This is a genomic window from Microbispora oryzae, assembly GCF_017896165.1.
Lineage (GTDB): Bacteria > Actinomycetota > Actinomycetes > Streptosporangiales > Streptosporangiaceae > Microbispora > Microbispora oryzae.
Map to the genome: position 1 here is coordinate 1 of NZ_JAFCNB010000009.1, position 115343 is coordinate 115343.

Sequence of the window (115343 nt, forward strand, 5' to 3'; positions counted from 1 at the left end):
CGCGCCGTGAGCGCCGAACCACCCATTGATCAATGGAGTAAGACATCGTGTCCCAGGGACCGATCCTGGAACTGCGCGGCATCAACAAGAGCTTCGGCCCCGTGCAGGTCCTTCACGACGTCGCCTTCTCGGTCTATCCGGGCGAGGTGACCGCACTTGTGGGCGACAACGGCGCCGGCAAGTCCACGCTGGTGAAGTGTGTCGGCGGCATTCATCCGATCGACTCGGGGGAGTACCTGTTCGAGGGCGAGCGGGTCCACGTGAACGGGCCGAGGGACGCGTCGGCGCTGGGCGTCGAGATCGTCTATCAGGACCTCGCGCTCTGCGACAACCTCGACATCGTGCAGAACATGTTCCTGGGCCGCGAGCGTAAGAGCGGGCTGGTCCTGGACGAGGCCACCATGGAGGAGATGGCGGCCAAGACGCTCGCCGGGCTGTCGGTGCGCACCGTCACGTCCCTGCGGCAGCACGTCTCCAGCCTGTCCGGCGGACAGCGCCAGACGGTGGCCATCGCCAAGGCCGTCCTGTGGAACAGCAAGGTCGTCATCCTCGACGAGCCCACCGCCGCGCTCGGCGTCGCGCAGACCGCGCAGGTCCTGGAACTGGTCCGGCGGCTGGCGGACAACGGCCTCGCCGTCGTGCTCATCTCCCACAACATGAACGACGTGTTCGCGGTCTCCGACCGGATCGCGGCGCTCTATCTCGGCCGGATGGCGGCCCAGGTCAAGGCCTCCGAGGTGACCCACTCGCAGGTCGTGGAACTCATCACGTCCGGGCGGAGCGGGGAGCTCGGGCTCGGGAACGGCAACGGAGCGGCGGCATCATGACAACTGAGACGCTCCCCAAGCAGAGCACCGCCGACTCGTCGGTCGGCGTCCACGTGAAGGGCTACCTCGAGCGGGTGCGCGGGGGCGAGCTCGGGGCGCTGCCCGCCGTGTTCGGTCTCGTCGTCCTCTGCGTGGTCTTCTCCGTCCTGCGGCCCGCCTTCCTGTCGGCGGTGAACTTCGCGAACCTCTTCACGCAGGGCGCGGCCGTCGCGGTCATCGCGATGGGCCTGATCTTCGTGCTGCTCCTCGGCGAGATCGACCTGTCGGCCGGTTTCGCCAGCGGCGTGTGCGCCGGCGTGCTCGCCGTGCTGCTCACCGAGCATCACTGGCCGTGGTACGCCGCGGTGCTCGCCGCGATGATCACCGGTACCGTCATCGGGTTCGTGCTGGGCTCGCTGGTGGCGAAGCTCGGCATCCCGTCCTTCGTCGTCACATTGGCCGCGTTCCTGGCCTTCCAGGGCGTGGTGCTGCTGCTGGTCAACAACGGGACGAACATCTCGATCCAGGACCCGACGATCCTGGCGATCGCGAACAACAACGTCACGCCGGTGCTCGGCTGGATCCTCGCGATCGCCGGCGTCGTCATCTACGGCGGCATCCAGTTCTGGCAGGCCCGCCGCCGCAGCGCGCGCGGCCTGGTCGCGGACCCGATGGCGGTCATCGGCGCGCGGGTGGCGGCGCTCGCGGTGATCGCGGTGATCGCGGTCTACGTCCTCAACCTGGAGCGCAGCCGCAACGCCCTGGTCGTCTCGCTCAAGGGCGTGCCGATCGTGGTGCCGCTGATCCTGGCCCTGCTCGTCATCTGGACGTTCGTGCTGCGCCGCACGCGGTACGGCCGGCACATCTACGCCGTCGGCGGCAACCCCGAGGCGGCCCGGCGCGCCGGTATCAACGTCGACCGGATCCGGATCTCGGCGTTCATGATCTCGTCGTTCATGGCGTCCATCGGCGGCATCATCGCGGCGTCCCGCGCCAACTCCGTCGACCCCAACACCGGTGGCAGCAACGTGCTGCTGTTCGCCGTGGGCGCGGCCGTCATCGGCGGCACGAGCCTCTTCGGCGGCAAGGGCCGGGCCCTCGACGCGGTGCTGGGCGGCGCCGTCGTCGCGGTCATCGACAACGGCATGGGCCTGATGGGCTACAGCGCGGGCGTCAAGTTCGTCGTCACCGGCCTGGTGCTCCTGCTGGCCGCCGGCGTGGACGCGCTGTCGAGGAAGCGGGCGGCGGCGAGCGGGCGAAGATGACGCCGGCAGGTTCAGTATCGTGATCGCCGAACGTCCCGCCCCCCCACGGAATTCGAGGCCGCCCGATGATGCGCGCAGGTCCCTCACAGGAGGAGATCCGCAAGCACAACCTCGGGACCCTGCTCCGGCACGTCCACGTCGGGGGTCCCAGATCCAGGGCCGAGCTGACCTCGCTGATGGGCCTGAACCGCAGCACGATCATGGCGCTCACCGCCGATCTGACGGCGGCGGGCCTGGTCAGGGAGGAACTCCCCAGGGACACCGGCAGGGCCGGCCGGCCCTCTCTCGTGGTGCGGCCGGAGACGGCCCGTGTCTACGTGCTCGCCTTCGACGTGGGGGTCGACCGGCTGGCCGCCGCCCGGATCGGTCTGGGCGGCGTCATCCTCGACCGGCGTGAGATCGTCAGGGCGCGGGAGCCGTTCGACCTCGGCCGGACCGTCGCGACGCTCGGCGCGTTCGCGCGGCAGATGCGGCGCAGGGCCCGCGCCGACGCGGTCTGCGTCGGCGCGGCCGCGGCGTTCTGCGGGACGGTGGACGCGTCCGCGGGACTGGTCCGCAGCGGCCCCAACATCGGCGCCGTGGACGCGCCGTTCGGCGAGGAGCTGACCCGCAGGCTAACGCTCGGATTCCCGGTGTCGGTGGGCAACGACGCCGACCTCGGCGCGCTGGCCGAGCACACCCGCGGCGCGGGCCGGGGCTGCCGCGACCTCATCTACCTGCACGGCGATGTCGGCATCGGCGGCGGGATCATCGTCAACGGCCAGCTGCTCGGGGGTCACGGAGGGTACGGCGGCGAGGTGGGCCACATGGTGGTCAACCCCGACGGCCGCCCCTGCGGCTGCGGGTCGCGGGGCTGCCTGGACGCCGAGGTGGGCGAGCGGGCCGTCCTCGAACACGCCGGCCGGTACGGCGAGGCCATCGGCAGGGACGGGGTCCGCGCCGTGGTGGACGCGGCGGACCGGGGGGACGTGATGGCCCAGGACGCCCTTCAGCGCGTCGGCGGCTGGCTCGGGGTGGGCGTCGCCAACCTCGTCAACATCTTCAACCCCGAGCTCGTGATCTTCGGCGGCATGCTGCGCGACATCTATCTGGGCACCGCGGCCCAGGTGCGCAGCCGGATCGCGACGCGCACCCTGTTCCCCTCCCGGGAGCACGCGCGGATGCGCACCTCCTGGCTGGGGGACGACGCCACGTTGATGGGGGCCGCCGAGCTGGCCTTCGCGCAGGTGCTCGCCGACCCCCTGGACGCGCTGTCCCGCGTCGCCCCCTGATCGCCGGACGCCGGCGTCAGGCCACCTTGGACGCGGGGGCGGTGAAGGTGTTGCACACCGCGGGGCCGTTGCCGTTCCAGCCGCGCTTCAGCCAGTAGACGATGCTCGCCCGCTTGCCGTGCAGCACGTCGCCGATCTTGTAGTCGAGCAGGTCGTCCCAGTCGAACTGGTCGCGGCCCAGGGAGTGCCACACGCTGCCGATGAAGGCGCCCGACAGGCACTCCGCCTGCAGCTCCAGCCTGCGGCTGTAGGCGTACCAGGTGGCCCGGCTCACGCGACGGGTGAGCCGGTCGACGGCGGGCAGGATTCCCGCGCGGTCCTGCACGAAATGCCCGTACTCATGGGCGATCACCTGGAAGAGCTCGAACTCGGAGGGATCCGCGAGCTGGTTCTTGTAAATGAGGATCCACATCGTCTTGTCGCGCTCGCAGTAGATCCCCGCGGCGTACGGCGCCGGGTACTTCCCGCAGCCCGTCTTCGCGGGCTTGGTGATGAAGCGGACCCTCGGCTTGGCGAAGGAGAGGCCGGCCTGCTTGAACTCCTCGGCCCACGACTGGTTCAGGCAGTCCATGAGGTGGTCCAGATAGAGCTTGTAGGAGTCCACGTCGTCGGGCCGGCGACCGAGTTCGGCGCACTCGGTGAAGTCGAACTCCCCGGTCCGGTAGATCGGGTTCCTGGTCAGCGCGGCCTTGCCCGTGGGCACCGGACGGGCCGCGGTGCCGGTCGAGGCGGCCGACGCGGCGCCGGCCGCGGTGCCGGACGCGGCCGCGGAGGCCGTTCCGGCCGCGCCGGTCAGGGAGAGGGCGACGACCCCCGCCGTGACCACGCGAATCACCGGGCGGAGGCTTATGCGAATCATGAGTGGGCATCCCCAGCGCACAGAGAGACGGGTGAGAGGTGACGGTTATCCCAGACAGTGAGTAATCAGGGTTTTCCGCACGGGACCAGGAGCGTAGGGCAGAAGTGACCTTAGGGTAAAGCGCGAATAAAGTGGATACTGAGAACATCTGTGAAGTTTCAGTGCAGTGCCGAGGAGGGCGAGGCACGCGCCAACTACACTCGATCTGTTCGACGGCGAGCGGGAGAGGATGAGCGGTGGCGATTCTGGAGACGATCAAGGACCCGCTCGACGTGCGGCGTCTGGACGCCGCGGATCTGCCGCGGCTGGCTGCCGAGGTCCGCGATCTGCTGGTCTCCTCCGTGGCCAGGACGGGTGGTCACCTCGGCCCCAACCTCGGCGTCGTCGAGCTCACCATCGCCCTGCACCGCGTCTTCGACTCGCCGCGCGACCGCATCCTGTTCGACACCGGCCACCAGGCGTACGTGCACAAGATGCTCACCGGGCGGGCCGGTGAGTTCGGCACGCTGCGCCAGGAGGGCGGCCTGTCCGGATACCCGAGCCAGGCCGAGTCCGACCACGACGTGATCGAGAACTCCCATGCGTCCACCGCGCTCTCCTACGCGGACGGGCTGGCCAAGGCGCTGACGCTGCGCGGGGAGACCGACCGCACCGTGGTCGCGGTGATCGGCGACGGGGCGCTCACGGGCGGCATGGCCTGGGAGGCGCTCAACAACATCGCCGGGCGCAAGGATCTGCCGCTGATCGTCGTCGTCAACGACAACGGCCGCTCCTACTCGCCGACCATCGGCGGCCTGGCGTACCACCTGTCGTCCCTGCGGATGACCCAGGGCTACGAGCACGCCCTGGAGTTCGTCAAGAACAACCTCGGCCGGGTGCCGCTCGTCGGCCCGCCCATCTACGACACGCTGCACGGCATGAAGAAGGGCCTGAAGGACATCCTCACGCCGCAGGCCATGTTCGAGGACCTGGGGCTGAAATACGTCGGCCCGATCGACGGCCACGACGAGGCGGCCGTCGAGGCGGCGCTGCGCCGGGCGCGCGCCTTCCGCGGCCCGGTGATCGTGCACGTCCTCACCCGCAAGGGGTACGGCTACTCGCCGGCGGAGAACCACGACGAGGACTGCTTCCACTCGCCCCAGCCGTTCGACCCGCTGACGGGGGAGGAGCGGCCCAAGCCGCACAGCTGGACGAACGTGTTCGGCGAGGAGATGGTGAAGCTCGGCGCCGAGCGGAGCGACGTGGTGGCCATCACCGCCGCCATGCTCCACCCGACGGGCCTGGCGGCCTTCGCCGAGGCGTACCCGGACCGCGTCTACGACGTCGGGATCGCCGAGCAGCACGCGATGACCAGCGCCGCCGGTCTCGCGCTCGGCGGCCTGCGCCCGGTCGTGGCCGTCTACGCGACGTTCCTGAACCGGGCCTTCGACCAGCTCCTCATGGACGTGGCGCTGCACCGGCTGCCTGTCACGGTCGTGCTCGACCGGGCGGGAGTCACCGGCGACGACGGCGCCAGCCACAACGGCATGTGGGACATGTCGATCCTCCAGGTCGTTCCCGGCCTGTCGCTGGCCGCGCCCCGCGACGGGATGCGGCTGCGCGAGCTGCTGGCCGAGGCGGTCGCGATCGAGGACGGCCCGTCGGTCGTGCGCTTCCCCAAGGGTGCCGTGCCGACGGAGATCGAGGCCGTCGGCCGGCTCGGCGAGATGGACGTGCTGCGGGCGGGCGACGGCGACGTCCTGCTCGTCGCGGTCGGTCCGATGGCCGAGGCGTGCCTGGAGGCGGCGACCTTACTCGACGCCCAGGGCATCTCGGCCACGGTCGTCGACCCGCGCTGGGTCAAACCGCTGGACCAGGCCCTGGTCCTGGCCGCGTCGGCGCACAAGCTCGTCGCGGTCGTCGAGGACAACGGCCGGGTCGGCGGCGTGGGCGACGCGGTGGCCAGGCTGCTGCGCGACGCGGACGTCGACGTGCCGGTGCGCACGTTCGGCATCCCCCAGCGCTTCCTCGACCACGCGAAGCGGGCCAAGATCCTCGGGACGTCCGGCCTCAACGGCCAGGATCTGGCCAGGAAGATCACCGAGGCGGTCGCCAGGCGCTCCCCGGTGCTGGAGAGCCACCCCGCGCGTCAGGTGCAGACGACGGATTGACGAACATGGAGTAAGCGCCGCTCGCGGGGGAAGTCTGCAGGTCGTCGGCCTCATCGATGAGGGAGCCTGTGGATGAGTCTTTTCCGGACGAAGTCGGTCGAGCAGTCCATCCAGGACGCCGAGGGCGGCGAACACCGGTTGACGCGCAGTCTGAGCGCGCTCGACCTCACGGTGTTCGGCATCGGCGTCATCGTGGGCACGGGCATCTTCGTACTGACCGGCGTCGCCGCCAAGAACACCGCGGGCCCGGCCGTCGCGATCTCGTTCGCGGTGGCCGGCGTCGTGTGCGCGCTCGCCGCCCTCTGCTACGCCGAGTTCGCCGCCACCGTCCCCGTGGCGGGATCCGCCTACACGTTCGCGTACGCCACGATCGGCGAGTTCCCCGCGTGGATCATCGGCTGGGACCTCATGCTGGAGATGGCCCTCGGCGCGGCGGTGGTCGCCTCCGGCTGGTCGGGCTACTTCGCCTCGCTGCTGAAGAACTTCGGCGTCTACCTGCCCGAGAGCCTCGCCGGCGACCAAGCCGTGTTCAACGTGCCCGCGGCGGTGATCGTGCTCGTCCTGACAGGGGTGCTCGTGGCGGGCATCAAGCTGTCGGCCCGGTTCAACGCGGTCATGGTGGCCATCAAAATGATCGTCGTCCTCCTCGTGATCGTGGCCGGGCTCTTCTTCATCAGGAGCGCCAACTACACGCCGTTCGTCCCGCCGTCTCACGTGATCGAGGGCAGGGGAGGGCTGCAGGCCCCGCTCATCCAGACGCTGTTCGGCGTCCCCCCGGTCGCCTACGGAGTGTTCGGCATCTTCGCCGGCGCCGCGCTGGTCTTCTTCGCCTACATCGGATTCGACGTGGTCGCCACGGCCGCCGAGGAGACCCGCAACCCCCAGCGCGACCTGCCGATCGGCATCATCGCCTCGCTCGTCGTCTGCACCGTCCTCTACGTCGTGGTGTCGCTCGTGGTCGTCGGCATGCAGCACTACTCGTCGCTCAGCGTCTCGGCGCCGCTGGCCGACGCGTTCCGGTCGGTCGGCGAGTCGTGGATCGCCACGCTGATCAGCGTGGGCGCCATCGCCGGGCTCACCACCGTCGTGATGGTGCTCATGCTCGGGCAGAGCCGGGTGCTGTTCGCCATGTGCCGCGACAACCTGCTCCCGCGGTCCCTCGCCGCGGTCCATCCCACGTACCGCACGCCCTACCGGATCACCGTCGTGATCGGGGTCGCCACCGCGCTCCTGGCCGCGTTCATCCCGCTCAGCGCGATCGCCGAGCTGGTGAACATCGGCACCCTGTTCGCGTTCGTCGTCGTGGCGATCGCCGTGCCGATCCTCCGCCGGACCCGGCCCGACCTGCACCGCTCGTTCCGCACGCCGTTCGTGCCGGTGGTGCCGGCGCTGTCGGTCCTGGCCTCGGTCTACCTGATGCTGAACCTGCCTGTCGAGACGTGGATCCGGTTCCTGGTGTGGATGATCGTGGGTGCCGGCGTCTACTTCATGTACGGCCACCGGCGCAGCAGGGTGGCGGCGGAACCGGAACCACTCCTCGAAGTGTGAGGACGAGCCCCACCCCCGCGAGCAGCACGCCGGTAGCGCCCAGGACCAGGCGGTAACCGCGCGGGGTCAGCCGATGGCGACCGGCGCCGATCGCCAGCGCCAGGGCGATCTTGGAACCGACGAGCACCAGATAGAACCCGCCGACGAACGCCAGAGCGGACGTCGGAGCCCGGTGCCAGGCGGACACGAACAGCGGCGCGCCCACCGCGATCCAGAACAGCCAGGGATGGGGGTTGAGCACGTTGACGACGACCCCGCGCAGCAGCTCTCCCCGGGAGGAGGGCGCGGTGCCGCCGGACCCCGGCGGGGCGGCCGTCCGGGCCTCCCGCACCGTGGTCACACCGAGGTACACCACGTAGAGGCCGCCCACCACGGAAAGGACCCGCACGACGGCGCCCGGCATCGCTCCCATGGCGGTCACCGCGAGGACGACGACCGGCAGGTCGGACAGCAGCGGCACGCAGGCGAGCCGCATCCCGGCGCGGAAGCCGCCGCGCAGGCTCGCGGTGATGATCAGCGTCAGCAGCGCGCCGGGGGTCACCCCGGCGCCCAGGCCGAGGCCCAGCCCCAGTAACAACTCCGGCAACACCGGTCAGCCTCCGTCGAATCCCGGCGAGGCTACCGGAACGACCGCCGAGGCGTTATCTGGCCGTGCAGGTGATGGGCGACGGAGTCCCGACAGTGCCGCCGGACCAGCCGATCGCGAATTGCACCGTCACCGAATCGCCCGGCAGCAGTACGCCGTTCTGGGTGACGGTCACCGGGGCTCCTGGCGGGTTGTAGCCGTTCCACTGCAGGTAGCTCAGCCCGTTGGGAACCTTGAAGGTGACGGTCCACGAGGTGATGGGCAACGTTCCCGTGTTGCGCACCGTCAGTTCGCCCCAGGAGGCCGTCGTCCACTGGAGAAAGAACCGGATCGTCGCTTCGCAGGAGCGCGTACCCAGCGAGGCCACGGGCTGGCTGACGGCGACGGGCTGGGTGACGGTGAGGAGCTGGGTGACGGCGACGGGCTGGGTGAGGGGCTGGGTGACGGTGAGGGGCTGGGCGTTGGCGAGGGGCACGGTGAAGCGCTGGGTGAGGGTGTGGGGCTGGGTGAGGGTGTGGGGCTGGGTGACGGTGTGGGGCTGGACGAGGGGGAGACGCTGGACGAGGGGGAGACGCTGGGCGAGGGGGAGACGCTGGGGGACACGGACGGGCTGGGTGTCGGCGACGGTGAAGGGCTGAACGAAGGGGAGGGGCACGGCGAGGGGCCGTCGGGCGACGAGGGCGACGGGCTGGCCGACGGGGTGACCCCCGGCCCGGATGGGCCCACGGGCGGGATCCGGATGATCAAATCGTCGCCGGGGCCCGCCGTCCCCCTGCCGTCGCGGTTGCTCGTCGCCACCCAGAGCCAGCCGTCCGGACCGACCGCCACGGTGCGCAGCCGGCCCGGCCTTTCCCGCAGCTCGGCCACCGGAGTGCCCACCCTGTTGCCGCCGCTGACCGGCACCGTCCACAGACGCTTACCGGCGAGGGCCGCGGCGAAGAGCGTGCTGTTGGCGTACGCCAGGCCGCTGGGGGACGCCTCGCTGTCGCTCCAGGTCACCAGGGGGTTCACGTAGCTCGGGTTGCCGCACATGCCCTCGCAGGCCGGCCAGCCGTAGTTGTGACCCGGCCGGATGTAGTTGATCTCATCTGTGGAGTTCTGACCGAGTTCCGTGGCGTACAGCAGGCCGGCCTTGTCCCAGGCGAGCCCCTGAACGTTGCTGTGGCCGTAGCTGTAGACCGGTGAGCCGGAGAACGGGTTGTCCGTGGGGACCGCGCCGTCGCGGGTGATGCGCAGGATCTTGCCGCCGAGGTTCGAGCTCTGGGCGTACGCGGGGTAGCCTGCGTCCCCCGTGGCCACGTACAGCATGCCGTCGGGGCCGAACGCGATGCGCCCGCCGTTGCGGAACTGGCCCCGCGGGATGCCGGCGAGGATCACCTGCTGGATCTGCGGAGCGCTGAGCCGGAACCGGACCACCCGGTTGTCGGAGACGGAGCTGATGTACGCGTAGACCAACTGGTCCTGCGCGAAGGTGGGGGAGAGCGCGATGCCGAGCAGGCCCCCATCACCTGCGGGGTACACGTTCGGGACCGCGGCCACCTGTACGGGCGAAGAGCCGGGATACACCCGGGCGATGGTCGCGGTGTCGCGTTCGGAGACGAGGGCGCTGCCGTCGGGGAGGAAAGCCATGCCCCAGGGCACCCGCAGCCCCACAGTGGCGACCTGTGCCCGGGTGAAGTCGAACCCGCCCGTCTCCGCGCCCGCGGCGGCGGGCCGGGTCACGACGAGCGCCGTGGCGGCGATCACGGAGCAAATGACGATGGAGAGTGCCGAGGACAGGTGCTTGGGCATCACACGCTCCGGGGCGGGATGGGGCTACCGGCTCGTCCCCATCGAAAGCGCCGGCCGCGCCCAGGGCAATCATCGGGCGGGCACCCGCTCGCCGATCTGCGCGTACGTCGCCGGCCGCGCCCCGGGACGGGAAACTTTCACGACGTGGGTCGGCGGGCCGCCGGCGGCGGGGTCGGCGGGTCTCTGGCAAGGCCGGTGTGGGCCATACCCAAGCCCACCGATCGGCCGTGACGCTACAAATTCACACGATTACACACACAACTCGGGCATGCCTCGCGAATCGCCCTCTCACATCCGGGAGAGCGGAAGCCGGAGCGTGAACCGGGCGCCCCCGGTGCCGGTGTTCTCCGCGGTCAGGGTGCCGTTGTGGGCGTGGGCGATCTCCCGGGCGATGGCCAGGCCGAGGCCGGTGCTCTCCCGGCCGCCGGTCCGTCCGTCGTCGGCTCCGGCGAACCGCTCGAAGATCCGCTCCAGGTCGTTCACGGGGATCCCGGCTCCGTCGTCGCACACGGCGAGCTCGGCGACCGCCCCCTGACCCTGCGCCGTCCGCACCTCCACCCGGACGGTGCGCGTCGCGTGCCGCTGGGCGTTGTCGAGCAGGTTGGTCAGCAGCCGGGCCAGCCGGATCCGGCAGCCCCGCACGAACGTGCCCCGTTCGAGGCACAGCCGTACGGGAAGCGGGTCGGCGCGCCGGGCGACCTCCTCCCTGGCCAGGTGAGACAGGTCGACCAGTTCGTCGCCGCCGGGCCTGCCCCCCTCCAGGGCCGCGAGCAGCAGCAGGTCGCCGATGATCGCCTGGAGCCGGTCGACGTCGCTCAGCGCCTTGTCGATCAAGCCGGGGAGCAGAGCGGGGTCCGGCCGCAGCCGCGCCTCCTCCAGGCGGACGCGCAGCCCCGCGAGAGGGGTGCGCAGCTCGTGGGAGACGTCGGCGGTGAAGCGGCGATGGCGGGCGAGCAGCCGTTCCGAGTGCCTCTTCGTTCTCTCCAGCGCTTCGAAGGTGTCGTTGATCGTGACGGCGAGGCGGGAGACCTCGTCGTCCCCCCGCGGCACGGGCACCCGCCCGCCGAGGTCGTCGCCGTCGACCGAGGCGAGCGCGGTGCGGACGGCGTCGATCCGCGCCTTCAGGCGGCCGGTGACCCGCCACACCGTCCACGCGGACAGACCCGCGAGCGCGCTCGCCTGGACGAGGGCGGGGCGTGGACTCCACCCGAAGGGGACCACGCCCGCTCGTGAGCAGGCGAGCGCGAGGAAGAGTGCCGCCGGTACGGCGATCAGCGGAGTCATCCACGGCCGGATCGACCGGGGTAGAAGCCGGGGACGGGGGATGGTGAGGATCTTGGCGCGCACGGGACCTCCTCGTCATTCGGGCCGGTTCGCGCGGGCCGCCGGCGCCGCTGCCGGCTCGCGCCCGCCTCCTCCGCGGGGCGGAGGGCGGCGGATGAACAGTCTGACCGGGGCGCGCGGCCGGGCACATCACACATCCGGAGGAGATCGGCCTGCGCGTTCCCGCCGGTCAACGGTGGCGGGGCGGGGGGATCGACAGGCCCGCCGCCTAGACTCGAAGGGTGGCGGACGCTTCTTCGCACGCATGGGCGGCCACGCGAGGGCTCGACTCCGAGGTGTCGTCCTGGCCGGGTTGGCGGGGGCGGGCGCGCGAGTGGAGTCTCGTCGTGGAGGCGCTGCGCGCCGCCCGCGACGGCCAGGGCTCCGTCGTGCTGGTGGAGGGATCGGCGGGGACGGGGAAGAGCGTCCTGCTCGCCCGGGCGGCCGACACTGCGACGTGCGCGGGATTTCCGACGGGCCGGGGCGCCGCCGACGAGCTCGACCTCGCCCCCCTCAGCCCGCTGAGAGACGCGATACGGCAGATCACCGGCGTGGTGGAGACCGATGTCGCGGAGCGGGGCCCGATGCCGGTCGATCTGCGGCTCGCCGCGGTGCGGCGGCTGACGGAGCCGCTGGAGAAGCGGGCGGCCGAAGGCCCGGTGCTGGTCGCCCTCGACGACCTGCAGTGGGCCGATCCGCTGACGTTGCTGGCGCTGCGGTGCATGACCCTGGATCTCGGGGCGTACCCGTGCGTGTGGGTCCTGTCGCGCGCCTCCGGCCCCGTTCCCGGCTCCACCCTCGACCGCCTGTACGGCCGCCTGGAGCGCGACGGCGCTCCGCGGATCACGCTGGGGGCGCTGGACGAGCGGGCGGTGGCCGAGGTCGTCGCCGACGTCCTGGGCGCCGAACCTGAGCCCGACCTCCTCGCGGTGGCGGCGCTGGCCGAGGGCAACCCGTTCCGGCTGGTGGAGATCCTCGACCGGGTGAAGTCGGACGGAGCGATCGAGGTGAGCGGCGGCCGTGCCCGGATGGCGTCGGAGCCGCGGACCGGCGTCCGGACGATCCTGCGGCGGCGCATCGACGGCCTCTCCCCGCCGGCGCGCGAGCTCGTCCAGGCGGCGGCGGTCCTGGGCCGGACGTTCGCCGTGGCGGATGTGGCGGCGCTGCTCGGCCGGCCGGCCGGCGCCCTGACGGGAGCGCTGGACGAGGCGGTGTCCGCGGGTCTCCTGCTCACCGGGCCGGACCAGATGTCCTTCAGGCACGAGCTGCTGCGCGGCGCGGTGACCGAGACGCTGTCGCCGCCGATCCGGCTGGCGCTGCACCGGGAGGCCGGGCAGATGCTGCTCGACAGCCGCGGCTCCGCCGTGCCGGCCGCCCCGCACCTCATCCTGAGCGCGCGCCCCGGTGACGTGCGGGCCATCAGGGGACTCGACCGGGCGGCCGCCGAGGTGCTCTCGTTCTCGCCGCAGACCGCCGTCGACCTGTCCACGCGCGCACTGGAGATCAGCGACCCAGCCGACCCCGACCGGTGGGAGCGCGTCGCCGTCGCGGTCCACGCCCTGACCGTCACCGGCCGGTCACCGGAGGCGATCCGGCTCGCCCACGAGTCGCTCGTGTCGGCCCCGCCCGCCGCGGCGCCGCGGCTGCGCTGCGCGCTCGCCTACGCGCTGCTGCTGAGCGGCCGGCCCTCCGAGGCCGTCGCAGAGGCGGAGCGCGTGCTCGCCGCCGGGGAGGGCGTTCCCGGCGAGCTGCGCGGGGTGGCCGAGTCGGCCCTCTACCTCGGGCTGCTCGCCCTCGGCCGGTTCTGGACCGGGCGGCGCCGGGCGGAGGCCGCCCTGGCCGATCCGGCGCGGTGCGGCGACACCGCCCTGGCCGGCGCCCACCTGCTGCTCGCGCAGTGCGCCCTGGCCGACGGGAAGGTCGCCGATTCGTTCGAACACGTGAACGAGGCCGTGCGGATCGCGAGCACCGGGTCGGTGGAACCCGTCGAACGGCCGTATCCGCGGATGCTGCTGTACAAGAACCACAAGTTCATGGGGCGGTACGACGAGGCGGAACTGGCCCTGCGGGCCTTCACCCAGGAGATCGAGCGGCTCGGGCAGTATGTCCACTCCCCGCAGCCGTCGTTCTTCCGCGCCGGCCTGAGCCTGGCCGCCGGGCGCCTCGACGACGCCGTGACGGAGGCGCAGGAAGGCCTGCTGTTCAGCGAGGAGCTGGGCGGGAACGGCTGCGACCTCGCGGGGCTCTACGTGCTGGCGGTCGTGGCGGTGCGCCGGGGCGATCTCGACACCGCGGCCCGGTATGTCGACCGGTGGCGCACCGCGCACACGGACCGGGAGATCCTGCACGGCGCGGCGTGGGGACGATGGGCCAGGGCGGTGGTCGCGGAGGCGAGAGGAGATCTCCACGGCGCGATGGACCTGCTCCATCCCGTCCACACCGACGCCAGGGAGCTGAGGTGGACCCTCGTCGTGGAGCCGCTCACCGCGGGATGGCTGACCAGGCTGGCGCTGGCCGCCGGCGACCGGCGCCGGGCGGAACAGGTGGCGCGCGCCGCCGAGGCCCTGGCGCGGGACAACGCGGCCTACCCGGCGCTCGCCGCCGCGGCGGACCACGCCCGCGGCCTGGTCGAGGCCGATCCGGAGGCGCTGGAGCGGGCCGCGGACGCGCACCCCGACCCGTGGGGCCGGGCCTCGGCCGCCGAGGACCTCGGGGTCGCGCTGATCGGGGACTGCGATCAACGGGCCGCCCGGGCGCTGGAGCGGGCGCTCGACGGTTACGAGGGGATGGGCGCCCTGCGGGACGCGGCCCGTGTCCGGGCGCGGCTGCGGGCGCTGGGCGTCCACCGCCGTCACTGGACCACGGCCGAACGGCCGAACGAGGGCTGGGAGAGCCTGACCGGCACCGAGCGCGCGGTCGCGGCCCTGGTCGCCGAGGGACTCACCAACCGGCAGGCGGCCGCCCGGATGTTCCTGTCGCCGCACACCGTGTCGACCCACCTGCGGCACATCTTCGCCAAGCTCGGCATCGCGTCGCGGGTGGAGCTGGCCCGGCTGGCCGCCGAGCGGCGGCTGGCCGAGCCCGGGGGAGACGGCGACGCGTAGCGCCGTCGCGGCGCCACGCGTCACCCGTGTCACACCAGGTCGCCCCGGGTCACCTGTCCGGGACGGCGGGTCAGCCGGCCGGTACGGACGCGACCCCGGGCTCCAGGAAGCGGGAGCCGGTGACCTCCGCCGAGATGCCGGTCCGGTCGAGGTACGGCGTGATGCCGCCCGTGTGGAACGGCCACCCGGCGCCGAGGATCATGCACAGGTCGATGTCCTGCGGCGCGGCCACCACGCCCTCGTCCAGCATGACGCGGACCTCCTGGGCCAGCGCCCGCAGCGCCCGCAGCCGGACCTCCTCGCCCGTGGAGGGGCTCGGCCCGCCCTCGAACAGCGCCCTCGCCTCGGGGTCGATCTGGAAGTCGGCCCCGTAGACGCCGGGCTTGCCGGCCGCGACCAGCTTCGCCAGGTTCTCCGAGACACCGAACCGGCCGGGGAACGCCGCGTGCAGCGTCTCCGCCACGTGCAGCGCGACGGCCGGGCCGACGAGCTGCAGCAGCGCGAACGGCGTCATCGGCAGCCCGAGCCCGTCGAGCGCGTGGTCGGCCACCTCCAGCGGGGTGCCCTCGTCGACCGCGGCCGTGACCTCGCCCATGAAGCGGGTGAGCAGCCGGTTGACCACGAAGGCGGGCGCGTCCTTGACCAGCACGCACGACTTCTTCAGCGTCGCGCCGACGGCGAAGGCGGTCGCCAGCGTCGCCTCGCCGGTCGCCGCGCCGCGGACGATCTCAAGCAGCGGGAGCACGGCGACGGGGTTGAAGAAGTGGAAGCCGACGACCCGCTCGGGATGCCGCAGCCCGGACGCCATCTCGGTCACCGACAGCGACGAGGTGTTGGTCGCGAGCACGCAGGTCTCCGGGACGACCTCCTCGACCTCGGCGAGGACCTTCCGCTTGACGTCCATGTCCTCGAAGACGGCCTCGATGACGAAGTCGGCGTCGGCGAACGCGTCCTTGGTCAGCGACCCCGTCACCAGCCCCTTGAGCCGGTTGGCCTGGTCTCCGGTGATCCGGCCCTTCGCCAGCAGCCGGTCGACCTCGCCGTGCACGTAGCCGACGCCCTTGTCCAGCCGGGCCCGGTCGAGGTCGGTCAGCACGACGGGCACCTCGAGCCGGCGCGCGAACAGCAGCGCGAGCTGCGAGGCCATCAGCCCGGCGCCCACCACGCCGACCTTGGTGACCGGGCGGGCCAGCGACCTGTCCGGCGCGCCCGCCGGCCGCTTGGCCCGGCGCTGCACCAGGTCGAACGCGTACAGACCGGCTCGCAGCTCGTCGCCCATCAGCAGGTCGGCCAGCGCCTCGTCCTCGGCGGCGAAGCCCTCGTCGCGCGAGGCGGTGCGGGCGAGGGCCACGAGGTCGAGCGCCCGGTACGGCGCGGGGGACGCGCCGCGCAGTTTCAGGTCGACGAGCGTCCGGGCCTGCCCGATCACCGCGTCCCAGTCGTCCGCGGTGTGGTCATGGCGCTCGACCGTCACCTCGCCGCGTATCACCCGGGCCGCCCAGCGCAGCGACTCCTCCAGGAAGTCGGCCGGCTCGAACGTCGCGTCCGCCACGCCCAGCTCGTACGCCTCCCGCCCTTTGATCATGCGGTTCTGCGACAGCGGGTTCTCGATGATGAGCTTGAGCGCCTTCTCCGGCCCGATCAGGCGGGGCAGCAGCTGGGTGCCGCCCCACCCGGGCACCAGGCCGAGGAAGCACTCCGGCAGCGCGACGGCCGGGACCCCCGACGAGATCGTCCGGTAGGTGCAGTGCAGCGCGATCTCCAGGCCGCCGCCCATCGCCGCGCCGTTGACGAACGCGAACGACGGCACAGGCAGCTCGCCCAGGCGGCGGAACACGTGGTGCCCGAGGGCCCCGATCGCCAGCGCCTCCTCGCGGGTGGCGACCGCGCCCACCCCCTTCAGGTCGGCGCCCACGGCGAAGATGAACGGCTTGCCGACCACGCCGACGGCGGCCAGGTCCGACCTCGCCGCGACGCCGTCGAGCGCCTCGTCGAGGGACAGCAGGCCGCTCGGGCCGAACGTGTTCGGCTTGGTGTGGTCGTGGCCGTTGTCCAGGGTGATCAAAGCCATGACGCCGGCGCCGTAGGGGAGCTCGACGTCCCGGACGAGGGCCTTCGTGACGACCTCGTCGGTGTGCCCGCCGGTCAGCGTCGACTTCAACGTCTCGATGTCGCTCATGCGAGGTTCTCCCAGATGACGGTGCCGCCCATGCCCATTCCGACGCACATCGTGGTGATCCCGTAGCGGACGTCAGGACGCTCGCCGAACTCCCTGGACAACTGGGTCATCAGCCGGACGCCGGAGGACGCCAGGGGATGGCCGAACGCGATCGCGCCGCCGTACGGGTTCACCCGGGAGTCGTCGTCGGCGATGCCGAAGTGCTCCAGGAAGGCGAGCACCTGGACGGCGAACGCCTCGTTGATCTCGATCAGCCCGATGTCGCCGATCGACAGCCCGGCGAGGCGGAGCGCCCGCTCCGTCGAGGGGATCGGCCCGACGCCCATGACCTCCGGGTCGACGCCCGCGAAGGCATAGGAGACCAGCCGCATGCGCGGGGTCAGGCCCAGCTCCGCGGCCACCTCCTCGGCGGCCACGACGCAGCCGGTGGCGCCGTCGTTGATGCCGGAGGCGTTGCCCGCGGTGACCCGGCCGTGCGCCCGGAACGGGGTCTTCAGCGCGCGCAGGCCCTCCATGCTGGTGCCGGGGCGCGGCGCCTCGTCGGCCGTGGCGAGCCCCCACCCCTCGGCGGCCTTGCGGGTCGCCGTCGGCACCAGGTCGCGCTGGATCCACCCGTCGGCGTACGCCTTGGCGGCCTTCTCCTGGGAGGCCACCGCGTAGGCGTCGGCCCGCTCCTTGGTGATGGTGGGGTAGCGGTCGTGCAGGTTTTCCGCCGTCATGCCCATGACCAGGGCCGATCCGTCGACCAGCCGCTCGGACAGGAAACGCGGGTTGGGGTCGACGCCCTCGCCCATCGGGTGACGGCCCATGTGCTCGACGCCGCCCGCGACGGCCACGTCGTACGCGCCGAAGGAGATGCCGCCCGCGACCGTCGTCACAGCGGTCATCGCGCCCGCGCACATGCGGTCGATCGCGTAGCCGGGCACCGACTTCGGCAGGCCGGCGAGCACGGCGGCGGACCGGCCGATGGTCAGGCCCTGGTCGCCGATCTGGGTGGTGGCGGCGATGGCCACCTCGTCCACCCGCTCCGGCGGGAGGCTCGGGTTGCGCCGCATCAACTCGCGGATGACGCGGACTACCAGGTCGTCGGCACGCGTCTCGGCGTACAGGCCCTTCGGGCCCGACTTGCCGAAAGGCGTCCGAACGCCGTCGACGAAGACGACTTCACGAGACGCAGGCACGGGTTCGCTCCTACTTGTCGGTAGCTTCCGGCTCTCTATGCTACTGGTCGGTAACCGGTCCTGCGATCAGCGGGCCCGCCGCGCTTTGTGAGTGATCGTTAACCGGTCGGCAACTGGGATGAATCAGTACATGTCCCCGGCGACGATCTCATTCGGGATGCAACCCCTCAAATCCCAAGAATCACTCCTCTAGCTCTCGCCAGCGGATTTCTTGGGGCATTGCACTCGGAGAAATAACCAATGCGCTCCCCTGTGCGCGCCTGGACCAAGGCGCTCGCCGCGGCCGTCACGGCCGCGACCCTGTCCGCCCCCCTCCTCGCGGGACCCGCGTACGCCGCGCCGCCCGGCTCGACCGGCTCGCCCGGCGAGGACGGCACCTGGACCGTCGAACCCGTCGGCGGCGGCCACCGGGTCACCCTCCACCTGAACAAGCCGCTGCCGGTCCGCGACGCCGTCCCCGAGCTCGCGGCGGACGGCCGCTCGCTCGGCCCGGCCGAGGAGTCGCCCGACGGCATGACGCTGACCCTCGTCACCCCCGACCCCGCCGTCGCCACGGCGTCGTCCGTCGACGTGGCCTGGAACGGCGAGGCGCCCGAGGCCGTCGCGGCGGCCGCCGGCAAGACCGCCCCGGCGCCCGCCGACCCGCCCGGTAAGCCCGGTAAGCCGGATCCCGCGCCGGTCGACCCCGCCGCGCCCGGTCCGCACGCCGTGACCCACGACGAGTACGACCTCGGTGACACCGCCATCACCCTGGAGGGGCTCGGCGGCCGTCAGGCCGAGATCCGGGCGAAGGTCTACCTGCCGGAGGGCGCCCGCGGCAGGCGCCCGCTGGTCGTCTTCCTGCACGGCCGCCATTCGGCCTGCTACAACCCGACGGCTTGGACCACGTCCAACACCCAGTGGCCCTGCCCGGCGGGGCAGCAGCCCATCGCCAGCTACCAGGGCTACGACGGCCCCGCCGACGTGCTCGCGAGCCACGGGTACGTCGTCGTGTCGGTCAGCGCGAACGGCGTCAACGCCGCCGACAATCCCTACAGCGAGGACCGGGGCGCGCTCGCCCGGGGCGAGGTGGTGATGCGCCACCTCGACCTGCTCGCCGACGCCGACCGGGGCGTGGGCGACGCGAAGCTGGTGAGCCTGTTCAAGGGCCGCCTCGACATGTCCGACGTCGGCCTGATGGGCCACTCGCGCGGAGGCGAGGGCGTCGTGAAGGCCGCGCTAATGAACGCGGGCCGGGCCAAGCCGTACGGGATCAGGGCGGTGCTCCCGCTCGCGCCGACGGACTTCGCGCGGGCGAGCCTGCCCGGCACGCCGATGGCCGTCATCCTGCCCTACTGCGACGGGGACGTCTCCAACCAGCAGGGCCAGCACTTCTACGACGACTCCCGATACGCCGAGGACGACGACCCGGCCTTCCGCTCCTCGCTGATGGTCATGGGCGCCGACCACAACTTCTTCAACACCGAGTGGACCCCGGGCGTGGCGCACGCGCCCGCGTCCGACGACTGGTCCAACCGCAACGACCCGGTCTGCGGCGGCACCGCGCCCTCGCGGCTGACCGCCGCCGAGCAGTACGCCGTCGGCACGGCGTACATCGCGGGGTTCTTCCGCCTGGTCCAGGGCGGTGAGCAGGGTCTGCTCCCGCTGTTCGACGGCAGTGGCGGCACCACCGCCTCCGCCGGGCGGGCCGTGGTGCACGCCGTCGCCCAGGCGCCCGCGGCCGAGCGCCTCGACGTGGCCTCCTTCACGTCGCTCGCGCCGTCCACCCGGGTCTCCGGCTCGGCCGCCGCGGTCGTCTGCGCCGGGATGCTCGACCGCTCGCCGCAGAGCGGCCTGCCGTCCTGCGCCTCCACGCTGACCACCGCGCAGGCGCCGTCCTGGACGCCCGCGACGTACGCGAACAACGTCGCCTCGACACCGGTGCTGCGGTTCTCCTGGAGCGACCCCACGGGCACGGTGACGGTGCCGCTCGCCAAGCGGGACCAGAACGTCTCCCGCTACGACGCGCTCACCTTCCGCACCGCGAGGGACGAGACGGCGACCGGCGACGTGGACCTCGCGGTCGAGATCGTCGACAAGCACGGCGCGTCCCACACGGTCAAGGCGTCCGAGGTCGGCGACGCGCTCACGGCGTTCCCCGGCACGGCCTCGCCGCTGCCCAAGACCTGGCTGCGCACGGTACGCGTCCCGATGAGCTCGCTCACCGGCGTCAAGCCGCAGCAGATCAGCGAGATCCGGATCTCGGGTGCGAGTCAGAAGGGCGCGGTCTACCTCGCGGACGTCGCGTTCACCACGGACGCCGTGGGTGAGGCCCGCACCGGCAGGCTGCCGCAGGTGTCGGTGGAGGGCGCCACGGTGGACGAGGGCGACGGCCCGGGCACGGCCACGATGACGGTGCGGCTGTCGGACAGGAGCGCCACGCCGGTGATGGTCCAGATCCAGACGATCGCGACGGGTGCCGCGCCGTTGATCGCCTCGGCGGCACAGGAGGTCGTCATCCCGGCCAGGTCCCTGCAGGCGACCTTCCAGGTGCCCGTCAACGGCGACACCGCGCCGGCGTCCGCGCCGCAGTCCTACCAGGTGGTCGCCTCGGCGCCGGTCAACGCGACGATCGGGAACGGCTTCGCCCGCCTCGTCGTGACCGACGACGACGCGGTCTGATCACAGGCGGCTCCCGGGGGTGCGACGGCCGCGCCTCCGGGAGTCTCCGCGTCCCGGCCGTCGCCCCGCGCGTCACACCTCGCCCTTGATCTCCAGCCGTTCGAGCGCCTTGGCCAGCGGGTGGACGGTCAGGCCGATCTGCCACTCCCGCGCGCCCAGTGCGCGCAGCCGCGCCGCCACGGTCTCCTCGCTGATCGGCATCGGCGGCTCCCAGGTCAGCCTGCGTACGGCATCGGGCTGGAGGAGGTTCTCCGTCGGCATGCGGTGCTCGTCGGCGAGTGCGGCGACGACGGCCCGCGCGGCCGCGAGCCGCTTGGCGGCGGCGGGGTCGCGGTCGGCCCACCGGTTGGCCGGGGGAGGGCCGTCGCCCGGCCCCACCGGCTGCGGCAGCGCGGAGTCCGGCAGCGTGCGGGCCCGGTTGACCGCGGCGAGCCAGCCGCGCAGGTGGCGGCGGGCGCTCCGGCCGGTGAACGAGGCGATCTCGGTCAGGGCCTTGGTCGTACGCGGCTGGTCGAGGGCGGCCTGCACGATCGCGGCGTCGGGGAGCACCCGGCCGGGAGCGAGGTCGGCCGTCCGGGCGATCTCGTCGCGCAGCGTCCAGAGCTCCCGGACCACCGCCAGCCCGCGCAGGTTGCGGACCCGGTGGATGCCGGAGGTGCGCCGCCACGGGTCGTTGCGGGGCGGAAGCGCCGGGGCGGCCAGGATCGCCGCGAACTCCTCGTGGGCCCAGTCGAGTTTTCCGCTCTCGGCGAGCTGCTCGTGCAGGACGTCGCGCAGCTCCACCAGCACCTCGACGTCGAGGGCGGCGTAGCGCAGCCACGCCTCCGGCAGGGGGCGGGTCGACCAGTCGGCCGCCGAGTGGCCCTTCTCCAGGCGCAGCCCGAGGACGATCTCCACCATGGTCCCGAGCCCGACCCGCTCGTAGCCGAGCAGCCGGCCGGCCAGCTCGGTGTCGAACAGGCGGCGCGGGCGGAACCCGAGCTCCGCGAGGCAGGGCAGGTCCTGGTTGGCCGCGTGCAGGACGATCTCGGCGTCCCCCAGCGCGGTGTCGAGGGCGCTCAGATCGGGGCAGGCGACGGGATCGATCAGCGCGCTGCCCGCGCCCTGCCGGCGCAGCTGCACCAGGTACGCCCGGCCGCTGTAGCGATAGCCGGAGGCGCGCTCGGCGTCCACGGCGACGGGGCCGGCGCCCCGGGCGAACGCCTCGACGGCGGCGGCGAGCTCCGCGGGGTCGTCGATGACCGGCGGTATCCCCTCACGCGGCTCCAACAGCGGCTGGACTTCGGGTTCTGACACGGGCTACGGGACTTTCGGATCTTCTCGGCGGGTGGGGCGCGGGTGCAGCGCCGCGACGTCGGGGGGCAGCGGCGGGATGCCCGCGGCCAGGCACATCAGGTCGCACCAGGCCGCCACGTGCGGCGTCAGGTCTTCCTCCAGCGGGGACCAGGAGGCGCGCAGCTCCAGCTCGGTGGTGACGGGGTCGTCCGCCTTCTGGCCGAACCCCTCGGACACGGCGCGGGTGACCGTGCCTCCCACGGCGGCGTACCGGGCGCCGTGCGCGTCGAGCGCCTCGGTGAGCCAGCTCCACGCCACCGGCCCGAGCAGCGGGTCCGTGGTGATCTCCGGCTCCATGTCGGCCCGCACGTACGCCACCAGGCGGAACGAGCCCTCCCAGCCGCGCTGGCCGTCGGGGTCGAACAGCACGATGAGGCGGCCGACCGCCAGCTCGTCGTCATCGCGGTAGACGGACGCCCCGACAGCCCCCGAGTACGGCGCGAGCCGCCGGGGCGCGGGGATGTCCTCCAGCTCGATCTCCGGCCGTACCTCGGCGGGGCGCAAGGTCTCCAGCGCGCGCCGGAAGGCGGCTGGAGGCGCCGGCGGTTCACCGAGGGTCATGACGGAAGCGTAGGTCGGATTCCGGACGGCCCGAAGCAGGGGGGTGGCTGTGGGGGGCATCGCTGGTCGTCAAGCCGTGGCCGTCACGGTCAGCGGCGGCGCGGCCGGCGCGGTCGCAGGAGGGGCGGCGGAAGCCGGCGCCGTCACAGTCGGCAGTAGCTCAGTGCGGCGTTCGGGGGAACTCCACATCGAAGTCATCGCTCCGGGGCCTCTCGTCGGATCCACGGTCGTGTCGGTAGCTCGGGACTGATCCGACGTTGGCACGTCCCGCCGACATTTCCCCGCATCGCGCTCGGCGTGTCTCGAAAGTGGCATTGGAATCGATGCCGGGTCGCCGATTGGCGAACACATTGCCGAGCTGTGAGGACACTCACAAGGAGGGGAGGGGTTCACCATACCGACAGGTAGCCCCTTCCCGCTCGTTTCGGGGGCTCCAGATCCCCGGTCGAGGTCACGACCGCCTTCCGGGCATGGCAGGCTGGGAACGTGAATCCCCAGGTGGCCGACTCCGCATTCGTCCGCGCCTGCCGGCGCGAGCCCGTCCCGCACACCCCGGTCTGGTACATGCGCCAGGCGGGCCGCTCGCTGCCCGAGTACCGGCGGGTCCGGGAGGGCGTCGAGATGCTCACCGCGTGCGCGACGCCCGACCTGGTCGTCGAGATCACCATGCAGCCCGTCCGCAGGTACGGCGTCGACGCGGCGATCTTCTTCAGCGACATCGTGGTGCCGCTCAAGGCCATCGGCGTCGACCTCGACATCAAGCCGGGGGTCGGCCCGGTCGTCGGCGCCCCCATCCGCGACCGCGCGGGCGCCGCCGTCCTGCGGCCGCTGGAGCCCGGCGACGTGCCGTACGTGACGGAGTCGGTCGAGGCGCTGGTCAAGGAGCTGGGAGGCGTCCCCCTCATCGGGTTCGCCGGCGGCCCGTTCACCCTCGCGTCCTACCTCATCGAGGGTGGCCCGTCCAAGAACCACGACCGGACCAAGGCCATGATGTACGGCGAGCCCGAGCTGTGGCACGAGCTGATGGAGCGGCTCGGCGCGATCACTCTGGCCTTCCTGCGCGTCCAGGTGGCCGCCGGCGCCTCGGCCGTGCAGCTGTTCGACTCGTGGGTGGGCGCGGTGGCGCCGCACGACTACCGCCGCTACGTGCTGCCCCACACGCGCCGGATCTTCGAGGGCCTCGCCGGTCTCGGCGTGCCGCGGATCCACTTCGGCGTCGGCACGGGCGAACTGCTCGGCCTCATGGGCGAGGCGGGGGCCGACGTCGTGGGCGTCGACTGGCGGGTGCCGCTCGACGAGGCCGCTCTGCGGGTCGGCGCGGGCAAGGCCCTGCAGGGCAACCTGGACCCGTCGATTCTGCTGGCCCCCTGGGAGGTCGTCGAGGAGCGCGCCCGCGACGTGCTGGAGCGCGGCCGGGTGGCCGAGGGTCACGTGTTCAACCTCGGCCACGGCGTGCTTCCCTCGACCGACCCCGACCAGCTCACCCGTCTCACCGAGCTCGTCCACGAGGTCTCTGCGCGCTGACCGCGCCGCCCGGCGCGGCGGGCCGGTCCGGCTCGGGGCGGCTCAGTCCGGCTCGGTGTGGCTCGGCGCCACGGGCACCACGGCCGGGGTGTCCGGGCGCGGGGTGTCCGCGTACGGGGTGTCCGCGGGCGCCGGGGCCGCGCGGCGGCGCAGCCGGCGCGTCGTCAGCAGGACGGCGAGCCAGACGACGCCGACGATGAGGAGCCAGGGGAGCAGCGCGCCCAGCACGGTCAGGGCGACCTCGGTGGAGTTCACCAGCGCCCGCCAGCCTCCGCGGAGCCCGGAGAGGAAACCGGAGGACGGCTGCTTCGGCTTCGGCGTGGCCGTGGCCTCGGGGAGCACGGTGAGCGTGACCGTCGCCAGGGCCGTCTGCGCGGCCAGCGACCGCTGCCGGGCCTGCAGGGCCTCCAGATCGGCCTCGCGGCCGCTGATCTCCCGTTCGATCTCCAGGATCTCCCCGATCTTGCCGGCCTTCGACAGCAGCGTCCGGAACTGGTCGAGCGTGGCCTTCGCGGACTTGACCCTGCTGTCGACGTCGGCCACCTCCTCGGTGACGTCCTGGGCGTCCTGGCGCACCGACTGCCGCTTGCCGAGGTCGCGCCCGAGCTGCGCGAGCACGTCCGGGTACCGCGCGGCCTCGACCTTGAAGGTGACGACGGCCTGCTCGCCGTGGGCGAACGAGGAGCTCCGCTCCTCCGAGACGTAGCCGCCCGCGCCGGTCACGATCGCCTTCGCCCGGTCCGCCGCGGCCGCCACATCCTTCGCGCGCACGGTCAGGGCGGCGGTGTAGATGACCGCTCGCTGGGCGGTCTCGGCCGGGATGGGGGCGCGCTGCCGCCCGGCGGCGTCCGTTCCCCCGCTCGTGCTCTTGCCGGCGCCCGCCGCCGCGTCCGCGACGGACTTCTCGTCCGGCCCGGCGGCCTGGGCCTCCGGGGGCGCGGCCTGGGCGACCTGCGCGGCACCCGAGTCCGCCGCGCCGCCCGTGGACGACAGGGAGCCGGAGCAGCCGGAGATCAGAATCGTGGCGGCCGCCAGGGCCGCGACGCCGTACCGTAATCGACTCATGTTCTTAACACGTGCCGCGGACGCGACGGGTTTCCACCGGACTGTCACGATGCCGTCACAGTGGGATCGCGGGGGGCCGCGCCGGACGGGTCAGCGAGGCGCCGCCGGGGGCGCCCGCGGGGGCGGGTAGCTTTACTAACCATGGAAGGGATCCGAGGTCGTCATGTCGTCGTCGTCGGTGCCGGCATCGCCGGTCTGGCCGCCGCGGCCCACCTGAACCGCGGGGGTGAGGGGCCGCGCGTCACCGTGATCGAGGGCGCGTCGCGCGTCGGCGGCAAGCTGCACACGTCCGAGGTCGCCGGCGTGCTGGTCGACGCCGGCGCCGAGGCCATGCTGGCCCGGCGGCCCGAAGGCAGCGACCTGGCCCGGCTGGCCGGGCTGGGCGACGACCTCGTGGACCCCGGGACCACGCGGGCGGCCGTCCTGTCCCGCGGGTCGCTGCGCGCGCTCCCCGCCGGCCACGTCATGGGCGTCCCCTCCGACCTGGCCGCGCTCGCCCGGTCAGGCGTGTTGTCGCCCGCAGGCGTCGCCAGGGCGTCGCTCGACCGTGTCCTGCCGGCCACGCCCGTCACCACCGACGTGTCCGTCGCGGCGTATGTGCGGGCCCGCCTGGGCGGCGAGGTCCTCGACCGGCTGATCGAGCCCATGCTCGGGGGCGTGTACGCGGGCCGTACCGACCGGCTCTCCCTGGAGGCCACGATGCCCGGCATCGCGGCGATCGCCCGGAGCGAGCGGTCGCTGCTGCGGGGCGCGGAGGAGATCGCGGGGGGCGCGTCCGCCGGTGCGGGACCTGTCTTCACCACGGTCAGGCAGGGCCTCGGGACGCTGCCCGAGGCGGTGGCCAAGGCGTCCGGCGCCGACGTGCGCACGAACCTGACGGTCCGCGACCTGATCCGCACCGCCGGCGGCTGGCGGCTGGTGGCCGGTCCCACCCGTGACGAGGAGATCGTCGAGGCGGACGCGGTGATCCTGGCCGTGCCCGCGCGTCCCGCGTCCCGACTCCTGGCGCGCGAGGCGCCGGAGGCCGCCGCCGAGCTCGCCGCAATCGAGTACGCCAGCATGGCGATCGTCACCCTCGCCTACCCGAGGACGGCGTTCCCGGGGCGCCCCGCGGGCAGCGGCTACCTGGTCCCGCCGGTCGAGCGCCGATCCGTCAAGGCCGTGACGTTCAGCAGCGTGAAGTGGCCCCACCTGGCCGAGGCGGACCGCGACCTGATCGTCGTGCGCTGCTCGATCGGCCGCCTGGGCGAGGAGACGGTGCTCCAGCGCGACGACGCCGAGCTGGTGGCGCTGGCGATGGAGGAGCTGACCGAGACCATGGGAGTGCACGGCCTGCCCAGGGACACCAGGGTCACCCGCTGGGGCGGCTCGCTCCCGCAGTACGACGTCGGCCACCTCGGCCGGGTGGCCAGGATCCGGGCGGGGGTCGCCGCGCTGCCCGGCCTCGCCGTCTGCGGCGCGGCCTACGAGGGGGTGGGCATCCCCGCCTGCGTCGCGACCGGGCGGGCGGCGGCGCTGCGCGTGATCGAGCACCTGGAAGAGGCCGGGCGCGCCGCCGGGTGACGGGCCGCCCCGGTGATCACGCCGGTGATCAGGGCCGGGGGCGGGACCGGCGGGCGGTGCGGGCAGAATGGAGCCATGACGGAGCACACCACCCGGCCGAAGGCACGCGATCTGAACCAGGTGATCAGGTACACGATGTGGTCGGTCTTCCGGCTGCGCGACCGGCTGCCGCAGGGCCGTGAGAGCGTGGCCGCCGAGGTCGAGGAGCTGCTCGCCCAGTCGGCGGGCAAGGACGTGGTGACCCGCGGCTGCTACGACGTGGGCGGCTTCCGCGCCGACGCCGACTACATGTTCTGGTGGCACGCCCCCTCCGCGGAGGACCTGCAGGAGATCTACGCCAGGTTCCGCCGTACGGCGCTTGGCCGGGCGAGCGAGCCGGTCTGGTCGGCGATGGCGCTGCACCGGCCCGCCGAGTTCAACAAGTCCCACATCCCGGCCTTCCTCGCGGAGGAGGAGCCGAGGGCGTTCGTGAGCGTCTATCCGTTCGTCCGCTCCCTGGAGTGGTACCTGCTGGACGACGCCGAGCGCAGGGCCATGCTCGCCGAGCACGGCCGGATGGCGCGCGACTATCCCGACGTCCGGGCCAACACCGTCGCCTGCTTCGCGCTGAACGACTACGAGTGGATGCTCGCCTTCGAGGCCGACGAGCTGCACCGCATCGTCGACCTGATGCGGCACCTGCGCGGGGCCGAGGCGCGCCGGCACACGAGGGTCGAGATCCCCTTCTACACCGGCAGCCGCAAGCCGGTGAGCGAGCTCGTCGCGGCGCTGCCGTAACGGCCCTGGCCCCCGAGGGCCCTCGGGACAGATGGGACGAATGCGTCGAACAAGCAGCGAAATGTCGGAAACGGCTTCCGTTGCTCCGGCTCTTTGCCATACTGTGACCAGGCATCCCTGGTCTTAGTGAGGCAGTGTGTCGTTCCGGCTGGCACGGTCCAGTGGTCGTCGCCGTAAGAGGCGGGCCCGTTCGCACGTCTTAGAGGTGTCCCTGGGAGTCGTGGCATTCGCCGGAGCGGCCGTCGCGGTGGCGGGCCCGCTGTCCCATCGAGGCTCGGCGCCGTCGCCGGCGGCCGCCGAGGCGCCCAGGCCCGCTCCGGCCGGCGAGCTGAACGTCGCGAGCGCCGGCAAGGGTGTCAAGGCCGGTGAGGCGGAGAAGAAGACCGACGCGAAGAAGGCGGCGGGGCCGTCGAAGTTCACCGACGAGGAGGCCGCGGCCTACTTCTCCAGCCGGTGGCGCGACCACGCGGCCAAGCGGGTGCGCGACATCCGCACCACCGGTCACTACCTGCGGATCTACACCAATCTCCCCGACGACGCGGACAACTCCAAGGACGCGATCACGCTGTGCCGCCGGGGGCTGGAGTACCTGACCGAGCGGGGTGAGGCCAACCCCGTGGTGTTCGTCCAGGCCAAGTTCGGCGAGAACGGGAACCCCGTTCTCGCCAACGTGCTCGGCCCGGACGACTCCGACTGCCGGGTCACCTACCCCAAGCCGAAGTGACCCGCGGGGGTCACTCCTCCGGCCGCAGCGTCAGGGAGACCGAGTTGATGCAGTAGCGGTCGTCGGTGGGGGTGGGGTAGCCCTCGCCGTGGAACACGTGCCCGAGATGGGAGTCGCAGCGGGCGCAGCGGACCTCGACCCGCCGCATGCCGAGCGATGTGTCCTCGACCAGCGTCACCGCCTCCGACTCGGACGGCTCGAAGAACGACGGCCATCCGCAGTGGGACTCGAACTTCGCGCCGGAGCGGAACAGCTCGGCGCCGCAGGCGCGACAGGAGTAGACGCCGACCGTCTTGGTGTCGACGTACTCGCCCGTGAAGGGCCGCTCCGTCCCGGCCTGCCGCAGGACGCGGAACTCCTCCGGCGACAGCCGGACCCGCCACTCCGCGTCGCTCCTGATCACCTTTTCCATGTTCACCAGCCTAAACACGTGCCGCCCCATCGGGGATCGCGTAGGCACAACCCCGCGGTCCGCCGGGATCTTCCCGCCCGTGCGCGGTCCGTCCCCGTCGCGTCCCGGTCCCGGGCCCCGGGACCGGGACGGACCCCGCCGGGGCGGGTAGGGTCCGTCGTATGGCTTCGCCCTACATCGAGCTGGAGGTGGGTGGCCGCGTCGTCAAGGTCACCAACCCGGACAAGGTCTACTTCCCCGGCATCGGCGCCACCAAGCGGGAGCTGGTGGAGTACTACGTCGCCGTGGGCGAGGGGGCGCTGCGCGCGATCCGGGATCGGCCCACCTATCTCAAGCGCCACCCGGACGGGATCGAGTCGGAGGCGATCTACCAGAAGCGGATCCCGCGGCATCCCGACTGGATCGAGACCGTCACGGTGCGCTTCCCCAGCGGCCGCACGGCCGACGCGTTCTGCCCCACGGAGGTCGCCGGCATCGCCTGGTGCGCCAACCTGGGCACCATCGACTTCCATCCGTGGCACGCCCGCAGGCCCGACCTGGAGCATCCCGACGAGCTGCGGATCGACGTCGACCCGCAGCCCGGCACCTCCTTCGACGACGCCAGGAAGGTGGCGTTCGTCGCCAGGGAGATCCTGGACGAGCTGGGCATGACGGGCTTCCCCAAGACCTCCGGCAACCGGGGCGTCCACATCACGGTCCGGATCGAGCCCCGCTGGACCTTCACCGAGGTCAGGTACGCGGCGATCGCGTTCGCCCGGGAGGTCGAGCGCCGCGCGGCCGGCCTCGCCACCAGCGCCTGGTGGAAGGAGGAGCGGGGGGAGAAGGTCTTCATCGACTACAACCAGAACGCCCGGGACCGCACGGTCGCGGCGGCCTACTCGGTGCGCGCCCGGCCGGAGGCCACCGTGTCCGCGCCCGTCACATGGGACGAGCTGGCCGACTGCGACACCCGCGACTTCGATCTCCGCACGATGCCCCGCCGCTTCGCGGAGGTGGGCGACGTGCAGCGGGCGATCGACGACCGCGCCTTCACCCTCGACACGCTGCTGGAGTGGTACGAGACCGACGGGCGGGGCGACATGCCGTATCCGCCCAACTACCCGAAGATGCCCGGCGAGCCGATGCGGGTCCAGCCGTCCAAGGCCCGCCACGTCACCGATTAGAGCCTCGCGACGATCGGCGGGGCGCGCACGCTCCTTCTTCCGGGAGGAGGATCCCCGTATGACGTCACGGGTCCTCGCCGGTTCCGTCGGGGCCGTGTGCGACTGTAGAGGGCGTGCGCCGCATACTTCCCGACGCGGAGGACGAGCCCGACCTCGTCGCCGCCTACGCCTGGCCCCGTGACCACTGGCTCCGCCTCAACATGGTGACGAGCACGGACGGGGCGGCCTGGTTGAAGGGCCGCTCAGGAGGACTGTCCGGATCCGGCGACAAGCGGATCTTCGCGCTGCTGCGCGGCGCCGCCGACGTGATCATGGCGGGCGCCGCGACGGTCCGGACCGAGGGGTACGGCCCGGTGGTCCCGCGCGAGTCGTGGGGGGCGCTGCGGGAGGGCCGCCCGCCCGCGCCGCCGATCGCCGTCGTCACCCGCAGGCTCGATCTCGACCTGTCCGGTCCGCTGTTCACCGAGTCGCAGCCGTACGCCCGGACCATCGTGATCACCACGGAGGCCGCGCCGAAGGATCGCCGCGAGGAGGCGGCCGCCGGCGCGGACGTGATCGTCGCGGGCGAGGAGCGGGTCGATCTGACCGCCGCGGTGGACGAGCTGCGCGCCCGTGGCCTGCGCCATATCCTCTGCGAGGGAGGCCCCCGCGTGAACGCGCAGCTCGCGGCGGCCGGGCTGGTCGACGAGCTGGCCCTGACCGTGAGCCCGGTGCTCGTCGGGGGCGACGCCGCCCGGATCCTGAACGGCGTCGCCTCGCGGACGCCGCTGGAGCTCGTCCAGGTGCTTGAGGAGGACGCTTTCCTCTTCTGCAGATATGTGAGAAAGGCGCGAGATGAACCTGCCGCCTGAGACCCCGCCGGTCGACACGCTGAACCTGCCGGTGCTGCCGCCGGTCGCGCCGATGCTGGCCAAGGCCGTCAAGACGATGCCCCGGCAGGACGGCTCACTGTTCTACGAGCCGAAGTGGGACGGCTTCCGCTGCGTGATCTTCCGCGACGGCGACGAGGTCTACCTCGGCAGCCGCAACGAGCGGCCGTTCACGCGCTACTTCCCCGAGCTGGTCGAGGCCGTCCGGGCCGAGCTGCCGCCGCGCTGCGTGGTGGACGGCGAGATCGTGCTGATCCGCGGCCAGTCGCTCGACTTCGACGCCCTGCAGCAGCGGATCCATCCGGCCGCCTCCCGGGTGCGGATGCTGTCGGAGCGGACGCCCGCGTCGTTCGTCGCCTTCGACCTGCTCGCGGTCGGCGACGAAGACCTGACGGAGGCGCCGTTCGCCGAGCGGAGGGCCCGCCTGGAGGGCGCCTTGGCCGGGGCAGGGAGGTCGATCCGGCTCACACCGGTCACCAGGGACGAGGACCGGGCGGCCGAGTGGTTCGAGATGTTCGAGGGGGCCGGGCTCGACGGGATCGTGGTCAAGCCGGGAGACCTGCCGTACACCCCCGACAAGCGGGTGATGTTCAAGGTCAAGCACGAGCGGACGGCCGACTGCGTGGTCGCGGGCTACCGGGAGCACAAGACCGGGCCGATCGTCGGCTCGCTGCTGCTCGGTCTCTACGCGCCGGACGGCCGCCTCCACCACGTCGGCGTGGCCGCGTCCTTCCCGATGAAGCGGCGCGAGGAGCTCGTGGCCGAGCTGGCGCCGTACCGGGTGGAGCGGCTCGGCGACCACCCGTGGGGCCACTGGGCCGAGGTCGCGGGCCTGGGACCGGGCGGCGGACAGGGCCAGCGCCTGCCGGGAGCGGTGTCCCGCTGGAACGCGAAGAAGGACCTCTCCTTCATCCCGCTCCGGCCCGAGCTGGTCGTCGAGGTCGCCTACGACCACATGGAGGGCGACCGGTTCCGGCACACCGCGCAGTTCCGGCGGTGGCGGCCCGACCGGGAGCCGTCGTCGTGCACCTACGAGCAGCTGGAGCGGCCGGTCGTCTTCGACCTCGACGACATCCTGGCCCGGTAGGCGCCCGTCACGCCGTCACTCCTCGGCCGGTTCCCGCGCGACGCAGCACAGGATGCGCATCGACCGGTCGGCCATCGTGATCTTCGCGCCGGCGGGCAGGATCTCCCCGGCGTCCGGGTCGCCGCCGGGCCCCTCGTCGGCCGTGTCGAGGACGAGCCGCCACCGCTCGCCGAACTCGGGGCCGGGGAGGGCGAAGGTCAGGTCCTCGTGGTGCGCGTTGATCAGCAGCAGGAACGAGTCGTCGCTGATCCGCTCACCGCGCGGCCCCGGCTCGCTGATGGCCTCGCCGTTGAGGAAGACCCCCAGCGACTTCGCGTAGCCGAGCTGCCAGTCGCCGTCGGTCATCTCCGCGCCCGAGGGGGTGAGCCAGACGATGTCCCGGGTGCCGTCCCGGCCCTTGCGGCCGTGGAAGAACCTGCGCCTGCGGAAGACCGGGTGACGGCGGCGCAGCTCAGCGAGGCGGCGGACGAAGCCGAGCAGCTCCCGCTCCTGCCGCACCAGCGACCAGTCGGTCCAGGAGATCTCGCTGTCCTGGCAGTACGCGTTGTTGTTGCCGTGCTGGGTGCGGCCGAACTCGTCGCCGGCCAGCAGCATCGGCACGCCCTGCGAGACGAACAGCGTGGTCAGGAAGTTGCGCCGCTGCCGCCCGCGCAGCCGGAGGATCCCGAGGTCCTCCACCGGGCCCTCGGCCCCGCAGTTCCACGAGCGGTTGTCGTCCGTGCCGTCGCGGTTGCCCTCGCCGTTGGCCTCGTTGTGCTTGCGGTTGTACGACACGAGGTCCGTGAGAGTGAAGCCGTCGTGGCAGGTGACGAAGTTGATGGAGGCGACGGGCCGGCGGCCGCTGGTGGCGTACAGGTCGCTCGACCCGGCGAGGCGGGAGGCGAACTCGGGGAGCGTCCGCGACGCGCCGCGCCAGAAGTCGCGGACGGAGTCGCGGTACTTGCCGTTCCACTCGGTCCACAGGGGCGGGAAGTTGCCGACCTGGTAGCCGCCGGGGCCGACGTCCCACGGCTCGGCGATCAGCTTCACCTGGGAGATCACCGGGTCCTGCTGGATCAGGTCGAAGAACGCGCTCAGCCGGTCGACGTCGTGCAGCTCGCGGGCGAGGGCCGACGCCAGGTCGAAGCGGAAGCCGTCCACGTGCATCTCCTGCACCCAGTAGCGCAGCGAGTCCATGATGAGCTGCAGGGCGTGCGGGGATCGCACGTTGAGGGAGTTGCCGCAGCCGGTGTAGTCGAGGTAGTAGCGCCGGTCCTCGTCGCGGAGCCGGTAGTAGTCGACGTTGTCGATGCCGCGGAAGCCGAGAGTCGGGCCCATGTGGTCGCCCTCGGCGGTGTGGTTGTAGACGACGTCGAGGATCACCTCGATCCCGGCCTCGTGCAGCGCCCGCACCATGCCCTTGAACTCCTGCACCTGCTCGCCCCGCTGGCCGGAGCTGGAGTAGGCGTTGTGCGGCGCGAGGTAGGCGATGGTGTTGTAGCCCCAGTAGTTGGTCAGCCCGCGGGCCACGAGGGCGTGCTCGGGCACGAACTGGTGGACGGGCATCAGCTCGACGGCCGTCACCCCGATCGACCGCAGGTGCTCGATCACGGCGGGGTGCGCGAGCCCGGCGTAGGTGCCGCGCTGCTCCTGCGGCACCTGGGGGTGGCGCATGGTCAGGCCCCGCACGTGCGCCTCGTAGATCACCGTCTCGTGATACGGGATGCGCGGCGGGCGGTCGTTGCCCCACTCGAAGAAGGGGTTGACGACCACGTTCTTCGGCATGTATGGAGCCGAGTCCGCCACGTTCAGCCGGCCGGGATCGGCGAAGTGGTAGGAGAACAGGGACTCGTTCCACCGCACGGACCCCTCGATCGCCTTGCCGTAGGGGTCGAGCAGGAGTTTCGCGGGGTTGCACCGGTGACCGCGGTCCGGCTCGTACGGCCCGTGCACGCGGAAGCCGTACCGCTGGCCGGGCATGACCCCCGGAAGGTAGCCATGCCAGACGAACCCGTCGACCTCCGGCAGGTCGAGCCGGGTCTCCGCGCCCTCGTCGTCGTACAGGCACAGCTCGACCCGCTCGGCCACCTCGGAGTACACCGAGAAGTTGGTTCCCACGCCATCCCAGGTGGCGCCGAGCGGGTAGGGCTCTCCAGGCCAAACTTCACGCATGTGACCTCATTGTCCACTGCCCGGGCGTTTCGTGCACCAGGGAAGGCGCGGACGGAGACGGGGAAGCCCCCGCCCGGCGACCGGACGGGGGCTCACGGAGACGTTCAGCCGACGAGCTCGGCGTTCAGGGTGATGGTCGTTCCCGCCAGCGCCTTGCTGACCGGGCAGTTGGCCTTGGCGTTCTCCGCGGCCTTCTGGAAGTCGTCGGCGCTGAGCCCCGGCACCTGGGCGCGGACCGAGAGCACGATCCCGGTGATGCCCTCGCCTGGCTGGAAGGTCACGTCCGCCCGGGTCTCCACCGACTGCGGCGGCGTGCCGGCCTGGGCGAGGCCGTGCGACAGGGCCATCGAGAAGCACGACGAGTGCGCGGCGGCGATCAGCTCCTCGGGGCTGGTCTTCCCGTTGGCCTGCTCCGCACGCGACGCCCAGCTGACGTCGAACGTCCCGACGCCGGAGGTGTCCAGCGTCACGACGCCCGAGCCGTCGAGCAGCGCGCCCTTCCACTGCGTCGTCGCGGTACGAGTGGTCGCCATGGCGATTTCCCTTCAGTAAGCAGCGGCTATCCACAGTGACCTTAACCCGGTGCGGCGGTGGACGTGGGGTCGGCCCGGCCGTGGCCGGTCAGGACGCCAGCCGGGCCTGGTGGGCGCGGTGCTCGGCGCGTACGAGATCTTCCACGGCGGCCTTGATCTCCAGGAAGGCGGGCGACCGCTTGATCTCCAGGGTCCGCGGCTCGGGCAGGTCGATGTCGATGTCCTGGCTGATCCTGCCGGGGTCGCTGGAGAGCACGAGCACCCGCCGGCCGAGGAACACCGCCTCCTCGACGTCGTGTGTCACCATGACGACGGTCGACCGCCGTTCCGGGCCGGCAGGCGAGGTCAGGGGCGCCGTCACGGGGGCGTCGCCGGCCGGGTCCGTGGCCACGTCCTGCCAGACCTGCCGGATGAACACCTGCATGTCCTCCTTGGTCTGCACGTCGAGCGCCCCGAACGGCTCGTCGAGCAGCAGGACGCGCGGCGCGCAGGCGAGGGCGCGGGCGATGGACACCCGTTGCTGCTGGCCGCCCGACAGGCGCCCGGGCAGTGCCCCGGCGAGGTGGCCGAGGCCCACCTCGTCGAGCAGCCATGCGACCCGCTCCTGCCGGACCGCCCGCGGCACGCCGAGCGCCTCCAGCCCGAACGCCACATTCCGGGCCACGGTCCGCCACGGATACAGGGAGGCCGTCTGGAACACCAGGCCGCGGTCGGGGCCGGGTCCGAGGACCTCGTGCCCGTCCAGCAGCACCCGGCCCGACGTGGGCCGCGTCAGGCCCGCGATCAGGCTCAGCAGGGTCGACTTGCCCGACCCGCTCGCGCCGACCACGCAGACGAACTCACCGGGGCCGACGGCGACGTCCACGCCGTCCAGAACCGGCCGTCCGGGGACGAACTCCTTGGTCAGCGACTCGATCCGCAGCCCGGCGGTCATCGCGCCCACCTCCCCACACGGCCGCGCAGCAGTCGCAGCGCGACGTCGATGGTCAGTCCGATCACGCCGATGAGGACGAGGATCGCGAAGATGCGGTCGGTCTGGAGGAAGCGCTGCGCCCGGGTGATGCGGTAGCCGAGGCCCGAGGTCGCCGCGACGAGTTCGGCCACCACCACGAAGTTCCACGCGGCGGCGGCGTTGACCCGCATCGCGTCGATGACGCCGGGCAGCGCGTGGGGAAGCACCACGTGGGTGGCCACCCGCCAGCGGCCCGCGCCGAGGGTGGCCGACACCTCCAGCAGCCGGTGCGGCACCTGCCGCACGGCGTCCGCCGTCATGAGCGTGTTGAAGAACACCACGCCGAGCACCAGCAGGGCGATCTTGGACGGCTCGCCGATGCCCAGCCAGATGATCAGCAGCGGGATGAACGCGGACGCCGGCAGGTAGCGCAGAATGCCGATGGCGGGCTCAAGCAGGGGCTGCGCCCACCCCAGTGTGCCCATGGCGAACCCGACCGGGACCGAGATCAGCACGGCCAGGCCGAAGCCCGCGCCGATCCGGCCCAGGCTCGCCAGCAGGTCGGACGGCAACTCGCCGCTGCGGGCCATGTCGATCCCGGCCGTCCACACCGCCGCGGGCGAGGGCAGGAACGCGGGGTCGACCGCCCCGGCGGCGCTCAGCGCCCACCAGGCGGCGAGCGGCCCAAGGATGGAGACGGCCCGCAGGATCCACGCCGTACGGGCCGGGACGGTCGTCGTGAGCAGCCGGACCCGGGCCGGCGGGGCCGCGGAAGGCCGGGGGACGGCCGTGGGGGGCGCGACCGCGCCCCCCTGGGTGGAACTCGTGGTCACCATCGTCGGATCACCTCTTCCTCTCCAGGGGGACGCCGGGTCACGGCTGGACGGCCGCCACGAACTGGGGCGCGAACAGCCCGTCGAGCGGCGGTGGAGCGTCCACGAGCTTGGCCGCGACCAGGAAGTCGGAGATCTCCTTGGCGCGGCCGGGCAGGTCGCCGGTGAAGGCCGACCGGTTCTGGTCCAGCGTGAAGATCGTGGTGCCCTTGTCGTACGTCTCGTAGTCGGGGACGTTCACGCCGGCCCGCTTCGCCATGATCTGCAGGGCCTCCTCACGGTGGTCCTTGATCCAGGCCAGCGTGTCGAACCAGGTCCTCACCAGGCCCTGGACGGCCTGGGGGTTGCCGTCGACCAGGGCGCGGGTCACCACGAGGTGGTCGGGGATCGCGCCGGGGAAGTCGGCCGACGTGGCGATGGCGCGGCTGCCCGGCCGTTTCAGCGCGGTGGTGGTGAACGGGGCGAACACCCCCACCGCGTCCACCCGGCCCGCCACGAAGGCCGCGGCGGCGGCGTCGGTGGGCAGCGGCTGGAACTTCACGTCGGCCTCGGTGAGCCCGGCCTTCCGCAGCGCGAGCAGCAGCAGGTAGTGGTCGACCGTGCCCTGCTCGGCCGCGACGGTCTTGCCCTTCAGGTCCGGCAGGGAGGTGATCCCCGGCTTGGCGATGATCTGGTCGTTCCCGGTCGAGTTGTCGTTGACCAGCACGACGCTCTGCTTGGCGCCGCCGGCCACCGAGGCGAGCGTGTCGTTGAGCGTCTGGCTGTTGGCGTCGATCTTGCCGGTGGCCAGGGCGTTCAGCGAGTCGGTGTAGCTGTCGAAGTACTTGAGCTCGACGTTCACGCCGTTCTTGCGGAACAGGCCCTCCTCCTCGGCCACCTGCCAGGGGAACCAGCCGGGCCAGGCGCTGAAACCGAGGGTGATCGTCCCTCCCGGGAACGGCTTCGCCTGGGAGGGCGGCTGGGCGCAGCCCGCGGCGAGGGCGAGCAGCAGCAGCACGGGGACGGCGGCGACGCGTAACGACCGCCGAGGGCGCAGTGGGTTCACGCGGCCCCCTTCTTCTTCGGCAGGTGGCCCGAGCGGACCAGGCATCCGAGGGTGTCGCAGATGACGCGGGTGGCGATCAGCGAGGTGATCTCCGCGTTGTCGTACGGCGGGGAGCACTCGACGACCTCGATCCCGGCCAGCGGCCGGGCGTCGGCGATGAGCTGGATGAACTTCAGCACCTCACGGGGGAGGAAACCACCCGGCTCCGGCCAGCCGGTTCCGGGCACGAAGGCCGCGTCGAGGCAGTCGACGTCGAATGACAGCCAGACGGCGTCGGCGCCGTCCCAGGCCACGTCAAGGGCCCGCTCGGCCGCCGCCTCGATGCCCATCTCGACGCAGTCGGTCACCGTCATGATCGTGGTGCCGCGCTCACGGCCGACCTTGACGCCCGGCCGGGGGGCCTGCCAGCCGCCGATGCCGATCTGCACCAGGTTCTTCGGCGGCACGTTGGGGATGTCCGTGGCGTGGAACCACGGCGTGGTGTGCATCCGCTCGTCGAGGTCGGTCTCCTGGGTGTCGACGTGGCGGTCGAAATGGATGATCCCGACGTTGCCCTGCACGTGCTGCGCCACGCCGCGCACGGTCGGGTATCCGATCGAGTGGTCGCCGCCGAGGACGACGGGGAACGCGCCGCTCTCGAAGACGTGCCCGACGCCCTTGCTGATCTGGTCGAACGTCTTCTCGATGTTCGCCGGGATGGTGAAGATGTCGCCCAGGTCGCAGATCGTGATCGACTCGCGGAGGTCCACCCCGAGCTCGAAGCTGTAGGGGCCGTAGAGCGCCGAGATCTTGCGGATGCCCTGCGGCCCGAACCGGGTGCCCGAGCGGTAGGTGGTCCCGCCGTCGAAGGGCGCGCCCAGCACCGCCACGTCGTACTCCCCGCAGCGTCGCACGTCCTCGACGTACGGGGCCTTGAGGAACGTGTTGATCCCGGCGAAGTGCGGCAGCTCGCCCCGGGAGAACGTGGGGATCGTCCGGTCGACGATCGAGTCGGCCCCCTGGAGGCCGAGCTCAAGCCCCCGTTCGATCTCCCGCTGGTGCATCGTGGTGGGCAGCTCGGCCTCGCGTTCGACGGCGAACCGAGCCTCAGGACCGTAGTTGTGATGCAGGTGTCCCATGGCGCTCCTAGGGAAAAGCCTCGGCCGGGGAGGCGTCCGTCTCTCGCCGTCCGCGCGGACGGCGGGAATGGCGTCTGCGGTGCGATCCCGTCACCGATCACCCGATCGCGGCCCTTCCGCGATCGCCGCCGGGTCTGAGACCGCGGCCTCCCGGGCTTTTGTCCCGCCGTGGAGCGGCTCGGGGCCGCCTGCACCTCTCGGACCAGCCGAACGGAACCCTAGGTGCGCCCCACCACCAGGCGGTGGGTCCCCTTCATGAGAGCGCCGGGCTGTTTCCTCCAGATTTCCCGGATGTCACCGTCGGGTGACCGCCTGTTCATCGCGGTTCCAGACCGGCGCCGGCGCGCTCGATCACGGCCTCCAGGTCGACGCCGGCGGGCAGGGTGCCGAAGGAGCGGCCCCAGTCGCCGGAGAGCCGGGACGCGCAGAAGGCGTCGGCGACGGCGGGCGGCGCGTGCCGGACGAGCAGGGACGCCTGGAGCGCCAGGGTCATCTCCTCCGCCACCCTGCGGGCGTCGGCCTCCCCGGCCGAGGCGAGCCGCTTGAGCACCCGCTCGGCCGCGTCGGCCACCCGGCGGTCGCCGGCCAGGGCCACCTCGGCGAAGAACGCGTTGACCGCGTCGGGCTCCCTGGTGAGCACCCGCATCAGGTCGAGCGCCGCCACGTTCCCCGAGCCCTCCCAGATGCCGTTCAGCGGCGACTCCCGGAAGAGCCGGGGCATCGGCGACTCCTCGACGTAGCCGTTGCCGCCCAGGCACTCCAGCGCCTCGGCCGCGTGGACGGGCGCGCGCTTGCACACCCAGTACTTCGCGGCGGCCAGCGCGGCCCGGCGGAACAGGCCCTCGCCCGCGTCGCCCGCGATGGCCCGGTCGGTCGACCCGGCCAGGCGCATCATGAGCGTGGTCGCCGCCTCCGCCTCCACCGCGAGGTCGGCCAGCACCACCCGCATGAGCGGCTGGTCGGCCAGCGCCCGGCCGAACGCCGCCCGGTGCCGCGCGTGGTGCAGGGCCTGCGCCAGGCCCTGCCGCATCCCGGCGGCCGACCCCACGACGCAGTCGAGCCGGGTCATGTTCACCATCTCGATGATCGTCCGTACGCCCCGGCCCTCCTCGCCGACCAGGAAGGCCGTGGCGCCGTCGTACTCGACCTCCGCCGACGCGTTCGACCGGTTGCCCAGCTTGTCCTTCAGCCGCATGATCCGCATGGCGTTGCGGGAGCCGTCCGGCAGCACCCGCGGCAGCAGGAAGCACGACAGCCCTCCGGGAGCCTGGGCCAGCACGAGGAAGACGTCGCACATCGGGGCCGAGTTGAACCACTTGTGCCCGGTCAGGGCGTAGCCGCCGTCCGTCAGCGGAACGGCCAGGGTCGTGTTGGCCCGGACGTCCGACCCGCCCTGCTTCTCCGTCATGGCCATCCCGGCCAGGACGCCGCGTTTCTCCAGGGGCGGGCGCAGCCCGGGGTCGTACGTCCGCGACGCCAGCAGCGGCTCCCACTCCGCCCGCAGCCTGGGGGAGTGACGCAGCGCCGCCACCGCCGCGTACGTCATGGAGACCGGGCAGCCGTGCCCGGCCTCGACCTGACTCCAGACGTAGAACTTCGCGACCCTGGCGACATGCGCCCCCGGCCGCGCGGACGTCCAGGGCGAGGCGTGCAGGCCGTTGCCGACGGCGACCGCCATCAGCTCGTGGTAGGCCGGATGGAACTCCACCTCGTCGATCCGGTGGCCGTACCGGTCATGGGTGCGCGCCACCGGGGGATGCTCATTGGCCAGCCGGCCCCACTCCTGCGCCCGGGCCGTGCCCGCCAGCCGCCCCAGGCGGCGCAGCTCGCCCGTCGCCCAGTCGGCGCCCTCCCTGACCAGGCCCTCCGCGAGCGGGGCGTCAGCGGAAACGTCGTGGCCGGTCAGCGGGGGAACCTGGTTGGTCACGTCGTGGGTCACGAGGGGCCTCCTGTCGAATCGCCGTACTTCATCTCAGCATTCGGGAGGCTCCGCCGGAACACCCCGTTCCTCCCTTCGGCCGGCCATGCCCGCTCATGCCCGCTCGTGCCGGCTCATGCCCTGCCGTGCTCGCGGTTCGTCAGGTGTCCGTGCCCAGTTCGATCCCCAGGTCCTGAGCGGCCTCCGCGGCCAGCTCCCGGGCGTAGTCGTCCCCGTCGCCCGACTCGCACAGCACCCGGTGGATGCCGGCGACGGCCCGCCGGTCGTGCCGCGTGCCGAGCCCGCGCGCGGCCTCGGCCACGGTGTCGAGATCGCGGTCGGCCAGCCGGGCGGCCAGCGCCTCCCGGACCTCAGGCGTGTCCGCGGGCAGCGACGCCAGGCCCATCGTGGCCCAGTCGCGCACCTCGCCGTCCGGGTGACGGGTGAGGCGGACGAGCGCGGCCAGGCCGTCCTCGTCGCCCGCGGGCACCACGGCGGCGAGCGCCATCGCGTCGTTCACCCCCGGCTCCCGGCCGGGCCGCCGCACGATCCGCAGGACCTGCGGCAGGGCCCGCTCGTCCGCGTGGTGTGCCAGCGCGCGCAGCAGCGCCTCCAGGACCCGGGGATCGTCCTCGTGAACGGCGGTCTCGCGCAGAATCGCCAGTGACCGCTCGTGCCAGGGGGCGTGCCAGGGGTCCCGCCCGAAGCCGGCGAGCACGTCGACGCCGAACTCCCGATCCACCGGATCGTCGGAGCCGGACAGCCGGGCCGCCGCCGCGAGAGCCTCGTCGTCGTGCCGCCGTTGCAGGGCGTGGACGGCCGCCCACCACGTCTCGTCGTCCTCGTCCACGTTCCGGTAGGGCAGGACGCGGGCGATCAGCTCCTCCGCCGGGGGCCGGACGCCTGTGGCGATCTCCAGGACCGTCACGACCGCCGCGTGACCGCACTGCCGCGCGGCGGCGAACCCGCCGTCCCGGTCGTGACCCTCCACGGTCACGAGCCGGGTGCCGTCCCGGGCCCGGCCCCTGCTGACCAGCACGACCCCGTCGTCGAGCTGGGCGGCGACCTCCTCGCGCAGGGCCGCCTCCAGGTCGGCCCCGGCCCACCGCCGGGCGATCTCCAGCGCGGACGCCCCGCCCGTGCCCCGCAGGTACGGGTCGGCGCCGTGCTCCAGCAGCGACCAGACGACGCCGTACGCGCCGAAGCGGGCCCCCAGCGTGAGCGGGGTGTCGCCCTCGTCGTTCGCCAGGTCGGGATCGGCGCCGAAGTCGAGCAGCTCGTCGGCGGACTCCAGGTTGCCCAGCGCGGCGGCCCACAGCAGGGCGGTCCACCCGCCGTCCTCCCGGGCATCCGGGTCGGCGCCGCCGTCGAGCAGGGCCCGCACGGTCTGGGCGTGGTCCCAGCACGCCGCCGCGCACAGCGGCAGGCCCTCCCCGGCCGCGTGGCTCGGCTGGTCCGGGTCGGCGCCGTACTCGATCAACATCCGGACGATCTCCGGGCAGCCGCCGACGGCCGCGCGGTAGAGCGGTGTGGTGCCATGAGCGGGATTGAGGGACGCACCCGGCCGCAGCATGGCCGACACCCGTGCCACGTCCTCACCCGCTATGGCGTTCATAATCTCGCTGCGGGCCACACCTCCATGCTCACACAGCCGCCCGTGGCCCCCCGCGGGGGTAGGGGGATCGTTCCCAGGGAGGATGGGAGCCGGGGCTCCGAAGGTTTACGGTTGACCTTGTGAACGATGCGGGTGGTATGCGTGCTTCCGACGCCGAGCGGGAGAGCGTGGTCGAACGGCTCCGCGAGGCCTCCGTCGAGGGGCGGCTGACCCTCGCCGAGCTCACCGAGCGGAGCGAGGCGGCCTACCTGGCCCAGACGAGGGCCGAGCTGGCCCAGCTCACCGCCGACCTGCCCGGCGCCGATTCGGTTCCCGCCCCGCGGCCCTTTCCGCAGGCCGTGCCCGCCCCCCAGGCCGCGCGTCCGCGGACGTGGGTCGTGGCCGTGATGGGCGACGCCAAGCGCGACGGCACCTGGCGGATCGACCAGGAGATCGGGGCCGTGTGCGTCATGGGCGACCTGACGCTCGACCTTCGGCAGGCAGAGGTGCGCACACGCGAGGTGGACATCGCCGCCACCTGCGTCATGGGCGACCTGAAGATCATCGTTCCGGACGGGGTGGACGTCCAGCTCAGCGGCGCCACCATCATGGGGGACAAGAAAGTCAAGGTGTTGGAGGCCCCTCTCGGACAGAACGCCCCGGTCATCCGGATCAAGGCGTTCGTCCTGATGGGCGATGTGAAGGTCATCGGCGACTCGCAGGCCAAGCCCATCAAGCGGTCGCTGAGGGACTGGAGTGAGTGGGCGGACCGGCGGCGGCTCCGCTCCCGCTCCCGCCTCGACGGCGACCTGGGCGCGATCGGAGACCGGATCGAGAGGCGGATCGAGAGGATCGAGGACCGCCGTCGCCGCCGCGACCCGCGCTGATCCAGGGCCGCGAGCGCCGTCAGGCGGTGGCCTCAGCCCCCCGCGGGTGACGCGCCTGCGCGTAGCGCTCCAGCACCACGTCGACGAGTTCGGGCGCGGGCCCGAGCACGTCCGCCACGGCCTCCGCGCCGGCCGCGCGGGTGTCCCGTTCGACCTTGTCCGCGAAGTGGCCCGGCGCCAGCAGGTACGGCGCGACGACCACCCGCGGCGCTCCCGCCCGCACGAGCCGCAGGACCTCCTGCTCCGGTGTGGGGGCGGCGGCGGAGGCGTATGCGGCGGTGACGGACCACCAGCGGCGGCTCCGCGCCCACTGCCGGGCGATCCGGCCCACGACACGGTTGGCCCTGGCGTCGCTCGAACCCGCCGACACGAGGACCACCGCCACGTCCGGATCCCCGATCGCCACGCCGGCCTCGGCGAGGCGCCGTTCCAGCGCCGCGGTCAGGAGGGGGTGGGGGCCGAGGGTGGGCCCGCAGGCGACCCGCAGCCTGGGCCGCCGCGCCACCGCCTCGCGCAGCGCCGCGGGGATGTCCACCCGGCTGTGGTAGGCCGCCGTCAGCAGCAGCGGCACGACGACGGCCTCGTCCAGCCCGGAGAGCGCGCCGGTCAGCGTCGGCGCGGCGTGGTCGAGGTAGGCGGCCCGCACGTCGAGCCCCGGCCGCGCCGCCCGCGCCCGGTCCAGCAGCGCCTCCACCGCCGCGGCGGCGCGCGGGTCACGGGACCCGTGCGCCACCGCGACGAGGGGCGGTCCCTCGTACGGACGGCCGTGGACGATCACGATCTCTTCTCCGCCTGGTGGCAGGGGACGGTTCCGGGGGCCGCTCAGAGGTGGATGCCGCACTCGAGCTTGCCCAGCCCGGCCCAGCGGCCGCTGCGCGGGTCCTCGCCCGGCGCGACCCGGCGGGTGCAGGGGGCGCAGCCGATCGACGGGTAGTCGTCGTAGTGCAGCGGGTTGATCAGCACCCCGTTGTCGGCGATGTACTGGTCGACCTCGTCCTGGGTCCACCGCGCGATCGGGTTGACCTTCACCATCCGCCGCTTGGCGTCCCACTCGACGACCTTGGTGGTCGCCCGGGTCGGCGACTCGTCCCGGCGGATGCCGGAGATCCAGGCCAGGTACGGCTCGAGCGCCCGGTTGAGCGGCTCGACCTTCCGCAGGTAGCAGCACAGGTCGGGGTTGCGGCCGTGCAGCCGCGGCCCCAGGTCGCGGTCCTGCTCCTCCACCGTGCGGGACGGCTTGATGTTGATCACGTTGACCGGGTAGACGGCCTCGACCGCGTCGCGGGTGCCGACGGTCTCGGCGAAGTGGTAGCCGGTGTCGATGAACAGCACGTCCACGCCCGGCTTCACCCGGCTCACCAGGTCGATCAGCAGGGCGTCGCTCATCGATGACGTGAGACAGAGACGGTCGCCGAACGTCGCCGCGGCCCAACGGATGATCTCACGGGCGGGCGCGTCCTCGAGGAACTCGGCGGCGGACTCCACGATGCTCTGCAGATCGAGCGTCGTGCGCTGCCGCTCCAGCCCGGTCTCTATCTCCACCAGTGTCATCGTCTACTCCTCACACATCATTCGGCTGATCGTCGTCGTCGGAAAAGTCACGATGGGTCATGAGCGCACCCCGAGACCGAGGAAACGCACGCGGAAGGCCCGGGAGCACGACCGGCAGTACCAGCCGTGGCTCTCCTCCTCCGTCACGTACGGCTCCAGGTCCTCCTCGCCGCAGTACGGGCAGTAGAAGGGCGCCGCCCGCTCGCTCATTTGAGGTCGGCCTCGTCGGCGCGCTGGACCCACTCGCCGAACGTCTCGTCGTCGTTGCGCTGCTTCTCGAAGTTGCGCACGACCCGCTCCACGTAGTCGGGCAGTTCCTCCGCGGTGGCCTTCAGCCCGCGCACCTTGCGGCCGAAGCTCGGGTTGAGGCCGATGGAGCCGCCCAGGTGGACCTGGAACCCCTCGACCTGCTCGCCCTGGTCGTTGACCACGAGCTGGCCCTTCAGGCCGATGTCGGCGACCTGGATGCGGGCGCAGGAGTTGGGGCAGCCGTTCACGTTGATCGTCAGCGGCTGGGCGAAGTCGGGCAGCCGGCGCTCCAGCTCGTCGATGAGCGTCACGGCCGTGGCCTTGGTCTCGACGATCGCCAGCTTGCAGTACTCGATGCCGGTGCAGGCCATCGTCTGGCGGCGGAAGGTGGACGGGTTCACCTGGAGGCCGGCGGCCTCCAGTTCGCGCACGATCGACTCCACCTGGTCGGGCGCCACGTCGAGGACGACCATCTTCTGCTCGACCGTCGTGCGGACCCGGGCGGAGCCGTGCCGCTCGGCGATGTCGGCGATGCGGTGCAGCAGGTCGCCGTCCACCCGGCCGACCTTCGGGGCGAAGCCGACGTAGAAGTTGCCGTCCCGCTGGGGGTGGACGCCCACGTGGTCGCGGCGGCCGCCGCGCGGCGTCTCCGGGGCCGGCCCGTCCGGCAGGGCGTACCCGAGGTACTCCGTCTCCAGGATGTTCCGGAACTTCTCCGCGCCCCAGTCGCTCACCAGGAACTTGATGCGGGCCCGGTGGCGCAGGCGGCGGTAGCCGTAGTCGCGGAAGATGCCGCATACGCCCGCCCACACCTCGTGGACCTGCTCGGGCCGCACGAACGTGCCGAGACGCTTGGCGAACATCGGGTTGGTCGACAGGCCGCCGCCGACCCACACGTCGAAGCCCCGCTCGCCCCGCTCGTTGACCACGCCGACGAACGCCACGTCATTGATCTCGTGGACGGTGCAGTGGGCCGGGCAGCCCCCGACCGCCGTCTTGAACTTCCGCGGCAGGTTGGAGAACGCCGGGTCGCCGATGTAGCGCTCGTTGATCTCCTGGATCTGCGCGGTGCCGTCGATCACCTCGTCGGCGTCGATGCCGGCCAGGGGACATCCGAGGATGACGCGCGGGGTGTCGCCGCAGGCCTCGGTGGTCGACAGGCCGACGGCCTCCAGCCGGGCCCAGATGTCCGGCACGGACTCGATGGCGATCCAGTGGAGCTGGATGTTCTGCCGGTCGGTGATGTCGGCGGTGCCCCGGGCGTACTCGTTGGATATGTCGGCGATGACCCGCAGCTGCTCCAGGCTCAGCTGCCCGCCGTCGATCCGGACGCGGAGCATGAAGTAGCGGTCATCGAGCTCCTCGGGCTCCAGGATCGCCGTCTTGCCGCCGTCGATCCCCGGCTTGCGCTGGGTGTAGAGCCCGAACCAGCGGAACCGGCCGCGCAGGTCGGCCGGGTCGATCGAGTCGAACCCGCCCTTGGAGTAGACGTCGATGATCCGCTGACGGACGTTGAGCCCGTCATCGTTCTTCTTGTTCTCCTCGTTCTTGTTCAGCGGCTCCCGGTAGCCGAGAGCCCACTGACCTTCGCCTCGGGGACGCTTGTGATGGCGGTTTGCGGGGCGGGCCGGGGTGCTCATGGACACGTCCTTCTGCGAGGATCGGTACTGATGTCGTTTTACGGCGGACGCCGTCCCTGGCGGCCTCTCACCTCGTCGTCGAGTGTGAGGGCATGAAAAAGACGCCAGGCCGAGCGCCCTGTTCGTGCAGCGGAGGGCAGACGGTCAGCCGGCGTCAGTACAGATCGCACTGCGGACACGCAGGAGGTCGACGTGGCGTCGCACGACGAGCAACGGGTCCGCTGGCATGTCCCAAACGATACCTCGGAGATCCTGGATGTCCAAGTTCGTGTCCACGATTCGGGACGGTAACGGGCCGTTCACGAGACGCCCGCGTCATCAGCCCTGCCGCACCCAGTTCTCCGGCGGTTCCGACTCCGGCTCCCCGTCCCGGCGGCGGTGCTGGCAGTCGCACCAGTTGCCGCCCGGGCACTCGTCGTGCCGGTCCTCGGCGCAGGCGTCGCACACCATGCCTTCCATGTTCCCCCCGGGTTCGCCTCGCGTCACGGCCGCGTGTCTTCCAGGTCACCCCCGGATGCCGCACGGGTTACAAGATCACGCCTGGTCGCGGGCCCGGCGGGTCGTGCGGACGGCTATCGCGGGCACGGCCTCCGGGCCCCTATCCTTGGCGTCGACGATCCGCCCCGGAGGCCGGCACATGTCCACCGTGGCAGCGGGTAGTGCGTTTCCGATGAGCGGTTGGGTGCCATGACCTCCACCGACGCGCCGACCCGGCGTCCCCGGCACTTGTCGCGCCGCGGGCTCGCGGCGGCGCGGGCCCGGCTGAACGCGATGACGGACACGGGCGTGTGGGCCCTGGCGAAGGCGACCACGCTGGCCGGGGTCAACTACCGCGTGACCGGGCTCGCGGGCGAGGCGGCCTTCTTCGCCCTGCTGTCGCTCCCGCCGTTCGTGCTCGGGCTGCTCGGCGTGATGGGCCACCTGAGCGGCCTGCTCGGCCAGTCCACCGTCACAGAGATCAGGCGGTGGGTCGTCGACCAGTCCGAGCTGCTCTTCACCGACAACACCGTGGAGCGCGTCGTCAAGCCGCTGCTGTCCGACGTGCTGAGCGGCGGCCAGGTCTCCCTCATCTCCGTCGGCTTCCTGCTGTCGCTCTGGTCGGGCTCCCGCGCCCTGTTCGTCTACGTGGACCTCATCTCCATCGCGTACGGCCTGGGGGAGACCCGGGGGATCATCCGCACCCGGATGATGTCGTTCGGGCTGTATGTGGCGGCGCTGATCATCGGCCTGGTGGTGATGCCGATCCTGGTGGTGGGCCCGACCCTGCTCTCCAACGCGCTGTCCAGGTACGCGGTGGTCGTGAGCGTCCTCTACTGGCCGGTCGTCGTGCTCGGCTCGGTGCTGATGCTCACGTTGCTCTACCACGTGAGCGTGCCGAGGCGGACCCGGTGGTGGCGGGAGATCCCGGGGGCGCTGCTCGCCCTGGTCATCTGGATCCTGTGCGCCGCCGTCCTGCGCGAGGTGCTGGCGGCGTGGTTCACCCCGCTGTCGATCTACGGCTCGCTCGCGGCGCCGATCGCCGTCCTGCTGTGGCTCTACATCACCGCCCTCGCCGTCCTCATCGGCGCGACGCTGAACGCCGAAGTCGACCGCCTCTGGCCGCTCAACGGAGCGGCCCGCCATCCGTGCTGAGCCCGCCCACCGGGGGCCGACGCGAGGCGGCGGCTCCGATAAGGTAGGGGCGTCGCGACTGGCGCTGACGTGCCCGCGGGCGCGTCGCTAGGTGGGGCACCACCGGGGAGCGAACACGCGGAGGCCGTGCGCCTGGGTCGCCGCCCCCGTCGATGGAGAAGGAAGGCGCCCATGACCGAGAGATCGCTGAACGCCGTCGATCCCGAGATCGCCGCGTTGATCGAGGCGGAGGAGCGGCGGCAGGCCGACACCGTCAAGCTGATCGCCTCCGAGAACTACGTCTCCCGGGCCGTTCTCGAGGCCACCGGGACCGTCCTCACCAACAAGTACTCCGAGGGTTACCCCGGCAAGCGCTACTACGAGGGCCAGCAGGTCATCGACCAGATCGAGACCCTCGCGATCAACCGCGCCACGTCGGTGTTCGGCGTACGGCACGCCAACGTGCAGCCGTACTCGGGCTCGCCCGCCAACCTCGCGGTCTACATGGCCTTCCTCCAGCCGGGCGACACCGTCCTCGGCATGGGCCTGCCGTTCGGCGGCCACCTCACCCACGGCTGGTCGGTATCCGCGACGGGCAAGTGGTTCAACCCCGTCCGGTACGGCGTGCGCAAGGACACGGGCCGGATCGACCTGGACGAGGTGCGGTCCCTGGCCCTGGAGCACCGGCCCAAGCTGATCTTCTGCGGCGGCACGGCGATCCCGCGCACGATCGACTTCCCGGCCTTCGCCGAGATCGCCCGTGAGGTGGGGGCGGTGCTCGCCGCCGACATCGCGCACATCGCCGGGCTGGTCGCGGGCGGCGCCCACCCGTCCCCGGCCGGACACGCCGACGTGATCTCCACGACGACCCACAAGACGCTGCGCGGCCCCCGCGGCGCCATGCTCATGACCGACTCCGACGAGCATGCCGCGGCGCTCAACAAGGCCGTCTTCCCCGGTCTCCAGGGCGGCCCGCACAACCACACCACCGCGGGGATCGCGGTGGCCCTGCACGAGGCGGCCCAGCCCGAGTTCAGGGCTTACGCCGCGCAGATCGTGAAGAACGCCCAGGCGCTCGCGGACGAGCTGATGGCGCGCGGCTTCGACCTGGTCTCCGGCGGCACGGACAACCACCTGATCCTGATGGACCTGACCTCCAAGGGCGTCGGCGGCAAGCCCGCGGCCCAGGCGCTCGACCGCGCCGGCCTGGAGACCAACTACAACGCGGTGCCGTTCGACCCGCGCAAGCCGTTCGACCCGTCCGGCATCCGGATCGGCACCCCCTCGGTGACCTCCCGGGGGATGGGCGAGGCGGAGATGCGCCAGATCGGCGCCTGGATCGACGAGGTTGTCACCGCCGTCGCCAAGGGCGACGCGGAGGACGTGATCGGCCGGGTGCATCGCGAGGTGACCGAGCTGACCGGGAAGTTCCCGGCGCCCGGCCTGTCCTGATCCACCGTCGCCCCGGGGGACGCCACGCCGGCGTCCCCCGGACGCGTACCCGGGACGCGTACGGGGACGTAAACGCCTCGCCCGCGCCCGGGAGGGTGCGGTACGGTACGGACATCGCAACGGACACGGCCGCCACGAGGGCGGCCCGGCACAGGGAGGTGAGGACTATGCGGGTCTTTCTGACGACCATGCCGTCCGTCAACTCCCGGGTGTCCGCCTAGACCTTCTCGCTGGGGCACCCGGTTTCCCTGAAGGGTGTCCAACAGCAATGTCTTTCGATCTTCGTATGCTCGGCTGGACCGACGAGTTCCAGGCCGGGCTTCCCGACGGCGCCGTGCCCGGGCGCGTGGCCCGGGTCGACCGCGGGGCGGCAGAGGTCGTCACGGCCGACGGCCGTCACCAGGCCAGATACGGGGCGCAGGTGAGGCGGGAGTCGGCGGCCGACCCGATCGCGCTGCCCTGCGTGGGCGACTGGGCCGCGCTCACGCTCCTCGACGAGGGCCGCTACGAGCTCGCGCGGGTGCTGCCGCGCCGGACCGCGTTCGTGCGGGGCGGCGTGAGCCGCGACTCGCGCGGCGGCCTGTCCGGCGACGGCCAGGGCCAGGTGCTCGCGGCCAACGTCGACATCGTGTTCGTCGCCGAGCCGTCCATGCACGCCGCGGACTTCGCCGACCTCGGCAGGATCGAGCGCCTGGTGGCGCTCGCCTGGGAGAGCGGCGGGCGGCCCGTGGTGCTCGTGACCAAGGCCGACCTGTTCGACCGCGGGCTGGACGACCTGCTCGCCGACGTGGCGATCGCCGCGCCCGGCGTGGACGTCCACGCCGTCTCCTCGATCAGCGGCGAGGGGGTCGGCATCGTCCGCTCCTATCTCGGCGACTCCCGCACCGCGGTCGTGCTCGGCCCCTCGGGAGCCGGCAAGTCGACCCTCGTCAACGCCCTGGCGGAGGCGACGGTCATGGAGACGCAGCAGGTGCGGGCGGCCGACGGCCGGGGCCGGCACACGACCGTCCACCGCCAGCTGATCCCGCTGCCCGGCGGCGGGCTCGTGATCGACACGCCCGGGATCCGCCGGGTGGGCCTGTACGAGATGAGCGACGGCGTCGACCTGGTCTTCGCCGACATCGAGGAACTCGCCGCGGGGTGCCGGTTCTCCGACTGCCGGCACACCGAGGAGCCGGGCTGCGCCGTGCTGGAGGCGGTCGAGACGGGCGAGCTGCCCGAGCGGCGGCTGAACAGCTGGCACCGGCTCCAGCGCGAGGCGGCCTGGATGGCCCGGCGCTCCGACGCGCGCCTGCGCAGCGAGGAGACGCGCAAGTGGAAGATCATCCATAAGGAGATGCGCAGGTCCGGCCGGGGCCGCCCGTGAGGGTGCCGCCGGCCTGATGCCGGGTATGCCGGTTTCATGGCTCGGGCGCGGGTGCGGTTGCCCTTCGCCGACCGCACGGAGGCTGGGGAGCTCCTCGCCGAGGTCCTGCACGGCATGGACGTGCCGGACCCGGTGGTGCTCGCGCTTCCGCGCGGCGGGGTCGAGGTGGCCGTGCCCGTGGCGGCCCGGCTCGGGGCGCCGCTCGACGTCCTGGTGACGAGGAAGATCGGGCTGCCCCGGCAGCCGGAGCTGGGGCTGGGGGCGATAGCCGAGGGCGGCGAGCCGGTGTTCGACGAGGAGATGCTCGGCAGGCTCGGCCTCGACGCCGGTGAGCTCGCCCCGGTGGCCGAGCGCGAGCGGCGGGAGCTGGAGCGGCGGGTGCGGGCCTACCGGGGGGAGCGCCCGCTGCCCGGGCTCGCCGGCCGCGACGTGATCGTCGTCGACGACGGGCTGGCGACGGGCGGCACGGCGCGGGCGGCGCTGCGGGCCGTACGGCGGGCACAGGGCGGCCGGGGGACGGTGACCCTGGCGGTGCCGGTGGCGGCGCGGGACACGGCCGACCTCCTGCGGCGGGAGGCGGACCGGGTGGTGGTCCTGGCGACACCGGCGGGGTTCCGCGCGGTCGGGCAGTGGTACGAGCTCTTCGACCAGCTCACCGACGCGGACGTGCTCGGCCTGCTACGGGAGGGCCGGGCGGGGGAGGGCTCGGGCGGAGCCGGAGCCTGAGGGGGCTACCTCACGGGTGTCCCGCGCCCTGAGGGGGCCGCGGAACACCCGATCGACCTGCTGAACGCGTGTCGGGGAAGGGGGATGACGGTTCAGGCGACGGCGCTGATGCCGGCGCTCGCCGCGCGGCGCATGCGGCGACGACGCTCGGAGGCGCGCTCGTCCTCGTTGAGCCCACCCCACGTGCCGTACTTCTCCGGCCGCGAGAGGGCGTAGTCGAGGCACTCGGCACGCACGGGACACTGAGCGCAGATGGCCTTGGCCTTGCGCTCCCGGATGTCGCGCTCGGGCTGACGCTCGCCATCAGGACCGAAGAACAGCACAAGGTCCTCTCCCCGGCACGCGGCATCATCCTGCCAACCCCAACTGGGGCGGGGGCGGGCGAGCTGCCGACGTACCTGAGACATGAGAAACCACCTTCGGTGAGAGGTATTTCGTGTTTGTGCCGCTTTGGACGCTTGTGGCGTCCTCTGTGCCAACGCCGGAACGGACCGTGATGTTCCCGTCTCCGGCCGGAGTGCCTCAGGCGTGAGCCTCGGTGAGTTCCCTCAGCTCGGCCAGCCTGTAGGTCGAGATCTCGTCGGCGCAGACCGACCCGCACGATGCCATGAACACCGCGGGTTCGACCACAACCCGAAATCGCGACGTCCCCCGTCGTGTCGTGCAGCGCACGACGCAGACAGTGGCGTCGCCTTCCGACCGGGAGGATTCCACGGCCACTCCACCGACCGAGAGTTCACCGGTGCGCAACCGGACGAAATGCTCAGCGGCCTGCAGTGGCTCAGGGATGCCCGCGCGTCCCCGGAAACGGTCGAGGACAACCTCGCCGTGCCGGTACGCGTTTGCCGCCGCGATCGCAGCAGCCTGAGACATGCTGCCGTAGTAAAGCCCGTGTGGCAAGCACACCAGGTTGGCGGCGTATCGATCGCCGCCGACATGTGTGGTCTCCCACACCTCGCCGGGCAGGTTCTCGTCCAGAAACCTGGCCAGCGGAAGCCCCAGGCGGGCGCAGCAGGCGTTGCGCTTGCCGTGCGTGCACACCAGGAACATCGGTTCCGCAACCAGTATGCAGGACCCCGGAACCACTCCGTGCACGAGAGAGCCCAGGTCAAGATCGTCGGGGTCGTCGAGGAAGGCCTCGGCGAGCCACGGATCGCTCCCGGCGGAGGAGGCGACGAAGACGTGCAGCGGCGCGTCCGGCGCCTTCCTGCGGCCCGGCCGGCGGATCAGCTGGGGCCGGATCCCGAGCGCGCTCGCCCGGTCGACCAGGGTGCGGATCGCGTCGGGCAGCGGGGCGTCGTCGAGGTACGGGCCCCACGGGCCGGGGTGCTCGACGAGCAGCCAGAACCTGGCGCCCACGGTCGCGCTGGCGTGGACGGGGGCGGCGCCCGCGTGCAGGGCGGCGGGATGCTCGCAACTCCTGGCCATCCTCTCCCGCCCCTCTCGTTGATTAGGTAAGACTAACCTTAGCAACACGAGTCAAGGGGCCCCGCTGTCACCGCCCCCCGCTACTCGGCGGCCGCCGCCTCGAACGCCCACTCCGCCGCCGCAAGGGCGGCCTCGCGGTCCTCGGGCACGAGCCCGATGCGTGTCCTGCGGTCGAGCAGATCGGCCGCGTCAAGGGCGCCCTCGTGCCGTACGCCCCAGACGAGCTCGGCCCGGGTGACGCCCAGGGCGACGGGCTCGGCCAGCGAGGGATCGAGCCGGGCGAGCGCGTGCACGGCCGCTGCCTCGGTGCCGTACCGCTCCACGAGCCGCCGGGGGGCGCCCTCGGCGACGCCCGCGCCGACGAGCGGCAGGCGGGCGGTACGGCTCCCGGGCGCGCCTGGGCAGGCGGCGTCGACGGCGTCCTCGGCCATCCGGCGGTAGGTGGTGAGCTTGCCGCCCACGACGGTCACCACGCCCTCGGGTGAGCGGAGCACCGCGTGCCGGCGCGACAGATCGGCCGTACGGCCGCCCTGGGCGTCGACGAGGGGGCGGAGCCCGGCGAAGGCCCCGGCGACCTCCTCGCGCCCCAGGGGCCGCTCCAGCACCGATCCCAGGACGTCGAGGAGGAACGTCACGTCGCTCTCCGGGGGCCGGACCACGTCGGGCACCGGGCCGTCCACGGGCTCGTCCGTGATGCCCACATAGATCCGTCCGTCGGCCTGGGGGAGCACCAGGACGTACCGGTTCCGCTCGCCCGGGATCGGCACGTGCAGCCCGGCCCGCAGACCGCCCAGGGCGCCGGGCCGGAGCACCAGGTGGGTGCCGCGGGACGGGCGCAGCACCACAGACGGCGCGAGGCCGCCCGCCCAGACCCCCGTCGCGTTGATCACCGCACGGGCTCGCAGGCCGAACTCGGCGCCGGTCAGTTCGTCGCGGAGCTGGGCGCCGTCGCCGTGCAGCGACAGCGCGCGGCACCGGGTGAGGATCCGCGCGCCGTGCGCGGCGGCCGTCCTCGCCAGGGCCACGACCAGCCTGGCGTCGTCCACCACCCGCCCGTCCCAGGACAGCAGCGCGCCGCGCAGGCCGTCCGCACGCAGGGCCGGGGCCAGGGCGAGCGCCCGTTCCGCCGGGATCCGGCAGGGGCCGGGCAGCGCCCGCCGGGGAGTGCCGGCCGCGGCCCGCAGCGCGTCGCCCAGCCGGTAGCCCGTCATCGTCGCCGTGGCCTGCGCACGCGTGACCCCGTCCGTGACCGGCAGCAGGTACGGCTGGGCCGTGACGAGGTGAGGGGCGGTGCGGGTGAGCAGGACGCCCCGCTCGGCGGCGCTTTCGCGGGCCACGCCGACCTGCCCTCGCGCGAGGTAGCGCAGGCCGCCGTGGATCAGCTTGGAGCTCCAACGAGACGTGCCGAAGGCGAGGTCGTGCGCGTCGACCGCGACGACGGACAGCCCCCGGGACACGGCGTCGAGCGCGGCGCCCGCACCGGTCGCCCCCAGCCCGACCACGAGGACGTCGGCGACGGAGTCGCGCGCCTCGGCGAGCTCGCGGGCCCGGCGGGCGGCGTTGAGGGAGGAGTTCATGCTCTCTCCAGAGTTCGGCATTACCCTTGGGTAACCTATCTGGAGGCGCGCACGTCGTGGAGATCCCGTTGACCCCCGCCGAGCCGATCCCCGCGGAACCCATGATCTGGTCCGGCTGGGGCGACCCGGCCCAGGCCGTGGAGCTGCCCGAGCAGGTGCGAGGACTGCTGACCGGGCTGCTGGGCGTGCGGGAGCCGGCCGTCCCCGCCGCCACGCTCGACCAGGTGCGCCCGCCCGCCCCCCGGCTGGCTCCGGCCGTGCTGGACGCCCTGGAGGCGATCGTGGGCCCGGGACGGGTGCGGACCGATGACGAGACCCGCGTCCGGCACACCCGCGGCAGATCCACCCCCGACCTGCTCCGCCTGCGGGCCGGCGACGCCTCGGACGCGCCCGACGCGGTCGTGTTCCCCGGCTCCCATGAGGAGGTCGCCGCCGTGCTGCGGCTGTGCGCGGAACGGCACGTGGCTGTGGTGCCCTTCGGCGGCGGCACGTCTGTGGTCGGCGGCCTCGTCGCGAGCCGTCCCGGCTTCGCCAGCGTCGTGGCGCTGGATCTGGCCCGGCTGGACCGGCTGATCGAGGTCGACCCGGTGTCGATGACGGCGGTGCTCGAGCCCGGCCTGCGCGGCCTGCGGGCCGAGGAGCTGCTCGCGGCGCACGGGCTGACGCTCGGCCACTTCCCGCAGTCCTTCGAGTACGCCACGCTGGGCGGGTTCGCCGCCGCCCGGTCGAGCGGCCAGGCCTCCGCCGGGTACGGCCGCTTCGACGACATGGTCATGGGCCTGACGGTCGCCACCCCCCGCGGCACCCTGGAGCTGGGCCGGGCGCCCAGGTCGGCGGCCGGGCCCGATCTCCGGCAGGTGATCCTCGGTTCCGAGGGCGCGTTCGGCGTGATCACGTCGCTGCGCCTGCGGGTCCATCGGGCGCCGCGGGCGCGCCACTACGAGGGCTGGCGGTTCGGCGGCTTCGCCGAGGGTCTGGCGGCCGTGCGGCGGCTCGCGCAGGACGGCCGGGCGCCCACCGTGCTGCGGCTGTCCGACGAGACCGAGACCATGGTCGGCCTGGCCAGGCCGGGCGAGATCGGCCTCTCGCGCGACTCCGGCTGCCTGGTCGTGGCCGGCTACGAGGGGTCGCCGGAGGAGGTCGGCCACGGCCGGGAGCGCGCCGCGGCGGCGCTGGAGGAGGCGGGCGGGGTCGCCCTCGGCCCCGAGCCGGGGGAGGCGTGGGCGCGCGGGCGTTACCGCGCGCCCTACCTGCGCGACGCCCTGCTGGCCGCCGGGGCGACCGTGGAGACGCTGGAGACCGCGTGCTTCTGGTCGGGCCTGCCGCGCCTCTACGACGCCGTACGGGAGGCCCTGACGGGCTCCCTCGGCGGCCCGCTGGTCATGTGCCACGTCTCCCACGTCTACCCGGCCGGCGCCTCGCTCTACTTCACCGTCGTGACCGCCCAGACGGGAGACCCCCTGGGCCAGTGGGCGGCGGCCAAGCGGGCCGCGACCGAGGCGATCGCCGAGGCGGGCGGCACGGTCTCGCACCACCACGGCGTGGGCCGCGACCACCGGGAGGCGTACGGCCGGGAGATCGGCGAGCTGGGCGTGGAGATCCTCCGGGGGATCAAGGAACGGCTCGATCCTGAGGGGATTCTCAACCCGGGTGTGCTGATCCCGTAGAAACGCCAAGATTGTTCCCATGGTGGATGTCGGCGCGGCGGCCGCGCGTGGGAAGCAGGTCTCGTCCCGGGTCTCGCCCGAGGGCGCGGGGTGGGGCTGCGAGCGGATCGGGACGTTCGAGTCCCTGCGCCCGACCCGGAACTCGTTCACCTGGCTGTCGCCGCGGACCCTGTGGCGATCGCGCAACGAGATCCTGTCGCTGCTCTTCGGCGACCCCTCACCCGAGGTGCGCCGCCGGTGGGTGGCCGCGCAGCGGGAGCACGGCGCCGACCCCGACTTCCGGATCACGGTCGACGCGGGGGAGGACTTCTCGTTCCTCGTCCTCGGCGACACCGGAGAGGGCGACGCCTCGCAGTACGCGGTCGTCCCCGGCCTGCTCAAGCTGGGCGAGGGCACCGCGTTCGCGGTGATCGCCAGCGACGTCATCTACCCGACCGGGTCGGGCCGGGAGTACGGCGACAAGTTCTTCCGGCCCTACAAGGACTATCAGGCGCCGATCTACGCCGTGCCCGGCAACCACGACTGGTACGACGGGCTGGGCGGCTTCATGCGGGTCTTCTGCGACGCCCATCCCCTCAAGGTCGAGGAGAGGGGCTTCCGGCTGTCGCCCGCCGGGCTGCGCGGCCTGCTCTGGAAGAAGCCGGACATCGTCGACGAAACGGCCCTGGCCAAGGCGAGCGAGCTCAGGTCGGGGCCCGGGCAGCGGGCCACGCAGCCCGCGCCGTACTGGGTGCTGGACACCGGACGGCTGCTGCTCGTCGGCATCGACACCGGGATCAAGGGGAACATCGACCGGGAGCAGGGCGAGTGGCTGCGGCGCGTGTCGGCCGGACCCCGGCCCAAGATCCTGATCACCGGTAAGCCGATCTACGTCCGCAACGACTATCACCCCTGCGCCATCGAGGGCGGCGGCACGGTCGACGACATCGTGCGCGACCCGGCCAACGGCTACGTGGCCGCGATCGGCGGCGACGTGCACAACTACGAGCGCTTCCCGGTGCGGGTCGGCGACCGGGTGATCCAGTACATCGTGTCCGGCGGCGGCGGCGCCTTCATGCACGCCACCCACACGATCCCCCGGGTCGACGTGGGCGGCGTCCACGAGGACGACTTCCGCTGTTACCCGCTGCGCGGCGACTCGCTGTCGTTCTACAGCCTGCTCTACAGCAGGCGGCTGCGGATGCGGTGGCTCTACATCACGCCGGAGGAGGGCCTCGCCCTGATGTCGCGGCGGATCGGCAACACGCCGCCGCGCCCGACCCCCGGCGCCCCGATCACGGCCCGGGTGAAGTGGGCCGCCCGGTTGCTCGGGGGCTGGCCCATGCCGTTCCACCTGCCGGTGGGGCGGACCTTCCACCGGTACATCTCCGAGCTGTCCGACTGGGACACCCCGCCGTTCTTCAAGAGCTTCCTGCACCTGTCGGTGACCGGCGACCTGCTGCGGGTGCGGTGCTTCGCCGCGACCGGCTGCCTGCCGCAGGAGATCGAGCCGCCGCTGGAGGACGAGGTCGAGATCAAGCTCTGACAGAGCCCGAAGGGCCCGCGGGCCGGGTCGCCGGCCGCCCGCACGGCGTCCTGTCGGTGGCGGCTGGCACGCTGGGAGGCGTGCACGTTGTGGTGGCGGCCGACCCGGACGGAGGCGGCGTGATCCGGCCTCTCGGCGGCGCGGCCGTCCGCGTCCCCGACCTGGCGGCGGCCGTGCGCGACGCGGAGGAGGGGCGCGGCCCGTGGCCGGGCCTGCCGCGGCATCCGCGCTGGGTGTGGTCCGACGCCCGGCGGGTCTACCCCGCGCTGCTCGCCCGCGGCCTGCGGCTGTCGCGCTGCCACGACCTGGCTCTGACGGAGGGGCTGCTGCTTGCCGCCCAGGGCCGCCACGGCGAGCCCAGGCAGGCGGAGGCCGCGTACGCCCGGCTGCACGGCCTCCCGGTCCCCGAGGACGCCGCGGAGCGGCCTCAGGCCGCCCAGGAGGCCCTGTTCGAGCCCGAGAGGCGGGGGCCGGGCGTGGCGGAGGCCGACCTCGTCGCCGAGGTCCTGGAGGACCAGCGGCGCAGGATCGAGGCGACGCCCGACCCCGGCCGGTTCCGGCTGCTGGCCGCGGCGGAGTCGGCGGGCGCCCTCGTCGCCGCCGAGATGGGCCACGACGGCATGCCGTGGCGCGAGGACGTCCACGACGCGCTGCTCACCGAGTTGCTCGGCCCCCGCCCGGCTCACGGCATGCGCCCCGCCCGGCTCCAGGCGCTCGCCGACGAGGTCACCGCGGCCCTTGGCCTTCCCGTCAACCCCGACTCGCCGCAGCAGATAATCCGGGCGTTCAAGGCGGCCGGCATCGAGCTCCCGTCCACCCGGTCGCACGTGCTCAAGACCGTGGAGCACCCCGCCGTGGCGCCGTTGCTGGCCTACAAGGAGCTGGCCCGGCTGCACAGCGCCCACGGCTGGGCCTGGGCGGACCAGTGGGTGCGTGATCACCGGCTCCGGCCCGAGTATGTCGTGGGCGGCGTGGTCAGCGGGCGGTGGGCCACCGACGGCGGCGGTGCGCTGCAGATCCCCAAGGTGATGCGCAAGGTCGTGGTGGCGGACGACGGGTGGGCCCTCGTGGTCGCCGACGCCGCGCAGCTGGAGCCGCGGGTGCTCGCGGCGATGTCGGGCGACCGGGGCCTCGCGCGGGCCGCGGGGGAGATCGACCTCTACGCGGCCCTGGCCCAGGCGTTCGGCGGGGAGCGGCAGGCCGCCAAGATCGCCATGCTCTCCGCGATGTACGGCGGGACCAGCGGCGACGCCCCCAAGCTGCTGGCCGTCATGCGCCAGCGCTTCCCCCAGGCGTACGCGTTCGTGGAGGACGCCGCGCGCGCCGGCGAGGAGGGGCGCGTGGTGGGGTCCTGGCTGGGACGTATGTGCCCGCCGCCGTCGGAGCGGTGGCGGCGGCTGGTGACGGGCCCGGAGGGCGTCCGGGCGGCGAGGGACCGGGGCAGGTTCACCCGCAACTTCGTCGTCCAGGCCACGGCGGCGGAGTGGGCCACGACCCTGATGGCGGTGCTGCGCGGTCTGCTGCCCGATCCCGCCCGGCTGGTGTTCTTCCAGCACGACGAGGTCATGGTGCACTGCCCGCTCGATCTGGCCGAGGAGGTGCGCGCCGCCGTCGTCCGGGCCGCCGCCGAGGCGTCCCGGCTGCTGTTCGGCGCGACGCCGGTGCGCTTCCCGATGGAGGCGGTCGCCGTCCGCTGCTACGCCGACGCCAAGTGAGCAGCCGCCCGGGGATGCGTCAGGCGGGGGTGAAGGTCGACCACAGCGCCTGGCGGACCGGGGCGGCCGACTCGTTCCAGTCGTAGTCGGGCGAGGTGAACAAGATCGCGTACGACTGCCCGTTCACCCGCACGTACCGGATGACGGCGTGCACCGTCACCTTGCTGGCGTTGGTGTAGGTGTACTCCCAGTCGGCCGCCGGCCAGCGGTAGCTCGCCTCGCGGAGCTGGATCTGCGTGTAGTCGGGATAGTCCTTGATGTCGAGGTTCTGCTCGGCCTGCTGGAGCGCGGACAGGCTGCCGTCGGCGATCTTGGTGATCTTGATGCGCTGGGCGCCGTCGCTGGGCCCGGCGAACGTGACGGCGTCGCCCTGGAGGGAGACGGTCCACTCCTTCGGCGTGGCCACGGACACCCCGCCCTCGGTGCGGGTCACGTAGCCCTTCGGCGCCTCGACGTGGACCCGGGACGGCGCGACCGACGCGGCCGTCGTGGGCGCGGCGGGCGCGCCAGGGCGGGGACCGGAGGCCGCGGCCGGGTCCTGCTTGTCGCCGCCGGGCAGCAGTACCAGCAGGACGGTGACGACGACGCCGATGACGCCCACCGCGGCGACGGCGAGCAGCACCATCGAGCGCGAGTCGCGCTCGCGGCGGCCGCCGGAGTCTCCGCGCCTGCGGCCGGACGGCCGGGCGGTCAGGTCCGCCGCGTCCGGCCCGTCCGCCGAGTGCCGGGAGGCGCGGGACCGGGAGCGGCCGGCCGGTGAATGACCGCCGGTGTGGCCGGCAGCGTGTCCGCCGGTGTGTCCGCCCGTGTGTCCGCCCGTGTCCCGCACCGGCTCCCGTCCGCGGGAGTCGCCCAGGTCGCCGGGCAGGTCGCCGGGCTTGGGGGTGGGCCACATCGCCTCCCTCGACCGTTCCGGGGCGTGGGACGACCCGGAGGGCGAGGACAGCGCGTCGAAGCCCGGCTGCGCCCCCGTGAGGGCCCCCGCCGACCCGGCGTAGGCGTCGGCCGGGGACTGCGGCCCCGTCTGCGGCCCCGTCTGCAACCCCGTGGCGCCGGCCTGCGCGGGTGCGTCCGGCGCGTACGGCACCCGCACCGGCCCGGACGGCGTCTCGATGATGCGCGACGGCAGCGGGCCCGAGGGGATGTCGAGCGGAGGGAGCAGCCCGGCGGGCGTGGAGTCCTGCGGCGTGGGCATCGGGGTGTGCTTGGCCGGGCGGCCGAACACCCCGGCTCCGTGGGTCCGCAGCACCCGCTCCAGCATGTCGGCCACCTGGGCGGCCGGGAGCCGGTCGGCCGGATTCTTGCGGAGCAGGCCTTCGATGACGGGGAGGAGGGCGCCCGCCCGCTGCGGCCGGTTGGGCTCCTGGGTGAGCACCGCGCCGAGCACGGCCACCGCGTCGGGGCCCTCGTAGGGCGGGCGGCCCTCGACGGCGGCGTACAGCGTGGCGCCGAACGACCACAGGTCGGCGGCGTGCGTGATGGTCCGCCCCTGGAGACGCTCGGGGGGAATGTACGCCGGCGAGCCCATCAGCAGGCCGGTCTGGGTGATCGAGACGTCGCCCTCTATGGCCGCGATGCCGAAGTCGGTGAGCACCACCCGGTCCGCCGTGAGCAGCACGTTGCCCGGCTTCACGTCCCGGTGCAGGATGCCGGCGGCATGGGCGTGGCGCAGGGCGTCCAGCACGCGGACGCCGATCTCGGCGGCCTGCACGACCGGCAGCGGACCGCCCTGCCGTACGGCCTGCTCCAGCGACCAGGCGCGGACCAGCTCCATGACGATCCAGGGCCGGCCGTCCTCCTCGACCACGTCGTGGACGGTCACGATGCCCGGGTGGCTGAGCCGGGCGGCCGAGCGGGCCTCCCTGAGCATGCGCCGGTGCGCCGCCTGCGCCCCCGACGAGTCGAGCCCGAACGGCAGGAGCAGCTCCTTGACCGCGACGTCCCGGTCAAGCAGCACATCGTGGGCGTGCCAGACCATCCCCATGCCCCCGCGGCCCACGGGCGACAGCAGGCGATAGCGACGGCCGACGAGACGCCCCTGCCCCTCGGGCGCCGCCCTGCCCGGTCCATGACCCTCTGGCATAGGGGGGACCATACCGAGCAGGCGATCGGTCGTCATAGAAAGGTCCCCAATTCACGCACGATCCGCAAGATCCCCCGAGCGGATCATGCGAATTCCACCGGATATGTGAGGTCGGCCACCGATATTAGGTGCAAACGGGCGTCAAGGGGAATTCATCCGTCGGTCAAAGCCTGCAAAGCCGACGTGAAGGCCTCCGCTGGAGGGCTCACCAGACCCGCGCCCACCTGGCCGGTTCCCGCCACCCGGCCGGCGATCCCGGTGTTGACGACGGGCAGCAGGCCGGTCCTCGCGACCAGCGTCACATCGATGCCGACCGGCGTGCCGCGGAACCCGAGGCCGGGGATCTGGTACGCGGGGTGCTCGGCCAGGGTGATCTCGTACATCGAGGTGGTGGCGGCCACCGCGTCGGACACGTCGCCGCCCACGAACCGCACGATGGCCGGGGCCGCGGCCATCGCGAACCCGCCGAGCCCGGTGGTCTCGGTGATGGTCGAGTCGCCGATGTCGGGGTTGGCGTCGCCGGGCCCGTACCCGCCGAGGTAGAGGCCGTCCGGAACCCCCGCGGGGCCGGTGAACCACCGGTCGCCCAGCCCCGACACCTGGATGCCGAAATCCGTTCCATTACGCGCCATGGCGACCACGAGGCTCGACCCCGGCACGCCGCGGGCGGCGTCCGCGCTCACTTTCGCCGCGGCCATTCCCGCGTTCAGGAAGAAATGATCATTTCCGTTGACGAAACGCAGGACCTCGGCGGCGTGGCCAGGCGCGGCCTCCACGACGGCCGGGGCCAGTTCGCGCAGCAGCAGCGAGGTGGCCGCCCGGTTGCGGTTGTGGAGCTCGTCGCCCATCTGCAGGGCCTGTGCGATGAGCGTGCGCAGGTCGATCGGCCCGGTGCGCTCCAGCGTCGCGGCGAGCACGGGCCCGAGCACCTCGCCCATCCAGCGCAGCCGGTCGATCACCTCCGGTCCGTAGGCGCCGTAGCGCAGGACCTTGCCCAGCCCCTCATTCAGCGAGCAGTACGCGGTGCCGCCGTGCTCGGCGTCCACCACCTCCAGCATCCACATGGACGGGCTGACCAGGCCCGCCATCGGACCGACGGCGCCGTGGTGGTGACAGGAGTCGAGGGTGATCCCGGCGCCCGACGCGAGCCGCGCCCCGGCCTCCTCGGGGGTCGCGGCCAGGCCCTCGAAGAGCATCGCGCCGATCAGCGCGCCCCGCAGGGGGCCGGACGCCCGCTCCCACGTGATGGGCGGGCCGGCGTGGAAGAACGTGCCCGGCTCCAGGCCGAGCGCCTCCCGGGCGGGCCGGACGCCGACGAGGCGCGGCCGGGCCGCGAGCATCCGCCCGACGGCGATCTCGTTGGCGCGCTCGCGACAGGGATCGGTCAGCGCGGCGGCCAGGGCCGCGGCGGTGCCGGGCAGCGGCGGGCGCCAGTCCACCCGCCGCCGCGGCACGGCCTGCCGGTCGAGCGCCTCGCCGAGGAGCTCGGCGCCCACCGTGATCACGCGCGGCTCGCCGTTCAGCACGGACAGCGTCGTGGGGCTCGTTATGGGGCTCGTCATGGGGCTCCGTTCATCCCGAGCACAGGTCGACGGCGTGGCGGGCCGCCGCCGCGTTCGACGCGAACACCGCCGCGCCCGCCGCGTTGAGCCGGGCCGCCTGGTCGCGCAGGCCCTGCGGGTCGCCCTCGGTGCCGACGAGCGCGACCACGACGCGAACCCCCCGCGTGACGGCGCGCGCGACGGCCGGGCCCAGGCCGGTGGCAGGGTCGGCGTCGGCGCCGTGGCCCAGCACGACGTCGAGCAGGACGACGCCGCGGCCGACCGCCGCCAGCGCCTCAAGCCGCAGCGCCGGGTCGATCATGGGGTGGGCCCGGCCCCTGGTGTACTCGTCGTCGCCGAAGTCGGTGAAGACACCGGCGGCGCACCCGGCCGAGCGTGCGATGAGCGCGGCCTCCGCGCAGAGCGTGCCGCCCGAGTAGAGGCCGCGCAGCGGCAGCGCCTCCGACGTCGCTTCCGGTTCCGGCGCGGCCGGTCCGGGAGCTGGCCAGGACGGCCAGCGCGGCACGCTCCGGCCGAGCGCCGTGAGGACCTTCTCGGCGGCGGCGGTCAGGTCGTCCTCGCCGGGGCCGAGAAGCGCCGTCACCACGGGAGTGGAGAGGGCGAGCTCGCGCACGGCCCGGGCCGGCCCCGGCGCGGGCGGCTTGGAGACCAGCACGATCAGCTCGGTGGCGGGGTCGGCGTCGAGTGCCCGCAACGCCTGTACGGTCGAGCGCCCGCCCACCTCGGCCGACAGGTCGCGGCCGCCCACGCCGAGCACGTGACTGACGCCCACGCCGGCGAGGTCGAGCAGGCTGGTGATCTGCTGCGCGCCGGTGCCGGAGGCCGCCACGACGCCGACCGGTCCGGGGCGCAGCACGTTGGCGAAGCCGAGGCCCGCCCCGGCGACCACGGCGGTGCCGCAGTCGGGGCCCATGACGAGCACGCCGTTGTCGCGGGCCAGGTCCTTGAGCAGGATCTCCTGCTCCACCGGGACGTTGTCGCTGAAGACCATGACGGACAGCCCGGCCGCGACGGCGTCCATCGCCTCGGCGAAGGCGTGCTCGCCGGGCACGCTCACCAGGGCGAGGGTGGCGTCCCAGGAACGCGCGGCCGAGCGGGTGGTCCGGGGCGGGGTCTCCCGGTCCGCCGGGCCGGGGGCCGCGCCGGTGGCCGCGAGCTGCCGCTCCACCTCGGCGGCGGCCTCCTCCAGCTCCCCGGGCGATCCGGCCCGGACGGCGATCAGCAGGTCTCCCGGCGTGGCCGCGGGGACGTCGAAGCCGAGGTCGCGGGCGAGCCCGATGTTGAGCTCGGTGGCCATCGCGACGACGGCGACAGTGACGCCGGGCCGGGCGGTGACCGCCTGGCTCACCCGCATCAGGCTGACCGAGTCGTGGTAGACCCCGGCCCGCACCTCCACCAGATCGCTCATGGGCCCTCGCCCAGGCTGAGCACCGCGGACAGGCCGATCTCGACGCCCCACAGCATGTCGGCGCCCGAGGTGTGGCCGAGGGCGAGCAGCCGGTGTGCGGCGGCCTCAAGCGGCCGGCGCCCCGCGACCGCCTGGAGCACGCCGGTCGCCTCGGGCGCCGCCTCTCCTCTGGCGGCGCAGTGCAGCAGAGTTGCGGAGATGGGGGTGGTGCGGACGCGGGCGTCGAACGTGACGGTGGCCGCGAGCCAGTCGGCCAGCCAGACGGCCCGCGGCGCGTTCGCGGCCCGGCCGAGGTGGCGCAGGGTGACCAGGAGGCCCGCGAGCAGGTCGTCGCCGCTCGGCGTGAGCCCGGGGCCCAGGCCGAGGAGCAGCTCGGTCGCCGTGACCCCGTCGGTGAGCGACCCCCTCCGGCAGCCGTCCGCGAGCAGCGTGACCGCTCCTCCGGGCGGCAGGCCGGGACGCCGTCCCGACGCCTCCCGGACGGCCCGGAGCCGGGCCAGGGCCGGCCGCAGCCCGCCGAGGTCGGCCGTGCCGAGCGACGGCGCGGGATCCCACCAGCGGGCGACCCGGACCGACAGGCCGCCCGCCTCGACGACGCCGTCGCCGACCCACCCGTCGTCGCCCGCGGCGGGCCCGTCCAGCGGCCCGGCCACCACGACCGCGTTGGGCAGGCGGACGCCCTGACCCGTCACCAGCGCGACGACGTGCGGCTCCGTCTCGGTCCTGACCTCCAGGTAGACGGCGAGCGGGAAGGCCGCCAGCACGCGGGCGGGGCGGCGGGCCGACTCCAGTGCCGGACGGAGCGCGGCACTCGCCGCCCCGCCGAGGTAGACCGGGCCCGCGGCTCCCCTGGCCGCCGATCGCGCCGTCCCCCGTGCTCTCGGACGCGTGCCAACTGTCACCGGGACCTCCTGACGCAGTTCCTGCCGACGCTAGAACGCCCTTCGACACCTCCGTACGGAGAAAGCTGCCAACTGTCGCCCGGATGCTTGGCTCTTCCTGCCAGTACGGCTGATCGTGCACAATCTGCAGTGAGACGTCCTGGGACGTCGGTACCCCCGGAGCACACCATGACGAACGACCCGGCCCCTCCCGCGATGCGGCTGGCCAGCACCGGAACGATCCACCACGGCGTGTCGGTGGGCGAGGTGCTCGGGGTGTCGACCCTGGCCGACGCCCGGCTGATCGCGGGCAAGAGCGGTCTCGACCGGATCGTGCAGCGCCTCAACGTCATGGAGGTGCCCGACATCCTCGCGTGGGTGAAGCCCAACGAGCTCCTGCTGACCACCGGATATCCGCTGCGCAACACCCCGCAGTCCCTCGACCGGCTGGTCGCCGACCTGGACGAGCGGGGACTGGCGGCCCTCGCCATCAAGCTCGGCCGGTATCTCGACGAGCTGCCCGGCGAGATGGTCGAGCAGGCCGACCGGCTGGGGTTCCCGCTGATCCTGCTGCCGAACGACGTCGGGTTCGACGACATCCTCAACCAGGTGCTGACCGACATACTGAACCGCCAGGCGGCGATCCTGGCCCGCACGGAGGAGGCGCACCGGGCCCTGGTGCAGATCATCCTGGCGGGGGGCGGCATCCGCGAGGTGACCGCCGAGGTCGCCGGCCTGCTCAAGGTCGCCGTCGCCACGGTGGACGCCTCCGGCCGCACGCTGGCCACCGCGGGAGAGCCCGAACAGGTGGCCATGCTCCGGGAGGCGCACGCGAGCGAGGGCGCGACGCCGCCGGGCTCAGTGACGCCGTGGACGGGGGCCGAGGGACACTACGTGGCCGTCCCGGTGGTGGCGGGCGGCCACCACCACGGCAGGATCGTCGCGTTCGGCGCGCGCACGCCGCTCGACCCGAGCGACGTCGGCATCCTCGAACGGGCGGCGACCGTGGCGGCGCTCGTCATCACCCGCCAGGAGGCCGTGACCGCCGTCGAGAGCAAGTATCGCGCCGACTTCCTCCGCGACCTCCTCACCGGCCGCGGCGGGCCGCGGGTCGCGGAGCGGGCCCGCGCGTTCGGCTGGGACCTGGAGCGGCCCGTCTCGGTTCTCGTGGCCGAGATCGACCCCGACGTTGAGGAACGGACGGTCCAGGACCGCATGCTCGCCGCCTGGCACGCCGCGGTGCGCAGGCACGATCCGCGCGGGGCCGTGGCCGGCTTCTCCCACGAGGTGGTGGCCGTGGTCGGCGCGTCGGCCGACCTCCCCCGGATCGCCAGGGACGCGCTCGCGGGGGTCAGCGACGGCACGTTCTCCACCGGGCTGAGCCGGATGGCGGCGGGCGCCGACGCGCTTCCCGGCGCGTACTCCCAGGCCCTGAAGGCCGCCAGGGTGGGCCGGCAACTGCACGGTGCGGGGGCCGTGGCGCACTTCGACGAACTCGGCGTCTACCGGCTGCTGTCCCTGGTCAACGACACCGACGAGCTGCACGCCTTCGTCCGGGAGACGCTCGGGTCGCTCGCCGGGGACGACGACGCCGAGAACGCCGACCTCCGCCGGACCCTGCAGGTGCTGCTGGAGACGAACCTCAACGTGGCCGAGACCGCGCGGCGCCTGCACTTCCACTACAACACCCTGCGCTACCGGATCGGCAAGCTGGAGCGGCTGCTCGGCAACTTCACCGACGACGCCCACCTGCGGCTGAATCTGACGCTCGCGCTGCACGTGCTGCGGATGCGCGGCATCTGACGCCCGCGCCTATGCTGGCGCGGTGAGAGAGACCTTCCACCTGGACGGCGACCACATCCTGCTGGCCGACCTGCTCAAGTTCTGCCAGATCGTCGACAGCGGCGGCGCCGCGAAGCACTTCATCGCGGAGGGATACGTGCGCGTGGACGGCGAGGTGGAGCCGCGCAGGGGCCGTAAGATCAGGGCCGGGCAGGTCGTGAGCGGGGACGGCTTCGAGATCCACGTGGTGTGACGCCCGGGCCGGTGCCGGTTTGGCAGATCATGCCCATGTCTCCGCGCCATGCCGGTCCTAAAGTGCGCCAAACGGTCGGCTCGACCGGGGAGCAAGCGCCGCGGAGGGACGCCTGCGGGGCGGCAGCCGGCCACGGCCCGTCAGTAAGGGGCGCACATGGCTTTCAGGTGGACACTGCACGGAGACGGGGCGGCGCTGCCCCCAGGTGAGGTCGTCCGGCCGGACGAGCGGCTGAGCTGGCCGCGCACGATCGGCATCGGCGCCCAGCACGTGATCGCGATGTTCGGCGCGACGTTCGTCTTCCCTCTCGTCATGGGCCTCGACCCGAACACGGCCGTGATGATGTCCGGCGTCGCGACGATTCTGTTCCTGCTCATCACGCAGGGCCGGATCCCCAGTTACCTCGGCACCAGCGCCTCGTTCGTCGGAGGCGTCGTCGCGGTCCGCGCCGCGTTCGGCGGCGACACCCCGGCCGCCGACCAGGTGGTCACCGGGGCCATCCTGGTCGCCGGCCTTGTCCTCGTCCTGTGCGGCGTGGCCATCCACGTGCTCGGCGTGCAGATCATCCACCGGATCTTCCCGCCCGTCGTCACCGGCGCCGTGGTCACGCTGATCGGTTTCGGCCTCGCGTACGTCGTGGCGGACGTCTACTGGCCGCAGGACCCGTGGATCGCGCTCATCACGATGGTCGCGACGTTCGTCTTCATCGTCCTGTTCCGCGGCTTCCTCGGCCGGATCGGCATCCTGCTCGGGCTGGTCTTCGGCTTCGTCCTGTCCTGGCTCGCCGACCTGGTGTTCGGCGACATCACGGCCTACAACGCCGCCACCGCCGCGGTCGGCACCCACCCCCGGGTGAGTTTCAAGGGCGTCGCGGACGCCGCCTGGATCGGCCTGCCCCACTTCCACGCGCCGTCCGTGCAGGCGTCGGCCGTGCTCCTCGTGCTGCCCGCCGTGATCGCGCTCATCGCGGAGAACGTCGGCCACGTCAAGGCGGTCGGCCAGATGACCGGCACCGACCTCGACCCGCGGATGGGGCGGGCCGTTCTCGCCGACGGCGTTGGCACCGCGGTCGCGACCGCCGTCGGCGGCTCGCCCACCACGACGTACGCCGAGAACATCGGGGTCATGGCGGCCACCCGCGTATACTCCACCGCCGCCTACTACGTCGCGGCGGTCATCGCGATCCTGTTCGGGCTGTGCCCGAAGTTCGGCGCGCTCGTCGCCGCCACGCCGGGCGGCGTGCTCGGGGGCGTCACGGTCATCCTGTACGGCATGATCGGCCTGCTGGGGGCCAAGATCTGGGTCGAGAACCGCGTGGACTTCTCCGATCCCGTGAACATGGTCCCCATCGGGGCGGGAATCATCCTCGCGATCGGCCCCGTCACGCACCAGATCACCCACGACTTCTCCCTCGCGGGGATCGCGCTGGGGACGATCGTGGTACTCGCCGGCTATCACCTGCTCCGCGCCATCGCGGGCAGACCCGTGAAGGAGGTCTCCGGTGGCGAGATCGGATTCGAACGCGACGCGAGCGGCTGACGGGCGGGCCGCCGCGTCGTGAAACCACCCCCGTTCGCCTATCACGGCCCGGCCACCCTCGGCGAGGCGCTCGGCGTGCTCGCCGAGGTGGGCCCGGACGGGAAGGTCCTGGCCGGCGGTCAGAGCCTGATCCCGCTGCTCAACATGCGGCTGGCCGCGCCCGCCCACCTCGTGGACATCAACCGGGTGGCCGGGCTCGCCGCCGTCGAGGCCGGCCCGGACGGCGTCCGCGTCGGGGCGCTGGCACGGCACGCCGCCGTGGAGCGGTCGGCGGCGGCCGCCGCCGCGCAGCCCCTGCTGCGGCAGGCGCTGCGCCTGGTCGCCCATCCCGTGATCCGCAACCGGGGCACGGTCGTGGGGAGCCTCGTCCACGCCGACCCCGCCGCCGAGATGCCGGCCGTGCTGGCGCTGCTCGGGGGTTCCGTACGGCTCGCGAGCCTGCGCGGCGAGCGGGAGGTGGGGGCCGCGGAGTTCTTCACCGGGCCGATGGAGTCGGCCGTCCGGCCGGGGGAGCTGGCGGTCTCCTCGTTCTTCCCCGCTCTGCCCGAGCGGTCCGGCACCGCCTTCCACGAGGTCGCGCGGCGGCACGGCGACTACGCCGTGGGGGGCGTGGCGGCCGCGGTGACACTCGACGACGACTTCAGGATCGCCGCGGCGAAGGTCGCCTGCGTCAGCGTGGGGCCGGTGCCCGCGGTGGTGGACGTGACCGCGGTGTGCGGGCCGCGCCCGGCCGCCTCGGCCGACTGGGACGCCGTCGCCGCCGCCGTACGCGACGGCGTGGACCCGGAGGGCGACATCCACGCGACGGCCGGCTACCGGCGGCACCTCACCGGTGTGCTCGCCGTGCGGGCGCTGCGCGACGCGGCCCGCGTGGCCTCGCGCGACGGGGAGGCGGCGTGACCGGCGGCATGGGTGGCGGCATCGTTGGTGGCATGGGCGGCGGTGTGGACGGCGGTGTGGGCGGGGACGGGGCAGGCGGCGTGGTGCATGACGGGAGGCATGAAATGGGGCACTCCGTCACGCTGACGGTCAACGGCGTGGTCCGGCGGGCGGCGGTGCCCGCCCGGCGGCTGCTGTCGGACTTCCTGCGGCACGACCTCGGACTCACCGGCACCCATGTCGGCTGCGAGCACGGGGTCTGCGGCGCGTGCACGGTCCTGCTCGACGGCGAGCCGGTGCGGTCGTGCCTGACGTTCGCCGTCACGGTCGACGGGCACGAGGTCACCACGGTCGAGGGGCTCGCCGAAGGCGACGACCTGTCGCCCGTGCAGCGGGCCTTCGCCGAATGTCACGGCCTGCAGTGCGGCTTCTGCACCCCCGGGTTCCTGTGCACGGTGACGGCGTTCCTCCGGGACAACCCCACACCCTCCGGCGAGGAGGTCGTCGAGGCCGTGTCCGGTAACCTCTGCCGCTGCACCGGCTACCAGAACATCGTCCGGGCGGTCCACCGCGCCGCCGAGATACAGGCCGCGGAGACACGGGCCGCCGAGACGCGAGCGGAGACAGGCGCCTCCGATACACGCGCCGCCGGCGCGGGCGGGAGGACGGCATGACCACCGGTCTCTTCGGCGAGCCCGTCCGGCGGCGGGAGGACGCCAGGCTCGTCACCGGGCGGGGCCGCTACCTGGACGACCTCGGCGCCGGCGCGCTGGCCGCCGCTTTCGTCCGGTCGCCGCACGCCCACGCGCGGATCCTCGACGTCGACGTCTCCGCCGCTCTCGACGTCGACGGCCTGGTCGCCGTCTACACCTGGGAGGACCTGCCCGGCCGGCTGGCCGAGCCGCTGCCACTGCTGATCCCGCACCCGGCGCTCACCCACGGCCGTACGGCGTACCCCCTGGCCCGCGAGATCGTCCGGCACGTCGGCGAGCCGGTCGTCATGGTCGTGGCCCGCGACCGTTACCTGGCCGAGGACGCCTGCGCGCTCATCCGGGTCGACTACGAGATCCTCAAGCCCGTCGTCGGGGTCGAGCAGGCCGCCGAGGGCGTCAATCTGGTGCACGACGACGTGCCGGGCAACCTGGGCGCCCACCTGGTGCAGGAGGTGCCCTCCCCGTCGGGCGTGTCCGCCCGGCAGGCCGTCGACACCGCCCCCCATCGGCTGGAGTTCCGGCTCGACATCGAGCGGAGCGCGAGCATGCCGCTCGAAGGGCGCGGCGTGTACGCCCGGTGGGACGCCGACGACCAGTCGCTGCGGGTCCACTCCTCCACGCAGACCTCCACCAGCGTCCGGATGGCGATCGCCGCGAAGCTGGGCCTGCCGCCGACGAAGGTCGAGGTGATCGCGCCCGACGTCGGGGGCGGCTTCGGCGTCAAGATCGTGCACCCGTGGCCGGAGGAGGTCCTGGTGCCGTGGGCGGCCCGGCTGCTGAACCGCGAGATCAAGTGGGCCGAGGACCGGCGGGAGCACTTCGTCTCGTCGGCCCACGAGCGCGGCCAGGTGCAGCACGTGCGGGCGGGCTTCGACGACGACGGCCGGTTGCTCGGCCTCGAGGTGACCATCCTCCACGACCACGGCGCGTACACGCCGTACGGGATCATCGTCCCGATCATCACCTCGACCCAGCTGCTCGGGCCGTACAAGGTGGGGGCGTACCGGGTCGAGTTCTCCTCGATCTACACCAACACCGTGCAGGTCACGCCGTACCGCGGGGCCGGCCGCCCGCAGGGCGTGTTCTGCATGGAGCGCACGATGGACAAGATCGCGGCCTACCTGGGCAAGGACCGCACGGAGGTCCGCGCGGCCAACTTCATCCAGCCCGGCGAGTTCCCCTACGACCAGGGCCTGACCTTCCAGGACGGCCGGCCGCTGATCTACGACAGCGGAGACTACCCGGAGTCGCTCCGGATGCTGAAGGAGCTGATCGGCTGGGACGACTTCCCCGCCGCGAAGGCCGCGGCCGCCGCCGAGGGCCGCAGGCTCGGCATCGGGGTCGGCTGCTACGTCGAGGGCACCGGCGTCGGGCCGTACGAGGGCGGGCACGTCCAGATCACCTCCGACGGCCGGGTGCACGTGTCGACCGGCCTCACCTCGCAGGGGCAGGGTCACGAGACCGTGTTCGCGCAGATCGCGGCCACCGAGCTCGGCGTGCCCCTGGAGAAGGTGTCCGTGGTCACCGGCGACACCCGCAGATTCGGGTACGCCGTGGGCACCTTCGCCTCCCGGGCGGCGGTCATGAGCGGCAACGCCATCGCCCTCGCCTGCCGCAAGGTCAGGGAGAAGGCCCTGCGGATCGCCTCGGAGGCCCTGGAGGCCGACCCCCGCGACCTGGAGATCACCGACGGGGTCGTCCACGTCGCGGGGGCGCCGTCGGCCTCGATCCCGCTCGCCACGGTCGCCGTGCTGGCCAACCCGCTCAGGTACGCGTTCGACGAGGAGTCGCGGCGGGCCACCCAGTTCGCCGGGACCGCCGACCCCGACCGGCCGCCGATGGACGAGGGCGAGGAGCCGGGCCTGGAGGGACGGGACTTCTACTCACCCGTCCGTTCGACCTTCGCCTCCGGCATGCACGCGGCCATCGTGGAGACCGATCCCGACACCGCCGAGATCAGGATCCTGCGGTACGCCGTCGTGCACGACTGCGGCCGGCTGATCAACCCGATGATCGTGGAGGGGCAGATCCACGGGGGAGTGGCCCAGGGCGTCGGCGGCGCCCTTTACGAGAAGATGGTCTACGACGAGCACGGCCAGCTGCTCAACGCCTCGTTCATGGACTTCCTCATGCCGTACGCGACGGAGATCCCGCGGATCGAGACGGCCCACCTGGAGACCCCGTCGCCGCTGAACCCCCTCGGCATCAAGGGCGCGGGCGAGGCGGGCGTCATCCCGGTGTCCGCCGTCGTCGCCGCCGCGATCGAGGACGCCGAGGGCCTGACCGTGGACCGCATGCCCATCTCGCCATCCGACCTGTGGGAGCTCCGCCGCGGCGGCTGAGTCAGCGGAGGGAGCGAGACCCGGCGGTCACCCGGCCGGGCGCGTGCCCGCCGCGCCGCCCGGCCGTCCCTCCGCGAAGACCGGCCGGGCGTCCGCGGGGGCGGGCCGCGCGGGCGCGGTGAGCCGCCGGCGGAAGACCCAGTAGGTCCACGCCTGGTAGAGCAGCACGCCGGGCAGGGCGACGACGCCGATCCAGGTCAGCACCCGCAGCGTGTACGGAGCCGAGGCCGCCTCGGCCAGCGTGAGCCCGGGGAGCGGGGCACTCGCCAGGGCGCCGAACAGGGTGGCGGTGGCCGCGGCGATCGCCGCGGAGGTGGCGGCGAAGGCCCACCCCTCCCTGCGCCGTCCGATGAGGGCGGCCCCGCCGGCGAGCGCGGCCATGGCGAGCAGGGCGGTTCCCCACGCCCAGGAGGGGCCGTGGTGGCCGGGGACGGCCGGCAGGGCGAGGGCCGCCACCGGGATCGAGGCGGCCGAGGCCGCCAGGGCGGCTCGCCGGGCCCGTTCCCGCACCGGGCCCTCCGTCTTGAGCGCGACGAAGACGCCGCCGTGCACGAGGGTCACCGTCAGCGACAGCGCGCCGCCGAGCGCGGCCGCCGCGGGCGTGCCGTACAGCGCCGCGCCGAAGATCGCACCCCACAGGACGGCGGGCAGCGCGCTGCCCGCCGCGACGGCCGCGTCGCACAGCGCCCGCTCCCTGGGGGAGGCGACCTTGCCGCGCCACTCCAGGCCCACGCCGCGCACCACCAGCCCGGCGATCACCAGGAACAGCGGCAGGTAGAAGCCGCTGAGCAGGCCCGAGTACCAGGCGGGGAAGGCCGCGAACATGGCGCCCACCGCTGTTACCAGCCACACCTCGTTGCCGTCCCAGACCGGGCCGATGGTCCCGAGGACCTGTCCGCGTTCGGCCTCCGACCGCGACAGCAGGGGCGCCAGCATGCCCACCCCGAAGTCGAATCCCTCCAGCACGAAGTAGCCCGTCCAGAGGAAGGCGATCACTGTGAACCAGAACGTCGTCATCGCGGTGCTCCTCAGTACATGAGGGTCGGCGTGAGCCGGGTCGCGCCCGGCTCCTCGGCGGCGGGGACGGCCGGCGCGGGCCGCTCCGGCCCGGCCTTGACGTGGCGCACGAGGAGCACGCCCTCGGCCACGGCGAGCACGCCGTACAGGACGGTGAAGGCGGCCAGGGTGACGGCGACCTCCGTCAGGCTGACGGAGGGCGAGACGCTCGCCGCGGTCATGAGTTCGCCCTGGACGGTCCACGGCTGGCGGCCGATCTCGCTGAGCAGCCAGCCCGCGACGATCGCCGCGGTCGGCAGCGGGAGCGCGAACACGGCCGCCCGGGCGAGCCAGGCGGGCACCGGCCGTGCCGTACGGGCCCCGCGGCGTCCCCCGCCGCGTCGCGTGAGCCACAGCGCGAGCACGGCCAGGCCGACCGTGGTCATGCCGAACCCGATCATCACCCGGAACGACCAGAAGACGACGGGGACGTCGGGCGTGTAGTCGGCCGGCCCGAACGTCTTCGCGTACCTGGCCTGGATGTCGTCGATGCCCTGGACGGTCGCCCCCGGGTCGTGGGCCGCGAGGAGACTGAGCAGCCCGGGGACCTCCACACCCGGCACGACGGAGAACGGCGCGCCGGCCGTGTCGTGCCGCAGGCCCTCGGCCGCGGCGAGCTTCATCGGCTGCTGCTCGTGCAGCAGCCGCCCCGATGTGTCGCCGGTGGCCGCCACGACCACGCCCGCGATCGCCGTCATCACCAGCGCGGCACGGAGGCTGGTCCGCCACATGCCCCGCTCCTCGCCGCCTCCGGCCGCGCGCCGCGTCCGGCGGGGAAGCAGGGTGAGCCCGCGCTCGCGCAGCACGCGGTAGCCGCTGACCGCGATCACGAAGCCGCCGGCCACCACGAACGACCCCGCGACCACGTGGGGAACCTGGGCGACGGCAGTGGAGTTGGTCAGCACGGCCCACAGGTCGGTCATCCGGGCCCGGCCGCCGACGACCTCGTACCCGACCGGGTGCTTCATCCAGGCGTTGGCCGCGAGGATGAAGTACGCCGACATGTTGGAGCCGATCACGGCGGCCCACAGGCAGGCGAGGTGGACCCGCCTGGGCAGGCGATCCCAGCCGAAGATCCACAGTCCGAGGAAGGTCGACTCCAGGAAGAACGCGAGCAGCGCCTCCAGGGCCAGCGGCGCCCCGAAGACGTCGCCCACGAAGGTGGAGTACTCGCTCCAGTTCATCCCGAACTGGAACTCCTGCACGAGCCCGGTCACCACGCCCATCGCGAAGTTGATCAGGAAGAGCTTGCCGAAGAACTTGGTGAGAGTGAGGTAGTGCGGTTTGTCCGTCCGGTGCCATGCCGTCTGGAGTCCGGCGACGAAGACGCCGAGCCCGATCGTGAGGGGTACGAAGAGAAAGTGGTAGACGGTGGTGACCCCGAACTGCCACCGTGCCAGGTCAAGCGCGTCCATGTCCCCCTCGCGGGTACCTGAGCTCTACGGGCTGTAGTTCTATTTCAAGTAGTACTACGACTTGTAGAGCAACGGGTGCCCGGCGGCCCGCGAAAGAATGCGACCTTGGTCACATCGGGGTCCGCGAGCCCGCGGCAGGGCCCCCGATGTGAACATCTGCGGGATCGCGGCGCGCCGCGGGGGCAGATGTTGCCGTTCTCCCTCTCGTGGTGATTGCCTAGGGTGCTCGGCATCGGAGGTGGCCCATGAAGGTCGTCGGCAGTGCACTGCTCGGGGTGGAGCGCAAGCGGGTGTGGGACGCCCTCCAGGACCCGGCCGTCCTGGTGCGGACGATCCCCGGTTGCCAGCGGCTCGAGGCGGTCGGCGACGACGTCTACGCGATGACGGTCACGGCGGGAGTCGCCTCGATCAAGGGCGTCTACCAGGGCGAGATAGTCCTGGCCGAGCCCGAGGAGCCGAGGCGGTTCACGCTCAGGGCGCGGGGCCAGGGCGCTCCCGGCACGGTCGAGGCGACCGTGAGCGTACGGCTGAGCGAGGCCGAGGGCGGCACGAGGGTCGAATACGACGCCGACGCCGTGGTGGGCGGCATGATCGGCGGAGTGGGCCAGCGCCTGCTCGGCTCGGTGGCCAAACGGACCGCCGGAGAGTTCTTCGCCGCGGTCGAACGGCACCTGAGATCCGCCGCCCTGGCGCCCGCCGCACCCGTGCAGGTCGGGGGGCTGGCCGCGGTGCCGACCCACGAGCAGGTCCAGGAGCCGGTACAGGGGCCGGTACAGGGGCCGCGGGTGTTCGCCAGGGAGGAGCCGGTGAAGGCGCCCCGGCCGGGCGTACCCGCCTGGACCATGCTGGCCGCCTTCGGCATGGGCTCGGCCGTCGCGCTCGGCAGCGCGGTGATCGGCTGGCTGCTCGGCCGTTCCGCGCGGCGGCGCTAAGCCGTCCCTGTCGCCGTAATAACCGTAATAGTCAGGGTCTGACGACGGAGGGGCGATTATTCGGCAGGGTGCGCCGATTCCGGCTCTCGGTCGTGCTCGATAGACAGGAACATGCCCAGCGTCCGCATCGGAGTCGACACCGGAGGCACCTTCACCGACGTGGTGCTCGTCGACGAGGAATCCGGTCAGATCATCACGACCAAGACTCCGTCGACGCCCGCCGATCCGGCCGACGGATTCCTGGCGGGCGTCCGCAAGGTGCTGCGGGCGCACGGGACACCCGGCACGGCGTTGGACACTGCGGCGGACACTGCGGCGGTCGCCGCGATCGTGCACGGCACCACGGTGGCGACCAACCAGCTGCTCGAGGACCGGCCGGACGGCACCTCCCATCTGGGGTTCGTTACCACCGAGGGCTTCGAGTTCGTCCTGGAGATCGCCCGGCAGAGCGTGCCCGACGGATACGGCAACTCATACTTCTGGGTCAAACCACCGAGGATCGTGCCCGTTCACCGCGTCCGCACGGTCGGCGGCCGGCTCGACCACCTGGGCCGGGAGGTCCGGCCGTTCGACGAGGAGGGCGCCGCGGCGGCGGCCCGGTGGTTCCGGGAGAACGGCGTCACCGCGGTCGGCGTCTGTCTCCTCCACTCCTACGCCAACCCCGCGCACGAACGCCGCATGCGGGAGGTGCTGGAGCGCGAGCACCCCGCCGCCGTCGTGTCCCTGTCCAGCGACGTCCTGCGGGAGTACCGGGAGTACGAACGTTCGGTGACCACGCTGGTCGACGCCGCCGTGAAGCCGGTCATGCGGCGCTACATCACCGGCCTGTCCGACCGGCTCGGCCGGAGCTTCCTGGTCATGAAGAGCAACGGCGGCGTCCTGTCGGCGGCGGAGGTGGTGAAGCAGCCGATCACCACCGTCCTGTCGGGCCCCGCCGCCGGCGCCCTCGGGGCCGCGCTGATCGCGGGTACGGCCGGGCACCCCAGCGTGATCACGCTCGACGGCGGCGGCACCTCCACCGACGTGGCCGTGGTCGTCGACGGCGAGCCGTCCCTGACCACCGAGGGGAGCATCGGCCGCTATCCCTGCAAGATCCCAATGATCGACATCGTGACGGTGGGAGCGGGCGGAGGATCCATCGCCTGGATCTCGCCCGAGGGGACGCTCAAGGTGGGGCCCAGGTCGGCCGGCGCGGATCCCGGCCCGATCTGCTACGGCAGGGGCGGCGCCGAGGTCACCGTCACCGACGCCCACGTCTTCCTCGGCCGGGTGCCGCCGCACCTGCTGGGCGGCGAGATCGCCCTCGACGCGGCGGCGGCCCGGGCGGGCATCGAGGCGCTGGCCGGCGAGCTCGGCCTCACGCCCGAGCGCTGCGCCACCGGCATCCTGGAGATCAGCACGTTCAACCAGGCGAACGCGATCCGCCAGATCACCGTCAAGCGCGGCCTCGACGTGCGCGACTTCCCCCTGGTCGCCTTCGGCGGCTCCGGGCCGCTGCTGGCCTGCCGCCTCCTCGACGTCCTCGGCCTGCCCGCCGCGATCGTGCCGCCTGACCCGGGGAACGTGTCGGCGTTCGGCCTGCTCACCGTGGACGTGAAGAACGACTACGTGCGCACCCACGTCTCCCGAGACCCCTCGGCCGACACGCTCCGCGAGATCGTCACCGAGCTGGAGGCCGAGGCCGCGGCCGCGCTCGACCGCGAGGGCTTCACCGACCACGGCTACGCGCGCAGCGCCGACCTGCGCTACTACGGTCAGGCGTACGAGGTGCGGGTGCCGGCCCCGGACGGCCCGGTCGACGACGCCTGGCGCGCGGCCGTCGCCGGCCGCTTCCACCGCGAACACGAGCGCCTCTACGGGTACGCCTACCCCGGCGACGATCGGCACGCCGTCGAGTGGGTCAACCTCCGGGTGTCCGGGATCGGCCCGATCGCCCGGCCGTGCGTCGCGCGACGGCCCGCGCAGATCCACGAGCCCAGCCCGATCGCCACCCGCGACGTCTTCTACGAGCGGTGGGGCCGCACGGTCGTCTACCGGCGCAGGGACCTCGGCGCCGGGGCGGAGGTGCGGGGCCCCGCGGTGATCGAGGAGTACGGCTCGACCCTCCCGGTCCACCCGGGATTCACGGCGACCATGGACGACTACGGCAACCTCGTGGTGGTGAGCGACCGATGAACGCCGTCGACCCGATCCTGGTGGAGATCGTCCACGGCACGCTGGCCTCGGTGGAGATGGAGGTCGAGACGGCCATCGCACGCACCGCGCGCTCACCCATGATCCGGGACGCGCACGACTTCCGGGCCGGCATCCACGATGTCCGGCTGCGCAAGCTGACCGGCCGGTCGTACTCGGCGCTGGTCCAGCCGATCGTCCGCGACTTCCCGATCGATACGATGCGGCCCGGTGACGTGTTCTTCCACAACGACGTCTACCTGTCGGAGGGCGGGATCGGTCACCTGCCCGACCTGTGCGTCACCGTGCCCGTCTTCCACGAGGGGCAGGTGGTGGCGTTCGTGCAGGCGTTCGGCCACCACGACGACATCGGTGGCTCGGTACCGGGGTCGATGCCGTCGCACGCGCGCAGCGTCTTCGAGGAGGGACTGATGGTCCCGCCGATCCGGCTGTGGGACCAGGGCGTGCCCAACCGCGCGGTGCTCGCGATCATGACCAGGAACTCCCGGATGCCCGACTCGCTCGCCGGTGATCTGGACGCCGAGTGCTCCGCCTGCCTCATGGGCGCCCGGCGCCTCGCCGAGCTGTTCGGCCGGTACGGGCGCGAGGCCGTGGAACGCTGCTTCGACGTCATCGTGGCCAACACCACCGAGACGTTCCGCCGCGAGCTGCTGTCTAAGATCCCGGAGGGCGTGCACGTCTGGGAGGACTACGCGGAGCACGACGGAGTCGACGAGCCCCGGCTGCACGCCCAGCGGATCACGCTGACCGTCGACCACTCGGCGGACGCCCCCCTGACCATCGACTTCACCGGGACGTCTCCGCAGGCCAAGGGGCCCATCAACCACGCGGGCGACTACGCCGACGGAGTCTTCCTGAAGAAGTGGCTGGCTCCGGTCCTGCGCAACCTCGCCGACACGCCGGAGCGGATGGCCGAGCTCGACGTCAACGAGGGCGTCGTCCCGCTGATCGAGATGGTGTTCCCCGACAAGGGCACCCTGCTGACGCCGATCTTCCCGGCGCCGACCAACGCCCGGACATTCGTCATCCTCCGCCTGCTCGGCGTCCTGGCCGGGGTGCTCGCCAAGGCGACCGGGGGCCGGATGCCGGCCGACCAGGAGACGATCCGCTACACCGGCGTGTACGGCGAGTCGGACGACGGGCCGTACCTGATGCGCGAGGTCCTCGGCGGAGGCTCCGGCGGACGGTGGTACGCCGACGGTGAGGACACGATCCACGTGGTGCCGGACTCTCGCAACATCCCGGTCGAGTTCGCCGAGGCCCGCTGGCCGTTGCGGGTTGAGCGGCTCGGGCTGGCCGTCGACAGCGGCGGGCCCGGGGAGTTCCGCGGCGGTCTCGGCTACGACAAGCACATCCGCATGCTGCGCGACGCCTCCTTCATGTCGATCGCCGACCGGTCGATCCTGTCGTGCTGGGGCGTCAACGGCGGCCGGGCGGGCCGGCCGTACCGGGTCAGCGTGGGCGGCGTGGAGCTGGAGGGCCTGGTCGACGACTTCCCCGTCCGCGCCGGCGAGATCGTCCGGGTACGCACGACCGGGGGCGGCGGCTGGGGCTCGCCGTTCGACCGGCCCTCCGAGCGGGTGGCCGCGGACGTCCGGGACGGCAAGGTCTCCGTTCAGGGGGCCCGGGACGATTACGGTGTGGTGCTCGCCGGACCCCAGGACGCTCCCGAGGTGGACGCCGAGGCGACCCGGTGCCTGCGGGACCGGCTGCGGGCCGCCGATCGGGTCGCGTTCTTCGACCGGGGGCCCGGCTATCCCATGCTCTCCGGTGGGCTGTCACACGCCGATCTCGACACGGTCGGCGGGCCGATGCCGGGGCCGATAACGGCCCGCGGCGAGGCGGAAGGGAAGACGCGATAACGATCCGTACGCTTTTCGCAGGCGAACCCGGCGTTCCGGACACGCCGGTTGCCTCGCGGAAGCCCGGGTTCCTTGCCGAGGTCCCGTTCCTTGCCGGGCCCGGCTCCTCAGCTCCAGCCCGCCGCGGCGGCGGACGACCGGGAGACACGGCTGGGCGTGGTGCGCAGTTCGCCCTCCAGCTCGGTGAGGAGCTGCTGCACAGCCGAGCGGATCCGCGCGCGCCGGCCCTGCAGTTCGGCGCCGAAGTCCCGCGCAGCCGGGCCCACCCACACCGCCTCGCGGCCGAACTGAGCACAGGCCGTGTCCAGAGCCGTCTCCAGCACGTTCAGATGCTCCCGTACCGCCGCGAGTGCCGTCTCCAGGTCCTGATACCTCGGATTCGGCACCAGATCGTCGTCTGTCGCCACGCAGGAACTCCCGCCGGATTTCTGTGAGTGCGCCGATACATGGTGGAGCAGCGGTACTCCTTGAGATTATGTGGGCACGAGATGGTTCCGGCCAGCCACGGAGGGAAAGACGATGCCCGGCCTGCCCAAATGCACGCCTGTTCGCCGAATCGTCTGCCTGCTGATACTGACCGTCCTTCTGTCCTCCTGTACGGGGGAGGATCGTCCTACGGCCCCGCAGGCGGGACAGACGCTGAAGAATCACATTCTGAGCCTGCTCAAGGAACGCGGCGCACGGAACATCACCGTCACGGACCCCGGCGGCCGCAACGTCCCCTGCGCCGACGGCAAGGCCAAACAAACCTTCGCCGCGACAGGCTTTGACGTCGCCCGAACGACCAGCAGGGAGACTATTCGATCAATGCTACTCGGTGCCCTGGATAGGGTGGCCCCGTACAAGATAGTCAATCCTGGTCCAATGGCCGCAGCGATCCATGTTGTCAACGCTGCTGCTCATACCAAGCTTGTTTTGGATGCCCCGAAGGATGGCTTTTATCTGGTCAGCGGCACTACTGACTGCCTTGCGCCATAGAGCCTCTCATCCATACGTTTCTGCCCATCCTGCCGCGTTGTTCTTGCGCCCGTCGAAGATGTCCGCTTGCTTCCTCGACAGCGTTCCTATGCTCAGATTGTCGTCGCTGCCCATGCCGTTGGTGATGAACCACTGGTCGAGGGCGCGGGCGCCGGCCTCGCCGGATCGGATGATGTCGGGGAAGGGGCGCAGCCTGCCGTCTTCGCCGGCGACGGCGACGCCGGGCGGGCAGGTCGCCTGGTAGGCCCCGGGCGACACCTTGGCCGGGAACCCGGCGTCCATGAGCAGCTGGGCGATGGTGTGCTGCCGCCCCAGGGTCTCCTGCCGGTCCATCGCCTCCAGCTTGTCGGTCTCCTTCTCCGGATCGGGCGAGTAGGTGTCGTAGAGCGACCAGCCCGTGCTGAGACCGGTCCAGACGATGGCGCCGGCCATTCCGGGGACGGCCAGCCCGGCCACGCCCAGCGCGGTGCCGAAGTAGGCGCTCCAGAGCTGCTTGTCCGCCTCCACCGCGTCGTCCCGGGCCTTCCCGTACGTGCTCACCGCCGCCAGTTCGAAACCGCGTACGTTGCCCAGGGCGGCGAAGACGTCGTCGAGCGCGGTGGGGTTCTTGCTCGCGAGCATGGCGGGCACGCCGTCGCGGACGAGCCGGCGGGCCAGGTCTCCCATCGCCGACTCGAACGGCAGCCGGTCGGTCTCGCTCGCGGCGAAGGTCAGCATGAACCGGTAGGTGTCCGCAGGGCTGAGGCGGAACGCGGGCCGCAGGCCGGCGATCCGCGACCGCACCGGCTCGAAGGCGCTCGGCAGCAGCTGGTCGCCGCCGCCGAGGTCGGCGCCCGCGGTGATCTCCGTGGCGTACGCGCCCGCGATCTCGGCCAGGTGCACGCGGGTGGGCCCGGCGAACGGGAACCGCGCAGCGCCGGTGATGACCGTGAAGGCGAACCTGGCCGCGGGTTCGCTGTGCGCGCCGTCCTTCTCGTCGTAGGCGCCTGACGCGGCGGCCAGCATGCGGCCGAAGGCGTCGGCCGAGCCCGGGTCCGTCGCCGCACGGGAGTTCAGATCGCGCAGGAAGGCCGCCAGATCGGGGCGGCGGTCGACGGACGCCAGCGCCGGGGTGGGGGCGAGCAGGCGCTTGAGCGTGTCGCGGGGCGGCGGGGAATCCCGGGTGACCAGGGAGATCGCCAGCCGGCCCGCCTCGGGATGGTTGCCGAGCGCCGTGAGGTAGGGGGTGAGAGCCGGGCCGCTCGACCGGTCTCCGGGAAGGAACGCCTGGACCGCCACGACCTGGGCGAGCCACTCCGTGGGAAACCGGCCCGCGGACAGCAGTTCTCCGATGCTCTCCCGGTCGTCGTCGTTCTCCGTCTTCGTCCGGATGGCCGCGGCGACGGCCGCGAACCCGGGAGCGGAGGCGCCGCCGCCCACCGCGTCGCCGAGGGCCCGGCTCACGGTCGCGAGAGCCTGCTCCACCCCTTCCTCGAGGTGCTGACGGAGGCGGCGTGGCAGCTCGACGGTTCGCCGAGGGCCGATACCGGCGAAGAACGCGGCGGCGAACTCGGCGTCGTCGGCGTGCGCGGCCAGGGTGTCCACCAGTTTCCGGTACGCGTCCCCCAGGCCGGGGTCGAAGGGAGCGTCCGGGTCGACGGAGCGATAGAACAGGGCGAGCTCCCGGCCGAGGCGGCCGGCCTCCGCCGCGGAGAGGACGTCCTGCTCCCGGTACGGCACCAGCCCGGCGGCGGAAGGGCTCCATGACGGCAGAGCGGTCATGCGGTCCGCCAGCCGGTGCCGCCGGCGGAGATCGGGCAGGCTGTCGTCGAGCCATCGCTCCGCCTCGCCGATCGGGGCGAGGGACGCGGCCGGGAGGCCCGTGGCGGCGAGGACGCGCCGGACGGCCTCGGCCCGCTCGCCGATCACGCCGCGGGCGTGCTCCAACTCGGCCACGAACCGGCCCATCGCCTCCGGGGAGATCCCGGAGAAGTCAGGCGAGAGCGGTCCGGTCCCCGGTGTCACGGCTCCCACCCGCGCCTCCTCACGACGTGCCGCCCGGTCACCACCGTAACGGCCGATCCCGCCCGCGCGCCGGACATCGGCGGTCCCCACATGCGACCGCGGCCCGAACACGCTCGGGCACGTCCCGTCGCGGCGCGGAAACCACCCCCGGACGCGGTTTCCCGGCCCGTCCGGCGGGGATCTTCCCCTGGAATCGGCGGCGCTTGCCCTCGGCGCGGGCCGGTGGGCCGGCCGTTGCAGGCTGGTCGTGGAAATCGGGGCGCTCTCGTCGCACCACGTGGAGGCTGGCCGTGCAGGGATCGCTCAACGGCATCGTCGTCCTGGACCTGTCCCGCGCGCTCGCGGGGCCGCACTGTGCGCAGATGCTCGGAGACCTCGGCGCCCACGTCATCAAGGTGGAGCATCCCGACGGGGACGAGTCCCGGGGATGGGGCCCGCCGTTCGTCGGCCCCGATCACGACATATCCACCTACTTTCTGGCGGCGAACCGCAACAAGCAGTCGATCGTCCTGGATCTGAAGTCCGCGGAGGGGCGGGCGCTCGCCGAACGGCTGGTCCGGCAGAGCGACGTGCTGGTGGAGAACTTCCGCACCGGCGTCCTCGACCGCCTCGGCTTCCCTGTGGAACGCCTGCACGAGCTGAACCCGCGGCTGGTGATCCTGTCGATCACGGGCTTCGGCCACGACGGTCCCGAGGGGGGCCGCCCCGGCTACGACCAGATCGCCCAGGGTGAGGGCGGTCTGATGTGGCTGACCGGCCCGTCGCCGGACGAGCCGTACCGGGTCGGCGCCTCGATCGCCGACCTGCTCGCCGGCATCCACGGCGCGTACGGCGTCGTGGCCGCCCTGTACGAGCGCGAGCGCACGGGCCGGGGGAAGGTCGTCCGCACCTCGCTGCTCGCCGCGATGGTCGGCGTGCACTCCTATCACGGGACGGCCTGGACGGTGGGCGGCGTGGTGCCCGGTGCGGCGGGCAACCACCATGCCTCGATCGCCCCGTACGGGGCCTTCCGGTGCGCGGACGGCATGATCCAGATCGCCGCGGCGAACGAGGGCCAGTGGCGGAAGGTGGCCGAGCTGCTCGGCATCGACCCAGGGGATCCGAGGTACGCGACAAATCGGGACAGGTTCCGGCACCGCGAGGAGCTGATCTCCGACATGGAGAAGGCGCTGGCCTCGGGCGGCCGCGGGCACTGGCTGGCCGCGCTCGCCGAGCTGGGCGTCCCCGCGGGCGCCATCAGGTCGATCGACGAGGTGTACTCCTGGGACCAGGTGCGCTCGCAGGGCCTGATCGTGACCGCCGATCACCCCGTCCTCGGCCCCGTCGAGCTTCCCGGCCCTCCGCTGCGCTTCGAGGACGCGCCGGCGGGCCACACCCCGACCGGCGCCGCGACCGGGTACGTCGCCCCTCCCATGCTGGACCAGGACCGCGACGCCGTGCTCGCCTGGCTGGCGGACCGGGAGAGCCGGACGTGACCGGTTCCGGCCGCGCCACGCCCGCGAACGCGCCGGCGGTGCGCAGGCCGGACGCGCGATCGCTGATCGCCCGCGTGCTCGACCCGGGTTCCTGGAGGTCGTGGGACGAGCCGCCGCGGGATCGGGCGGCCCCCGGATCGCGGTACGAGCGGGAGCTGGCGCGGGCCCGTGAGCGTACGGGCTACGACGAATCCGTGATCACGGGGGAGGGACGGCTCGACGGCCGCCGGGTCGCCGTCGTGGCCTGCGAGTTCTCGTTCCTGGCCGGTTCCATCGGCGTGGCCGCGGCCGAGCGCCTGGTCCGCGCGGTCGAGCGCGCGACCGCCGAACGGCTCCCACTGCTGGCGGCCCCGGCGAGCGGGGGCACCCGTATGCAGGAGGGGGCGCTCGCGTTCGCCCAGATGGTGAAGATCACGGCCGCGGTGGCCGCCCACCGGGCCGCCGGCCTGCCGTACGTCGTCTACCTCCGGCACCCCACGACGGGCGGGGTGTTCGCGTCGTGGGGCTCGCTCGGGCACGTCACCGCGGCCGAGCCGGGGGCCCTGATCGGGTTCCTCGGCCCACGGGTCTACCAGGCCCTGCACGGTGCGCCGTTCCCCTCCGGAGTGCAGACCTCGGAGAACCTCTTCGCCCACGGGCTGGTCGACGCCGTCGTGTCGGCCGGGGACGCCAGGGACATCGCGATCCGCGCGCTGTCGGTGCTGTGCGCGCCGCGGAGCGGCCTGGAACGCGGGCCCGAGCCGGAGACCGCGCCCGGCGGGGCGACGGCGTGGGAGGCCGTGACGCGGTCACGCAGGGCCGACCGGCCAGGCGTGCGGACGCTGCTCAAGGAGGGCGCGCGCGACGTGACGCCGCTGCACGGCACCGGGGCGGGGGAGCGCGACCCGGGCCTGCTGCTCGCGCTCGCCCGCTTCGGCGCCGCTCCCGCGGTCGTGCTGGGCCAGGACCGGCGCCGCCAGCGCGAGGAGGGACCGCTCGGCCCGGCCGGGCTGCGGGTGGCCCGGCGCGGCATGCGCCTGGCCTCCGAGCTCGGGCTGCCGCTTCTCACCGTGATCGACACGGCCGGCGCCGAACTGTCGAAGGAGGCCGAGGAGGGCGGCCTCGCCGCCGAGATCGCCCGGTGCCTGGCCGACCTGGTGATGCTCGACGCGCCCACGGTGTGCCTGCTCCTCGGCGAGGGCGCCGGCGGGGCCGCCCTCGCGCTGCTGCCCGCCGACCGGGTCGTCTGCGCGGAGCACGCCTGGCTGTCGCCGCTGCCGCCCGAGGGCGCGTCCGCCATCGTGCACCGCACCGTCGACCTGGCCCCGGCGGTCGCGGCGGAGCAGGGCGTACGGGCGGCCGATCTGCGGCGCGACGGCATCGTGGACCGGCTCGTGCCCGAGCGTCCCGACGCCGCCGACGAGCCCGCGGAGTTCTGCCGCAGGGTCGCGGGGACCCTGGAGTTCGAGATCGCCGGCCTGCTCGGCCAGGACCCGGCGGACCGGCTGGCCGCCCGGTTCGCGCGTTACCGGTCGCTGGGCGGCTGACCCGCCGTCCGGCCGCCGCACCCGGACCAGCCGCCCGTCAGAGGCCGCCGTCCTCAGCCGGCGACTCGTGCGACCGGTCCCGCGGCTGATCCCACGACTGGTCCTGGGACTGATCCTGCGACGTCGGCACGCGGACCCGCTCCACCCGGATCGCGTGCACCTCGTCACGGGGCACGACCACCTCGTAGGCGCCGTGGTCGACCAGCCAGTAGCCGAGAGCCTCGGCCTTCATGCCGTTGTGCCCGGTGTAGGCGATGTGCAGGCCGCCCTCCGCGCCGTCGTCCTCGTCCAGCACCAGGCACGGCTCCCCGCCGAACGCCCCGACGGTGCGGAGCAGCGTCAGCGAGTCCAGGTCGGACCGGTCGACCCGCCGCCGCCAGTAGCCGCCCGCCCTCTCGAACCCCTCCTCCGGGGCCTCGCCGAACAGCACCACGTCGTCGCCGCCGGGGCCGACGGCGGCGGCGTACGTCCGGTCCCGGTATCGGGCGACGAACCCGAGGCCGGCAAGCTCGTTCTCGCTCATGGCGCCGGCCGCCACGTCAGGCCGTCGTACTCGGCGAACCGGCGCTCGCCCGCGCCGGTGAGGTGCAGGATCTCGGCGCCGGCCGGGACGGGCATCGGCATGGTGTGGAACTGCGGGACCACCTGTTCCCGCGAGGCGGTGAAACCGTTGCCGGTGAACGGTGGTGAATCGCTCCAATCGCCGCCCATGTGGGGCCCGTACGGGACGACATAGGTGTCGATGTCGCGGGCGGTCCACCGCAGGATGTACAGCTCGGGCACGTCGGGGGTCAGCTCCGATCCTTCGAAGCACAGGTCGAGGGCCTCGACGAGCGCGGCGGGGGTGGCGAGCCGGTCGCAGTCCTGCAACCGGTACACGTAACCCGAGATGACGGTCCGCTGGCCCGACAGGTACGGCACGAGCAGCCGAGGCGGGATCACCTTCTGCATCTGCGTCGTTCGGCCCGGCTCGTTCATGGGGCCAAGTTTACGATCTGCCGACTCCCAGACGGCGATGTTCGAGGCACGGAAGAGTGCGGCGGACGCTCTCGGTGACGCCGGAGTCGATCTCCCCGACCTGTACGGCGGGACCGGTGCCCAGGTCGTGCCGTACGACGCCCATGGGGTCGACGAGCATGCTGCGTCCGATGCCGAATCCGTCCGGGACGCCCGGATTGGGCGCCTGGCCCACGGCGATCGTCCAGGTGGTGTTCTCGATGGCCCTGGCCCGCACGAGCGTCGTCCAGTGCTCCTCCTTGAACGGGCCGGACCCCCAGGCGGCGATCACCGCGAGGGTGTCCGCGCCCCGGTCGACCAGGGCGCGCGCCAGCTCGGGGAACCGCACGTCGTAGCAGGTGACGATGCCGATCCGCAGGCCCGCCAGGTCGACCACGACCGGCTCGCCGCCCGGCGTCACCAGCGTCGACTCGCCCGCGCCGAACGCGTCGAACAGGTGGATCTTCCGGTAGGCCGCCACGAGGCCGCCGTCCGGGCCGAGAGCCACGGCGGTGTTGTACACCCTGCCGTCGCCGGCCGGCTCGAACACCCCCGCGAGGACCGCGATCCGGTGCTCGCGGGCCGCCTCGGCGAGCCCGGAGACGAACGGGCCGTCCAGCGGTTCCGCCACCTCGGCGACCCCCGCGCCGAAGCGCGTGAGCGTCGCCTCGGGGAACACCGCGAGGTCGGCCCCGCGCGCCCGGGCCAGGGCGTCACGGGCGGTTTCGAGGTTGGTCTTCGGATCGTGGGCCACGGGGATCTGGCAGAGGGCTACGCGTGTCACGGTCACCAGTCTGCCCGTTGGGCACGAGACGCCACCAGGTGAGGCAGCGCCACAACCACTCCAGGGGACCGTACCTGTGGCGGGCCAGCCACCATCGGCAGAAGACGGCCTGCGCGGCGACCGTCGCCGCGCTCAGCCCCGCGATCGCGGCGCCCGAGCCGTCGGCGGCGAGCAGCGGAGCGGCCGCCAAAATCACGGCGGCCCCGCTCAGGTAGTTGGTCAGCGCCATCCGGCCCAGCGCCTCCAGCACGGCCGTACGGCGGCCGATCAGGAGGAGACCGGCGGCGTAGGCGGTCGCGCCGCACAGCGCCGCCGCCTGGTAGACCCCGCCCCCGGGCGGACGGTGGTTCCACCACCAGGTGAACCCGGCGGCCCCCGCCGCGCTCGTCCAGAAGACGGCGCCCGCCCAGTGCGCCGGGGGAGCGGCGAGCCGCTCCGCCCAGCCGTGGTCCACCACGGCCAGCCCGAGCAGGAACAGCGCCGCGATCAGGAGGTACGGCGCGCCGCTCAGCAGGGCGACGACGGTCGTCCCCACGCCGGCGAGGAGCACGGCGGACGGCGGCAGCAGACTGGCGGGCAGCAGCAGGACCGCGCCCAGCACGGCGTACGGCAGGAGCACGTCGCCCGAGTCGGCCAGCCGGTGGGCGATCCCGAGGACGGCGAGGACGCCGAGCCGCCGGAGCAGCACCAGCCGCGGCCGGGGTGTCCGATCCGCCGCGGACCGCAGGAAAAGCGCGAATCCCATACCGAAGAGGAACGCGAAAACGGGATAGAAGCGGCTCTGGAACAGATTGGCCATCACCCAGTCGACAGACGTGACCGTCCCGTGCTCGCGCACGTGCTGCCAGGTGTTGACCAGCATGATCCCGCACACCGCCAGGCCGCGCAGCGCGTCCAGCGACCGGATCCGGGCGCGCGCGGAGCCGTCCATGCCGGCCAGTCCACCACAGGCCCGGCCGCCCGGCAAAGGAAAACCTCCCCTTGAGGACCCGGACCGGACGAGGCCCGCCGGATAAGGTGGCCGGTGTGACCGAGCCGCTGGTGCGACGCATGCGAGAGTTCGGCCCCACTGTCTTCGCCACGATGACGAAGCTGGCGGTCGAGACCGGATCGATCAATCTGGGACAGGGCTTCCCCGACACCGACGGCCCGCCGCGCATGCTCGACCGGGCCGTGGAGGCGATCCGCGGCGGCCTCAACCAGTACCCGCCCGGCCCGGGGGTGCCCGAGCTGCGCCAGGCCGTCTCCGACCACCGCAAGCAGTGGTACGGCCTGGCCTACGACCCCGACGGCGAGGTGCTCGTCACCGTCGGGGCCACCGAGGCCATCGCGGCGGCCGTCCTCGCCGTGTGCGAGCCCGGCGACGAGGTCATCGTCTTCGAGCCCTTCTACGACTCCTACACGGCGGCCGTGGCGCTCGCGGGCGCCGTGCGCCGCCCCGTCACCCTGCGGGTGGACGCCGGGCGGTTCACCTTCGACCCCGCCGAGCTGGCGGCGGCGGCCGGCCCCCGCACCCGCGCCGTCCTGGTCAACTCACCGCACAACCCGACCGGGACGGTCTTCACCCGCGAGGAGCTGGAGGCGATCGCCCGGCTCTGCCGGGAGCGCGACCTCGTCGCGATAACCGACGAGGTCTACGAACACCTGGTCTTCGACGACGCCGAGCACATCCCGCTGGCCACGCTCCCCGGCATGCGGGAGCGCACGATCATGATCTCCTCGGCGGGCAAGAGCTTCAGCGTCACCGGCTGGAAGACGGGCTGGGTCTGCGCTCCCGAGCCGCTGCTCAGGGCCGTCCAGACGGTCAAGCAGTTCCTCACCTTCACGTCCAGCGCTCCCTGGCAGCTCGCCGTCGCGTACGCCCTGCGGGAGGAGACGGCCTGGGTCGCCGGGCAGCGGGCCGGCCTCCAGGCCAAGCGTGACCGGCTGGTCGCGGGGCTGGAGGAGGCCGGCTTCGGCGTGCTGCGGCCCGCCGGCACCTACTTCGTGCAGACCGACATCCGGCCGCTCGGCTTCGACGACGGGCTCGACCTGGCCATGCGGCTGCCGGAGCTCGCGGGGGTGGTGGCCATCCCCACGCAGGTCTTCTACGACCACCCGTCGCGGGGCCGTCACTATCTGCGGTTCGCCTTCTGCAAGCGGGACGAGGTCATCGAGGAGGCCGTGGCCCGGCTGCGGAGCCTGCGCCGCGACTGAGCCGCTGCCGAACGGCGCGAAGGCGCGCCCTCACTCGGGCCGGTGCAGCGCCCGGGTCAGGACGTACGCGACGTTGACGAAGGCCACCACGCCGAACACCATCAGCAGGCCGATGGTCCCGCCGCCGTTGGAGGAGACGATCGCGACCAGGGGCACCGAGAGCGCCATCGAGCCGAGACCGAGCGTCATCTGGGCCCAGTCGAGCGGAGGGCGGCGCGACTTACGGGCCTCAAGCCGCGCGTCGATGACCGAGTTGACCCGGTCGACGAGGGACTCGGCGAGCTCCAGCTCGTATTGGGGGCCGAGCTCACGCCGGGCGCCGAGGGCGGCGCTCAGCTCGTTGCGTTCCAGTTTCTCGGGGGGCACACCTAGATTGTCGTCATAATCGCGGCGTCTGTGGGCCTCCCTCACCGGCTTGGCCAATCTTGCCCATGAATCGGACCGCCCTGGGCGAGAGTCGCCAATGTACGGGTGGGGTGTGCTGGATAGCTTCGCGATGTGGGCGGACGCGCACTGATCGCACCGGGCGGCGACGCCACGCTGGAGATAGGGGACGAGATGCCGGATCCGATCGAGGTGCGGAAGGTCGCGATCGAGAGCGTGACCGACGCCTCCGGGCTCGCGAGGCTCATCGACGAGGGCGTGATCGAGGCCGACCGCGTGCTCGCGGTGATCGGCAAGACCGAGGGCAACGGCGGCGTGAACGACTACACCCGCATCCTGGCCGACCGGGCCTTCCGCGAGGTGCTGGTGGAGAAGGGGACCCGGACCCCGGAGGAGGCCGGCCGCGTGCCCCTGGTGTGGTCCGGCGGCACCGACGGCGTGCTGAGCCCGCATGCGACGATCTTCGCCTCGGTCGATCCGGCGAAGGCGGTGCCGACCGACGAGCCCAGGCTCAGCGTCGGCGTCGCGATGAGCGAGGCGATCCTGCCCGAGGACATCGGCCGGCCCGCGATGGTGGAGAAGGTGGCGGCCGGGGTCCGGGAGGCCATGAAGATCGCCGGGATCGACGACCCCGCCGACGTCCACTACGTGCAGACCAAGACGCCGCTCCTGACCCTCTCGACGATCACGGACGCCAGGGAGCGCGGCCACACGGTCGTCACCGAGGACACGCTGAAGTCGATGGACATCTCCAACTCGACCACCGCCCTCGGCATCGCCGTGGCACTCGGCGAGATCGACATGCCGTCGGCCGACCAGATCCACCGCGACCTGTCGCTCTACTCCTCTGTCGCGTCGTGCTCCAGCGGCGTCGAGCTCGACCGGGCCCAGATCGTGGTCGTCGGCAACGTCCGCGGCATCGGCGGCCGCTACCGCGCCGGGCACGCGGTGATGCGGGACGCCCTCGACGCGGACGGCGTCTGGGCGGCCATCCGCGACTCCGGGATCGAGCTGCCGGAGCGCCCGCATCCGAGCGACCTCGGCGGCCGGCTGGTCAACCTCTTCATCAAGTGCGAGGCCGACCCGTCGGGACGGGTCCGGGGCCGCCGCACCGTCATGCTCGACGACTCCGACGTCCACTGGCACCGCCAGATCAAGGCGACGGTCGGCGGGGTCGCCGCCTCGGTCGCCGGAGACCCGGCCGTGTTCGTCTCGGTGGCGGCCGTGCACCAGGGCCCCTCCGGGGGCGGACCGGTGATCGCGATCGCCGACCTCGGCTGATCGGCCCCGCCCACCGGCTCCGGGGGTCGCCCCCGGGCGGGTAGGCTCGCCCAACATGCCAGCGATTCCGCAGCCCCTGCGCCCCGACGACGACGGCGCCGCCGACGCCGCGGTCGCCGCGGCCCTGGCCGGGTTCCGGTCCGGTACGGCGAGCGCGGCCGACGTGGTGGCGGCCCTCGCGCGGACCCGGCTGCTCGTCCCCGTGGTCGCCCTCCTCACCGAGTCGGAGGTCGGCGCGCACGGCCTGCGGCAGGAGAAGGAGAGCGAAATGGCCCTCCCCAAGATCGTCGGCAGGGACGGGCGGGAGGCCGTGCCGGTGTTCACCGGCGTGGAGCCGATGCGGGCGTGGCGGGCCGACGCCCGGCCCGTGCAGGCGACCACGCCGCAGGTGTGCCAGGCCGCCCGGCACGAGAACGCCGCGGCCGTGGTCGTCGACGTCGCCGGGCCGGTCCCCTTCGTGATCGAGGGCGGGATGCTGGCGGCGCTGGCCGCCGTCGAGGAGGCCAGGCGCGACCCTTCGGCGCTCGACCGGCTCGCGGAGTCCCTGCCCGGCACGACCGTGGCCCGGCTGGGCACCGTCCGGGGCGACGAGGTGCCCGGGGCGGCCGAGGGCGCCGAGAGCGGGGGCGGCGATCGCCGCAGAGGTTGGCTGCGGAGGCGGCCCCGCGGCTAGGGTCGGCCCGTGACCTTCCTCATCGCCGGCGTCGTCGTCGCCGGGCTGGTCGCCGGCGCGTACGCCCGCGCCTTCGCCGCCGGATTCGCCGAGGACCCAGGCGACCACCGCGAGGAGGCGCGCCGGGCCCTCGCCGCCGCCCTGCGTACCCCGCCCGTGCCGCGCCCGCCGTACGTGATCGAGGCGGTGACGGCGGTGGCGGCCGGGCTCGTGGCATGGCGGGTGGCGGGCGGATGGCTCCTCGCCGCGTGGCTGTACGGGACGGCGGCGGGCGCGGCGCTCGCCGCGATCGACCGGCGGACCTGGCGGCTCCCCGACGCGGTCACCCTGCCGTCCTATCCGATCGTGCTGGCCCTGCTCGCGCCGTCCGGGCGGTGGCCCGCGGCGCTGGCCTGCGGCGCCGCGTTCGTCGCGGTGTACGGGCTGCTGTGGTTCGCCCGCCCCACCGGCATCGGCCTCGGCGACGTCAAGCTGGCCGGGCTGATCGGCCTGCTGACCGGCGCGGCCGGCGTGCAGGCCGCCGTCGTCGCCGGATTCGCGGGCTACGCACTCGGCGCCGTCTACGCGGTCGGGCTCCTGGTGACGGGCCGGGGCACCCGGACGAGCGAGTTCCCGCTGGGGCCTTTCATGGTCGCCGGAGCCCTCGCCGGGGTGGTGCTTCCCGTACAGGGGTGATTCACGGCGTGTCAGGCGGATGCCGCACCCGGGGACACATGGAAGACTTGTCACCATGTTGCGCTGGTTGACCGCAGGGGAGTCGCACGGCCCCGAACTGCTCGCGATCCTTGAAGGCCTGCCCGCGGGCGTGGAGGTGACGACCGCCCAGCTCGACGAGGCACTGCGCCGCAGGCGACTGGGCTACGGCCGTGGCGCCCGGATGAAGTTCGAGCAGGACGAGGTGACCATCTCCGGGGGCGTACGGCACGGCCGCACCCTCGGCTCGCCGGTCGCCATCCGGGTCGGCAACACCGAGTGGCCCAAGTGGGAGCTCGTCATGGCGGCCGACCCGGTCGACCCCGCCCTGCTGGAGGGCGTGGCCCGCAACGCCCCCCGCTCGCGCCCCCGCCCCGGCCACGCCGACCTCGCCGGGATGCAGAAGTACGGCTTCGACGACGCCCGGCCGGTGCTCGACCGGGCGAGCGCCCGGGAGACGGCCGCCCGGGTGGCGCTCGGGCAGGTCGCCCGCAGCTTCCTCAAGCAGGCCCTGGGCGTCGACATCGTCAGCCACGTCGTCTCGATCGGCGAGGCGAGCGCCCCCCGCGACGTGCTGCCCGGCCCCGGCGACATGGCCGCCGTCGACGCCGACCCGGTCCGCTGCGTTGACCCGGCGGCGAGCGCGGCGATGGTCGCGGAGATCGACAAGGCGCACAAGGACGGCGACACCCTCGGCGGCGTCGTCGAGGTCGTCGCGTACGGGCTGCCGCCCGGCCTCGGCAGCTACACCCACTGGGACCGCCGGCTCGACTCCCGCCTCGCGGCGGCCCTCATGGGCATCCAGGCCATCAAGGGCGTCGCGGTCGGCGACGGCTTCGAGACGGCCCGCCGCCCCGGCAGCCGCGCCCACGATGAGATCGAGAACACCTCCGACGGGGTCCACCGCATCACCAACCGCGCGGGCGGGGTCGAGGGCGGCATGACCAACGGCGAGCCGCTGCGGGTCAGCGCCGCGATGAAGCCGATCTCCACCGTGCCCCGGGCGCTCGCGACCGTGGACGTCCTGACCGGCGAGCCGGCCAAGGCCCACCACGAGCGGTCCGACGTGTGCGCCGTCCCGGCCGCGGCGATCGTCGCCGAGGCCATGGTCGCGCTGGTGCTGGCCGACGCCGCCGTCGAGAAGTTCGGCGGCGACTCCGTGGAGGAGGTGGCGCGCAATCTCGCGGGCTACCTGTCCTCACTGGTGATCAAGTAATAAGGTTTGTGATCATGGATTCGGTGTCTCAGGGACCGGCCGCGGTCCTCATCGGCCCGCCCGGCTCGGGCAAGTCAACGGTCGGGCGGCTTCTCGCGGACCACCTCGGCGTGCCCTTCCGCGACACCGACGGCGACGTCGAGGCCGTCGCGGGCAAGCCGGTGAGCGACATCTTCGTCGAGGACGGGGAGGAGCGGTTCCGGGAGCTCGAAGCGGAGGCCGTACGGGCCGCCCTGGAGAGCCACGACGGCGTGCTCTCGCTGGGCGGCGGGGCCGTCATGCACGAGCCCACCCAGAAGCTGCTCGCCGGTCACCCGGTCGTCTACCTCCAGGTCGGCCTCGACCAGGCGGTGCGGCGGGTCGGCCTCGCGTCGGCCCGGCCGCTGCTCGTGCTCAACCCGCGCAGCCGGCTCCGCGCGCTGATGGAGGAGCGGCGGCCGGTCTACGAGCGGCTCGCCATGATCACCGTCGTCACCGACGACCGCGAACCCGACGAGGTCGCGGCCGAGATCGCGGCGGCGCTGTGACCGCCGCGACGCGCATCACCGTGCGGGGCGACGACCCCTACGACGTCGTGGTCGGCACCGGCGTGCTGGCCGAGCTGCCCGGCCTGCTCGGCGCGGGCGTGCGGACCGTCGCCGTCGTCCATCCCGCGGGCCTGCCCGAGCTCTCCCGCCCCGTCTGCGCCGCGCTGGAGGCCGCGGGATACGAGGTCGTGTCCCTGCCCGTGCCCGACGGCGAGGACGCCAAGAGCGTCCACGTCGCGGCCGAGCTGTGGTCGGCGTTCGGCCGCTACGGCGTGACCCGCTCCGACGCCGTGGTCGGCGTCGGAGGAGGGGCCACGACCGACCTGGCCGGCTTCGCCGCCGCCACCTGGCTGCGCGGCGTCCAGGTCGTCCAGGTGCCGACGACGCTCCTCGCCATGGTGGACGCGGCCGTGGGCGGCAAGACCGGCATCAACACTCCCGAGGGGAAGAACCTCGTCGGTTCCTTCCACCCGCCCCGGGGCGTGCTGTGCGATCTCGCCACGCTGACCACCGTGCCCCGGCAGGACTACGTCGCCGGGCTCGCCGAGATCGTCAAGGGCGGGTTCATCGCCGACCCCACCATCCTCACGCTGATCGAGGACGACCCGGCCGCCGCCCGTACGCCCGAGGGCGAGCACACCCGCGAGCTGATCGAACGGAAGATCCAGGTCAAGGCCGACGTGGTCGGCGCCGACCTGCGCGAGAGCGGCCTGCGCGAGATCCTCAACTACGGCCACACGCTCGCCCACGCCATTGAGCGGGTCGAGGACTACCGCATCAGGCACGGCGAGGCCGTGGCCGTCGGCCTTGTCTACGCGGCCGAGCTGTCCCACCTGGACGGGCGCGTCGGCCGCGACCTGGTCGACCGCACGCGGTCCATCCTGGAGTCCGTCGGCCTGCCCACCTCCTACCGGAGGGAGGCCTGGCCCCAGCTGCGCGACCACATGCGGGTCGACAAGAAGGCGAGGGGAGCGGTGCTGAGGTTCGTGGTCCTGGACGGAGTCGCCAGTCCGGCCCGCCTGGAGAATCCGTCGGAGGAGCTGCTCGAGGCGGCGTACCAGGAGGTGGCCCGATGAGGCCGGTGCTCGTCCTCAACGGCCCCAACCTGGGCCGGCTGGGCAGCAGGGAGCCCGACGTCTACGGGGCGCAGACCTTCGACGACCTGGCCGCGCTGTGCCGGGAGACCGGTCGTGAGCTGGGCCTGTCCGTGGAGGTCAGGCAGACCGACGACGAGGCCGAGCTGGTGGGATGGATCCACGAGGCCGCCGACACGCGCACGCCCGTGGTCCTGAACCCGGCGGCGTTCACGCACTACTCCTACGCGCTGCGCGACGCGATCGCCCAGCGCACGGCGCCGCTGGTGGAGGTGCACATCTCCAACCCGAACGCCAGGGAGGAGTTCCGCCACACCTCCGTCGTGGCGGCCGTCGCGACGGGCACCGTCGCCGGGTTCGGCCTGCGCTCGTACGAGCTCGCCCTGCGCGCGATCGCCGATACCGAGTAGTAGTCGATACCGATCAGTAGTTGATACCGATCAGTAGTTGATACTGAGCAGTAGCGATACTGGGGAGTAACTGCACAACGTTCGAGCAAGGCGGGGTCCATGGGGTACAGGTCGTTCGTGGCGATCGGGGACAGCTTCACCGAGGGTCTGGGCGACCCGCTCCTCGACGGGTCCGGCGCCGCGGCCGGTGGAGTGGTGCGGTACCGGGGCTGGGCCGACCGGGTGGCCGAGCGGCTCGCCCGGCTTGAGCCCGATTTCCGCTACGCCAACCTCGCCGTGCGGGGGAAGCTGATCGATCAGGTCGTCGACGTCCAGGTGCCCCTGGCCGTCCAGATGAGGCCCGATCTGATCAGTTTCTGCGCCGGCGGCAACGACCTGATCCGTCCCGGCAGCGACCCGGACCGGATGGCGAAGAAGGTGGCCGCCGCCGTCCGCGACCTCCGCGGCACCGGCGCCGAAGTGATCCTCTTCACCGGGATGGATCCGCGCGACACCCCGATCATGCGCCGGGCGCGCGGCAAGTTCGCCGTGTTCTTCATGCACATCAGGTCACTGGCCGACCTGTACGGATGCCATCTGGTGGACATGTGGTCCATGCAGGGGCTGCGCGACTGGCGGGCCTGGAGCGACGACCGCCTGCACATGAACTCCACCGGCCACCGGCTCGTCGCGGCCAAGGTGCTGGACGTGCTCGGTGTGCCGGAGGAAGGCGACTGGCGCATGACCTGGCCGCCGCGCGAACGGGTGGATTCCCGGGCGAAGTTACGCGAGGACGCCCTGTGGTTCCGCCGCCACTTCGCCCCGTGGATCGGCCGCCGCCTGCGCGGTACGTCCTCCGGGGACGGTGTGGACCCCAAGCGCCCCCACCTGGGTCCGTTGTCCTGACTCCGGGCCCTGGTGCGGTCCCTGGTGTGGGCCCTGTGTGGGCCGTGTTCCGGGTTCTGGTCCGGGCCGCGCTCGCCGGCCGTCTCCCGCGTTCCCGCCGCCCCTGTGGGAGCGCTCTCGCGGCGGTTAAACTGCCGATCATGCGCCTCACCGATATACGGATTTATCCGCTTAAGTCGGCGGCTGGACTGCCAGTTGAGACCGCCCTGGTACACCCGTGGGGCCTCGACGGCGACCGCAGGTGGGCGGTGGTCGACGAGCAGGGCGACAACCTGTGGCTGGGCGAGTTTCCCGCCATGCTCACCGTACGGGCGGAGAATCTGGCGGACGGCGGGCTGTCGCTCTCGGCTCCGGGACTTCCCGGCATCGTGGTCCCCCCGGCCGGTGGGCGGAGCGTGCCGGTGGGGTTCAGCGGCCTCGACTCGGCGGTCGCGGCGGAGCCCGCCGCCGACGAGTGGTTCACCCGGCTGCTGGGCCGGACCGCCCGGCTGGTGTGGCTCGACGACCCCCGCCGCCGGACGATCGACCCGGCGCACGGCGGCCTGCCCGGCGAGGTCGTCAGCTTCGCCTGGGACGCGCCCCTGCTGCTGACCTCGACGGCCTCGCTGCGGCTCCTCGACGACTGGATCGCCCAGGGAGCGGCGGAGCGGGGGGAGGAGCCTCCCGGCCCGCTCTCGATGGCCAGGTTCCGCCCCAGCGTCGTGATCGACGGCGCCGAGCCGTACCAGGAGGACGACTGGAAGGAGGTCAGGATCGGCACGATCGACTTCCGGGTGTCGGAGATCTGCGACCGGTGCGCCGTGACGACGATCGACCCCGAGACCGCCGTCAAGGGCAAGGAACCGATCCGCACCCTGGCCAGGCACCGTCGCTGGGACGGCAAGACCTGGTTCGGCATCCGGCTCGTTCCCCGCGCGCCGGGACGGATCTCCGTGGGCGACCCGGTCGTCCCCGTGTCCTGAACCCGTGTCCTGAACCCGTGTTCTGAAGCCGTACCGGGAAGCACCCGCGGCCTGAAATCCGCGCGCCTGAGCCCTGCGGCCGAAGTTCCATGCCCTGAAGCCTGAGGCTCGGGGCCCGTCCGGCCGTGAGGGGTCAGTCGTCCGTGGAGAGACGGCGCAGCGCCTCGCGGACCTTCACCGGATCACTGGTACGCCAGAACGGGGGCAGCGAGCTCAGCAGGAAGCCGCCGTAACGGGCGGTGGCCAGCCGGGGATCGAGCACGGCCACCACGCCCCGGTCCTCGATCGAGCGCAGCAGCCGCCCGGCACCCTGGGCCAGCAGCAGCGCCGCATGGGTCGCCGCGACCGACATGAATCCGTTGCCGCCGGTCGCCGCCACGTGCCGCTGCCGGGCCGAGGCGAGCGGGTCGTCCGGACGCGGGAACGGGATCCGGTCGATGACGACGAGCGTCAGCGAGGGGCCGGGGACGTCGACGCCCTGCCACAGCGACAGCGTGCCGAACAGGCAGGTCGCCGGATCGGCCGCGAACTGCTTCACCAGTTGCGAGGTGGAGTCGTCGCCCTGGCACAGCAGCGGCACGTCCAGCCGTTCGCGCAGCGCCTCGGTCGCGGCCTTGGCCGCCCGCATCGAGGAGAACAGCCCGAGGGCCCGCCCACCCGCCGCCTCGATGAGCTCGGCGAGCTCGGTCACGTACGCCTCGGGCAGGCCGTCGCGGCCCGGCTGCGGCAGGTGCTTGGCGACGTAGAGGATGCCCCGCCGGGGGTGATCGAACGGCGAGCCCACGTCGAGACCGGTCCACCCGTCACGGCCGAGCCCCCACTGGCGCGCCATGCCGTCGAACGTCCCGCCGAGCGCGAGTGTGGCGCTGGTGAGGACCACCGTCCGCGAGCCGAACAGCTTCTCGCGGAGCATGCCGCCGACCGACAGCGGCGCCACCCGCAGCGTCGGGGGAATGTTGGCCCGCCCCTGCGGGTGGGCCGCGTCCAGCCAGACGACCTCGGCCCGCGCGGCCTCGTCCGGGTGGACCGCACCGCGCGCGCCGTCGCCTGTGCCGCTCGCGCCCCACCTGTCGCCTGTGTCTCCCGTGCCGCCAGGGCTCGCCGAGTCGACTGCGTCGTCCGAGCCCTCCTCGTCGCCGGCGTCCGCCGGCGGGGGACCGAAGGCGTCGAGCATGCGCTGGGCGGTGTCGTGCACGTCGTCGAGCGCGGTGAAGGCGGCCCGTCGCAGGCCGGCGTTCTCGGGGTCGTCCTTGTCCTTGTTGCGGGGCCCAAGGGCGGTGATGCAGGCGAACGCCGCGTCCCGGACAAGTGACAGCGTGAGAGCGAGCGACTGGGGCAGGTCGTCCACGCGGCCCGGCGGGGCGGCCGCGAGCAGGGACCGCAGGTCTTCTCCGGCCTCCTGGAGCCGGTCGGCGACACCCTGCTCGATCAGCCGCCCGGCGCGCCGGACGGCGAGGGCGACGGTGCTCTCGGACAGCTCTCCGGTGACCACCGAGGTCACCCGGTCGACCAGCTCGTGGGCCTCGTCCACCACGACCACGTTGTGCTCGGGCAGGATGGGCAGGTCCTCCATCGCGTCGATGGCGAGCAGGGCGTGGTTGGTGACGACGATGTCCGCAGCTCCGGCCCGCTCCCTGGCCAGCTCGGCGAAGCAGTCCGCGCCGCTCGGGCACCGCTGCGCCCCGAGACACTCACGGGCGGTCACGGAGAACTGCCGCCACACCTGGTCGCTCACGCCGGGGACGAGCTCGTCGCGGTCGCCCGTCTCGGTGTCGTTGGCCCAGTCGACGACGCGCTGCACCATACGGCCGGTGGCGCTCACCTCACGGGGGTCGAAGAGCTGCTCGTCCTCGTCCTCGGGCATGCCGGCGCCCATCTTGTGGCGGCACAGATAGTTGCGGCGGCCCTTCAGGATCGCGAACTCCGGCCGGTGCGGCAGGAGGTCCTCGAGCGTGTCGGCGAGCCGGGGCAGGTCGCGGTCGACGAGCTGACGCTGGAGCGCGATCGTGGCGGTGGAGACCACCACGGCGGTCTTCGCCGCGGCCGCGTGCGCGATCGCGGGGACCAGGTACGCCAGCGACTTGCCGGTGCCGGTGCCGGCCTGCACGGCGAGATGCTCCTTGGCCCCGATCGCGTCGCGAACCGCCTGGGCCATCTTGACCTGACCAGGCCGCTCGAACCCGCCGAGGCCGGTCACCGCGGCGGTGAGCAGTTCTTCCACGGGCGGGGTCTCGGCAGCTTCCTTCGGCACGGGAGAACGCTACCCGGTGCGACCGACAATCGGTGCGTGACCGCCCCAGCACGTCCTGGCGTTCCAAGAACCACCAGCCGTCGCACGTGGCACACTGAATAGCAGGCACTCAAGGTCAACGGCGATCTGCGAACACGAGGTACTAAGGGACGAAACGGGCGTCCCGCACGGGTCCCCCGACGTCGAGTGGACGGATAAGGGCAGGTAAAGGCACTATGTCTGCCATGTCGGAAGTTGTCCCACTGCCATCGTTCGGCGAGGTGTTCTTCGACGCGCGCGGCCAGGACCGTGTGCTCCGGGTCACCTGGCACGAGGGCACCCTGGTGCTCAGCCTGTGGCGGGGCGAGATGTGCACGGCGAGTTTCCGCATGCCGCTGAGCGACGTCGGGCGCCTGATCGACACCCTGGACGACGGCTTCAACGAGGTGTCCGGAAACGACCACGACGCGGGAACGGGGCCCTTCCCCACCGCCGAGGGAGATCCCGCACAGGCGCCCGAGGCCTATCGGCCCCAGGACGACTATGGGGCCCAGACCCAGGTCCAGGACGAGTACGGCGCTCCCGAACCGCGCGCTCGTGACCACGACGGCTACGCGACCGACCGTGACGGCTACGGAGCCGAGCGGGACGGCTACGGCTCGTCCCGCGACGGATACGCCGCGGAGTACGGACAGCCGGAGGCATATCCGGCGCACGGCGGCCGTCCCGACCACCCCGAACGCCGGTCTTCGGCGGGCCATGCCGACTACACCGACTATCCGGACTATCCGGGAACGGGCCAATACGCCCGGCCCCCCGCCACGGCCGACGGCTACCCGGCGCCCCCGCAGGCGCGTCCGGCGGCCGACCAATACGCCGATCAGCAGTACGCGGACAGGTACGCCGACCAGCAGTACACAGATCAGCAGTACACAGATCAGCAGTACGCGGATCAGCAGTACGCGGATCAGCAGTACGCGGATCAGCAGTACGGCTATGACGCCCGGCCGCCCGCTCCCCGGGCGCCGCAGCAGTACACGCAGCCGCCGGACGCCTACGGGGCGGCGCCCGAGCCGTACGCGCAGGGCCAGGACGTTTATGGGCAGCATCCGGACGCGTACCAGCCCGATCCGTACCAGCAGCCCGATCCGTATCAGCAGGCGGCGGAGTCCTACCCGCAGCCCGCTCCGCCGCTCGGCCCCAACGACGTGCTCGTGGCGAGGGGTGCGCCGACGCAGGACCGCCTCGTCGCCTCGTCCTCATCCGGCTCCCGGAGGCGGCCCGACTCGCCGCAGGGCGCTCCCGGGCAGGCGCCGGAACGCCACGCAGGCGGCCCTGGCGCCGAGCCGGCCGTCCAGCAGCCCGCCATGGGTGTCGACCCCAGCGATCCGCTCGGCCTCGGCCAGCAGGTCCGGCCGTACGCGCAGGAACCGATGTACACCACGGGTGAGCGCCTCAGGCCGCAGTCGCGAGGTGAGCAGGGCGGGGAGCGTCATATGGACCCGGACGCCGACGAGTGGACCGATCCGCGAGGGCAGGGCTGGGACGACGGCCGCGGCGGCTGGTGATGGCGCGGTAAGCCTGGAGTTCCAGCGCTGAGTAACCTCGTCGTCGATGGACACGTCAACGGCATTGCAACTCTTCCTGCTCCCCGCGGGTGCGCTGGCCGTCGCCGGGCTGGCGAGGTGGCGGGGCTGGTCCGCCCCGCTCCTCCTCGTCCTCGCCGGTCTGGTGGTCTCGTACGTCCCCGGGGTGCCCGACTACCGGCTCGACCCGCACATCGTGCTGTCGGTCTTCCTGCCGCCGATGCTCTACTCGGCCTCCCTTGACAGCTCCTACCTCCGCCTCAAGGACGTCCGCCGCCCGGTCGGGCTGCTCGCCGTGGGGCTGGTGCTGCTCACCGCGTTCGTCGTCGGCTTCGTCGCGCACGCGCTGATCCCCGGGCTGCCGTTCGCCGCGGCGCTCGCCCTGGGCGCGATCGTGGCGCCCACCGACGCCGTCTCCGCGGTCGCCGTGGGACGCAAGCTCGGCCTGCCCCGCAAGGCGCTGACCATCCTGGTCGGTGAGGGGCTGTTCAACGACGCGACCGCGCTCACCGCCTACCGGGTGGCGGTGGCGGCCACGGTCGGCGCGGCGGTGGACGTCGTCCAGGCGGGCAAGGAGTTCCTCCTCTCGGCCGGCGTCGGGCTCTTGATCGGCCTCGCCATCGCGTACGCGGCGGGATTACTGCTGCGGCGCCTGACCGACGCGCTGGTGGCCAACGGCGTCTCCCTGCTCGTGCCGTACGCCGCCTACCTGGCCGCCGAGGCGATCGGCGCCTCAGGTGTGATCTCCGTAGTGGTCGTCGGCATCTACCTGGGCCACCAGCTCACCCGCACCTCGTACGGCGTCCGCCTCCTGTCGGGGGCCGTCTGGCAGGTGGTGGATCTCGTGCTGGAGTCCATCGTCTTCGCGCTGATCGGCCTGCAGATGCGTCCCATCGTCGCCGCCATGAACGGGCGGCGTCCCACGGAGATCGCCCTGTACGCCGTCGTGCTGTTCCTCGTGGTCGTCCTGGTGAGGATCGCCTGGGTGCCGCCCGCGACGTACCTGCCGCGGATGCTGTCCAAGCGGGTGCGGGCGCGGGAGCCGAAGTCGCCCTCGTGGCAGAACGTGGTGCTGACGAGCTGGGCGGGCATGCGCGGAGTGGTCTCCCTGGCCGCCGCCTTCGCCCTTCCCGAGAGCTTCCCCCAACGGGAACTGCTGCTGTTCCTCACCTTCGGCATCGTCATCAGCACCCTGATCGTCCAGGGCCTGTCGTTCTCCTGGCTGATCCGCAGGCTCGGCGTCTCCAACGCCAAGGAGCGCTACACCGACGACCTGGCCGAGGCGGGCGCCCAGCAGGCGGCGGCGACCGCGGCGCTGAACCGGCTCGACGAGCTGACCGCGGACGGGGTCCACGAGGTCCACGAGCAGGTCGTCGAGCAGTTGCGCGGCCGGGCCGAACGGCGGGCGCTGCAGGCGTGGGAGCGGCTCGGCGGCGGGACCGGGCCCGAGGGGGAGGAGACGCCCGCCGCGGTCTACCGGCGGCTGCGGCGGGAGATGCTCGTCGCCGAGCGCGAGGTCTTCGTCCGGCTCAGGGACGAGCGGCGGATCGACGACGAGGTCCTCCACCGGGTCATGCAGGAGCTCGACTTCGAGGAGGCGACCCTCGAACGCGGCTGACCGCCGGCGCCGGGCCTCACCCGGCGGTCCCCCGGATCCCGGACGGCCGCACCGGCCGGCCGGGACACCGGGAAACGCCTGGAAGGGTCAGCCGAGGCGCTGGTCGACATAGCACCAGCGCCACTCCTCGCCCGGTTCGTATGACTGGACCACCGGGTGTCCGGTCTCGTGGAAATGCGCGGTCGCGTGCTTGCTCGGCGACGAGTCGCAGCATCCGATGTGGCCGCAGTCGAGGCACCGGCGCAGGTGGACCCAGCGTCCCCCCTGCTCGATGCACTCCTGGCAGCCCTCCGGCGGACGCGGATCCGGATTCGCCGTGTCGAGCAGATGTTCACAAACTCCCATGCCGCCGATGCTAGTGCTTCGGATCCGCCGCATCCGACCAGGCGTTGGGTAGGGTTCCGGCCATGCGACTCCTCCCGCCCGCCGCGGTCGCCGCGGCCGCCGCCGTCTTGCTGGCCTCCGGCTGCGCGACCGCCGACAAGGCCCAGACGTGCGCGGACGCGACGCGGGTCATCAACCAGACGATCAGTTCCATCGGCCGGACCGTGAACGATCCTGAGGCGATGAGCAAGGCGATCGAGGACGGCGCGGCCACGCTGGGCGATCTGGCGGACAAGGCGGCCGACACCTCGCTGCGGGACGCCCTGCGAGGGCTGTCCGACCGCCTGGACAAGCTCACCGTCGACGACGCCAAGTCCGCGGTCGACGCGGCGCGGCAGGTCGCCGGCGACGGCGCCCGCTATCTGAAGGAGGTCGGCGACGCCTGCCTCTGAACCAGGCGAACCAGGCGAACCAGGCGAACCAGGCGAACCAGTTCGGCCCGGCGACCCCCGCGGCTTGATACGACCGGGCAACCCGACGAACCGCCGGGGAATCCGGCAAATTTAGCCTTTACCCATGGATAGCAACGAGCCGGACCCACGGTTCACGCTGGCCAACGAGCGTACGTTCCTCACCTGGATCAGCACCTCCCTCGCGCTGAGCGCGGGAGGGATCGCGATGGCCGCCGTGCCGGAGAGCCTGTTCGCGCCCTGGATCAGGACGCTGCTGGCGGTCGTGCTCGTCCTGCTGGCGGCAGTGGCCGCCGGCGCCGCCTATCCCCGGTGGCGGCAGATCCAGCGCGCGCTGCGCCGCGCGGAGCCGCTCCCGCCGCCCGCCCTCGCCCCCGTGGTGGGGTACGGCGTGGCCGGCGTGGCGATTCTCGCGCTCGTCCTGATCCTCCTGTCGCGATGACCGGCGCGGGGGAGGACGGACCGCCCGGACTGCACATCGAGCGGACCCGGCTGGCCTGGGTCCGCGCCGCCGCGGCGCTCGCGGTGTGCGCGCTCGGAGCGGCGGGCGGCGTCCTGCGCCATCGGGTGCCCCTCGCGACGTCGATCCCGTTCGTGGCCGCGGCGCTGTGCGGGGCGGTCCTGCTCGTGCGCACCGGCCTGCGCGACCGGCGGGTGCAACGCGCGCTGCTGGACGGCCGTCCGCTCGATCATGGAGCCGACGTCCTGCTGGCCTGGCTGGGCGCGCTGGCGGTCGCCGCGGGCGCACTCGTCCTGATCGTCGCGCTCGCCCGGTGAGCTGGACGCGATCTACCCCTCGCCGGCCGACCGGATGGTCTGGCCGACCTCTTCGTGCCGCTCCCGCTCCTCCTGGGCGAAGCGCTCGGCGTCCAGCCGGTCGGCGATCTCCTCGTCCTGGCTCATCAGCGTCTCCAGGCTCTGCCCGGCCATGTCGAGGACGCCCATGTCGGCGTACGCCTGCCGCAGCCGGGGGCTCCACAGGCCGATGTCCTTCACGCACGGCACGATCCGGCTGAACAGCAGCGACCGGAACACCCGCATGTATTCGGACCGGTCGACGGCGAGCATGGCCTCGTCGACCTCCTGCCGGGACAGGTCGAGGTTCTCCCAGGTCTCCCGGCCGCGGAGCCGGTCGCGCATGAGATAGCAGCCCTCGATGACGAAGTCCTCGCGCTCCCGCAACTCGGCCTCGGACAGGTTGGCGTAGTAGTCCCGCAGCGCCATCCGGCCGAACGCCACGTGCCGCGCCTCGTCCTGCATCACGTACGCGAGGATCTGCTTGGGCAGGGGTTTGGTGGTGATGTCACGTATCACCCCGAAGGCGGCCAGCGCGAGGCCCTCGATCAGGACCTGCATGCCGAGATACGGCATGTCCCAGCGCGAGTCGCTCAGCGTGCTGTCGAGCAGCGCCTTGAGGTGCTCGTTCATGGGGTAGACGAGCCCGATCTTCTCCTGCAGGAAGCGGGCGTAGGTCTCGGCGTGCCGCGCCTCGTCCATCGTCTGGGTCGCGGCGTAGAACTTGGAGTCGAGGTCGGGGACGGACTCGACGATCCGCGCGGAGCAGATCATCGCCCCCTGCTCGCCGTGCAGGAACTGGGAGAACTGCCACGCCGCGTTGTGCAGCCTGACGTCCTTGCGCTGCCGTTCGCCCATGCGCTCCCAGAGGGGAGTGCCGTAGATCGAGATCGTCTGGTCAGGTACGCCGAGCACGTTGTACGGGTCGACCTCGATGCTCCAGTCGATCCGCTTGACCGAGTCCCACTGCTTGTCCTTGCCCTTCTGGTAGAGGGCGAGCATGCGGTCCCTGCCGTCGTCGTACTCCCAGGTGAAACGGGCCGCACCGGTCATCCCCACGTCCCACGTGGACATCTCGGCGGGGATCGTGTAGAGCTCGTGCGTCGACACCGGAGCCTCCTAGACGTACAACGTACGTACCCGTTCGAGGGTGACACGTACGCTGTACGTGCGTCAACGGGGGGAGGGGAGTGTGATCATGCTCAACCAGAGCCGCATCGTCGCCGCCGCCGTCGACCTGATCGAGCGCGAGGGCGCGGACGCGGTCTCCATGCGGCGGATCGCGACGGAGCTGGGTGTCGGCGTCATGTCGCTGTACAACCACGTGCCCAGCAAGGCCGCGCTGCTCGACGCGGTGGCCGAGGCGGTGCTGTCCCAGGTCGAGTTCACCGACGACCCGTCCGCCTACTGGACCGACCGGGTACGGATCCAGGCGCGGGCCTTCCGGCAGATCGCCCACCACTATCCCCGCTGCACCATGGTCGTGGTGAGCCGGCAACGGACGTCGGCGGCCGGGCTGCTGCCGGTCGAGCGGGCGCTGGCCACCCTCCGCGACGCCGGCTTCGACGGCCGCGAGGCCGTCGGGCTGCTGCGGATGTTCATCGCGTATGTCGTGGGCTCCCTGCTCAGGGAGGTGGGGGTGGCCCCGGCGATCCCCCCGGTGCCGCCCGACGTGACGTCGGCCGGCGTGGACCCCGCCCTGTTCCCCGTGGTCGGCGAACTGGCGCCCTACCTGGAGGAGTGCGACCACGAGGAGGAGTTCGAGTTCGGCCTCGAACTGCTGGTCCAGGCCATGGCCGTGCGGGCCGGCGGGACGGTGGTCAGGGGAGACGCCCGCGGCTGAGCCTGGGCGCCTCCCCGGTTCCGTCAGTACCAGTTGTGGGACCGGAAGTGCCCCCATGCCCCGCAGGGCGAGCCGTACCGGCCCTTGATATAACGCAGCCCCCACCGGATCTGGGTCTGCGGGTTGAACCGCCAATCCTGCGCGACGTACCCCATCTTGCTTCCAGGCAGAGCCTGCGGGATGCCGTAGGCGCCCGAGCCCTCGTTGTAGGCCCGGTGGTCCCAGTTGCTCTCCCTGGTCCACAGACTGTTCAGGCACTGGAACTGCTCGCCCGACCAGGCCCGCCGGCTCACCATCCGGAAGGCGTACGCCTTGTTGCGCAGCTTCGGGGTGGCGGGGCGGAACCTCGGTGCGTCCAGCTTGACGCGCATCTTCCACACGCCGAGGTGCGTGGCCGGCTGTGCGGCTCCCTCGGCCCAGGCCGCGGCGCTTCCCGCACCCGCTACGGTGACGGCGATGACGGCGGCGGCGGTGTTGCGTAGAACGCTCTTACTGTCCAAAACGGTCCTTGTCGTCGGGTCGCGTGCGGGAGGCGGGCGCGTGGACGCGCCCGCCGCTCGGCCGCGCCCATGGCGTGGACGCGGCCGTCCGCTCGGCCTGCACCGGATCACGAGAACTCCCGGGAGGCGCCGCGACGGGTCCTCACGCGGATTGAAATACGCCGGCCCGGCTCCGGCACCGCAGCGGCGACACGCCGCGGACAGTTCTTTGCCACCCGGCGGGCCACTCCTGGCCGTTCCACCCCCCGGGCCTTACGCATCGGTAGAGTCGGAGGCATGACCACTCTCGAGATCCCCGTGACCACCCTGGACGGCGCGCCGACCACCCTGGGCGCGGTCCTCGCCGGGCGGGCCGCACTGATCGTCAACGTCGCGTCCAAGTGCGGTCTCACGCCCCAGTACGACGGCCTCGTCCGGCTGCAGCGCACGTACGGCGAGCGCGGTTTCACCGTCGTCGGCGTCCCCTGCAACCAGTTCGCCGGCCAGGAGCCGGGCTCCGCCGAGGAGATCGCCCAGTTCTGCTCCACGACGTACGGCGTCGACTTCCCGCTGCTGGAGAAGACGGAGGTGAACGGCGCGGGCCGGCACCCCCTCTACGCGGAGCTCACGACAACGCCCGACGCGTCCGGCGACACGGGCGACGTGCAGTGGAACTTCGAGAAGTTCCTGCTGAACGCCGGCGGCGAGGTCGTGGCGCGGTTCCGCCCGCGGACCGAGCCCGAGGCGCCCGAGATCGTCGAGGCCGTCGAGAAGCTCGTCTCCTAGAGCGCCTCTGGTCCCGTCTCACGTTCTGGGCCTGAGCGAAAGGCGGGAGACGTATGTGAGGACGCCATCGCCCCCGCAAGCGACCGAGGGTGACGGAGGCAACGACGCTCGGGCCGGACTACACCGTCGCGAGTCGGGGTGGTGAGTTGGGGTAGTGGGTGACTGCCGTCGTCGACTCGCCGCGCCGGTGGGCATGAGGGACTCGCAGGTCAGGTAGCCGAGTTCTCAGACCGGGTAGCTCTCAGACCGGGTAGCTCTCAGACCGGGTAGCTCTCAGACCGGGCGCATACGGCACGCGCGCGGCGGGCGCGTGCGGGCATGCGATCACCGGGTATGGGGGTCGCCGGGCGTGGGGTCGCCGGGCGCCCGGTGGGTACGCGGCCCGGCGTCGCGCTCTGCCTGCCCGTCCGGGGTCGCGCTCTGCTTGCGCCCGGGCGGCCGTCTATCCCGGGTGTCTTATTCCCGCCCTATCCCGGGCTCCCCCTCTCCCAGACTGCTATCGCCGGGCGCGTGTTCCCGCGCCTTCCCCGGGCGTCCTGTCCGGGGTTCGTCCCGGGCGTTGGCGGGTGCCGCGTTCGTAGCTGCTGCGTTCGTATCTTCGGCGGTTGGGGTGGTGGGTGAGGGTCCAGGTGCCATTCTCGTTGCGGTGGGTGGTGTAGCGGTGGGGGTGGGTGAATTTGTCGCGGTTGTGGAGGTGCAGGCGGGGGCGAGCAGGTCAAGGTTGGTGACACCGTCGTCGATCCAGCCCTGGACGTGGTCGACTTCGGCCATGGTGGCCGGGATCGGACAGCCCTGGCAGTAGCAGGTCGCGTACTGCGCCAGCAGCGCCTTCCGCTGGGCTGGGGTGGCCAGCCGCACCGAACGCCCCATGTCCAGCACCTGCCCCTTCGCGTCCAACACCATCCGGGTCAACTGCGAAGTCCGCGCCAGCCGGTGCACGTCACTCACCGGCAGCAACTGCCCGGTCGCGACCAGCAGCCCGGGAGCCAACCTGTCGGGGGCATGCCCGCACGTGCGGCACGCGTCAGCCCGCGCTCCGGCCGCCTCCTCCTGCCCCTCCGCCCGTGCCTCCGCCCGTGCCTCCGCCCGTGCCTCCGTCCGCGCCTCAGCCCCCCTCTCCGCCCGCGCCTCCGTACCTGCTTCTTGGGTGGCGGCGGCGACGTCTTCGGAGGCGGCTGCAGCAGCCGCGGCTTCGGGCACGCCGTCACCCCAGCCGCCAAGACCCGTGCCGTCGTCGGGCCGCGCGGCATCGTCAGAACCCGGACCATGATCAGGCTCTGCGGCATGGTCGGGCTCTGCGGCATGATCAGGCTCCCGGTTATGGTCAGGACCCGCCTGCTCGTAAGCGGCCCCGGGTGGGCCATCTTCGGGGGGAGCTGTCTCGGCGTTGGGACCGTCTCGGCCCGCGCCGGCCGTGGGAGGTGTCTCGTCATCGCCGCGCGCACGCGCCGCACCGGCGGTGCTGTGTGTGCCCGTCGCCCGACCGGGGTCCGGCGACGTGGTTTGAGTCGGGGGAGCGGTTGTGCCGATCGTCGTGTCGGGGCCGGTGCCGGTCTGGGTGGCGTCCTGCGTTCCGGCCGGCGGGGCCTTCGGTGCGCCGGTGCCGGTGGGGGTGAGGATGTCGTCGGGGATGGACTCGGCGCGGACCATGACGATGAGTTCGGTGGAGACCTTCTCGCTCAGCAGCGCGGCGAAGGCGTCGGCTTGGCGGACCCGTAGTGGCCGGTCGTCGTCCCTGTCCTTCGGCCGGGCGTAGGAGGTCAGGAACGACCGCAGCCGGGCCGCCGCCTCCCGCGGTAGGCGGAACTCGCCTTCCACGCCGCCGGTGCTGGAGGGGCGGACCAGCAGGAACCGGGACGCGTAGTCGTCCTCGCACTCCTCGACGAGGGTGCCGGGGTCGAGGATCTCCCGGATGTAGCGGCCGGCCTTGGCCACCTCCGCACACGACGCGCTGTCGGACAACTGCACCAGGATCGGCTCGGCCTCCTCGGCCTGCTTGTCGGTCAGTTTGGCCGTCACCGTGGTGATGGCGTCCACCGCTCCGCCGGACAGGGACCCAGCTCGGTAGCGGGCCTTCACCTGCGGGAGGCGGGCCACCTCTGTGGAGATCCGCAACCACCGGGCCGCCTGCGCACCCGTCATCCCCGGACCACGCCGCACCACCACCGGCATCCCCTGCACGCCAGGCGCTCCGGGCGCTCGCACGTCAGCGCCGGTCTCTGCCGCGTCCGGCGTGGTTGCCCCCGGTGTCGGGGTGCTCGGTGTGGGGGTGCTCGGTGTGGGGGTGCTCGGTGTGGGGGTGCTCGGTCTGTCTGAGCGGAGCCACGAAGCGGTGGAGGCATGCCCATCCGCTTTGGCCTCACCGGTGACATGCACCTGGTGCAGCAGCGTCACCATCGCCGCATTTAGTAGGTCCACCGCCTGGATCAGCGTCTCGGTCCGCTGAAGGCACATCGCCGAACTGTCCGGCACCTCCGCGTTCGCCCACCTGGCCGCCAGCTCCAGCAGCTCCGTCTCCGACAGGTACGGCCGTGGACCTGGAGCGGCATCGTCGGGAGCGCCGCCGTCGACAGCACCGGCCGGACCGGCCTCTCCTGGCTGCCACGGCTCACCGGCGCCCGAGCCCGCATGGCCGGATCCCTTGTCACCGGACCCCTCACGGCCGGGACCGATGTCACCGGGACCGATGTCACCGGACCATATCGGCGGGACGGCAGGACCGTCAGACCCCGCACCGGGATTCGTATGAGAATTGGCGCGGGAGTCAGCATGCGGGTCCAGGCATGTGCCCTCAAGCACAGGCGGCACCGCCCCCGCTGACCGCGATGACCGTGCCGACCGCGCAGAAACGTCTCCCGTGGAACCCGGGGGAACGGTGCCGCGGCGCGCGCCTTGGGCACGACCACGCGGCCAGGGAAGACGAGACCCACGACCGCCTGATCGGGAACCATCGCAGCCGTCGACAGCAGGATCGTGGAACACCGGCACCGGGACACCCCTCCCTACCATCAGGCCGTCAGGTAATTGCAACACTACAGAAAGTAATCAGTAAACCGCAAGCCTGTTCGAAAAGTAAGAACCTATGAGTGCTGCTCGCCTTGCTTCGGTGTCGGGCGGCGTGAGGGCCGGCGGACCGCCGGCCCTGCCCACGACATCCGATCGTGCGTTCGGCACGCTACACAACGTGACTGACAACCCACCGGCCCGGGCCGCGACGACGAGCTGCTCTCACGTCGGACGCCGCCACCGGAACAACGACAAGACCCGGCCATGCGACCGGACATGGCCGGACCCCGTGGCGGGCCGTGTCCCGTAGATCTTCTTGGCCAACCGCGAAAGATCCACGGGGCGCTCCCTAAATCCTTCTCCGGGGCCCGCAGCTCGCCCGTACGACCAGTTCGGTGGGCAGTATCACCCTCGGCGGGCGGCGTCCCTGCCGGAACACCAGCTCGGCGGCGCGGTACCCGATGTCCTGGGCCGGCTGCGCGATCACCGTCAGCGGCGGCGAGCAGAGCTCGGCCCACGGGACGTCGTCGAACATGACGAGGGAGACGTCGCGCGGGATGCGCACGTCGAGCTCACGGGCGGCCAGCACGGTGGCCTCCCCGAGCACGTTGCCGCCGGCGAGCACGGCGGTGGCGTCGGGGTGACGCTGCAGCAGGCCCGCCGCGGCGGCGTAGGCGGAGTCGCGGCTGGCCCGGGCGTGCACGACGAGGTCGGGCCCCACCGGCAGGCCCACGGTGGACAGGGCGGCGGAGAACGCCGCCACTCGCTGCGCCTGACCGTGCCGGGCCAGGAACGCGATCTTGCGGTGGCCGAGGCCGGCGAGGTACTCGACCGCGGTCAGCAACCCGCCCGCGTCGTCCGCGATCACGCTGGGCACATCGGCCCGGCCGCGCCGGTCGGCGAAGACGAGGTTGAGCCCGGCCCGCAGCGCGGGCCCCCACGTCTCTCCATCTCCCGACGGCACCGCGATGACCCGGTCCATGCTCTGCTCGATCATCGTCCCGATCAGCTCGGCCTCCCGCTCGGGGTCGTCACCCGTCACGCCGACCGTCACCGGCTCGCCGTACGAACGGGCGCAGGAGAGGACCCCGTCGATGAGCCGGGCGTAGAAGCTGTCGGTGACGTCGGGCACCAGCAGCCCGATGCCACCCGTGCGCCGTCTGCGCAGGTTGCGGCCGAGCGCGCTGGGCCGGTAGTCGAGCCTGGCCGCCGCGGCCAGGACCTTCTCGCGCGTCTGCGCGCTGGCCTGGCCCCCCGACAGCACGCGGGAGACCGTCGCCACCCCGACTCCCGCCGCCTCGGCCACGTCCTTCACCGTCGTACGGCGCTGGATCCCGTCGTTCATGGAAACGATTCCAGCAGGATTCCACTCTCTCCGCAAACGAAACCTTGACAGTACGTGGCACTTCGGTAGAAAGTTCTGAAAACGTATCCACACTCCCCGTACCGAAGCATGAAGGACTGGCATGGCTTCTATCGTTCTGAACAACGTCGACAAGATCTACGCGGGCGGGGTGAAGGCCGTTAACGGCCTCAACCTGGAGATCAAGGACGGCGAGTTCATGGTGCTCGTCGGGCCCTCGGGTTGTGGCAAGTCCACCGCGCTTCGCATGATCGCCGGCCTTGAGGACATCAGCGGCGGCGAGATCGTGATCGGCGACCGGGTGGTCAACCACCTGCCCCCCAAGGACCGCGACATCGCGATGGTCTTCCAGAACTACGCGCTGTACCCCCACATGACGGTCGAGGAGAACCTCGCGTTCGGCCTCAAGCTCCGCAAGATGCCCAAGTCGGAGATCCAGAAGCGGGTGAACGACGCGGCCCGGATGCTCGGCCTGGAGCAGTACCTCAAGCGCAAGCCCGCCGCCCTGTCCGGTGGTCAGCGCCAGCGTGTCGCCATGGGCCGCGCCATCGTGCGTGAGCCGCAGGCCTTCCTCATGGACGAGCCGCTGTCCAACCTGGACGCCAAGCTCCGCGTCTCCATGCGCGCCTCGCTGAACCAGCTCCACGAGCGCCTGGGCGTCACCACCGTCTACGTCACGCACGACCAGGTCGAGGCCATGACCCTCGGCGACCGCGTCTGCGTCCTGCGCGACGGTCTCCTGCAGCAGGTGGACACCCCGCAGAACCTCTTCGACAGCCCGGTCAACCTGTTCGTCGCGGGCTTCATGGGCTCCCCGGCCATGAACTTCACCTACGCCGAGCTCGTCCGGGGCAACGACGGCGCGGCTGTGGTCTTCGCCGGCCACCGGCTGCCCGTCCCCGACTCGACCTTCGCCGAGAAGCCCGGCCTCGACCGCTACCTCGGCCGCAAGATCATCCTTGGTATCCGTCCCTCGGACTTCGAGGACTCCTCGTCCGCCAACGGCAACACCGGGTGGGTGCGCCTTCCGGTGCGGGCCAACGTCACCGAGGAGCTGGGCTCCGAGATCAACGTCCTGTTCACGATCGACGCCCCGCCGGTCGAGCACAAGGACACCGTGGCCGCGCAGAACGACGGCGACGAGGAGGAGACGACGCTGCCGCTGGCCGGTGACAAGTCCCTGTGGACTGCCCGCGTCAACGCCCGTAGCCACGTGCGTCCCGGCCAGGACGTCGAGCTCGTCGTCGACACCCACAACCTGCACTTCTTCGACGTCGACTCGGGCCTGTCCATCGGCCACGAGGCCAACGTCGGCCGCTGACGCCAGGTGACCGGTCCTGGGGGCCGGTCGGGGCCCGTCGTGATCAGCTCCGCCTCGCTCCGATGCGCGGCGGGATCGCGGCGGGCCCCCTGCGCGTACGGAGGCCCGTACGGAGGCCGGTTCCGCGGCGTGTCCCGCGCAGGAGACTTGTGAGGGCGCACGCCCCGGCCGCGACGAGCGCGACGAGCACGGGCAGCAGGAGCCCGGCGGCGATCGTGGCGGCGTCCCGGCCGGCCGTCATGGCGGTCGCCCCGCACGCGAGCGCGAAGCCCGCGAACAGCGCGCCAGACGCGCCGAGCCACGGCCGTGCCCGCCGGAGACGCCCGGCGCGGCGGGGACCGCGCGGCAGGAAGCCGAGGCAGGCGCAGCCGAGCCCGGCGAGCGGGGCGACGAGACCGGGGTCGTCCAGCACCACGGCCGCCGCCGACAGGAAGGCGGCGGTGACCACGGCGACCGGCGCGGGCGCGCCCTCGACCCGATCGAGCAGGGCGAAGGCGTTCGCCGCGCCCACCAGCCACATGACCGTGACAGGCCCGTCGGGCCAGTCGCCGGTCAGGGTGACCTGGATCCCGCACAGCACGACCCCGCCCGCCGCGAAGGACTGCACGATGAGCCGCGTGGCGAGCGACAGGTGTCCCACGTCGTGGATCAGGCCGACCACCGCGACGGCGGCGGACGCGAGCAGGATCGCGGCGACCCGCCGGTCGGCGTGACAGAGAAGCGTGCCGCAGAGGTCGGTGTGACAGAGGACGGCGACGGGCAGCGCCGTGGCCGCCGTCAGCGCGAGTCCGGCGAGATAGGGCGCCCGCCGCCGGGTGAGGCGCCGCAGGACGACACCGAGCGCCGCGGCGCAGACCAAGGCGCACACCAAGGCGAGGGGCAGGGCGGGCGGCGTCACCGGCTGCCCACTCCGGCACGGGCCGGGCCGCGCAGCGACCGGTAGAGGGCCTCGGTGTCGGCGACCAGCCGATCGGCGGCGAACGCCCGGGCGGCCCACCGGCGGGCCGAGTCGCCCAGCCGCCGGGACAGTCCGGGGTCGTCGAGCAGCCGGAGCGTGAGCCCGGCCAGCTCGGCGGCGTCGGGCTCGCACAGCAGACCGGTGTACCGGTCCTGCACCACCTCCGGCACGCCGCCCACCCGCGTGGCGACGGCGGGGACGCCCGCCATACCGGCCTCGACCAGCGCGAGCGGCGTGC

General features: G+C 72.7%; 101 protein-coding genes and 1 riboswitch (1 of these 102 running past the window's edge). Of the genes, 52 read left to right on the forward strand and 49 right to left on the reverse strand.

Annotated features, from left to right (window positions below):
- Positions 1–47 precede the first annotated feature (47 nt).
- From JOL79_RS17575 to JOL79_RS17585, 3 genes are all read left to right on the forward strand, one after another.
- Entirely contained in the window at positions 48–827 is a 780-nt protein-coding gene (locus tag JOL79_RS17575) for an ATP-binding cassette domain-containing protein (protein WP_210156923.1), read from the forward strand.
- A complete protein-coding gene (locus JOL79_RS17580; protein WP_210156924.1) occupies positions 824–2071 on the forward strand; it encodes a sugar ABC transporter permease in 1248 nt (415 codons plus the stop codon). Before JOL79_RS17575 ends, JOL79_RS17580 begins: the two co-directional genes overlap by 4 nt.
- Positions 2072–2139: 68 nt before the next feature.
- Positions 2140–3342 (forward strand): ROK family transcriptional regulator, encoded by a 1203-nt coding sequence (locus JOL79_RS17585; RefSeq protein ID WP_210157139.1) that lies wholly within the window; start codon positions 2140–2142, stop codon positions 3340–3342.
- Between the two features lie 16 nt (positions 3343–3358).
- Here JOL79_RS17585 and JOL79_RS17590 read toward each other — a convergent pair whose 3' ends face one another.
- Positions 3359–4177 carry a neutral zinc metallopeptidase gene (locus JOL79_RS17590; RefSeq protein WP_210156925.1) on the reverse strand — a complete coding sequence of 273 codons (819 nt, stop codon included), beginning with the start codon at positions 4175–4177 and terminating at the stop codon, positions 3359–3361.
- A gap of 260 nt (positions 4178–4437) precedes the next feature.
- Between JOL79_RS17590 and dxs the strand changes: the two genes are divergently transcribed.
- Together dxs and JOL79_RS17600 are read left to right on the forward strand one after the other, a co-directional pair.
- Complete coding sequence (gene dxs, locus JOL79_RS17595) at positions 4438–6351, forward strand: 1-deoxy-D-xylulose-5-phosphate synthase (protein ID WP_210156926.1); 1914 nt, start codon at positions 4438–4440, stop codon at positions 6349–6351.
- Positions 6352–6423: 72 nt separating this feature from the next.
- Complete coding sequence (locus JOL79_RS17600) at positions 6424–7899, forward strand: amino acid permease (RefSeq protein ID WP_307848582.1); 1476 nt, start codon at positions 6424–6426, stop codon at positions 7897–7899.
- On the opposite strand, the gene JOL79_RS17605 is transcribed toward JOL79_RS17600, so the two are convergent.
- The 4 genes from JOL79_RS17605 to JOL79_RS17620 all read right to left on the reverse strand — a co-directional run bounded on the left by JOL79_RS17605 (position 7838) and on the right by JOL79_RS17620 (position 11623).
- A complete protein-coding gene (locus JOL79_RS17605; protein WP_210156927.1) occupies positions 7838–8488 on the reverse strand; it encodes a LysE family translocator in 651 nt (216 codons plus the stop codon). The two genes, JOL79_RS17600 and JOL79_RS17605, sit on opposite strands and share 62 nt — an antisense overlap.
- Before the next feature lie 52 nt (positions 8489–8540).
- A complete protein-coding gene (locus JOL79_RS17610; RefSeq protein WP_307848583.1) occupies positions 8541–8768 on the reverse strand; it encodes a cellulose binding domain-containing protein in 228 nt (75 codons plus the stop codon).
- A gap of 2 nt (positions 8769–8770) precedes the next feature.
- Positions 8771–10276 carry a PQQ-dependent sugar dehydrogenase gene (locus tag JOL79_RS17615; protein WP_210156929.1) on the reverse strand — a complete coding sequence of 502 codons (1506 nt, stop codon included), beginning with the start codon at positions 10274–10276 and terminating at the stop codon, positions 8771–8773.
- A 288-nt stretch (positions 10277–10564) separates the two neighbouring features.
- On the reverse strand, positions 10565–11623 hold the full coding sequence (locus JOL79_RS17620) for a sensor histidine kinase (RefSeq protein WP_210156930.1): 1059 nt from the start codon (positions 11621–11623) through the stop codon (positions 10565–10567).
- A gap of 218 nt (positions 11624–11841) precedes the next feature.
- On the opposite strand from JOL79_RS17620, the gene JOL79_RS35470 reads away from it, so the two are divergent.
- The gene (locus JOL79_RS35470) at positions 11842–14703 is read left to right on the forward strand and encodes a helix-turn-helix transcriptional regulator (protein WP_210156931.1); all 2862 of its coding nucleotides are present in this window, start codon (positions 11842–11844) and stop codon (positions 14701–14703) included.
- A 70-nt stretch (positions 14704–14773) separates the two neighbouring features.
- On the opposite strand, the gene JOL79_RS17630 is transcribed toward JOL79_RS35470, so the two are convergent.
- Together JOL79_RS17630 and JOL79_RS17635 are read right to left on the reverse strand one after the other, a co-directional pair.
- On the reverse strand, positions 14774–16882 hold the full coding sequence (locus JOL79_RS17630) for a 3-hydroxyacyl-CoA dehydrogenase NAD-binding domain-containing protein (RefSeq protein ID WP_210156932.1): 2109 nt from the start codon (positions 16880–16882) through the stop codon (positions 14774–14776).
- The gene (locus JOL79_RS17635) at positions 16879–18063 is read right to left on the reverse strand and encodes a thiolase family protein (RefSeq protein ID WP_210156933.1); all 1185 of its coding nucleotides are present in this window, start codon (positions 18061–18063) and stop codon (positions 16879–16881) included. The genes JOL79_RS17630 and JOL79_RS17635 overlap by 4 nt, the downstream gene beginning before the upstream one ends.
- Before the next feature lie 240 nt (positions 18064–18303).
- Between JOL79_RS17635 and JOL79_RS17640 the strand changes: the two genes are divergently transcribed.
- Positions 18304–20724 carry a poly(ethylene terephthalate) hydrolase family protein gene (locus tag JOL79_RS17640; RefSeq protein ID WP_210156934.1) on the forward strand — a complete coding sequence of 807 codons (2421 nt, stop codon included), beginning with the start codon at positions 18304–18306 and terminating at the stop codon, positions 20722–20724.
- A 72-nt stretch (positions 20725–20796) separates the two neighbouring features.
- Here JOL79_RS17640 and JOL79_RS17645 read toward each other — a convergent pair whose 3' ends face one another.
- The gene (locus tag JOL79_RS17645) at positions 20797–22020 is read right to left on the reverse strand and encodes an HRDC domain-containing protein (protein ID WP_210156935.1); all 1224 of its coding nucleotides are present in this window, start codon (positions 22018–22020) and stop codon (positions 20797–20799) included.
- 3 nt (positions 22021–22023) lie between these two features.
- A complete protein-coding gene (locus JOL79_RS17650; RefSeq protein WP_210156936.1) occupies positions 22024–22620 on the reverse strand; it encodes a DUF3000 domain-containing protein in 597 nt (198 codons plus the stop codon).
- Positions 22621–23106: 486 nt separating this feature from the next.
- Between JOL79_RS17650 and hemE the strand changes: the two genes are divergently transcribed.
- Positions 23107–24144, forward strand: coding sequence for a uroporphyrinogen decarboxylase (hemE, locus tag JOL79_RS17655; RefSeq protein ID WP_210156937.1), 1038 nt, complete (start codon positions 23107–23109; stop codon positions 24142–24144).
- A gap of 42 nt (positions 24145–24186) precedes the next feature.
- On the opposite strand, the gene JOL79_RS17660 is transcribed toward hemE, so the two are convergent.
- Positions 24187–25209: a DUF4349 domain-containing protein gene (locus JOL79_RS17660; RefSeq protein ID WP_210156938.1), complete on the reverse strand. Its 1023-nt coding sequence runs from the start codon at positions 25207–25209 to the stop codon at positions 24187–24189.
- Positions 25210–25350: 141 nt separating this feature from the next.
- On the opposite strand from JOL79_RS17660, the gene hemG reads away from it, so the two are divergent.
- The 3 genes from hemG to JOL79_RS17675 all read left to right on the forward strand — a co-directional run bounded on the left by hemG (position 25351) and on the right by JOL79_RS17675 (position 28273).
- Positions 25351–26772 carry a protoporphyrinogen oxidase gene (hemG, locus tag JOL79_RS17665; protein ID WP_210156939.1) on the forward strand — a complete coding sequence of 474 codons (1422 nt, stop codon included), beginning with the start codon at positions 25351–25353 and terminating at the stop codon, positions 26770–26772.
- Positions 26773–26847: 75 nt separating this feature from the next.
- A complete protein-coding gene (gene hemQ / locus JOL79_RS17670) occupies positions 26848–27549 on the forward strand; it encodes a hydrogen peroxide-dependent heme synthase (RefSeq protein WP_210156940.1) in 702 nt (233 codons plus the stop codon).
- 220 nt (positions 27550–27769) lie between these two features.
- Positions 27770–28273 (forward strand): hypothetical protein, encoded by a 504-nt coding sequence (locus tag JOL79_RS17675; protein WP_210156941.1) that lies wholly within the window; start codon positions 27770–27772, stop codon positions 28271–28273.
- Between the two features lie 10 nt (positions 28274–28283).
- On the opposite strand, the gene msrB is transcribed toward JOL79_RS17675, so the two are convergent.
- Complete coding sequence (gene msrB / locus JOL79_RS17680) at positions 28284–28685, reverse strand: peptide-methionine (R)-S-oxide reductase MsrB (protein WP_210156942.1); 402 nt, start codon at positions 28683–28685, stop codon at positions 28284–28286.
- Between the two features lie 161 nt (positions 28686–28846).
- Between msrB and ligD the strand changes: the two genes are divergently transcribed.
- The 3 genes from ligD to JOL79_RS17695 all read left to right on the forward strand — a co-directional run bounded on the left by ligD (position 28847) and on the right by JOL79_RS17695 (position 31804).
- Positions 28847–29848 carry a non-homologous end-joining DNA ligase gene (gene ligD, locus JOL79_RS17685; protein ID WP_210156943.1) on the forward strand — a complete coding sequence of 334 codons (1002 nt, stop codon included), beginning with the start codon at positions 28847–28849 and terminating at the stop codon, positions 29846–29848.
- Between the two features lie 113 nt (positions 29849–29961).
- Positions 29962–30699, forward strand: coding sequence for a pyrimidine reductase family protein (locus JOL79_RS17690; RefSeq protein WP_210156944.1), 738 nt, complete (start codon positions 29962–29964; stop codon positions 30697–30699).
- Entirely contained in the window at positions 30683–31804 is a 1122-nt protein-coding gene (locus tag JOL79_RS17695; protein ID WP_230984987.1) for an ATP-dependent DNA ligase, read from the forward strand. The genes JOL79_RS17690 and JOL79_RS17695 overlap by 17 nt, the downstream gene beginning before the upstream one ends.
- A 15-nt stretch (positions 31805–31819) precedes the next feature.
- Here the strand turns inward: JOL79_RS17695 and glgX are convergent, their stop codons facing one another.
- From glgX to JOL79_RS17735, 8 genes are all read right to left on the reverse strand, one after another.
- Positions 31820–33955, reverse strand: a complete 2136-nt coding sequence (gene glgX, locus JOL79_RS17700; protein ID WP_210156945.1) for a glycogen debranching protein GlgX — start codon at positions 33953–33955, stop codon at positions 31820–31822.
- Positions 33956–34059: 104 nt separating this feature from the next.
- Positions 34060–34488 (reverse strand): OsmC family protein, encoded by a 429-nt coding sequence (locus tag JOL79_RS17705; RefSeq protein ID WP_210156946.1) that lies wholly within the window; start codon positions 34486–34488, stop codon positions 34060–34062.
- 88 nt (positions 34489–34576) lie between these two features.
- Complete coding sequence (locus JOL79_RS17710) at positions 34577–35422, reverse strand: ABC transporter ATP-binding protein (RefSeq protein ID WP_210156947.1); 846 nt, start codon at positions 35420–35422, stop codon at positions 34577–34579.
- Complete coding sequence (locus JOL79_RS17715) at positions 35419–36276, reverse strand: ABC transporter permease (RefSeq protein WP_210156948.1); 858 nt, start codon at positions 36274–36276, stop codon at positions 35419–35421. The genes JOL79_RS17710 and JOL79_RS17715 overlap by 4 nt, the downstream gene beginning before the upstream one ends.
- 37 nt (positions 36277–36313) lie before the next feature.
- The gene (locus JOL79_RS17720; protein WP_210156949.1) at positions 36314–37318 is read right to left on the reverse strand and encodes an ABC transporter substrate-binding protein; all 1005 of its coding nucleotides are present in this window, start codon (positions 37316–37318) and stop codon (positions 36314–36316) included.
- The gene (locus JOL79_RS17725; RefSeq protein WP_210156950.1) at positions 37315–38436 is read right to left on the reverse strand and encodes an agmatinase family protein; all 1122 of its coding nucleotides are present in this window, start codon (positions 38434–38436) and stop codon (positions 37315–37317) included. Before JOL79_RS17725 ends, JOL79_RS17720 begins: the two co-directional genes overlap by 4 nt.
- 145 nt (positions 38437–38581) lie before the next feature.
- Positions 38582–38669, reverse strand: a riboswitch (guanidine-I (ykkC/yxkD leader).
- A gap of 83 nt (positions 38670–38752) precedes the next feature.
- Positions 38753–40375 (reverse strand): acyl-CoA dehydrogenase family protein, encoded by a 1623-nt coding sequence (locus JOL79_RS17730; RefSeq protein WP_210156951.1) that lies wholly within the window; start codon positions 40373–40375, stop codon positions 38753–38755.
- 139 nt (positions 40376–40514) lie between these two features.
- Positions 40515–41987, reverse strand: a complete 1473-nt coding sequence (locus JOL79_RS17735) for an ankyrin repeat domain-containing protein (protein ID WP_307848584.1) — start codon at positions 41985–41987, stop codon at positions 40515–40517.
- 119 nt (positions 41988–42106) lie between these two features.
- On the opposite strand from JOL79_RS17735, the gene JOL79_RS17740 reads away from it, so the two are divergent.
- Positions 42107–42835 carry a DUF1707 SHOCT-like domain-containing protein gene (locus JOL79_RS17740; RefSeq protein ID WP_230984988.1) on the forward strand — a complete coding sequence of 243 codons (729 nt, stop codon included), beginning with the start codon at positions 42107–42109 and terminating at the stop codon, positions 42833–42835.
- Positions 42836–42854: 19 nt separating this feature from the next.
- Here the strand turns inward: JOL79_RS17740 and JOL79_RS17745 are convergent, their stop codons facing one another.
- From JOL79_RS17745 to JOL79_RS17765, 6 genes are all read right to left on the reverse strand, one after another.
- Positions 42855–43613, reverse strand: a complete 759-nt coding sequence (locus JOL79_RS17745; protein WP_307848585.1) for a sirohydrochlorin chelatase — start codon at positions 43611–43613, stop codon at positions 42855–42857.
- A 44-nt stretch (positions 43614–43657) separates the two neighbouring features.
- Positions 43658–44386 (reverse strand): phosphoadenylyl-sulfate reductase, encoded by a 729-nt coding sequence (locus JOL79_RS17750; RefSeq protein ID WP_210156953.1) that lies wholly within the window; start codon positions 44384–44386, stop codon positions 43658–43660.
- 57 nt (positions 44387–44443) lie between these two features.
- The gene (locus JOL79_RS17755) at positions 44444–44596 is read right to left on the reverse strand and encodes an Insertion element protein (protein WP_210156954.1); all 153 of its coding nucleotides are present in this window, start codon (positions 44594–44596) and stop codon (positions 44444–44446) included.
- On the reverse strand, positions 44593–46275 hold the full coding sequence (locus tag JOL79_RS17760; RefSeq protein ID WP_210156955.1) for a nitrite/sulfite reductase: 1683 nt from the start codon (positions 46273–46275) through the stop codon (positions 44593–44595). Before JOL79_RS17760 ends, JOL79_RS17755 begins: the two co-directional genes overlap by 4 nt.
- 144 nt (positions 46276–46419) lie before the next feature.
- Positions 46420–46503: a putative leader peptide gene (locus tag JOL79_RS35795; protein ID WP_367739870.1), complete on the reverse strand. Its 84-nt coding sequence runs from the start codon at positions 46501–46503 to the stop codon at positions 46420–46422.
- Between the two features lie 90 nt (positions 46504–46593).
- Positions 46594–46734 carry a hypothetical protein gene (locus JOL79_RS17765; RefSeq protein WP_210156956.1) on the reverse strand — a complete coding sequence of 47 codons (141 nt, stop codon included), beginning with the start codon at positions 46732–46734 and terminating at the stop codon, positions 46594–46596.
- Positions 46735–46962: 228 nt separating this feature from the next.
- Between JOL79_RS17765 and JOL79_RS17770 the strand changes: the two genes are divergently transcribed.
- The 4 genes from JOL79_RS17770 to JOL79_RS17785 all read left to right on the forward strand — a co-directional run bounded on the left by JOL79_RS17770 (position 46963) and on the right by JOL79_RS17785 (position 51430).
- Complete coding sequence (locus tag JOL79_RS17770; RefSeq protein WP_210156957.1) at positions 46963–47907, forward strand: YihY/virulence factor BrkB family protein; 945 nt, start codon at positions 46963–46965, stop codon at positions 47905–47907.
- Between the two features lie 171 nt (positions 47908–48078).
- Positions 48079–49338: a serine hydroxymethyltransferase gene (glyA, locus tag JOL79_RS17775; RefSeq protein WP_210156958.1), complete on the forward strand. Its 1260-nt coding sequence runs from the start codon at positions 48079–48081 to the stop codon at positions 49336–49338.
- A gap of 286 nt (positions 49339–49624) precedes the next feature.
- Positions 49625–50704: a ribosome small subunit-dependent GTPase A gene (rsgA, locus tag JOL79_RS17780; RefSeq protein ID WP_230984989.1), complete on the forward strand. Its 1080-nt coding sequence runs from the start codon at positions 49625–49627 to the stop codon at positions 50702–50704.
- A gap of 36 nt (positions 50705–50740) precedes the next feature.
- Positions 50741–51430, forward strand: coding sequence for a phosphoribosyltransferase (locus tag JOL79_RS17785; RefSeq protein ID WP_210156960.1), 690 nt, complete (start codon positions 50741–50743; stop codon positions 51428–51430).
- A gap of 92 nt (positions 51431–51522) precedes the next feature.
- Here the strand turns inward: JOL79_RS17785 and JOL79_RS17790 are convergent, their stop codons facing one another.
- The 3 genes from JOL79_RS17790 to JOL79_RS17800 form a co-directional block, all read right to left on the reverse strand.
- Positions 51523–51837: a WhiB family transcriptional regulator gene (locus tag JOL79_RS17790; protein WP_076434697.1), complete on the reverse strand. Its 315-nt coding sequence runs from the start codon at positions 51835–51837 to the stop codon at positions 51523–51525.
- Positions 51838–51952: 115 nt separating this feature from the next.
- On the reverse strand, positions 51953–52858 hold the full coding sequence (locus tag JOL79_RS17795) for a sucrase ferredoxin (RefSeq protein WP_210156961.1): 906 nt from the start codon (positions 52856–52858) through the stop codon (positions 51953–51955).
- 80 nt (positions 52859–52938) lie between these two features.
- Entirely contained in the window at positions 52939–54435 is a 1497-nt protein-coding gene (locus JOL79_RS17800) for a glycerol-3-phosphate dehydrogenase/oxidase (RefSeq protein WP_210156962.1), read from the reverse strand.
- 101 nt (positions 54436–54536) lie between these two features.
- Between JOL79_RS17800 and JOL79_RS17805 the strand changes: the two genes are divergently transcribed.
- The 3 genes from JOL79_RS17805 to JOL79_RS17815 all read left to right on the forward strand — a co-directional run bounded on the left by JOL79_RS17805 (position 54537) and on the right by JOL79_RS17815 (position 59342).
- Complete coding sequence (locus tag JOL79_RS17805; RefSeq protein WP_210157144.1) at positions 54537–56102, forward strand: FAD-binding oxidoreductase; 1566 nt, start codon at positions 54537–54539, stop codon at positions 56100–56102.
- Positions 56103–56121: 19 nt separating this feature from the next.
- Complete coding sequence (locus tag JOL79_RS17810; protein WP_210156963.1) at positions 56122–57627, forward strand: metallophosphoesterase family protein; 1506 nt, start codon at positions 56122–56124, stop codon at positions 57625–57627.
- Positions 57628–57707: 80 nt separating this feature from the next.
- A complete protein-coding gene (locus JOL79_RS17815; protein WP_210156964.1) occupies positions 57708–59342 on the forward strand; it encodes a bifunctional 3'-5' exonuclease/DNA polymerase in 1635 nt (544 codons plus the stop codon).
- Positions 59343–59361: 19 nt separating this feature from the next.
- On the opposite strand, the gene JOL79_RS17820 is transcribed toward JOL79_RS17815, so the two are convergent.
- The 4 genes from JOL79_RS17820 to JOL79_RS17835 form a co-directional block, all read right to left on the reverse strand.
- Entirely contained in the window at positions 59362–61425 is a 2064-nt protein-coding gene (locus JOL79_RS17820) for a serine/threonine-protein kinase (protein WP_210156965.1), read from the reverse strand.
- A 152-nt stretch (positions 61426–61577) separates the two neighbouring features.
- Positions 61578–62987 (reverse strand): YlbE family protein, encoded by a 1410-nt coding sequence (locus JOL79_RS17825; protein ID WP_210156966.1) that lies wholly within the window; start codon positions 62985–62987, stop codon positions 61578–61580.
- Positions 62988–62997: 10 nt separating this feature from the next.
- Positions 62998–64395 (reverse strand): AllF/FdrA family protein, encoded by a 1398-nt coding sequence (locus tag JOL79_RS17830; protein WP_210156967.1) that lies wholly within the window; start codon positions 64393–64395, stop codon positions 62998–63000.
- Complete coding sequence (locus JOL79_RS17835; protein ID WP_210156968.1) at positions 64392–65297, reverse strand: oxamate carbamoyltransferase subunit AllH family protein; 906 nt, start codon at positions 65295–65297, stop codon at positions 64392–64394. The genes JOL79_RS17830 and JOL79_RS17835 overlap by 4 nt, the downstream gene beginning before the upstream one ends.
- A 168-nt stretch (positions 65298–65465) precedes the next feature.
- Here JOL79_RS17835 and JOL79_RS17840 point away from each other — a divergent pair, with 168 nt between their 5' ends.
- From JOL79_RS17840 to cutA, 6 genes are all read left to right on the forward strand, one after another.
- Positions 65466–67079, forward strand: coding sequence for a PucR family transcriptional regulator (locus JOL79_RS17840; RefSeq protein ID WP_210156969.1), 1614 nt, complete (start codon positions 65466–65468; stop codon positions 67077–67079).
- A 22-nt stretch (positions 67080–67101) separates the two neighbouring features.
- Positions 67102–67311 carry an RNA-binding S4 domain-containing protein gene (locus JOL79_RS17845; RefSeq protein ID WP_210156970.1) on the forward strand — a complete coding sequence of 70 codons (210 nt, stop codon included), beginning with the start codon at positions 67102–67104 and terminating at the stop codon, positions 67309–67311.
- Between the two features lie 156 nt (positions 67312–67467).
- A complete protein-coding gene (locus JOL79_RS17850; RefSeq protein ID WP_210156971.1) occupies positions 67468–68850 on the forward strand; it encodes a uracil-xanthine permease family protein in 1383 nt (460 codons plus the stop codon).
- An 18-nt stretch (positions 68851–68868) separates the two neighbouring features.
- Positions 68869–69750, forward strand: coding sequence for an FAD binding domain-containing protein (locus JOL79_RS35475; RefSeq protein ID WP_210156972.1), 882 nt, complete (start codon positions 68869–68871; stop codon positions 69748–69750).
- Between the two features lie 104 nt (positions 69751–69854).
- Positions 69855–70403, forward strand: coding sequence for a (2Fe-2S)-binding protein (locus JOL79_RS17860; RefSeq protein WP_210157145.1), 549 nt, complete (start codon positions 69855–69857; stop codon positions 70401–70403).
- Complete coding sequence (gene cutA, locus JOL79_RS17865; RefSeq protein WP_210156973.1) at positions 70400–72784, forward strand: aerobic carbon-monoxide dehydrogenase large subunit; 2385 nt, start codon at positions 70400–70402, stop codon at positions 72782–72784. Before JOL79_RS17860 ends, cutA begins: the two co-directional genes overlap by 4 nt.
- 27 nt (positions 72785–72811) lie before the next feature.
- On the opposite strand, the gene cydB is transcribed toward cutA, so the two are convergent.
- On the reverse strand, positions 72812–73801 hold the full coding sequence (gene cydB / locus JOL79_RS17870; protein ID WP_210156974.1) for a cytochrome d ubiquinol oxidase subunit II: 990 nt from the start codon (positions 73799–73801) through the stop codon (positions 72812–72814).
- 11 nt (positions 73802–73812) lie between these two features.
- Entirely contained in the window at positions 73813–75255 is a 1443-nt protein-coding gene (locus JOL79_RS17875; RefSeq protein WP_210156975.1) for a cytochrome ubiquinol oxidase subunit I, read from the reverse strand.
- Positions 75256–75500: 245 nt separating this feature from the next.
- Here JOL79_RS17875 and JOL79_RS17880 point away from each other — a divergent pair, with 245 nt between their 5' ends.
- From JOL79_RS17880 to JOL79_RS17890, 3 genes are all read left to right on the forward strand, one after another.
- Positions 75501–76187 (forward strand): SRPBCC family protein, encoded by a 687-nt coding sequence (locus JOL79_RS17880; protein WP_210156976.1) that lies wholly within the window; start codon positions 75501–75503, stop codon positions 76185–76187.
- 111 nt (positions 76188–76298) lie between these two features.
- The gene (locus tag JOL79_RS17885) at positions 76299–78362 is read left to right on the forward strand and encodes a hydantoinase/oxoprolinase family protein (protein ID WP_210156977.1); all 2064 of its coding nucleotides are present in this window, start codon (positions 76299–76301) and stop codon (positions 78360–78362) included.
- Positions 78359–80242: a hydantoinase B/oxoprolinase family protein gene (locus tag JOL79_RS17890; protein ID WP_210156978.1), complete on the forward strand. Its 1884-nt coding sequence runs from the start codon at positions 78359–78361 to the stop codon at positions 80240–80242. Before JOL79_RS17885 ends, JOL79_RS17890 begins: the two co-directional genes overlap by 4 nt.
- A 107-nt stretch (positions 80243–80349) precedes the next feature.
- Here the strand turns inward: JOL79_RS17890 and JOL79_RS17895 are convergent, their stop codons facing one another.
- On the reverse strand, positions 80350–80649 hold the full coding sequence (locus JOL79_RS17895) for a hypothetical protein (protein ID WP_210156979.1): 300 nt from the start codon (positions 80647–80649) through the stop codon (positions 80350–80352).
- A 112-nt stretch (positions 80650–80761) separates the two neighbouring features.
- Between JOL79_RS17895 and JOL79_RS17900 the strand changes: the two genes are divergently transcribed.
- Complete coding sequence (locus JOL79_RS17900) at positions 80762–81220, forward strand: hypothetical protein (RefSeq protein WP_210156980.1); 459 nt, start codon at positions 80762–80764, stop codon at positions 81218–81220.
- 6 nt (positions 81221–81226) lie between these two features.
- Here JOL79_RS17900 and JOL79_RS17905 read toward each other — a convergent pair whose 3' ends face one another.
- Positions 81227–83233 (reverse strand): hypothetical protein, encoded by a 2007-nt coding sequence (locus tag JOL79_RS17905; RefSeq protein ID WP_210156981.1) that lies wholly within the window; start codon positions 83231–83233, stop codon positions 81227–81229.
- Positions 83234–83514: 281 nt separating this feature from the next.
- Here JOL79_RS17905 and JOL79_RS17910 point away from each other — a divergent pair, with 281 nt between their 5' ends.
- Together JOL79_RS17910 and JOL79_RS17915 are read left to right on the forward strand one after the other, a co-directional pair.
- The gene (locus tag JOL79_RS17910; RefSeq protein ID WP_210156982.1) at positions 83515–84699 is read left to right on the forward strand and encodes a CaiB/BaiF CoA transferase family protein; all 1185 of its coding nucleotides are present in this window, start codon (positions 83515–83517) and stop codon (positions 84697–84699) included.
- Complete coding sequence (locus tag JOL79_RS17915) at positions 84696–86225, forward strand: carboxyl transferase domain-containing protein (protein ID WP_307848587.1); 1530 nt, start codon at positions 84696–84698, stop codon at positions 86223–86225. The genes JOL79_RS17910 and JOL79_RS17915 overlap by 4 nt, the downstream gene beginning before the upstream one ends.
- A 37-nt stretch (positions 86226–86262) precedes the next feature.
- Here JOL79_RS17915 and JOL79_RS17920 read toward each other — a convergent pair whose 3' ends face one another.
- Genes JOL79_RS17920 through JOL79_RS17935 form a run of 4 tightly spaced genes read right to left on the reverse strand, consistent with a single transcriptional unit; the run spans position 86263 to position 88936 of the window.
- Positions 86263–86748 carry a hypothetical protein gene (locus JOL79_RS17920; protein WP_230984990.1) on the reverse strand — a complete coding sequence of 162 codons (486 nt, stop codon included), beginning with the start codon at positions 86746–86748 and terminating at the stop codon, positions 86263–86265.
- Positions 86745–87203 carry a hypothetical protein gene (locus JOL79_RS17925; protein WP_230984991.1) on the reverse strand — a complete coding sequence of 153 codons (459 nt, stop codon included), beginning with the start codon at positions 87201–87203 and terminating at the stop codon, positions 86745–86747. The genes JOL79_RS17920 and JOL79_RS17925 overlap by 4 nt, the downstream gene beginning before the upstream one ends.
- A gap of 10 nt (positions 87204–87213) precedes the next feature.
- Positions 87214–88005 (reverse strand): carbon-nitrogen hydrolase family protein, encoded by a 792-nt coding sequence (locus JOL79_RS17930; protein WP_210156983.1) that lies wholly within the window; start codon positions 88003–88005, stop codon positions 87214–87216.
- Complete coding sequence (locus JOL79_RS17935; RefSeq protein ID WP_210156984.1) at positions 87935–88936, reverse strand: DUF418 domain-containing protein; 1002 nt, start codon at positions 88934–88936, stop codon at positions 87935–87937. The genes JOL79_RS17930 and JOL79_RS17935 overlap by 71 nt, the downstream gene beginning before the upstream one ends.
- 95 nt (positions 88937–89031) lie before the next feature.
- Between JOL79_RS17935 and JOL79_RS17940 the strand changes: the two genes are divergently transcribed.
- Complete coding sequence (locus JOL79_RS17940; RefSeq protein ID WP_210156985.1) at positions 89032–90201, forward strand: pyridoxal phosphate-dependent aminotransferase; 1170 nt, start codon at positions 89032–89034, stop codon at positions 90199–90201.
- A 30-nt stretch (positions 90202–90231) separates the two neighbouring features.
- Here JOL79_RS17940 and JOL79_RS17945 read toward each other — a convergent pair whose 3' ends face one another.
- The gene (locus tag JOL79_RS17945; RefSeq protein ID WP_210156986.1) at positions 90232–90567 is read right to left on the reverse strand and encodes a hypothetical protein; all 336 of its coding nucleotides are present in this window, start codon (positions 90565–90567) and stop codon (positions 90232–90234) included.
- Positions 90568–90699: 132 nt separating this feature from the next.
- Between JOL79_RS17945 and bar the strand changes: the two genes are divergently transcribed.
- From bar to JOL79_RS17990, 9 genes are all read left to right on the forward strand, one after another.
- On the forward strand, positions 90700–91866 hold the full coding sequence (gene bar, locus JOL79_RS17950; RefSeq protein WP_307848588.1) for a barbiturase: 1167 nt from the start codon (positions 90700–90702) through the stop codon (positions 91864–91866).
- 55 nt (positions 91867–91921) lie between these two features.
- Positions 91922–92539, forward strand: coding sequence for an SseB family protein (locus tag JOL79_RS17955; protein ID WP_210156987.1), 618 nt, complete (start codon positions 91922–91924; stop codon positions 92537–92539).
- Positions 92540–92548: 9 nt separating this feature from the next.
- Complete coding sequence (locus tag JOL79_RS35480; protein WP_210156988.1) at positions 92549–93214, forward strand: prepilin peptidase; 666 nt, start codon at positions 92549–92551, stop codon at positions 93212–93214.
- 55 nt (positions 93215–93269) lie between these two features.
- Entirely contained in the window at positions 93270–94448 is a 1179-nt protein-coding gene (aroC, locus tag JOL79_RS17965; RefSeq protein ID WP_210156989.1) for a chorismate synthase, read from the forward strand.
- Positions 94449–94471: 23 nt separating this feature from the next.
- Positions 94472–94975, forward strand: coding sequence for a shikimate kinase (locus JOL79_RS17970; protein ID WP_210157149.1), 504 nt, complete (start codon positions 94472–94474; stop codon positions 94973–94975).
- Entirely contained in the window at positions 94972–96051 is a 1080-nt protein-coding gene (gene aroB / locus JOL79_RS17975) for a 3-dehydroquinate synthase (RefSeq protein ID WP_210156990.1), read from the forward strand. Before JOL79_RS17970 ends, aroB begins: the two co-directional genes overlap by 4 nt.
- Positions 96048–96479, forward strand: a complete 432-nt coding sequence (gene aroQ, locus JOL79_RS17980) for a type II 3-dehydroquinate dehydratase (protein ID WP_210156991.1) — start codon at positions 96048–96050, stop codon at positions 96477–96479. Before aroB ends, aroQ begins: the two co-directional genes overlap by 4 nt.
- 99 nt (positions 96480–96578) lie before the next feature.
- Positions 96579–97364: an SGNH/GDSL hydrolase family protein gene (locus tag JOL79_RS17985; RefSeq protein WP_210156992.1), complete on the forward strand. Its 786-nt coding sequence runs from the start codon at positions 96579–96581 to the stop codon at positions 97362–97364.
- Positions 97365–97504: 140 nt separating this feature from the next.
- On the forward strand, positions 97505–98326 hold the full coding sequence (locus JOL79_RS17990) for an MOSC domain-containing protein (RefSeq protein ID WP_210156993.1): 822 nt from the start codon (positions 97505–97507) through the stop codon (positions 98324–98326).
- Positions 98327–98459: 133 nt separating this feature from the next.
- On the opposite strand, the gene JOL79_RS17995 is transcribed toward JOL79_RS17990, so the two are convergent.
- Positions 98460–100577, reverse strand: coding sequence for an ATP-dependent DNA helicase (locus JOL79_RS17995; protein WP_210156994.1), 2118 nt, complete (start codon positions 100575–100577; stop codon positions 98460–98462).
- Positions 100578–100801: 224 nt separating this feature from the next.
- Here JOL79_RS17995 and JOL79_RS18000 point away from each other — a divergent pair, with 224 nt between their 5' ends.
- Positions 100802–102124 carry a hypothetical protein gene (locus JOL79_RS18000; RefSeq protein ID WP_210156995.1) on the forward strand — a complete coding sequence of 441 codons (1323 nt, stop codon included), beginning with the start codon at positions 100802–100804 and terminating at the stop codon, positions 102122–102124.
- Between the two features lie 46 nt (positions 102125–102170).
- A complete protein-coding gene (locus JOL79_RS18005) occupies positions 102171–103760 on the forward strand; it encodes a Na+/H+ antiporter (RefSeq protein ID WP_210156996.1) in 1590 nt (529 codons plus the stop codon).
- A gap of 87 nt (positions 103761–103847) precedes the next feature.
- Here JOL79_RS18005 and JOL79_RS18010 read toward each other — a convergent pair whose 3' ends face one another.
- Entirely contained in the window at positions 103848–104105 is a 258-nt protein-coding gene (locus tag JOL79_RS18010) for a UBP-type zinc finger domain-containing protein (RefSeq protein WP_210156997.1), read from the reverse strand.
- A gap of 62 nt (positions 104106–104167) precedes the next feature.
- Between JOL79_RS18010 and JOL79_RS18015 the strand changes: the two genes are divergently transcribed.
- The 3 genes from JOL79_RS18015 (at position 104168) to JOL79_RS18025 (ending at position 105331) form a co-directional block, all read left to right on the forward strand.
- Complete coding sequence (locus JOL79_RS18015) at positions 104168–104536, forward strand: DUF8711 family protein (RefSeq protein ID WP_210156998.1); 369 nt, start codon at positions 104168–104170, stop codon at positions 104534–104536.
- Positions 104537–104660: 124 nt separating this feature from the next.
- Positions 104661–104996 (forward strand): YidH family protein, encoded by a 336-nt coding sequence (locus JOL79_RS18020; RefSeq protein ID WP_210156999.1) that lies wholly within the window; start codon positions 104661–104663, stop codon positions 104994–104996.
- A complete protein-coding gene (locus JOL79_RS18025) occupies positions 104993–105331 on the forward strand; it encodes a DUF202 domain-containing protein (protein WP_210157000.1) in 339 nt (112 codons plus the stop codon). Before JOL79_RS18020 ends, JOL79_RS18025 begins: the two co-directional genes overlap by 4 nt.
- A 12-nt stretch (positions 105332–105343) precedes the next feature.
- Here JOL79_RS18025 and JOL79_RS18030 read toward each other — a convergent pair whose 3' ends face one another.
- Complete coding sequence (locus JOL79_RS18030) at positions 105344–106459, reverse strand: ferritin-like domain-containing protein (RefSeq protein ID WP_210157001.1); 1116 nt, start codon at positions 106457–106459, stop codon at positions 105344–105346.
- Between the two features lie 88 nt (positions 106460–106547).
- On the opposite strand from JOL79_RS18030, the gene JOL79_RS18035 reads away from it, so the two are divergent.
- Positions 106548–107192 carry a TetR/AcrR family transcriptional regulator C-terminal domain-containing protein gene (locus JOL79_RS18035; RefSeq protein WP_210157002.1) on the forward strand — a complete coding sequence of 215 codons (645 nt, stop codon included), beginning with the start codon at positions 106548–106550 and terminating at the stop codon, positions 107190–107192.
- Positions 107193–107215: 23 nt separating this feature from the next.
- On the opposite strand, the gene JOL79_RS34120 is transcribed toward JOL79_RS18035, so the two are convergent.
- Positions 107216–107692, reverse strand: coding sequence for an aggregation-promoting factor C-terminal-like domain-containing protein (locus JOL79_RS34120; protein ID WP_230984993.1), 477 nt, complete (start codon positions 107690–107692; stop codon positions 107216–107218).
- A 276-nt stretch (positions 107693–107968) separates the two neighbouring features.
- Between JOL79_RS34120 and JOL79_RS18045 the strand changes: the two genes are divergently transcribed.
- Positions 107969–108457, forward strand: coding sequence for a glutathione peroxidase (locus JOL79_RS18045; RefSeq protein ID WP_210157003.1), 489 nt, complete (start codon positions 107969–107971; stop codon positions 108455–108457).
- 456 nt (positions 108458–108913) lie between these two features.
- Here the strand turns inward: JOL79_RS18045 and JOL79_RS18050 are convergent, their stop codons facing one another.
- A complete protein-coding gene (locus tag JOL79_RS18050; protein WP_210157004.1) occupies positions 108914–110638 on the reverse strand; it encodes an HNH endonuclease signature motif containing protein in 1725 nt (574 codons plus the stop codon).
- Positions 110639–111812: 1174 nt separating this feature from the next.
- Positions 111813–112808, reverse strand: a complete 996-nt coding sequence (locus tag JOL79_RS18055) for a LacI family DNA-binding transcriptional regulator (protein WP_210157005.1) — start codon at positions 112806–112808, stop codon at positions 111813–111815.
- A 121-nt stretch (positions 112809–112929) separates the two neighbouring features.
- On the opposite strand from JOL79_RS18055, the gene JOL79_RS18060 reads away from it, so the two are divergent.
- A complete protein-coding gene (locus JOL79_RS18060; RefSeq protein ID WP_210157006.1) occupies positions 112930–114147 on the forward strand; it encodes an ABC transporter ATP-binding protein in 1218 nt (405 codons plus the stop codon).
- 43 nt (positions 114148–114190) lie between these two features.
- On the opposite strand, the gene JOL79_RS18065 is transcribed toward JOL79_RS18060, so the two are convergent.
- Together JOL79_RS18065 and JOL79_RS18070 are read right to left on the reverse strand one after the other, a co-directional pair.
- Positions 114191–115045 (reverse strand): MraY family glycosyltransferase, encoded by an 855-nt coding sequence (locus tag JOL79_RS18065; protein ID WP_210157007.1) that lies wholly within the window; start codon positions 115043–115045, stop codon positions 114191–114193.
- Positions 115042–115343, reverse strand: partial view of a glycosyltransferase gene (locus JOL79_RS18070; protein WP_230984994.1) — the end only. The gene runs 841 nt beyond the window's last position; only the last 302 of its 1143 coding nucleotides appear in the window; its start codon lies off the right edge, out of view; the stop codon is at positions 115042–115044. Before JOL79_RS18070 ends, JOL79_RS18065 begins: the two co-directional genes overlap by 4 nt.

Coding starts and splice junctions, on each gene's coding strand:
- JOL79_RS17795 (WP_210156961.1), bottom strand. CDS start 52,858: ATGGCCAGGAGTTGCGAGCATCCCGCCGCCCTGCACGCGGGCGCCGCC.
- JOL79_RS18020 (WP_210156999.1), top strand. CDS start 104,661: ATGGATAGCAACGAGCCGGACCCACGGTTCACGCTGGCCAACGAGCGT.
- JOL79_RS17840 (WP_210156969.1), top strand. CDS start 65,466: ATGACGAACGACCCGGCCCCTCCCGCGATGCGGCTGGCCAGCACCGGA.
- JOL79_RS17920 (WP_230984990.1), bottom strand. CDS start 86,748: ATGAGCGAGAACGAGCTTGCCGGCCTCGGGTTCGTCGCCCGATACCGG.
- JOL79_RS17900 (WP_210156980.1), top strand. CDS start 80,762: ATGCCCGGCCTGCCCAAATGCACGCCTGTTCGCCGAATCGTCTGCCTG.
- JOL79_RS17725 (WP_210156950.1), bottom strand. CDS start 38,436: ATGGGACACCTGCATCACAACTACGGTCCTGAGGCTCGGTTCGCCGTC.
- rsgA (WP_230984989.1), top strand. CDS start 49,625: ATGCTCGGCTGGACCGACGAGTTCCAGGCCGGGCTTCCCGACGGCGCC.
- JOL79_RS17830 (WP_210156967.1), bottom strand. CDS start 64,395: ATGAGCGATCTGGTGGAGGTGCGGGCCGGGGTCTACCACGACTCGGTC.
- ligD (WP_210156943.1), top strand. CDS start 28,847: ATGGCTTCGCCCTACATCGAGCTGGAGGTGGGTGGCCGCGTCGTCAAG.
- JOL79_RS17715 (WP_210156948.1), bottom strand. CDS start 36,276: ATGGTGACCACGAGTTCCACCCAGGGGGGCGCGGTCGCGCCCCCCACG.
- glyA (WP_210156958.1), top strand. CDS start 48,079: ATGACCGAGAGATCGCTGAACGCCGTCGATCCCGAGATCGCCGCGTTG.
- JOL79_RS17660 (WP_210156938.1), bottom strand. CDS start 25,209: ATGAGTCGATTACGGTACGGCGTCGCGGCCCTGGCGGCCGCCACGATT.
- glgX (WP_210156945.1), bottom strand. CDS start 33,955: ATGCGTGAAGTTTGGCCTGGAGAGCCCTACCCGCTCGGCGCCACCTGG.
- JOL79_RS17990 (WP_210156993.1), top strand. CDS start 97,505: ATGCGCCTCACCGATATACGGATTTATCCGCTTAAGTCGGCGGCTGGA.
- JOL79_RS17710 (WP_210156947.1), bottom strand. CDS start 35,422: ATGACCGCCGGGCTGCGGATCGAGTCGCTGACCAAGGAGTTCGTCCCC.
- JOL79_RS17850 (WP_210156971.1), top strand. CDS start 67,468: ATGGCTTTCAGGTGGACACTGCACGGAGACGGGGCGGCGCTGCCCCCA.
- JOL79_RS17790 (WP_076434697.1), bottom strand. CDS start 51,837: ATGTCTCAGGTACGTCGGCAGCTCGCCCGCCCCCGCCCCAGTTGGGGT.
- JOL79_RS18060 (WP_210157006.1), top strand. CDS start 112,930: ATGGCTTCTATCGTTCTGAACAACGTCGACAAGATCTACGCGGGCGGG.
- cutA (WP_210156973.1), top strand. CDS start 70,400: ATGACCACCGGTCTCTTCGGCGAGCCCGTCCGGCGGCGGGAGGACGCC.
- JOL79_RS17985 (WP_210156992.1), top strand. CDS start 96,579: ATGGGGTACAGGTCGTTCGTGGCGATCGGGGACAGCTTCACCGAGGGT.
- JOL79_RS17785 (WP_210156960.1), top strand. CDS start 50,741: ATGGCTCGGGCGCGGGTGCGGTTGCCCTTCGCCGACCGCACGGAGGCT.
- JOL79_RS17820 (WP_210156965.1), bottom strand. CDS start 61,425: ATGCCAGAGGGTCATGGACCGGGCAGGGCGGCGCCCGAGGGGCAGGGG.
- JOL79_RS17885 (WP_210156977.1), top strand. CDS start 76,299: ATGCCCAGCGTCCGCATCGGAGTCGACACCGGAGGCACCTTCACCGAC.
- JOL79_RS18015 (WP_210156998.1), top strand. CDS start 104,168: ATGCGACTCCTCCCGCCCGCCGCGGTCGCCGCGGCCGCCGCCGTCTTG.
- JOL79_RS17825 (WP_210156966.1), bottom strand. CDS start 62,987: ATGACGAGCCCCATAACGAGCCCCACGACGCTGTCCGTGCTGAACGGC.
- JOL79_RS17925 (WP_230984991.1), bottom strand. CDS start 87,203: ATGAACGAGCCGGGCCGAACGACGCAGATGCAGAAGGTGATCCCGCCT.
- JOL79_RS17860 (WP_210157145.1), top strand. CDS start 69,855: ATGGGGCACTCCGTCACGCTGACGGTCAACGGCGTGGTCCGGCGGGCG.
- cydB (WP_210156974.1), bottom strand. CDS start 73,801: ATGACGACGTTCTGGTTCACAGTGATCGCCTTCCTCTGGACGGGCTAC.
- JOL79_RS17750 (WP_210156953.1), bottom strand. CDS start 44,386: ATGACACTGGTGGAGATAGAGACCGGGCTGGAGCGGCAGCGCACGACG.
- JOL79_RS17705 (WP_210156946.1), bottom strand. CDS start 34,488: ATGGCGACCACTCGTACCGCGACGACGCAGTGGAAGGGCGCGCTGCTC.
- msrB (WP_210156942.1), bottom strand. CDS start 28,685: ATGGAAAAGGTGATCAGGAGCGACGCGGAGTGGCGGGTCCGGCTGTCG.
- JOL79_RS17580 (WP_210156924.1), top strand. CDS start 824: ATGACAACTGAGACGCTCCCCAAGCAGAGCACCGCCGACTCGTCGGTC.
- JOL79_RS17740 (WP_230984988.1), top strand. CDS start 42,107: ATGCGTGCTTCCGACGCCGAGCGGGAGAGCGTGGTCGAACGGCTCCGC.
- aroQ (WP_210156991.1), top strand. CDS start 96,048: ATGAGGCCGGTGCTCGTCCTCAACGGCCCCAACCTGGGCCGGCTGGGC.
- JOL79_RS17755 (WP_210156954.1), bottom strand. CDS start 44,596: ATGAGCGAGCGGGCGGCGCCCTTCTACTGCCCGTACTGCGGCGAGGAG.
- JOL79_RS17585 (WP_210157139.1), top strand. CDS start 2,140: ATGCGCGCAGGTCCCTCACAGGAGGAGATCCGCAAGCACAACCTCGGG.
- JOL79_RS18005 (WP_210156996.1), top strand. CDS start 102,171: ATGGACACGTCAACGGCATTGCAACTCTTCCTGCTCCCCGCGGGTGCG.
- JOL79_RS17810 (WP_210156963.1), top strand. CDS start 56,122: ATGGTGGATGTCGGCGCGGCGGCCGCGCGTGGGAAGCAGGTCTCGTCC.
- JOL79_RS17695 (WP_230984987.1), top strand. CDS start 30,683: ATGAACCTGCCGCCTGAGACCCCGCCGGTCGACACGCTGAACCTGCCG.
- JOL79_RS17935 (WP_210156984.1), bottom strand. CDS start 88,936: ATGGACGGCTCCGCGCGCGCCCGGATCCGGTCGCTGGACGCGCTGCGC.
- aroC (WP_210156989.1), top strand. CDS start 93,270: ATGTTGCGCTGGTTGACCGCAGGGGAGTCGCACGGCCCCGAACTGCTC.
- JOL79_RS17765 (WP_210156956.1), bottom strand. CDS start 46,734: ATGGAAGGCATGGTGTGCGACGCCTGCGCCGAGGACCGGCACGACGAG.
- JOL79_RS18000 (WP_210156995.1), top strand. CDS start 100,802: ATGTCGGAAGTTGTCCCACTGCCATCGTTCGGCGAGGTGTTCTTCGAC.
- JOL79_RS17875 (WP_210156975.1), bottom strand. CDS start 75,255: ATGGACGCGCTTGACCTGGCACGGTGGCAGTTCGGGGTCACCACCGTC.
- JOL79_RS17955 (WP_210156987.1), top strand. CDS start 91,922: ATGCCAGCGATTCCGCAGCCCCTGCGCCCCGACGACGACGGCGCCGCC.
- JOL79_RS17760 (WP_210156955.1), bottom strand. CDS start 46,275: ATGAGCACCCCGGCCCGCCCCGCAAACCGCCATCACAAGCGTCCCCGA.
- hemQ (WP_210156940.1), top strand. CDS start 26,848: ATGACGGAGCACACCACCCGGCCGAAGGCACGCGATCTGAACCAGGTG.
- JOL79_RS17770 (WP_210156957.1), top strand. CDS start 46,963: ATGACCTCCACCGACGCGCCGACCCGGCGTCCCCGGCACTTGTCGCGC.
- JOL79_RS18010 (WP_210156997.1), bottom strand. CDS start 104,105: ATGGGAGTTTGTGAACATCTGCTCGACACGGCGAATCCGGATCCGCGT.
- JOL79_RS17650 (WP_210156936.1), bottom strand. CDS start 22,620: ATGACCCTCGGTGAACCGCCGGCGCCTCCAGCCGCCTTCCGGCGCGCG.
- hemG (WP_210156939.1), top strand. CDS start 25,351: ATGGAAGGGATCCGAGGTCGTCATGTCGTCGTCGTCGGTGCCGGCATC.
- JOL79_RS17800 (WP_210156962.1), bottom strand. CDS start 54,435: ATGAACTCCTCCCTCAACGCCGCCCGCCGGGCCCGCGAGCTCGCCGAG.
- JOL79_RS17890 (WP_210156978.1), top strand. CDS start 78,359: ATGAACGCCGTCGACCCGATCCTGGTGGAGATCGTCCACGGCACGCTG.
- JOL79_RS17880 (WP_210156976.1), top strand. CDS start 75,501: ATGAAGGTCGTCGGCAGTGCACTGCTCGGGGTGGAGCGCAAGCGGGTG.
- JOL79_RS17630 (WP_210156932.1), bottom strand. CDS start 16,882: ATGAGCGACATCGAGACGTTGAAGTCGACGCTGACCGGCGGGCACACC.
- JOL79_RS18055 (WP_210157005.1), bottom strand. CDS start 112,808: ATGAACGACGGGATCCAGCGCCGTACGACGGTGAAGGACGTGGCCGAG.
- JOL79_RS17615 (WP_210156929.1), bottom strand. CDS start 10,276: ATGCCCAAGCACCTGTCCTCGGCACTCTCCATCGTCATTTGCTCCGTG.
- JOL79_RS18045 (WP_210157003.1), top strand. CDS start 107,969: ATGACCACTCTCGAGATCCCCGTGACCACCCTGGACGGCGCGCCGACC.
- JOL79_RS17600 (WP_307848582.1), top strand. CDS start 6,424: ATGAGTCTTTTCCGGACGAAGTCGGTCGAGCAGTCCATCCAGGACGCC.
- JOL79_RS17640 (WP_210156934.1), top strand. CDS start 18,304: ATGCGCTCCCCTGTGCGCGCCTGGACCAAGGCGCTCGCCGCGGCCGTC.
- JOL79_RS17805 (WP_210157144.1), top strand. CDS start 54,537: ATGATCTGGTCCGGCTGGGGCGACCCGGCCCAGGCCGTGGAGCTGCCC.
- JOL79_RS35795 (WP_367739870.1), bottom strand. CDS start 46,503: ATGCCAGCGGACCCGTTGCTCGTCGTGCGACGCCACGTCGACCTCCTG.
- JOL79_RS18035 (WP_210157002.1), top strand. CDS start 106,548: ATGCTCAACCAGAGCCGCATCGTCGCCGCCGCCGTCGACCTGATCGAG.
- JOL79_RS18025 (WP_210157000.1), top strand. CDS start 104,993: ATGACCGGCGCGGGGGAGGACGGACCGCCCGGACTGCACATCGAGCGG.